Genomic DNA, 112,176 nt, shown 5'->3' on the forward strand with positions numbered 1-112,176 from the left:
GCTGGAGAAGGAGCCGAGCCGGAGGAGTCCGCCCTCCAGGGTGCGCAGCGCCTCCAGTTCGGCCCGGGCCGCGACCAGCCGGTCCCGTACCGCCTCGGCGTGCGGCAGCAGCACCCGGCCCGCCTCGGTCAGCCGCACCCCGCGCGGCAGCCGCTCGAACAGCGCCGCGCCCGTCTCGTCCTCCAGGGACTGGACCTGGCGGGAGACCGCGGACTGGGTGTAGCCGAGGACGCGGGCGGCGGCGGTGAAGGAACCCTCGCGGGCGACGGCGAGAAAGACCTCGTACAGGACATGACCGTTCACATGCTCATTCTGCATGGAGCCCATGCGAGACATTCGCTTGTCGCATATCTGCGGCCCCCCCTAGCGTCGAACGCATGGACACCACGCACCAGAAGATCGCCTTCCTCGGCCTCGGATCCATGGGCCTGCCGATGGCCCGCCGCCTCCTCGACGCCGGACACCCTCTGACCGTCTGGAACCGCACGGCCGCCAAGGCCGACGCCCTCGTCGCCGACGGGGCCGTCCGCGCCGCGAGCCCCGCCGAGGCTGTCCGTGACGCCGATGTCGTCCTCACGATGCTCGCCGACCCGGCCGCCGCGCTCGCCGTCGCCGACGAGCTGATCCCGGCGCTGCGCCCCGGCACCCACTGGATCGACACGTCGACCGTCGGCCCGGACACCGTCCGCGCGCTGACCGCCCGGCTCCCCGAGGGGGTCACCCTGATCGACGCGCCCGTCATGGGCAGCGTGGACCGGGCGGCCGCCGGGGAGCTGATCATCCTCGCGGGAGGTGACACCGCACCTGTCGCCGGCGTCCTCGACCTGCTCGGCGAGACCACGCCGTGCGGCGGCCCCGGCACTGGCGCCGCCCTCAAGCTGGTCCTCATCAACGCCGTGATCGGCGGAGTCGCCCTCGTCGGCGAGGCCCTCGCCCTCGCCGGCTCCCTCGGTCTGCCCCGGGAACTCGCGCTGCGCACCCTCGCCGCGGGCCCGTTGGCCGGCGCCGTCGGCCGCGCCACCGCCACGGGCGTGCACTTCCCGGTCGCGCTCGCCGCGAAGGACGTCGCCCTGGCGACGGCGGCGGCGAAGCTGCCGGTCCTGGAGGCCGTTCACGCGGCTCTGACGTCGGACCCGGCCCTGCGCGACCAGGACCTGGCGGCCGTAATCCGCTAGCGGGCGACCGGTGTTGGGCCTCTACACTCCGGTGCATGCGGGATCGCGCGGTCCCGCAAGGGTGCGGGGCCGTGGCAGAGCACGGTCGATTGCGGAGCCGGGTGGTGGAGGTCCTCACGCCCGGGGAGAGCGGCCGGTCGCCGGACCTGGCGGCCGAGTCTCGCGGGTTCAAATCCCGTCGGCCCCGCACCCGAACCCCCGCACCCGAACCTCCGCACCCGAACCTCCGCCTCAGGCCTGGGGGTCGTCCCCCCGCAGCAGCCGCAGGAAGTCCCGGAAAGCGGTCGGCATGTCCACCGCGGCCGGGTCGAGCAGCCACTGGTACTGGAGCCCGTCCACCACCGCCGTCAGGATCGGCGCCGCCTCCTCGGGGGTGAGCCCGCTCGGCAGCCGCTCGCCGAACTCCAGGCGCAGCACGTCCGCCATGCTCGCCCGCACCTGCCCGTACCGCTCGGTGAAGAACTCCCGCGCCGGATGCCCGTCCGTGACGCTCTCGCCGAGCAGCGCGGAGAAGGTCTGCACGATCCCCGGCCGCATCGCGTTGTACTCGACGAGCGACTCCATGAGGTCGAGCCGCCAGTTCTCGCGGTCCCGGCCGCCGCTCGTGTCCCAGCGGTCGCGCTCCTCCAGGACCGCGATGAGCAGCGCCTCCTTCGTCGGGAAGTAGTGGAGCAGCCCCTGCTGGGTCAGCCCGACGCGTTCGGCGACGGAGCCGAGGGTGGCGCCCCGGTAGCCGCGCTCGGCGATCACTTCGAGGGCGGCGCGCAGGATCTCCGCGCGCCGCTCCTCGCTCCTGGCCCGCACCATCGCCTCGGCCCCTCTCCTGACGTCTTCCCGAGACCGTACCGCCTCGCCTAAAATAACGGAATGGTAACGTCACCTACCGATCTACAGGTAAGTGGGTGCACGATGGGGCCATCGGGGTACGTCAACGAGGAGGTACGGCCATGGCGCAGACGACCACGGGCACCAGCGCGGAGACCACCAGGGAGGCGGCCGTCGAAGCGGCGCTCGCCAAGCTCGACCTGGACACCAAGGCCCGGCTGCTCGCCGGCCAGGACATGTGGTCCCTGCCCGCGCTGCCGGAGATCGGGCTGAGCTCCCTGGTCATGTCCGACGGCCCCATCGGCGTCCGCGGCGTCCGCTGGACCGCCGACGACCCGTCCGTCGCCCTGCCGTCCCCGACCGCGCTCGCCGCCGCCTGGGACCCCGCGCTCGCCCGCCGCGCCGGCCGCCTCCTCGCACAGGAGGCCCGCCGCAAGGGCGTCCACGTCCTCCTCGCGCCCACCGTCAACCTGCACCGCACGCCGCTCGGCGGCCGCCACTTCGAGGCGTACAGCGAGGACCCGTACCTTACCGGCGAGATCGGCACCGGCTACGTCCAGGGCGTCCAGGACGGCGGCGTCGGCACCACGGTCAAGCACTTCGTCGGCAACGACGCCGAGACCGACCGCTTCACCGTCGACAACAAGATCGCCGCCCGCCCCCTCCGCGAGGTCTACCTCGCCCCCTTCGAGGCCATCGTCAAGAACGCCCACCCCTGGGGCATCATGACCGCCTACAACCAGGTCAACGGCGTGACGATGACCGAACACCGCTACCTCGTCAACGAGGTCCTGCGCGGCGAGTGGGGCTTCGACGGCTACAACGTCTCCGACTGGATGGCCGCCCGCTCCACCACCGGCGACATCGAGGGCGGCCTCGACGTCGCCATGCCCGGCCCCGTCACCGTCTACGGCGAGGCCCTCGCCGCCGCCGTCCGCGCCGGCGAGGTCGAGGAGTCCACCGTCGACGCGGCCGTACGCAACGTCCTGCGGCTCGCCGCCCGCGTCGGCGCCCTCGAAGGCGCCCCCGCGGCCGTCACCGAGCACCCGGCCGCCATCGACGGCGACGCCCTCGCCCGCGAGATCGCCCGCCGCGGCTTCGTCCTCGTCCGCAACGAGAACGACGCCCTGCCCCTCAGGAGCGGCGCCGTCGCTCTCTCCGGCGCCGCCGCCCGCGACGCCCGCGTCCTCGGCGGCGGCTCCGCCCAGGTCTTCCCCGAGCACATCGTCTCCCCGCTCGCCGGCCTCACCGCCGCCCTGCCCGACGGCGCGCTCACCTTCACCATCGGCGCCGACCCCAGCGACGAACTCGCCCCCGCCGATCAGGGCTTCACCCTCCGCGCGCGCTGCCGTGACTCCGAGGGCCGGGTCCTCGGCGAGGGCTCCCTGCCCAACGGCCAGGTCCAGTGGATCGGCGACGACCTGCCCGCCGGTGTCACCCACGAGGAGCTCGCCTCCATCGAGGTCCTCGGCACCTTCACCCCGCGCGAGTCCGGTGAGCACGCCTTCGGCACCCGCGGCCTCGGCGCCTTCACCCTCGCGGTCGGCGGCGTCACCGTCTTCGACGGCGTCCAGGTGATGGGCCCCGAGAGCGACCCCTTCGAGGCCTTCTTCGGCTCCCCGGTCGAGCGCGCCAAGGTCGCCCTCACCGCGGGCGAGACCGTCGAGGTCTCCCTGCGTCACACCCTGAGCAAGGAGTTCGCGGCCCCGCTGTCGGCCGTCATGTTCTCCTTCGTCCACCTCGGTCCGCGCCGTGACCCCGACGAACTGATCACCGAAGCCGTCGAGGCCGCCCGCGCCGCCGACACCGCCGTCGTGGTCGTCGCCACCACCGAGCGCGTCGAGTCCGAGGGCTTCGACCGCAAGGACCTCGCCCTCCCCGGCCGCCAGGACGACCTCGTACGGGCCGTCGCCGCCGCCAACCCGAACACCGTCGTCGTCGTCAACGCCGGCTCCCCGGTCGAGATGCCGTGGCGCGAGGACGTGGCCGCGATCCTGCTCAGCTGGTTCCCCGGCCAGGAGGGCGGCGACGCCCTCGCCGACGTCCTCACCGGCGCCGAGGAGCCCGGCGGCCGCCTCCCCACCACCTGGCCCGCCGCCCTCGCCGACGTCCCCGTCACCGAGGTCACGCCCACCGAGGGCGTACTCGACTACACCGAGGGCGTCTTCATCGGCTACCGCGCCTGGGACAAGTCCGGCGCCGTCCCCGCGTACGCCTTCGGCCACGGCCTCGGCTACACCACCTGGTCGTACGACTCCCTGACCGCCGCCCCCGAGACGGTCACCGTCCGGCTCACCAACACCGGCGACCGCACCGGCCGCGAGGTCGTCCAGATCTACCTGGCGCCCGCCGCCACTGTGCCGATGGGCGCGCAGAGCGCGACCCACGACCGTCCGGTGCGCTGGCTGGCCGCCTTCGCGAGCGTCGAGGCCGCACCCGGCGAGACCGTCGAGACCGAGATCGCGCTGCCCCGCCGCGCCTTCGAGATCTGGGACGAGGAGAAGAACGACTGGGCGTTCGTCCCCGGCATGTACGAGGTCGTGGCCGCGCACTCCCTCACGGACGCGCGCCTGACCGCCACCCTGGAGATCTGACCGCGCGATCCCCACGACCGGGCCCCGGGACGGAACCTGACAACCGTCCCGGGGCCCCTCACTCCTTCGTGATCCGCCGGTACGCGAGCTCCGCGAGCCGCGCCTGGCCGTCCCTGCTCGGATGGAACCAGTCCCACGGGCTCAACTGCCCACCGCCGAAACGGAAACCGAAGACCGCCCCGCCGTCGTACCGGCAGCGCTCGTCCTCGGCGCAGACCTCCTCCAGGACCCTGTTGTACGCCACCACCCGCTCCCGCACCGCCGTCCGCCGCCGCTCCGCCGCCGGACCCAGGTCCTCCGCGTCGGCCAGCATCGAGCCGCAGATCCCCAGCTTCCACACCTTCAGACCCGCCGGGCTCAGCCGCCCCGTCGACCACAGGTGCTTCAGGTCCGGCACGCTCGACACGTACACCTGCGCCTTCGGCGCGCCCGCCCGCAGCCGGGCGAGCGCCGTCTCGAAGGAGAAGCGGAAGTCGGCCACCGGGGTCATGAGTTCCGGCGTGGGCCGGCAGGCGTCGTTGGCGCCCATCATCACCGTCACGAGCTCCGGACTCTCGGCCGCCGCCCCCGCCATCTGCTCCGGCAGCTCCGCCATCCGCGCACCCGTCCGCGCCAGGTTCCAGCTGCGGGCGGCCACCTTCTCCGGCCCGAGCAGCCGCAGCGCCAGGCTGTTGACGGCCCTGTCCGTCCCGGTCGCCCAGGACACCTCGGGGCAGTCGGCGAGGACCGCGCAGGCGTCGAAGGCGCGGGTGACGGAATCGCCGACGGCGGCGACGGAGCCGGGGGAGACGTCCCAGAGGGACGTCGGACTCGGCGTGGGCTTCGGAGTGGTCCGGGCCGGAACCGGAGCCGCCGCGTCAGGTCCCCCGGCCGTACAGCCGAAGAGCACCCCCGCGCACAACAGCGCCGCCGTGGCACGGAAAGTGACACGGCGTGCGGTACGGAATGTGCGTCGACCGCGCATCCTCGGCCCCTCCTTCGGCGTCCTGCCGGGTGAAAGGTTCGTGTCCACCGGCTCCCGGACCGACCGTACGTCACACCGATGACGGTGCGGCACGGTAGCTTTTCCCCCGTCGAACCAGAGGCGCCTTCGCCGACGGGCTCCGGTAAATTACCTCACGTCACATGCTGTCCCCTTTTTGAGGGTTTGCGACGTTTTACTCCCGGATGCTGTTAACTGAGGCCGCTGGGAAGGCGAACCTCGTCCCACACTGGAGGTCCCGGTGACGACACGTGGAGTCCTGTACGTACACTCCGCACCGCGCGCGCTGTGCCCGCACGTCGAATGGGCGGTCGCGGGTGTCCTCGGTGGGCGGGTCCAGCTCGACTGGATCCGCCAGCCGGCGTCCCCCGGCACCTGGAGAGCCGAGTTCTCCTGGAAGGGGCAGACCGGCACCGCCTCCAGACTCGCCTCCGCGCTGCGCGGCTGGCAGATGCTCCGCTTCGAGGTGACCGCGGAACCCTGCCCCACCGCCGAGGGCGAGCGCTACAGCGCCACCCCCGACCTGGGGATCTTCCACGCCGTCACCGGCATGCACGGGGACATTTTGATCCCCGAGGACCGGCTGCGGGCCGCCCTGGCGCGCTCCCTCCAGGGCGAGACGAAGCTGGAGGCCGAGGTCGCCAAACTCCTCGGCAAGCCCTGGGACGACGAACTGGAACCCTTCCGGTACGCGGGCGAGGGCGCCCCGGTCCGCTGGCTTCACCAAGTCGTCTGATGGGCTTCACCGGCGCGTTGTAGATTCCGCCCGGGCGTGCAGGGGGCACGCCGGGCGGGAGAGAAGTGACACCTGAACACAGAGGGCCGACCACGGCCGTCGCCACGCTGTCGGGGGCCGCGTTCGGCGCGGCGGCGGTGCTCCTCGGGGCGGGCGTCGTCGCCGCCGACTGGCCGACGGGCTGGGCGGCGGTGGTGTGCGCGCTGGTTCTCACCGCCGTGGGGGTGACCGTCCGCGCGGCGGGAAGCCGTACGGAGCCGGCGGCCGCGAGCTCGGGTACGCCAGGCGCCGAGCCGGAGGACGCGGTACCGGGTGACGGCCCGAGCCTCGACAAGACCACCACGACCGCGCCGGTCGCCGCCTCCCGGGGCCGGTCCTCTCTCGTGGCAGCCGCCGTCGTCTGGGCCCTCGCCGTCCTCGCCGGCGGCATCTGGGCGGCCACGTCCGGGGGCGACGAGGGTGGCGAAGAGGCGTCGAAGGGCGGAGCGCCCGCGGTCTCGACCTCGGTCGCGCCGTCGACCTCCGCCTCGACCTCTGCCTCGACGTCCACCTCGGATTCGGCCCTCGACCGGACACCGGCCGTCGCCTGGACGGTCCCCGCCACCGGCCCGCGGGGCGACACGGGAATCGGCTTCTGGGGCCTCGGCTCCACCGTCGCCCAGGGGCGGGTCGACGGACTCTTCGCGTACGACGGTGCCCACGGCACCGTCAGATGGAGCGTGCCCGCACCCACCCGCGAGGCCCTGTGCGCGATGAGTCCGGACATCGGAGAGGGCGTCGGGCTCGTCGCGCACGGCCGGCACGAGAAGCCCTGCTCGACCCTGCTCGCGGTCCGCACCTCCGACGGCAAGGTCATGTGGCAGCGGAAGCTCGGCGGAAAGGGCCTCGTCAAGGACGCGCTCGCCGTCGGCGGCACCACCGCCGTCACCGCCGAGGACGGAGCCGTACGGGCCCGCTCCGCCGAGTCCGGCGAGCAGCGCTGGCAGCGGGCGCACCCCAGGGGGTGCAAGGCCCTGGCGCTCGATGCCGACGCCACCCGCACCCTCCTCGTCGAGCAGTGCGGCAAGGGCGCGCGGCTCCTCGCCCTGGACACCCGTACCGGCGCCCAGCGGTGGAGCCGGGACCTGCCCGTCGAGTCGGCGGCCACCGCGGCGGTCGTCTCCGTCTCCCCGGTGGTCGTCGCGGTCGACGAGGCGGACGCCCGCGGCACCCAGGCCTTCCTGGGCTTCGACGACAAGGGAGTCCCGACCGTGACGGTGCCGCTCAGCGGGCCCGAGGGCATCCTGTCCGCCCCCGGGGACGTGGGCGACGGCCGCACCGTCCGGCCTGTCGTACGCGACGGCCTCCTCGTCACCTTCGCCGAGAGCGCCGCGACGACGCCGAACCGGCTCGTCGCGTACGCCCTGAAGGACGGCCGGCCGGCGTGGGTGCACAAGGACGACGGCCAGTTGATGGCCTTCGCCGCCGCGCCCGGCGGCCGCGTCGCCTACCTGGACTACAGCTCGAAGGTCACCGTCCTCGACGGCACCACGGGCACGGTCCACATGGTCCTGGAGCCCGACCCGGCCGGGCGGGCGGACATCTCCATCGAGCCGGAGCTCGTCGCCGTCCCCGGCGGCCACGTCGTCCTCAACCAGATCCTGGTCGCGGGCGAACCGGCTGCGCTCGCCCTGCGCTGACCCGGACCACGACGAAGGCCCGCCCCCGGTGCCGGGGGCGGGCCTTCGTCGTCAGGCGTGGATCAGGCGTGACGTCAGATCGTGCGGAACGCCAGGACCACGTTGTGGCCGCCGAAGCCGAAGCTGTTGTTGATCGCGGCGATCGTGCCCTGGGGGAGCTCGCGGGGCTCGCCGCGGACGATGTCCGCGTCGACCTCGGGGTCCAGGTCGTCGAGGTTGATCGTCGGCGGGGCCAGGCGGTTGTGGAGCGCCAGGACCGTCGCGACGGTCTCGATGCCGCCCGCGCCGCCCAGGAGGTGACCGGTCATCGACTTGGTCGCGGAGATCGCGACGTGGTCGAGGTCGTCGCCCAGGACCTTCCGCAGCGCCTTGATCTCGGCGACGTCACCCTGCGGCGTCGACGTGGCGTGCGCGTTGAGGTGGACGACCTCGGACGGCTTGAGGTCCGTCGAGTCGAGCAGGTTCTGCATCGCGGCGGCGATGCCCCGGCCGGTCGGCTCGGGCTGCGCGATGTGGTGGCTGTCGGCCGACAGGCCCTGGCCGAGGACCTCGCAGTAGATGCGCGCGCCGCGCGCCTTCGCGTGCTCCTCGGACTCCAGGATCACGACGCCCGCGCCCTCGCCGAGGACGAAGCCGTCCCGGCCGGTGTCGTACGGACGCGAGGCCTTCGTCGGCTCGTCGTTGCTCTTGGACATCGCCATCATGTTGGCGAAGGCGGCGATCGGCAGCGGGTGGATCGCGGCCTCGGTACCGCCGGCCACGACCACGTCGGCCCGGCCGGTACGGATCATCTCGACGGCGTAGCCGATCGCCTCGGCACCCGACGCGCACGCGGAGACCGGGGTGTGGACGCCCGCCCGGGCGTTCACCTCCAGACCCACGTTGGCGGAGGGGCTGTTCGGCATGAGCATGGGCACGGTGTGCGGGGAGACGCGGCGAACGCCCTTCTCCTTCAGCACGTCGTACTGGTCGAGCAGCGTGGTGACACCGCCGATGCCGGAGGCGATGACGGAACCGAGCCGCTCGGGCGCGATCTTGTCGTCCTCGCCGGCGGGGGCGGTGTAGCCCGCGTCGGCCCAGGCCTCGCGGGCCGCGATCAGCGCGAACTGCGCCGAGCGGTCCAGCTTGCGGGCGAGCGGGCGGGGCAGGACGTCGCCGGGGTCGACGGCGGCGGTCGCGGCGATCTGGACGGGCAGCTCCGCGAAGCGCTCGCCCTCCAGGGGCCTGACGCCGGAGCGCCCCGCGAGAAGACCTTCCCAGGTCGACGCGGAGTCGCCACCCAGCGGTGTGGTTGCGCCGATACCGGTAACGACCACGGTGCGATTGGTCGAGCTCACAGGAATTCGTTCTCCATGTGTGTGATGGTCGGAATACGGCGCCACCGCCGGGTGGCGGACCGAGTCAGCAGGGGCTGATTCAGACCTTCGAGATGCCGCCGGTCTGGTTCTTCAGGATGTAGTCGGCAGCGTCGCCGACCGTCTTGAGGTTCTTGACGTCCTCGTCCGGGATCTTGACCTCGAAGCGCTCTTCGGCGGCGACGACGACCTCGACCATGGACAGGGAGTCGACGTCCAGGTCGTCGGTGAAGGACTTGTCCAGCTGGACGTCCTCGGTCGGGATGCCGGCGATCTCGTTGACGATCTCGGCGAGACCCTCGACGACCTGCTCCTGGGTGAAGGCCATGGTGGCGCTCCTTCTGTGATTGCTTCGGTAAAAGGGCTTCCGGAAGGATCCGGGTGCCTAGGGGAGGGTAACGACCGTCGCGGCGTAGACGAGACCCGCCCCGAAGCCGATGACGAGCGCGGTGTCGCCGCTCTTCGCCTTCCCGGTCGCCAGGAGCCGCTCCATCGCGAGCGGGATCGAGGCGGCCGAGGTGTTGCCGGTGGTCTCCACGTCACGGGCGACCGTGACGTGCTCCGGCAGCTTCAGAGTCTTCACCATCGAGTCGATGATCCGCATGTTCGCCTGGTGCGGGATGAAGACGTCCAGGTCGTCCGCCGTGATGCCGGCGGCGTCCAGTGCCTGCTGGGCGACCTTCGCCATCTCGAAGACGGCCCAGCGGAAGACCGCCTGGCCCTCCTGCGTGATGGCGGGGAACTTGATCTCGCCGGCCTCGTTGAGGGGCAGCTTCGAGACGTCGCCGACGTGGAACTCGTTCCACGGCACGGTCTGCTTGATCGTCTCGGACTTGTCGCCCTCGGAGCCCCAGACGGTCGGGCCGATGTGCGGCTCGTCCGAGGGGCCGACGATCACGGCACCGGCGCCGTCGCCGAACAGGAAGGCCGTCGCGCGGTCCTCCAGATCCGTCAGGTCGCTGAGCCGCTCGACGCCGATGACGAGGACGTACTCCGCGGAACCCTCGACGATCATGCCCTTGGCGAGCGTCAGGCCGTAGCCGAAGCCCGCGCAGCCGGCGGAGATGTCGAACGCGGCCGGCTTGCCGGCGCCGATCTTGTCGGCGATCTCGGTGGCGACGGCCGGGGTCTGCTTGAAGTGCGAGACCGTGGAGACGATCACGGCGCCGATCTGCTCGGGGGTGATCCCGGCGTCGGCGATGGCCTTGCCGGAGGCCTCCACCGACATGGCGGCGACGGTCTCCTCGGGCGAGGCCCAGTGGCGGGTGGCGATACCGGAGCGCGAGCGGATCCACTCGTCGGACGAGTCGATCGTCTCGAGGATCACCTCGTTCGGCACGACCCGGGTCGGGCGGTAGCCGCCGACACCCAGGATCCGCGCGTACGGGGCGCCCTTGCTGGGCTTGATCTTCGACATGCTTCTCGACACTCCTTCTCAGACGGCCGCGTGCTGGGCGATGAGCGTACGGGCCGCGTCGAGGTCGTCGGGGGTCTTGAGGGCGACCGTGGCCACGCCCGGCAGGGCGCGCTTGGCGATGCCGGTGAGGGTGCCGCCGGGGCACACCTCGATCAGGGCGGTCGCGCCGAGCTCCTGGAAGGTCTCCATGCACAGGTCCCAGCGGACCGGGTTCGCGACCTGGCCGACCAGGCGCGCGAGGACCTCGGCGCCGGTGGCGACGGTCCGCCCGTCCTTGTTGGAGACGTACGTCACGGCCGGGTCCGCCGGGGACAGCTCGGCGGCCGCCTCCTCCAGCTTCGCCACCGCGGGCGCCATGTGGTGTGTGTGGAACGCGCCGGCGACCTTGAGCGCCACGACCCGGCGCACGCCCTCCGGCTTGTCCGCGTCCAGGGCGGCCAGCTGCTCCAGCGTGCCGGCGGCCACGATCTGGCCCGCGCCGTTCACGTTGGCCGCGGTCAGACCGAGCTTCTCCAGGTGCGGGACGGTCACCTCGGGGTCGCCGCCGAGCAGCGCCGACATACCGGTCGCGGTGACCGCGGCGGCCTCGGCCATCGCGAGACCACGGGTGCGTACGAGACGCAGCACGGCGGTGTCGTCGAGGACGCCCGCGAACGCGGCGGCGGTGAACTCGCCGACGCTGTGACCGGCGACGGCGCCGGGCGCTACGTCACCGAGGGCCGCGGCCGAGAGCAGGCCGGCGGCGACGAGCAGCGGCTGCGCCACGGCGGTGTCACGGATCTCGTCCGCGTCGGCCTTCGTGCCGTAGTGGACGAGGTCGAGCCCGATGGCCTCGGACCACGCCGCGATGCGGTCGGAGGCACCGGGGAGTTCGAGCCAGGGAGTCAGGAAGCCGGGCGTCTGAGCGCCTTGGCCGGGAGCGACGAGTACGAGCACCCTCACACTCTCTCTTGCGGACGGCTCCCGGCGCCCGTGAGGACAAGGACGAAGAACCGTCGGGGGAATTGTTGGTCTTCGACAAAAGTCTAGGACTGGGTATCCCCGTCGGCCAAGCGCCCCAGAATGAGTGCGATCCGCAGCGTGAACGCCGAGCGGACATCAGAGGGTGACCAGCCGGTGACGTCGGTCACACGTCGAAGCCGGTAGCGCACGGTGTTGGGGTGCACGAACAACATCCGCGCCGCGCCTTCGAGGCTGCTCGCCTGCTCCAGGTAGACGCTCAGCGTCTCCAGGAGCGCCGAGCCCGCCTCCTCCAGCGGTCTGTAGATCTCCTCCACCAGCTGGTCGCGGGCCGAAGGGTCGGAGGCGATGGCGCGCTCCGGGAGGAGATCGTCCGCCAGGACCGGCCGGGGCGCGTCCTGCCAGGCGGTGCAGGCCTTGAGACCGGCCGCCGCGGCCTGCGCGGAGCGGGTCGCCGCCAGCAGGTCGGGGACGACGGGACCGGCCACGACCGGCCCCTGCGCGTACGGGCCGATCAGCGACTTCGCCACGGCGAGCGGATTGTCGTTGCCGCCGGCGATGACGACGAGCCGGTCGCCGAGGACACCGGTGAGGACCTGGAGCTTGGCGTGCCGGGCGGCCCGCCGGATCGCCTCCACGGTCAGCTCGCTGTCCCCGTCGGGGGCGGTGCCGAGGATCACGCAGACATGGTCCGGCGAGTTCCAGCCGAGGGCGGCGGCCCGGGAGACGGCACCCTCGTCGGCCTCGCCGGAGAGCACCGCGTTCACCACGAGCGACTCCAGGCGCGCGTCCCACGCGCCCCGGGCCTCGGCGGCCTGCGCGTACACCTGGGCGGTGGCGAAGGCGATCTCCCGGGCGTAGACGAGCAGCGCCTCGCGGAGCACGGACTCGTCGCCGGGGGCGGCGACCTCCTCGATCGCCGACTCCATGACCTCGATCGTGGTGCGGACCATCTCCACGGTCTGGCGCAGGGTGATGGCCCGGGTCAGCTCGCGGGGCGCCGTACCGAAGACGTCCGTCGAGATCGCCTGCGGCGTCTCGGGGTGCCGGAACCACTCGGTGAACGCGGCGATACCGGCCTGGGCGACCAGACCGATCCACGAACGGTTCTCCGGCGGCATCGCCCGGTACCACGGCAGCGTCTCGTCCATGCGGGCGATGGCGCCGGCGGCGAGCCTCCCGGAGGACTGTTCGAGGCGCTTCAGGGTCGCGGCGTGCGGATGAGCGGCGTTCGTGGGTTCTGGCACGGGGACAAGACTGCCTTATCAGGGCGCCGACATGCGGGGGCGGGGCGGATTCGTCCCCCGGCCCGGCCGCCGGGACACCCCCGGGGCCGCACTACCGTGAGTCCCGTGACACGCATCCAGCGGGCAGACGAGCGGTACCCCGGGGGCGACCCGGCGGCGGGGATCGAGACCCGGCACGCCCTCTCCTTCGGGCCGCACTACGACCCCGACAACCTCCGCTTCGGCGCGCTCCTCGCCTGCAACGAGGAGCGGCTCGCGCCCGGCGCGGGCTTCGACGAGCATCCGCACAGCCACACCGAGATCGTCACCTGGGTCGTCGAGGGCGAGCTCACCCACCACGACACGGCCGGTCACACCACGGTCGTCCGCCCCGGCGACCTCCAGCGGCTCGGCTCCGCCGGGGGCGTCCGGCACGTCGAGCGCAACGACGCCGACGTCCCCCTCGTCTTCGTCCAGATGTGGTTCGCGCCGCTGGTGCCGGGCGGGGAGCCCACGTACGAGGTGGTGCGCGCGCTCGACGGGGCGTACGACCTGCCGGGGGCGGACGCGCGGCTGCACGTCCTGCGTACGGCGGCGGGCGAGCACACCGCCGTACCGGCCGCCGACTTCGCGTACGTCCATGTCGTACGCGGCACGGTCCGGCTCGACGGCGACGGCGTCGAGCTCGGCCCCGGCGACGCCGCCCGCATCACCGGTGGCGAAGCGCACACCCTCGTCGCGACGACCGATGCGGAGGCCCTGATCTGGGAGATGCGGGACTGGCGCAAGGCCCTGGGCTGACCCTTCAGGCGAGCGCGCTCTTCGCCTTCCACTGCGCCCAGCTCAGGTTCCACGCCCCGTAGCCGTTGCCCTCCGCGACCGTGCCCTTCGTGTCGCGGCCGGTGATCTCGAAGGGGTCGCCGACGTTCACCTGGGCGTAGAACGACGCGGCGTTCCCGTCGCTCATGCCGATGCAGCCGGAACTCTTGTTGGCCTTGCCGAAGTACGCCGCGTTCCACGGGGCCGCGTGCGCGTACATGCCCGACCAGGTCAGCCGCATCGAGTGGTCGACCATCTTGTCGTAGGCGTCGCCGAGGCCCACCGTCTCCGAGTTCATGTTGATGGTCCCCTCCTTCGCCATCAGGACGGCCGTGCCCCGCCAGGACCGCTTGTCGCCGCCCGGGGTGCCGCCGGAGACCGGGATCGTGCGCACCGCGCGCCCGTCCCGCTCCAGGGTCAGCTTCTGCCGGTCCAGGTCGACCTTGACGACCTGCGCGGCGCCGACGGTGAAGCCGGTCTTGTAGTCCCGTACGAACCAGCCGCCGCCCGAGTCGGTGCCGTCGAGGTCCGCTTCCAGGGTGACCTTCGTGCCCGGCTTCCAGTACTCCCGGGGCCGCCAGTCCGCCCTGTCACGGCCCGAGTAGTCCTTCACCCAGCCCCAGGAGCCCTCGGTGGCGTTCGACGTGGTGACCTTCAGCTGCCGCTCCACGTCCGCCTTCCGCGTCACCGGCAGGTCGAAGACGATCGACAGGGGATGCCCGACGCCCACCGTCGTGTTCTTGCCGGGCGCCAGGGTCAGCTTGTTGACCTCCTTCGGCTCCGGCGTCGCGAAGGAGGACCGGGTGGTGGCCTCCTTGCCGTCGGCGGTAAGGGACGTCACCTCCACCGTGTACGAGGTGCCCGGCACCGCCTTGCGGTCCGACGTCCAGCTCGTCCCGCCCGCCCCCGTACGCCCTGTGAGGACCCCGCCCTCCGCGTCGGCGACCTTCACCGTCGCGAGCGTGCCGCCCGAGGCGGTCACCGAGACCGGCCGGCCGGCCGCCGGATCCACGACCGTCACCTTCGCCGGGGACGCCGCCGATGCCGGGGCCCCCGTCTTCGACGGGCCGGGGCCGCTCGCCGCCTGGGCGGAGCAGGCGGTGAGCGAGACGCCCAGCGCCACGGCCGCGAGCACGGAACGGGACGGGCGGGACGGGCGGGACGGGCGAGGCGGCGAGGTGCGCATCGGCGAGGACGTGCGTATCGGCAGCACGGAAGACCTCCGCGTGAGGGAAGAAGGTGGGATGTTCCGGACTGTAGGCCGCCCGGCCGTCCCGCGGGCCGCCGGAGGCCCGTATGACAAGGCCTGCGGCGGAACGGTCACCGTCCGGTCACAATGACCGTGCGCTTCCGTCGAATTCGGCTGTGAGCCTGCTGTGCGCCCCACCACCGAGGGGCGGAACCAGGAGGCTCCCGTTGTGTCAGCGCTGCTCGTGACGGCCGCACCCACCGACCGCCGCGCCCCCGCGGGCCCGGTCAGGCTCGGCCCAGTGACCCCCGAGACGTACCGCGCGTTCCTCGCCTCCCGCGCCACCGGCGCGGACGGACCCAGCTTCCTCCAACTCCCCTCCTGGGCCCAGGTGAAGGACGGATGGGGCCACCAACTCGTCGGCTGGGGACCGGAGTCCGGCGAGCTCACCGGCGTCGCCCTCGTCCTGCTCCGCCAGTTCCCCGGCACCCGCAAGTACTTCGCCTACCTCCCCGAGGGGCCCGTCGCCGACTGGTCCGACCCCGACATGGACGGCTGGCTCGCCCCGCTCCTCGCGCACCTCCGCTCCTCCGGCGTCTTCGCCGTCCGCATGGGCCCCGGGCCCGCCTACCGCCGCTGGAGCGCCGCCACCGCCAAGGCCGCCACCGGCCCCGGCCGCCGCCTCGCCGACGTCCTCGCCGACGAGGTCGACCCGCTCGGCACCGTCGTCGCCGAACGCCTCCGCGCCCGCGGCTGGCGCAAGTGCGGCGGCGACTCCGAGAACGGCGCCGACGCCCAGCCCCGGCACGTCTTCCAGGTCCCGCTCGCCGGCCGCTCCACCGACGACCTCTGGTCGGGCCTCAACCAGGAATGGCGGCGCAACGTCCGCAAGGCCGGCAAGTCCGGCGTGGAGATCACCATCGGCTCCGCCGCCGACCTGCCCGAGTTCTACCGGCTGCTCCGCATCACCGAGGAGCGCGACGGCTTCCGGCTCGGCCGCTCCCTCGCCTACTACGAGCGCCAGTACGCCGTCCTCAACGCCGAACAGCCCGGCCGCATGCGGCTCTACCTCGCCCGCCACGAGGGCGAGATACTCGCGGCCCACACCATGCTCACCGTCGGCGCCCGCGTCTGGTACCAGACCGGCGCCTCCGCCGACCACCGCCGCGAGGTCCGCCCCTCCAACGCCCTCCAGTGGCGCATGATGCTCGACGCCCACGCCCTCGGCGCCGCCGTCTACGATCTTCGCGGGGTACCCTCCACCCTCGATCCGGGCGACCGCGCCCACGGGCTCCTGCGCTGGAAGCTCGGCACGGGCGGACAGGTCGTCGAAACGCTGGGGGAGTGGGAGATTCCGATGCACGGCACGACCAACCAGGCGCTGTTCCGCGCCTTCCAGGCATATCTGGCCCGCCGGTGACGAGCCCCGCCGCCACGCTCACCGCAGAGCGCCCGAAGACGAAGGCCCCCTCCACGCTCCGCAGCGGCGCGCTCATGGCGGCCGGCTCGCTCGTCTCCCGCGTCACCGGCTTCGTCCGGGCCTCCTTCGTCGCCGCCGCGCTCGGCGCGGGCTTCGTCGCCGACGGCTACGCGATGGGCAACTCCCTCCCCACCATCGTCTACATGCTGCTCCTCGGCGGCGCCCTCAACGCCGTCTTCGTCCCCGAACTGGTCAAGGCCGCAAAGGAGCACGAGGACGGCGGAGTCGCCTACACCGACCGGCTCCTGACCCTCTGCGCGCTCGCCCTCACCGTCCTCACGGCGGCCGCCGTGTTCGCGGCGCCGCTGATCGTCGACCTGTACACCGACTACACCGGTGCGCAGCGGGAGATGACGGTCGCCTTCGCCCAGGCCTGCCTCCCGCAGATCCTCTTCCTCGGCCTCTTCACCCTCCTCGGTCAGGTCCTCAACGCCCGCGGCCGGTTCGGCGCCATGATGTGGACCCCGGTCCTCAACAACGTGGTCCTCGTCGCCGTCTTCGGCCTCTTCCTCGTCGTCAGCGACGGCGGGGAGCTCACCTCCGGCGAGACCGCCCTCCTCGGCTGGGGCACCACCGCCGGCATCGCCGTCCAGGCCCTCGCCCTCGTGCCCTCGCTGCGCGCCGCCGGCTTCCGCTGGCGCCCCCGCCTCGACTTCCGCGGCAGCGGCCTCGCCGCGCCGCTGCGCGCCGCCGGCTGGCTCGTGCTGCTGGTCCTCACCAACCAGGGCGCGTACTGGGTGACCACCTGGGTCGCCACCTCCGCCGGGTCCGACACCTCGGGCGGCGGCGGCCTCGCCGCGTACAACAACGCCTATCTGCTCTGGACCGTCCCGCACGGCATCATCACCGTCTCCCTCGTCACCGCGCTGCTGCCCCGGATGAGCGGCGCCGCCGCCGACGGCGACCTCGCGGGCGTCCGCCGGGACATCGCGTACGCGCAGCGGACCAGCGCGGCGGCGGTCGTCCCGGCGGCCTGCGCGCTCCTCGCCCTCGCCGTCCCGCTGATGACCGTGGTCTTCCGGTACGGGGCGACCGACGGCGACGACATCCGCGCGATGTCCTGGATCCTGATGGCCTTCGCGCCCGGCCTCGTCGCCCTCTCCGGCCAGTACGTGTGCACCCGCGCCTTCTACGCCCTGCGCGACACCCGGACGCCGTTCCTCCTCAATCTGGTGATCGCCGGCCTCAACGCCGGGCTCTCCCTCGCCGCGTACCACTACCTCCCGACGCACTGGGCCGTCGTGGGCATCGCCGCGGGCTACTCGCTCGCCCTGTGGGCCGGCTGGGCCCTCACCGCGTACGTCCTCGGGCGCCGGCTGCGGGGCACCGTGGGCCAGGCAGCCCCCGGGGAGAGCGGCGGCGCGGGCTCCGCGCTCGCGCGGCTCCTCGTCGCCGCCGTGCCCGCCGCCGGATACGGCCTGTTCGTCGCCGATCTGACCGGCCTGACCGGCTTGACCGGCGCGGCCGGTGCCGTCGTCGCGGGGCTCGCGGGCGGCCTCGCCGTCCTCACCGTCTTCGCCCTGCTCGCCCGCCCCCTCCGCCTCGTCGAGGTGCAGGCCCTCCTCACGACCGGCACCACCCGCGTCCGCGCCCTCGCGCGCAGGGCCGCCTGACCTCACCGCCCCCTCCCACGGGAGGGCCCGAACGATCCTGGGATACTCCACAGATGCCCCGCGTGCTCCTCATAGAAGACGACCCCTCCGTCCGCGAGGGCGTCGAGCTCGGGCTGCGCCGCCGCGGGCACGAGGTGCGGACCGCGGCCACCGGGGAGGCGGGGCTCGCCGCCCTCGGGGAGTTCCGGCCGGACCTGCTCCTCCTCGACCTGATGCTCCCCGGCATGAACGGCGTCCAGGTCTGCCACCGGGTCCGGGAGAGCAGCCAGCTGCCGATCATCATGCTCACCGCCCGCGGCGACGACTTCGACGTCGTCATCGGCCTGGAGGCCGGCGCCGACGACTACATCGTCAAGCCCGCCCGTACCGAGGTCATCGAGGCGCGGATACGGGCCGTGCTGCGGCGGATCGAGGAGCCCGGCGCGGGCCGCCCGGGTGTCGAGTTCCACGGGCAGCTCGCCGTCGACCGGGCCGGGCTCACCGTCGCCAAGGCGGGGGAGCGGCTCGCCCTCGCCCCCTCCGAGCTGAAGCTGCTGCTCCACCTCACGGCCGCCCCCGAGCAGGTCTTCAGCCGGCAGCAGCTCCTCGAACACGTCTGGGAGCACAGCTACCACGGCGACGCCCGCCTGGTGGACGCCTGCGTCCGGCGCCTGCGCAACAAGATCGAGGACACCCCGGGCGAACCCCGCTACATCCAGACCCTGCGCGGCTTCGGCTACCGCTTCGGGCCCCTGTGAAGACGCGCCCGAAGTCCCGTGTGAAGTCCCGTGCGGAGACCCCTGTTGCAGGCCCGGAGCAAGAGGCGGCCCGGCACCGGCCGGCCGCCGGCCCCGGACCGGAACCCGAGCCGGCCCCCCGCCGCCGACGGCGGGCCCGCGGCCCCCGCCCGCGCCCCTTCGGCCTGCGCACCCGGCTCGTCCTCGCGTTCCTGCTCGTCGCCGCCGTCGGCTGCGGCACCACCGCCGCCCTCACCTACCGGGCCGCCCGCAACGCCATCCTGGAACAGACCCAGAACACCGCCGTCTCCGCCTTCCGCGAGCAGGTCGAGGCACTCAACATCACGCTGCCCCTCGAAGGCGAGACCCTGCGGTCTCACGCCCTCCAGATCGCCGGCCAGGGCAAGCCCCGCCCCTGGCGCGTCTACGCCGAGTACGGCACCCTCCGCATCTCCTCCACCGACCGCCCCACCTCCTCCGTCATCACCCCCGAGCTGCGGGCGCGCGCCAAGGCGTCCGAAGCCGCCCCGCACGGCACCTTCCAGCGCGTCGTCAAGAACGGCACCCCGTACCTGACCATGGCCGTCCCGGCCGCCTTCTACGCCTTCACGGCCGAGGACACACCTCAGCCCACCGGCCTCGTCTACTACGCCGTCCTGGAACTCGACGAGGAGGAGGCCAACGTCGAGGCCATGGTCAGCGCCGCCCGCGACGGCGCTCTGCCCGCCCTCGCCATCGCCCTGATCCCCGCGCTCATCGCGTCGCGCGGCGTCCTCCGCCCCGTACGGGAGCTGCGGATCGCCGCCCACAACATGGGACGCGGCCGGCTCGACACCCGGATCCACGCCAAGGGCAGCGACGAACTCTCCGACCTCGCCCGCACGTTCAACGAATCCGCCGCCGAGCTCGAACGCTCCGTCGCCGAACTCCGCAGCGCCGAGGCCCGCGCCCGCCGCTTCGCCTCCGACGTCTCGCACGAACTGCGCACCCCTCTCGCCGGCATGCTCGCCGTCACCGAGGTCCTCGACGAGGACGCCGACGCCGGGACGCTCGACAGCGACACCGCCCGCGCCGTCCGGCTGGTCAGCGCCGAGACCGGCCGCCTCGCCGTCCTCGTGGAGGACCTGATGGAGATCTCCCGCTTCGACGCGCGCGCCGCCGAACTCCACACGGACGAGGTCGACGCCGCCGACTGCGTCCGCAAGACGCTCCAGAACCGGCACTGGACCGACCCCGCGTCCGTCGTCCCGCACCTCGCCCCCGGCATCAGGGCCCGCCTCGACCCGCGCCGCTTCGACGTCGTCGTCGCCAACCTCGTCGGCAACGCCCTGAGGCACGGCGCGGCGCCGGTGACCGTCCGGGTGTACGAGGAGGGGGACCACTTCGTGACGGAGGTCGCCGACCGGGGTCCCGGCATCCACCCGGACGTCCTGCCGCACGTCTTCGACCGCTTCTACAAGGCGGACCAGGCCCGGACGCGCTCGGCGGGCAGCGGGCTCGGCCTCGCGATCACCCTGGAGAACGTACACCTGCACGGAGGCACCGTGGAGGCCGCCAACCATCCCGACGGCGGCGCCGTCTTCACCGTGCGGATGCCACTGTGACCCGCCGGACGGCCACTGTGACCCGCCGCAGGACGGCCGCCGTGACCCGCCGCCGGGCAGCGGCCGCCGCGGCCCTCGCCGGGCTCCTGTCGCTGACCGCGTGCGGCATCCAGGGGACCGACGTCGTCGAGGCGGGCGGGGCCGCGACCGTCCTGGTCGCGCCGAACCCCGAGTCCCGGATGGTGCTGTACTTCGTCGGCCCGGACGGGCGTTCCATGCCGGTGGCCCGTGACGTCGGGTTCGGGGGCCCGGAGACCACGTTCGCGGCCGACCACCCGGGAGACGGCCGGGTCCCCTACGAAGGGTTCGGACCCGGCTACGAAGTCGACAGGGCCGACCTGAGCGGGGCGGGCGTCGCCGGCGACAAGGTGCTCGCAGCGCTGCTCGCCGGACCGAACCCGGCCGAGGCCGCCGCGGGCCTGACCACCGCCCTGCCGCACGGCGCCGGCGTGCCGCACGTCCAGGTGGAGAAGTCCGGCGGCACGCTGGGCCGCCGACTGCTGCGCCTGCGGGCCCCGTTCAAGGTCACCGACCTGCCGGCGACGGCCGTCCGCCAGCTGGTGTGCACCGCCGCGTACGCGGAGGACCGGGTCGGCCTGGCGGAGGTGGCCGTCACCGGCCCCGACGGCGCCCTGCCCCCGACCACCTGCGGCGACACCCTCTAAAGGGTCTTGCCGGTCAGAAAGCGCGCAGGTCCGCGAGAACCGCGTCCGTGAACGGCGGCCAGGCCTCGACCGCCCACGCTCCGAACGGCCGGTCCGTGAGGGCCACGCACGCGGCCCGCGCATCCGGGTCGACCCACAGGAAGGTCCCCGACTGCCCGAAGTGCCCGAAGGTGCGCGGCGAGGACGTGGCGCCCGTCCAGTGCGGAGACTTGCCGTCGCGGATCTCGAAACCGAGCCCCCAGTCGTTCGGCCGCTGGTGCCCGTAACCGGGCAGGATGCCGGTCAGACCGGGGTACGTGACGGTCATCGCGTCGAGGACGGTCCGGGCGTCGAGCAGCCGCGGCGCCTGCACCTCGGCGGCGAACCGGACGAGGTCGTCGACGGTCGACACGCCGTCCTTGGCGGGCGAGCCCTCCAGGGTCGTCGAGGCCATGCCGAGGGGCTCCAGGACCGCCTGGTGCAGATACTCGGCGAACGGGATGTCGGTCGCCTTGGCGACGTGGTCGCCGAGCGCCTCGAAACCGGTGTTGGAGTAGATCCGCCGGGTGCCGGGCGCCGCCATGACCCGGTTCTCGTCGAAGGCGAGCCCCGACGTGTGGGCGAGCAGATGGCGGACGGTCGCGCCCTCGGGCCCGGCCGGCTCGTCGAGGTCGATCGCCCCCTCCTCGTACGCGACGAGGACGGCGTACGCCGCGAGCGGCTTCGTGACCGAGGCGAGCGGGAAGCGCCGCCCGGTGGGGCCGTGCGACCCGGCCAGGGTGCCGTCCGCCCGGACGACGGCGGCGGCCGCGGTGGGGACGGGCCAGTTCTCGATCGACGCCAGGCTCGGCACGCTGCTGCTCTGCATGGGCCGAGCCTACTTGCTTCGAGTGCACTCCAACGTTTTAGCGTGGGGTCATGAGCGTGATCGCGAGCACGAGCGGAACCCGCCCGCACTACACCATCAGTGAGGTCGCGGCTCTGACCGGCCTCTCGGCGCACACCCTGCGCTGGTACGAGCGGATCGGCCTGATGCCGCACGTCGACCGCTCGCACACCGGGCAGCGCCGCTTCAGCGAGCGCGACCTCGGCTGGCTGGGCTTCGTCGGCAAGCTGCGGCTGACCGGCATGCCGGTCGCCGACATGGTCCGGTACGCCGAACTCGTCCGCGAGGGCGATCACACCAGGGACGAACGGCGCGAGCTCCTGGAGACCACCCGGCGGGACGTCCTCAGTCGGATCACCGAGCTCCAGGACACGCTCGCCGTGCTCGACATCAAGATCAGCCATTACGGGACCGTCTGCGGAGGTACACCCACATGACCAGGATCGACACCGTACGGCTCGGCGGCCGGGCCGTCGACGGCCACGGCCCGGAGGTCGGCGTCCAGGGCTTCGGCGCCATGGGCATCAGCGAGTTCTACGGCGACACCGACGAGGCCGCCGCCCGCGACACCCTCGACGCGGCCCTGGAGGCAGGCGTCACCCTGATCGACACGGCCGACATCTACGGCAGCGGCGCCAACGAGGAGTTCCTCGCGCCGTTCCTCGCCGCCCACCGCGACGAGGTCACCCTCGCCACCAAGTTCGCCATCGAGCGGCGCGCCGACGACCCGTCGTACCGCGCCGTCCGCAACGACCCGGCGTACATCAAGCGGGCCGCGGAGGACAGCCTGCGCCGCCTCGGCGTCGAGACGATCGACCTCTACTACATGCACCGCCGCGACCCGGAGATCCCGTTCGCCGAGTCCGTCGGCGCGATGGCCGAGCTGGTCCAGGAGGGCAAGGTCCGCTTCCTGGGGCTGAGCGAGGTGACCGGGCCCGAGCTGCGCGAGGCCCACGCGGTGCACCCGATCGCCGCCCTCCAGTCGGAGTGGTCGCTCTTCTCCCGGGACGTGGAGCGCAGCGCCGTCGGCGCCGCCGCCGAGCTCGGCGTGACGTTCGTGCCGTACTCGCCGCTCGGCCGTGGCTTTCTGACCGGGGCGTTCGCGGACGCCGGCAAGGAGCTGTCGGGCGGCGACTTCCGCAGGCACCAGCCGCGGTTCACCGGCGAGAACGCGGAGCGGAACGCCGCCCTGCTCGACCCGGTCAGGAAGATCGCCGCCGCGCACGGGGCCACTCCGGCGCAGATCGCCCTGGCCTGGGTGCAGCAGCGGTCCGCCGTGCACGGCCTGGCGGTCGTCCCGATCCCCGGCACCCGCAAGCGCTCCCGCCTGGAGGAGAACGCGGCCGCCACCCGGATCGTCCTCACCCCGGCCGAGCTGGCCGAACTGGAGCCGATCGCGGGCCTGGTGGCGGGCGACCGGTACCCCGACATGAGCCTCACGTCCCTGGCCCGCGAGGCCGAGGGTGAGTCCGGGACGCCGGCGCCGGGCGCTCCGTGACAGCTGTCCCGTAACGGGCGTGTGGAGTCGGCGACGTGCGAGCAGTCGCCGTCCCGTGCGTGACGTCATCGCGTACCACTGAGAGAGCAGAGCAGAGCATGCGCACGCCGAGGATGACAGCGGAGCAGGTCGAAGCCGCCCTGACCGAGGCGGGCTGGTCCCGCGGGCGCGACATCGGCGCGGAGCTGCCCGGGCTCCTGCGGGTCGTGACGGAACGCTTCGCCGACGAAGGCTGCCCCGTCGAGCCGTTCAGGGCGGCCGAGGACTTCGTGCGCGAGTTCGGCGGGCTGCGCCTGGTCGTTCCCGGGGACCCGCCGGACGCCATCGGCTTCACCCCGCACTGGATCTACGAGGAGAGCGGCGAGGACGTGGCCGAGCTTGCCGAGAACCTGGGCCGCGGACTGTTCCCGGTCGGATACGAGGAGTTCGACGGCGGGATGATCCTCATCGACGACACCGGGCGCTTCTTCCTCATGCACCACACCGGCCCCTATTTCCTGGGAACGACCACCCACGAGGCCGTCAGCTGCCTGCTCCGCGGCCCCCAGCAGGAAGCGGGGACGTACTTCGTCTGACGTGACCGACGTGACCCCGGGCATGAACCCCCTCACCCCAGCCCCAGGGCGAAGACCCCGAAGCCGGCCGCGAGGAGTCCCGCAAGCACGCGGCGGGCCGGCCCGGTCTTCGCCCACGGGGACTCGAAGCCCCGCGCGAACCGCCCGATCAGGACGAGCAGTCCGGCGAAGACCGGCATCCACGCCAGCCGGGCCAGGATCCAGCCGACCGAGTCCGGCGTGCCGACCAGGCCGGGGATCTCCCCGAGGTACGAGCCGGGGATCGCCGCCGCGAGCATCGCCGTCTGGTGCCAGCACAGGATCGTCATCGCGGACAGGTTGACCACCACGACCGGCGCCCACAGCGCGGGCCGCTCCAGGAGCCGGCCGAACCGGCCGCGGAGGAGGATCGCGGCGCCGCTCTGCGCGGCGGCGAGGGCGAGGACGAGCAGCGACGGCGGGTGCGAGTTGGTGCGGACCTCGCCGGGGACGCCGACCATGGACGCCGGGTAGCCGAAGGAGAGCAGGAGGGCGGCGAAGAGCGCGGCCCCGCCGACGAGCAGTCCCCAGGCGTGGCGCCGGGTGACCCGGCCCTCGCCCCACGAGACGCCGAGCTGATAGGCGAAGAGCCAGCCGGGCAGGATGTTCAGGAGGCTCAGCCAGGACGGCACGGCGTCGGCGTACGGCCCGTAGCGGAGGAAGTCGACGACGGCGACCGAGGCGAGCAGCGGCGCCGCCGCCCAGACGCCGAGGCGGCGGGCGACCCGGACGCAGTACGGGGTGAGCGCGGTGACCACGGTGTAGACACCGACGAACCAGAGCGGCTGGATGACGAGGGTGGACGCCGTCCGCAGGCTGTCGACGGGCACCCCGAGGCCGAAGTGGAGCACGGGGAGCAGCGCCGCCCACACGGCCGTGACGCCGAGCACGGGGCGGCCGAGCCGGGCGAGGCGCCCCTTGAGCCACTCGCCCGTGGAGCCCTTGCGGCGTCGGTAGGAGAGGACGGAGGCGTAGCCGCCGACGAGGAAGAAGATCCCCAGCATCTGGAGGACCCAGCTGACCGGGGCGAGCCCGGCGAAGGTGCCCAGCGGGCTCGCGTTGTGGATCGCGCCGTCGGAGGAGAGGGTGAAGCCGCCGAGCAGCCAGTGCCCGGTGGGTACGGCGAGCAGGGCGAGGGCGCGGAGCCCGTCGATCGCCCGGTCGCGGTGGGCGGGAGTCCCGGATTCGATCTTCCGGACCATCGTCGTCAGCGTGCTCATCGGACGTCTCCCTCGGCGATCGCGGCGAACGTGCGCAGGGAGCTGGTGCCGGCCGCGAAGTAGCCGCCGTGGCCGGTGGCGTCCTCGGCCGGGACCCGGCGGGCCCCGAAGGCCGGGTCGGTGGGGTCGGTGCCGTGCCCGAGCCCTGCGAGCTCGACGTTCGGGATCCGGTCGATCCAGTCGGTGGGATCCTTTGCCGCCCAGACGCGGGCGGAGGTGCCGAGGCCGGCGACGTTCTCCGCGCGCATCCCGGGCGAGCCGAAGACCACGAGGTCCTTCGCCTTGAGGTCGTGGGCGGCGAGGCCGCAGACGACGGAGCCGTAGCTGTGGCAGAACACGGACGGCTCGGCGGCCCCGGCGGGCCTGACGGCCGCGAGACCGTCCACGAAGCGGGTGAGGCGGTCCGCCCCGGCCTCGGCGAGCCGGCCGGTGGCCGCGTCCAGGCCGACGCCGACGGGCGTGGTGTACCCGGCCCAGGCGACGACCGCCGTCCGGCCGCCGGTCGCCCGGTGCAGGGCCCGCGCCATGTCCGCGAGCGGCGTGACGTGGCCGGTGTCGGTGTCGGAGCCGGGCACGATCACGGCGACCTGCTCGGCCCGCGCCAGGTCCCCGTACACGAGGGCGACCTGACCCCGGCCGCGCGGATCGTGGGCCAGGACCCGCGCTCCGGGGAACCGGCCGTGCGTGGCACGGTCGTTGGCCTCGTACCGCAGGGCCAGGGGTGCGCCGTCGAGGTTCCCGACGACCGTGGGATGCGTGCGGGCCAGTTCGCCCTGTCGTACGGGAGCGAGTCCCGCGAAGTACCGCGCGGTCTCGTCAGGGCTCATCCGCTCGGGGTCCGGCAGCCCCGCATCCCGCCACGCCCCCGTCCCGGCCGGGGCGCCGGTGACGGCCTCCTGGGCGTCCCCGGACGCCCAGCCGGCCGTCCCGGCGATCACGGTGGCCACGACGGCCACGGTGGTCAGGGTCCTCGCAAAGCGGCGCATGGGGTCGCCCTCCCTCTCCGGTTCTCGCTCTTTCGTCGGCGAGAGGAAGGTAGGAAGACGACGGGTGACGGCACGTCACACCGGGGAGCCAACCACCGGTTGATACCGGGGTAGGGGGTGGAGGAGCAGCCAACCCCCTGGCGGGGGTGGGGTTTTCCCCCGGTCCCGCGGGCGGGCTCAGGTCGTGCCGGGGGTCACCAGGCCCGACTCGTACGCGAAGACCACGGCCTGCGCGCGGTCGCGCAGGTCCAGCTTGGCGAGCACCCGCCCGATGTGGGTCTTCACCGTCTGCTCCGCGAGGACCAGGTGATCAGCGATCTCCTGGTTCGACAGTCCGCGGGCGATCAGCTCCAGGACCTCCGTCTCGCGCGGGGTGAGGCCGTTCAGGCGCAGCGCGGTGGTGTCCCGGCGCGGGGCGGGCCGGGAGGCGGCGAAGTCGGCGATGAGGCGGCGGGTCACGGACGGGGCGAGCAGCGCCTCGCCCGCCGCCACGATCCGTACCGCCGCGATGAGGTCGGCGGGCGGCGCGTCCTTCAGGAGGAAGCCCGACGCGCCCGCGCGCAGCGCCTCGTACACGTAGTCGTCCACGTCGAAGGTGGTCAGCATCAGCACCTTCGGCCGGTGTGTGACACCGGTCGGCGGGTGGAGGATCTCGCGGGCCGCCGCGAGCCCGTCCAGCTCCGGCATCCGTACGTCCATCAGTACGACGTCCGGATGCGTCGAACGGGCCACGTCCACGCCCTGCCGCCCGTCCGGTGCCTCGCCCACCACGTCGATGTCGGGCTGGGCGGCGAGCAGCGCGGCGAAACCGGCCCGCACCATGGCCTGGTCGTCGACGATGATCACGCGGATGGTCACTCGGGGTCCTTGGGGGTCGGGAGCGGGTCGAGGTCGGGGGCGGGGTCGGGTCGGGGTCGGGTCGGGGCGTCGGGGTCGTCGCCGGAGCCGGTCAGGAGCCGGTCAGGAGCCGGTCAGGGCGCCGGTCAGGGCGCCGGTTCCGGGGCCGGTTCGGGCGCCGGGTCCGCCGTCAGCGGGAGCCGTGCGGCCACCCGGAAGCCGCCGTCCGGCAGCGGCCCGGTGTCCAGCGAGCCGCCCGTCAACCGTACGCGCTCCCGCATCCCGACGAGGCCGTGCCCGGTGCCGGCCGCACCGCGCTCCACCCCGGAACCCGCCTCCGCGCCGGGCCCGTTGACGACGAGGACCGTCAGCCACCCGTCGTCCGAGGCGCGCACCGAGACCCGGGTCGCGGCGCCCGGCGCGTGCCGGACGACGTTGGCGAGGGCCTCCTGCACGATCCGGTACGCGGACAGGTCCACCGCCTGCGGTACGTCCCCGAGGCCGGCGGCGAGCGACAGCTCGGCCGGCACCCCGGCCCGTACCGTCGCCTCGACCAGCTGCTGGACCCGGTCGAGACCCGGCTGCGGGGCCCGCTCGCCCTCGCTGCCGTCGCTGCGCAGCACGGAGAGCAGCCGCCGCATCTCGGCCAGCGACTCGCGCGCGCTCGTCGCGATGGACGTGAACTCCTCCCGGGCCGCGTCCGGGAGGTCCGGGATGCGGTACGGGGCCGAGTCCGCCTGCACGGTGATCACGGACATGTGGTGGGCGACGACGTCGTGCAGCTCGCGCGCGATCCTCGCCCGCTCCTCCAGGAGCGTGCGGCGGGAACGCTCGGCCTCGTTGATGATCTCCTGCTCGACGAGCCGCCGCTGCGCGTCGCCCCGGGCGCGTATGGCCGAAGTGAGCAGCAGCAGCACGCCGCTCAGGACGAGCATCAGCGTGTGGACGCTGGTGTCCCCGTCGGGCCGGAAGGCCTCCAGGACGTACCCGGCGGCGCCGGTCGCCAGCCAGACGCCGAAGAGGGCCCGGCGCGACTCGCGCAGCCCGAGCGCGATCATCAGGGCGCAGTAGCCGATGACGACCGGCGGGGTCCAGGGCCACAGGTCGGCGTGGACGCCGTCCGAGTGGACGAGGGCGAGCGAGCCGAGGACGTCGGCGGTGAAGATCACCCACCAGGCCTGGAGGGGGCGGGAGACGGCGAGCAGCAGGGGCGCGGTCTGGGCGATGGCGATGGCCCCGGCCAGGGCGCCGTTGATGCCGTAGTCGTTGACGAGGACGGTGACCGTGGTCGGCAGCAGCGAGGAGACGAAGGCGAGGGCGACGACGTACGGCAGCAGCCGCACCCACCGCGAGGAGGCCTCGGAGAGCAGGGGCGCGCCGGGGGTGGTCGGGGTGGTGAGCGCGGCCCCGAGGCCCTGGAACAACTCGCGTGACCGTGCGCTGAACCGGCGGAGGCGGCTGGGGCCGCGGAGGGGCGGCTCGTGCCGCTGTTCGGTAGCCATGACCCGCCCAGGGTAGGCAGCGGGTGGGGCGCCCGGCGTCATACCGGGGAGGGGGCCGCGACCCGATACCGGGGTATGACACCGGGGTATGACACGGGGTATGACCCCGCCGGGTGGGTGGCTCAGAGCTCCGCGAGGAGCTCCGCCTTCTTCGCCGAGAACTCCTCGTCCGTCACGAGCCCCGCCCGGTGCAGATCGCCCAGGTGCCGGATCCTGTCCGCGACCGCCCCGGGGTCGCGGCGCGCGGCGTCCGGAGCGCCGGCGGTGACGGCGGCGGGCACGCGGTCCTTGCCCCGGATCGCCGCGAGGACGGCCGCGGCGAAGGGGAGGGACTCGTGCACCGGCCCGTAGCCGAGACCGAAGACGACCGAGGCCGGGTCCCGGTCGGGCTGGGAGGGGCGGGGGCCGCCGTCCCGGGGGACCAGCCGCAGGTACCCGTCGAGGATCTCCGGCGAGCGCCACTCGACGCCGCTCAGCTCCCGTACCGAGAAGGTCTGGTCGCCGGCCTTCCACTTCTCCGAGGACGCGCCCGTCCAGGACCAGCGGAAAGCGACCTCCGACATTCCGTCGAAGCTCGCCCTCCCGTCGTACGTCTTGAAGGACAGCGGCCCCGCGGGCGCGGCCACCAGGAAGCCGTCGGCGGGCCACACGGCCGCGATGTCCTCGCCCCCCGCCGGGTCCGCCGGGTCGGCTGAGTCGGCCGGGTCCGCCAGGTCCGTCGCGTCCGCCGGGAGCAGCGCCCGCAGCTCGTCCCGGTAGTACTCGGCGAGCGTCTCCCGGTCAGCGGGCAGCACCAGACGGTACGGGTCGCAGGCCTCCTTGAGCTGTCCCGCGGCCGCCTCCATCAGCGGATCGGCGCCGGGCCTGGGCACGGCGTGCAGCACGACGGTGCCCCGCTTGCCGGGCGTGAGCGTCACGGACGCCAACGCCTCGTGCGGTACTCGTCGTTCGCGTAGCGCGCTGAAGAGCTTCGGCGTATTGCGGTTGCGGTTCCCCCGTTCGAAGCGGATGACGAGGGCATCGCTCTCGAACTCCCAGGTGGCATGAATTCCGGCCAGCACATCACCCATACGCCTCATCGTAAGCGGCGCGTGCCCGTGCGTCGCCCCTGTGAACGGTCCGGACATTCCGTGATCTACGCGCGTCAGGCCCCTTCCGCGCCGGATATTCCGTCGTGGCAAGCGCTGTCGGCACGTGCGCAGATCAGGTCCCGGTACGAACCGACGCCTATCGCGGCGAAGTTGCCGAGGCTCTCCGTCCCCGGCTCGAAATAGCCGCCATGGCCGACCGCGCCGTCCGCCGAGAGCAGCCGCGCGCCGAATTCCGGTTCCACCGGGTCCGCGCCGTGCCCGACCCCGCCCACCTCCATGTGCGGCACGTTCTCGATCCAGTCGTCCGCGTCCCGCATGGCCCACACCCGGGCCGGAGTGGCGAGGTCCGCCGCGCGCTCCACCCGCATGCCGGGGCTGCCGGCCACGGCGAGATCCGTCACCCGGGCGGGCAGCCGGGGCGCGGCGAGCCCGCAGAGGACGGAGCCGTAGCTGTGGCAGAAGAGCGCCACCCGGGCGGTCCCGGGCAGCGCCGAGGTCAGCTCCACGAGGCGTACGGCTCCGTTCGCGGCGAGCCGGCCGGTCATCGCGTCGACTCCGACGCCGGCGGGCGCGGTGTAGTCGGCCCAGGCGATGACGGCGACCCGCGCGCCGGGGGAGGCCCGCCGCTCGGCGGCGAACAGCGCCTCGGCCATGCCGGCGGGAGCCGCGTACCGGCCATGGGTCTTCTGGAAGGTGAGGAGGGTCGTGTCGACGCCGGGCACGATCACCGAGACCCGCCGGGCCCGCTCCAGGTCGCCGAGGACCTCGGCCGCGCGTCCCTTGCCCGTCGGGTCGAAGGCGAGGACCTGGCGGCCCGGCCGCAACAGGGAGGTGAAGCGGTCGGCCCGGCGCTGCGCTTCGTGCCGGCCGTCGGCGGACAGCCGGGAGTCGGCGAGCCTTCCCCGCTCGGTGGCGAGCGCCAGCGCGAGGGTGAGCCGGTTGGCGCGGTAGCGGAGCGCGACGGGGGCGCCGTTGAGGTTGCCGACGACGAGCGGGTGCCGCTCGGCGAGCCGGAGGCCGCCGGCCGGCCCGAGCCGGGCGAAGAACGCGGCGACCGTGCGGGCCGGGGTGGCGGCCGGGTCGGGCAGCGAGCGGTGGCCGACGCGGTCGCGCGCCCACGCGGCGAGCGCGGTCTCGCGGAGCGGTCCGGGCGCGTGCCGGTGCGTGATCGTGGTCCATCCGGTGGTCGCGAGCAGCACGAACACGACGGCGAGCGCGAGGAGCGTGCGCGTCACGGCGAGGGTGGGCGAGGCGTCGGCGGGGGTCACGGGCCGCCACCCTACGGGGGTCGGCGCGGGTGGCCCAAAGCCTTGCGCCGGGTACTTCGGAGCGGTACGGGACGCCTACGGGGCGTCGCCGGACGCCGGGGCCTGCGGGGCGCCGTCGCCGGCCGTTCCGCGCCGCCAGTGCGGGGCGAGCGCCGGGCCGAGGTGGTCGAGGTAACGCTCGGTGAGGGCGCGGATCGCCTCCAGGCTCTGGTCCGTGCCCCGGACCCACATCTGGCCGGTCACCCGCATGACCCCGCTGAACGCCGCCACCGCGATCCGGGGGCGCGGGTCCTCGTCCACGTCGAGACCCTCCCGCTCGGCGATGATCCGGGCGATCGTCTCCTCGGTCTCCGCCGAGCGGCGCAGGTGGACGGCGAGCAGCGCGGGCGTCGACTCGATCAGCTCGAAGGTCCGCAGGTACAGCTCGACGGGGACGACCTCGACGATCGCCTCGCCCGTGTGGTCCCAGGCGCTGAGGACGGCGTGCCGCAGCGCGTCGAAGGGACCCTCACCGGGCGGCCGCTGCTCGAGGGCGCTCACGAACAGCGCCTCCACCATGTGCTGGACGGCGAAGGCGACCTCCTCCTTGGAGGCGAAGTAGCGGAAGAAGGTCCGCTGGGAGACCTCGACGGCGTCGACGATCTCGTCGACGGTCGTCCGCTCGTACCCCTGGGTGGTGAAGAGCTCCAGGGCCACCCGGATCAGCGCGTCCCGCGTGCGCTGCTTCTTCCGCTCGCGGAGGCCGGGGGCGGGGACGGTCAACGAGGATCCTCTTTTCTGGCGTCGATTCGCTGGCGTCGATTCGCTGGTGTCGTCTCAGGCGTCGTCTCAGGCGTCGTCTCAGACGTCGCTTCAGGCGTCGTTTCAGGTGTTTCGTCCGAGTCAGGGTACCTGTGAGCTACGTGACAGTTACCGGCGTGTGAATCGCTTTGTCAATTGTCAGTCGCTGACATTAGCCTCGTTCGCATGACTAGTCAGACCACCGTGGAAAAGGCCCCGCAGGGTCAAGGGGGCGTCCGGGAACCCGTTCCGGGCCCGGCGAAGGGACTGCGCGGCCACCCTTGGCTGACCCTGTTCGGCGTCGCCGTGGGCGTGATGATGGTCGCGCTCGACGGCACGATCGTCGCCATCGCCAACCCCGCCATCCAGGCCGACCTCGGCGCCTCGCTGGACCAGCTCCAGTGGATCACCAACGGCTACCTGCTCGCGCTCGCCGTCGCCCTGATCACCGCCGGCAAGCTCGGTGACCGCTTCGGACACCGGCAGACCTTCCTCATCGGCATCGCGGGCTTCGCCCTCGCCTCCGGCGCGATCGGCCTCTCCGACTCGATCGGGGCCGTGATCACCTTCCGTGTCCTCCAGGGCGTCTTCGGCGCCCTCCTCATGCCGGCGGCGCTCGGCCTGCTGCGCGCCACCTTCCCCGCCGAGAAGCTGAACATGGCCATCGGTATCTGGGGCATGGTCATCGGCGCCTCGACGGCCGGCGGCCCGATCCTCGGCGGCTTCCTCGTCGAGCACGTCAGCTGGCAGTCCGTCTTCTTCATCAACGTGCCGGTGGGCGTGCTCGCGCTCGTGCTCGGCCTGGTGATCCTCAAGGACCACCGCGCCGAGAACGCGCCGCGCTCCTTCGACGTCCTCGGGATCCTGCTGCTCTCCGGCGCGATGGGCTCCCTGGTCTGGGGCCTCATCAACGCCGGTGCCAAGTGGGGCTGGGCGAGCGGCAACACCGTGGGCTGCCTGGCCGCCGCGGTCCTGCTCTTCGTCTTCTTCGCCTTCTGGCAGACGAAGGCCAAGGAGCCCCTCATCCCGCTGGCCATGTTCCGCTCCGTCCCGCTGACGGCCGGCGTGGTGCTGATGGTGCTGATGGCCTTCGCCTTCATGGGCGGCCTGTTCTTCGTGACGTTCTACCTCCAGGGCGTGAAGGGGCTCGGCCCGATCGACGCCGGACTGCGCCTGCTTCCGCTGACCGCGATGATGATCGTCTCCTCGCCGCTGGCGGGTGCCCTGATCACCAAGTTCGGCCCGCGGGTCCCGCTGGTCGGCGGCATGGTCTGCACGGCCGTCTCGATGTTCGGCATGATCACGCTCTCGGCCGGTACGAGCACGCTCGTGATGTCCCTCTGGTTCGCGCTGCTCGGCCTGGGCCTCGCCCCGGTCATGGTCGGCGCCACCGAGGTCATCGTCGGCAACGCCCCGCTGGAGCTCTCCGGTGTCGCCGGCGGTCTGCAGCAGGCCGCCATGCAGGTCGGCGGCGCGCTCGGTACGGCGGTGCTCGGCGCCGTCATGTCCTCCAAGGTCGCGGACTCCTTCGCGGGCAACTGGAAGGAGGCCGGCATCCCGGTCCCGGCCGATCCGAAGCTGGAGGAGGCCGCCGGGTTCGGCATGGCCCCGCCGGAGCTGGCCCAGGCGCCGGGGATGACCCCCGACCTCTTCGACAAGGTCGCCGGAGTCATCCACGACACCTTCCTGGAGGGCATGGGCCTGGCCTTCACCGTCGCCGGTGTCGTCGCGGTCGTCGCGGCCCTCGTCGCCATGCTCACCAAGCGCGGCGAGAACGCGGAGGCCGGCGGCATGGGCGGTCACATCTGACGTCCGCAGGGATTCCCGTAGCCGGGGTTTCCGAGTCGGGATTGCCGTAGTCAGGGATCCCGCAGTCAGGGTTCCCGTAGGGGGCCGTCACCCGTTCGCGTGAACGGGGGCGGCCCCTCTTCCGTCGGGGGGTGACCTCCGCCATGCTCGTGATTACAGAGAGTGACGAAACGGGGGGTCATCAGCATGTACTCGTATACGAAGACCGCGCTCGCCACGGCGGCCGCGGCCGTCCTGACCGCGCTTCTGACCGGGCTCCTGGTCGCCCCGGCCCCGGCGGCGGCCGCACCGTCCGGGACCGCCCTCGGGGCCTGCGGTCCCGGCCGGCTCTGCCTCTGGCCCAAGCCCGACTTCAAGGGCCGGGTCCAGAGCCACGAGCTGGCCACGACCGACATCGACAGCTGTGTCGCCCTGCCGCCCGGCACCTCGGCGCAGTCCCTCGCGAACCGCACGGGCCGGCCGGTCACCACGTACCAGTCGGCGGAGTGCGCGGAGGCGGGGGAGTTCGAGACCTACCCGGGGCGGGGGACCTGGGTGCCGCAGACGCCCTACGAGGTCAGAGCGTTCAAGCTCTGGGAGCGGTAGGAGCGGTAGGCCCGGCGGGAACCACGGGCTCGGCGGACACGGCGGGCTCGGAGGGCCCGGCGGGCGCGGGGACGCCCCGGGGGCCGTCCGACGGGGAGAGGCGCGCCACCTCCGCGCGCAGCTCCCGCACCTCCAGGGTCAGCGCCTCCAGCAGCTCGGTCTGCCGGCGCTCCACCGCGTCGTCCCGGTCGAAGCGGGCGATGAACCAGGCCGCGATGTTCGCGGTGACCACACCCAGCAGGGCGATGCCCGACAGCATCAGACCGACCGCGAGGACCCGGCCGAGACCTGTGGTCGGGGCGTGGTCGCCGTAGCCGACCGTCGTCATCGTGGTGAAGGACCACCAGACCGCGTCCCCGAGTGTCTTGATGTTGCCGTCCGGGGCGTCCCGCTCGACGTGCAGCACGGCCAGCGAGCCGAACATCATCAACCCGACGACCGCGCCCGCCACATAGGTGGTGAGCGTTATCTGCGGGGCCATCCGGGCCCGCCGGCCCACGAGGAGGAGCGTGGAGACGACGCGCAGCAGCCGCAGCGGCTGCACCATCGGCAACAGGACCGCGAGCAGATCCAGGGGGTGGGAACGCACGAAGGCCCAGCGGGCCGGGGCGAGAGCGAGCCGGACCAGATAGTCCAGCGCGAAGGCCGCCCACACCGCCCACTCGACATGGGTGCACAGCCGGTGCACCCAGGGGGCGGCATCGGGAGCCACGATCGGCACGGCGTAGGCGATGCCGAAGGCCACGGCCAGCACCAGCAGGGGTGTCTGGGTGCGCCTTTCCCAGCTCTTCCAGCGAACCTTCATGCGGGGCATCGTAGAGAACGCCGAAGGGCGGCGAGACCATCGGTCCCACCGCCCCTCACCAGGCGCTCCGTGCTAGGAGGCCCGTCCGGTCACGCGTCGCCGCCCGCGGCGCCCGGGTCGGCGGCCGCCACGTCGAGCAGCTGGTAGCGGTCCACGGCCTGCTTCAGGGCCGACCGGTCGATCTTGCCGTCGCGGGCGAGTTCGGTCAGCACCGAGAGCACGACCGACTGGGCGTCGATGTGGAAGTAGCGACGGGCCGCGCCCCGCGTGTCCGCGAAGCCGAAGCCGTCCGCGCCCAGCGAGGTGTACTGGCCCGGGACCCAGCGGGAGATCTGGTCCGGGACCGCGCGCATCCAGTCCGAGACCGCCACGAACGGGCCCTCCGCGCCCTGGAGCTTGCGCGTCACGTACGGGACGAGCTGCTCCTCGTCGGGGTGGAGCAGATTGTGCTCCTCGACGGCCACGGCCTCGCGGCGCAGCTCGGTCCAGGAGGTCGCGGACCAGACGTCGGCCCGCACGTTCCACTCCTCGGCGAGGATCCGCTGCGCCTCGATCGCCCATGGCACGGCGACACCGGAGGCCATGATCTGCGCCGGGATCAGACCGGCCTCGGCCGGCTTGAAGCGGTGGATACCGGCGAGGATGCCCTCGACGTCCACGTCCGCCGGCTCGGCCGGGTGCTGGATCGGCTCGTTGTAGACGGTCAGGTAGTAGAAGACGTCCTCGGCGGCCGGGCCGTACATCCGGCGCAGGCCGTCCTTGACGATGTGCGCGATCTCGAAACCGTAGGCCGGGTCGTAGGCGATGCAGGCCGGGTTGGTCGAGGCGAGCAGGTGCGAGTGGCCGTCCGCGTGCTGGAGGCCCTCGCCGGTCAGCGTCGTGCGGCCGGCGGTGGCGCCGAGCACGAAGCCGCGCGACAGCTGGTCCGCCATCTGCCAGAACTGGTCGCCGGTCCGCTGGAAACCGAACATCGAGTAGAAGACGTACACCGGGATCAGCGGTTCGCCGTGCGTGGCGTACGCCGAGCCCGCGGCGATCAGCGAGGCCGTGCAGCCGGCCTCGGAGATGCCGTCGTGCAGCATCTGACCGGTCGGCGACTCCTTGTAGGCGAGGAGGAGTTCGCGGTCCACCGCCTCGTACTGCTGGCCCAGCGGGTTGTAGATCTTGGCGCTCGGGAAGAAGGCGTCCATGCCGAAGGTGCGGTACTCGTCGGGGGCGATCAGCACGAAGCGCTTGCCGATCTCCTTGTCCCGCATGAGGTCCTTCAGGATGCGGACGAAGGCCATCGTCGTGGCGATCGACTGCTGCCCCGAGCCCTTCTTGGCCGCCGCGTAGGTCTTGTCGTCGGGGAGGACCAGCGGCTTCGCCCGCACGACACGGGTCGGCACGTACCCGCCCAGCGCGTTGCGCCGGTCGTGCATGTACTGGATCTCCTCGGAGTTCCGGCCCGGGTGGTAGTACGGCGGCAGGCCGTCCTCCAACTGCCGGTCCGTCACCGGGATGTGCAGCCGGTCGCGGAAGCGCTTGAGGTCGTCGACCGTCAGCTTCTTCATCTGGTGGGTCGCGTTGCGGCCCTCGAAGTTCGGGCCCAGCGTCCAGCCCTTGACGGTCTGGGCGAGGATCACGGTCGGCTGGCCCGCGTGCGCCTTCGCCGCCGCGTAGGCCGCGTAGATCTTCTTGTGGTCGTGGCCGCCGCGTCCCAGGTGCAGGACCTGCTTGTCCGACATGCCCTCGACCATCGCCCGCAGCCGGTGGTCGTCGCCGAAGAAGTGGTCACGGATGTAGGCGCCGGTCTCCGTCGCGTACGTCTGGAACTGGCCGTCCGGGGTGGTGTTGAACTTGTTGACCAGGATGCCGTCGCGGTCCTGCGCGAGCAGCGGGTCCCAGGAGCGGTCCCAGATCAGCTTGATGACGTTCCAGCCGTTGCCCCGGAAGATCGACTCCAGCTCCTGGATGATCTTGCCGTTGCCGCGCACCGGGCCGTCGAGCCGCTGGAGGTTGCAGTTGACGACGAAGGTCAGGTTGTCCAGGCCCTCGCGGGCGGCGATGGAGAGCTGGCCGACCGACTCGACCTCGTCCATCTCGCCGTCGCCGAGGAACGCCCAGACGTGCGACTTGGAGGTGTCGGCGATGCCGCGCGCCTCCATGTACCGGTTCATCCGGGCCTGGTAGATCGCGCCGAGCGGGCCGAGGCCCATCGACACCGTCGGGAACTCCCAGAAGTCCGGCATCAGCCGGGGGTGCGGGTACGACGAAAGGCCGTTCGGGAACCTCGACTTCTCCTGGCGGAAGCCGTCGAGCTGGGTGTCGTTCAGCCGGTCCAGGAGGTAGGCGCGGGCGTAGATGCCGGGGGAGGCGTGCCCCTGGAAGAAGATCTGGTCGCCGCCGTCGCCCTCGTCCTTGCCGCGGAAGAAGTGGTTGAAGCCGACGTCGTAGAGGGAGGCCGAGGAGGCGAACGTGGCGATGTGACCGCCGACGCCGATGCCCGGCCGCTGGGCGCGCGAGACCATCACGGCCGCGTTCCACCGCGTGGCGTTGAGGACCTTGCGCTCGATCTCCTCATTGCCGGGGAAGAACGGCTCGTCCTTGGTGGCGATGGTGTTGACGTAGTCCGTGCTGCGCATCTCGGGTACGGCCACGCGCCTCTCGCGCGCCCGCTCGATCAGCCGGAGCATGAGGTAGCGGGCCCGCTCCCGGCCCCGCTCGTCGACGGCAGCGTCGAGGGAGTCGAGCCATTCCTGGGTCTCTTCCGGGTCGAAATCCGGGACCTGGCTGGGAAGGCCGCCAATGATGATCGGGTTGCGATCGGATCCGGGAGCCACGCTCTTCCTTCGCTGTTCGGTGGTGCCCACGGGGCCACGGAGTGGTCGGGATGTCCATCGTGTACCCCGTCGACGCCAGACGTCACATTTACCGAGGGGTAACCCCTGTGAGGTGCCCAGCGGTGTCCGCGGTGTCCTCCACGTGTTCGGATGTGTTCAAATCGCAACCTTACGCTCAACTCGCGCATGCGTTTCGTCCGGGCGTTCGGCAGACTGAAACCTCAGAAGTCCGTAAACCGGGATGAATCATGTGGGACTGATCACGGAGGGCGGTCGGAGCATGCCGGAAGTTGGGGCGAGACGGCCCCAAACGTCACCGTTTCGGCGGTCTCCGGGGCCCAGTACTTGCGCGATGAGCCCCGGCACGTGTGGACTACGGCCAGCGCCGCGCGCATACGCGTGGCCCACAGCATTTTCCGAATGAGCAGGAGGCAAGCCGTGAGCGCGACCGCGGACCACGCGGAGGAGCGGACCAACCCGGCAGCGAGGCTGGGGTTCGAGCCTGGCCAGGTGGTCCAGGAGATCGGCTACGACGACGACGTCGACCAGGATCTCCGTGAAGGCATCGAGTCCATCATCGGCGCCGAGCTCGTGGACGAGGAGTACGACGACGTCGCCGACGCCGTCGTGATCTGGTTCCGCGACGAGGACGGCGATCTCACCGACGCACTGGTGGACGCCATCGGTCTTCTGGAGGACGGCGGCGTGATCTGGCTGCTGACGCCGAAGACCGGCCGTGACGGCTACATCGAGCCGAGCGATATCAACGATGCCGCGCAGACTGCTGGTCTCTCCCAGACCAAGAGCATCAGCGTCGCCAAGGACTGGGCGGGCGCCCGTCTGGTGGCCCCCAAGCGCTGATCACCATGTAGCGAGAAGCCCCCGCCGGTTCGCCGGCGGGGGCTTTCGCACACAGGCCGTAGGCTGGGCCTCACCGATTCGGCCCAAGATCTGGGCCGGGCTCCGGCGAAGGGATGCATGGGCGATGGCGATCGAGGTCGGCACCGAGGCCCCGGAATTCGAGCTGAAGGACAACCACGGACGCACCGTGCGGCTCTCGGAGTTCCGCGGCGAGAAGACTGTGGTGCTGTTCTTCTACCCCTTCGCCTTCACCGGCGTCTGCACCGGCGAGCTGCGCGAGCTGCGGGACAACCTCCCGACGTTCGTCAACGACGACACCCAGCTCCTCGCCGTCTCCAACGACTCGATGCACACCCTGCGCGTCTTCGCCGACCAGGAGGACCTGGACTTCCCGCTGCTCTCCGATTTCTGGAAGCACGGCGAGGCCTCCCGGGCCTACGGCGTCTTCGACGAGGAGAAGGGCTGCGCGGTGCGCGGCACCTTCATCATCGACAAGGCGGGCGTCGTTCGCTGGACCGTCGTGAACGCCCTTCCGGACGCCCGCGACCTCGGCGAGTACGTCAAGGCGCTCGACGCCATCTGACCCGGCCCCGGCCGACACCTCGGATTCACCGGGCGAATCGACTGTTTCGACCGGGAACCCGTCACTAGGATCCACTCGTTGATCCGATGCCAACGCACGACTGGGGCGCTGCCCCTGAAAACGTATGGAGGGACTCGTGGGAGTCAGCCTCAGCAAGGGCGGCAACGTCTCGCTGACCAAGGAGGCCCCTGGCCTCACCGCCGTGACCGTCGGTCTGGGCTGGGACGTCCGGACCACCACCGGTACGGACTTCGACCTCGACGCCAGCGCCATCCTGGTGAGCGAAGAGGGCAAGGTCCGCAACGACCAGGACTTCGTCTTCTTCAACAACCTCAAGAGCGCCGACGGCTCGGTCGAGCACACCGGTGACAACCTCACCGGCGAGGGCGAGGGCGACGACGAGCAGGTCAAGGTCAGCCTGGCGACCGTGCCGGCCGACGTGACCAAGATCGTCTTCCCGGTCTCGATCTACGACGCCGAGAACCGCCAGCAGTCCTTCGGCCAGGTGCGCAACGCGTTCATCCGCGTCGTGAACCAGGCCGGCGGCGCCGAGATCGCCCGCTACGACCTCTCCGAGGACGCCTCGACCGAGACCGCCATGGTCTTCGGCGAGCTGTACCGCCACGGCGCGGAGTGGAAGTTCCGCGCCGTCGGTCAGGGGTATGCCTCGGGTCTGCGCGGTATCGCGGCGGACTTCGGCGTCAACGTCTGAGCCGAACCGTTCCAACCGTCCGGCGCCGCACCTTCCGTGCGGCGCCGGACGTGCCTCATCACCACCGGGGAGGAATCACAACCATGGGTGTCACACTCGCCAAGGGGGGCAACGTCTCCCTCACCAAGGCCGCTCCCAACCTCACCAAGGTCCTCGTCGGGCTCGGCTGGGACGCGCGTTCCACCACCGGAGCCCCCTTCGATCTCGACGCCAGCGCCCTGCTGTGCCAGGCCGGCCGCGTGCTGGGGGACGAGTACTTCGTCTTCTACAACCAGCTCCGCAGCCCCGAAGGCTCCGTCGAACACACCGGCGACAACCTCACGGGCGAGGGTGACGGGGACGACGAGTCCCTCATCGTGGACCTCACCCAGGTCCCCACCCACTGCGACAAGATCGTCTTCCCGGTCTCGATCCATGACGCCGACAACCGCGGGCAGAGCTTCGGTCAGGTCGGCAACGCCTTCATCCGCGTCGTGAACCAGCTCGACGGTCAGGAACTCGCCCGCTACGACCTCTCCGAGGACGCGTCGAGCGAGACCGCGATGATCTTCGGCGAGCTGTACCGCTACAACGGCGAATGGAAGTTCAGAGCGGTCGGTCAGGGGTACGCGTCCGGGCTCCGGGGCATCGCTCTAGACTTCGGGGTCAACGTTTCGTAAAGCCATGTAATTTCACGATGGGGTAGACAGTGGTTCTGAAAACCTTCGGCTGGTCGTTCGCGATCACTGCGCTCGGTCTGGTCGCAGCGGTGCTCTACGGGGGGTGGGAGGCATTCGGGATCGTCGCGATCCTCTGCGTCCTGGAGATCTCGCTGTCCTTCGACAACGCGGTGGTCAACGCCGGAATCCTGAAGAAGATGAATGCCTTCTGGCAGAAGATCTTCCTCACCATCGGTGTGCTCATCGCCGTGTTCGGCATGCGACTGGTCTTCCCCGTCGTGATCGTCGCGATCAGCGCCAAGATCGGCCCCATCGAGGCCGTCGATCTCGCTCTCAACGACGCCGAGCGCTACGAGCAGCTCGTGACCGACGCGCACCCGTCGATCGCGGCCTTCGGCGGCATGTTCCTGCTGATGATCTTCCTCGACTTCATCTTCGAGGACCGTGACATCAAGTGGCTCGGCTGGCTGGAGCGCCCGCTGGCCAAGCTCGGCAAGATCGACATGCTGTCGGTCTGCATCGCCCTCATCGTCCTGGCGATCAGCGCCATGACCTTCGCGACCCAGGCCCACCAGCACGGCGGTACGCACATCGACGCGGCGTCGACCGTCCTGCTCTCGGGCGTCTTCGGTCTCATCACGTACCTCGTCGTCGGCGGTCTCTCCAGCTACTTCGAGAACAAGCTGGAGGAGGAAGAGGAGCGCGAGCACGAGGCCGAGGAAGAGGCCAAGCGCAGCGGCAAGAAGGTCTCCGCGGTCCAGCTGGCCGGCAAGGCCGCCTTCTTCATGTTCCTCTACCTGGAGGTCCTCGACGCCTCCTTCTCGTTCGACGGTGTCATCGGCGCCTTCGCCATCACCAACGACATCGTCCTGATGGCGCTCGGCCTCGGCGTCGGTGCCATGTACGTCCGTTCGCTGACGGTCTACCTGGTCCGTCAGGGCACCCTCGACGACTACGTCTACCTGGAGCACGGCGCCCACTACGCGATCGGCGCCCTGGCCGCGATCCTCATGGTCTCCATCCGCTACGAGATCCCCGAGATCGTCACCGGCGGCATCGGTGTCGCCCTCATCGCCTGGTCCTTCTGGTCCTCCGTCCGGCGCAACAAGGCCCTCGCGGCGGCCGAGGGCGGCTCGGGCGGCGCGGGCGACAAGACAGAGGTCTCCTCCGGGGTGTGACACCCCCGGTAACGAGGAACGCTTCACTGCGGGGCGGTCGGTGCACCCGGCCGCCCCGCAGGCATGTGCGCGGTGACGAGTGTGCGATCAGTGGGGGGTGGGGGCGTCATGGCCTTCTGGGGCAACCTGTTTCCGGGGCGAGCGGCGCAGTTCGACATGGGCGGCGCCGCGTCGAACACGATCGATCTGACGAAGAGGCGCCCGTCGGTCTCGCTGACCAAGCAGGGCGCGGCGACCGGCAACCTCCGGGTCAACCTCTCCTGGCGGATGCGGACCTCCGACCTCGAAGGGCGCTCGCGCCAGAGCGGGCGGCTGCTCCGCAACCCCTCCCAGTTCTTCAAGCCCGAGGTCGTCCAGGCGCACACCCAGGGCATGGTCAACGTCGACCTGGACCTGGGCTGCCTCTACGAGCTCACCGACGGCAGCAAGGGCGTGGTGCAGCCGCTCGGCGGCTTCTTCGGCGACCTGAACGGCGCCCCGTACGTGAAGCTCAGCGGCGACGACCGCTTCGGCGGCTCCTCCGGGGAGACGATCTTCGTCAATCTGGACCAGCGGGACGAGATCAAGCGCCTGCTGTTCTTCGTGTACATCTACGACCAGACGCCGGCCTTCGACCGTACGCACGCCAAGATCACGCTCTATCCGAGCAACGGCCCACGGATCGAGATCGACCTCGACGAGCGCGCCCCGCAGGCCCGCTCCTGCGCGGTCTTCTCCGTGGACAACGTCAAGGGCGACCTGACGGTCCGCCGCGAGGTGCGGTTCGTGTACGGCTTCCAGGCCGAGCTGGACCGGCTGTACGGCTGGGGACTCCAGTGGGGGCGCGGCTACAAGACCAAGGCGTGACCGGTGCTCCCCACGGTCCTGGGGATCCCCGGGGCCTCAGGAATCCCCCGGGTCTCACGACCTGACGAACTGGGGGCCCATGGGCGGCATCCGGAACTCCGGAGCCGCGTGCGGGTCCGGCCGGTGGACGGGCTGCGGGTAGCCGTAGGCGGGAGCCGGGGGCTGGGCTGGGGCGTTCACCGGCTGCTGGGGGTACCCGTAGGCGGGCGCCCGGTCCGGCACGGGCGGCGCCGTCGGCTGCGGCGGTACGGGGGCGTGGATCACGGTCGCGTCGAGATCAGGGGCCCCGGCGACGGGGAACACGGGGGCCGGGGCGCCGGTGGTGCCCTCCTGGGCCTCGGGGAGGTCCTGGACGCCCTGAGCGGCTTCCTGAGCGGCTTCCTGGGCCGCCTCCTGCGCGTCCTCGTCGACCGAGATGCCGAAGTCCGTGGCGAGACCGACGAGGCCCGTCGGATAGCCCTGCCCCACCGCGCGGAACTTCCAGCCGTCCCCGCGCCGGTACAGCTCGCCGCAGATGACCGCCGTCTCCTCGCCGGTCTCCGCCGTCACGTCGAACAGCGCCAGCGGCTCGCGGTCCGGTCCTGCCGTCGCGTCGTACAGCAGGATCCGCAGGTCGGAGACGGACCGGAAGGTGCCGCCGTCGGAGGAGGCCGCGACGACCACCCGGTCGACCGAGGCCGCCAGGCCGGTCAGATCGGCCTCCACGGTGTCCGTAAGCCCCTGGGCCACCCGCTTCTTCGGCAGCCGCCGCACGCACCCCGAGGGGTGGCGCGGCTGGTTGTAGAACACGAAGTCCTCGTCGGACCGCACGCGCCCGTCGGCGCCCAGGAGCAGGGCCGAGGCATCCACGTCGGGGACCCCGGGGCCCGGGGTCCAGCAGAGCACGGCCCGTACGGCCGCGGTGTCGAGAGGGACGTTGGAGCCCTTCAGCATCGCGTGCGTCATGACCGCAATCCTGCCCTCCCGCCCGACCCGCGGACAACGCGGGGGCACCACCGATACCGGGACGGTATGACGGATGCTGACGAGTTACCTGAATTTCATGCACGAAGGGAACTACGGACACCCGCACCTACGTACTATTACCGGCCACATGTCGTCAGGGCCCAGAGAGGCAGACGGGGGACTTACATGCGTCATTTCGGGCACATCCCGTCCGCAACGCGGACCGGGTTGTTCCACAGCGAGCCGGCCGCGTTCACGGCCGACTCGCCCGCGCGCACGCTCGCCGTGGCCCTCGGTGCCACGCTCTACAGCCCGGCCACCCGGCCGCGGCTGGCCGACGACATCCGCAAACAGGCGGCGCGCGGAGTGGTCTCCATGGTGCTCTGCCTGGAGGACTCCATCAGCGACGCCGACGTCGCGGAGGGCGAGAGCAACCTCGTCCGGCAGTTCGCCGACCTCGCCGCCGGGTCCGTGACGGACGCCGACACCGCCACGGACGTACCCCTGCTCTTCATCCGGGTCCGCGATCCGCGCCAGATCACCGACCTCGTCGCCCGGCTCGGCGAAACGGTCCGGCTGCTGTCCGGATTCGTACTGCCCAAGTTCACCGAGACCCGCGGCCACGCCTTCCTCGAAGCGCTCACCCAGGCCGAGCGGACGAGCGGCAGGCGCCTCTTCGCCATGCCCGTCCTGGAGTCCCCCGAGCTCCTCCACCTGGAGACCCGGGCCGAGACCCTCGCCGGCATCGCCTCGATCACCGACAAGTACCGCGACCGCGTCCTCGCCCTGCGCCTCGGCGTCACCGACTTCTGCTCGGCCTACGGACTGCGCCGCTCGCCCGACATGACCGCCTACGACGTCAAGATCGTCGCCAACGTCATCGCCGACGTCGTCAACGTCCTCGGCCGCTCCGACGGCACCGGCTTCACCGTCACCGGACCCGTCTGGGAGTACTTCCGGCCCGGCGAGCGCATGTTCAAGCCGCAGCTGCGCCGCAGCCCCTTCCTGGAGGGCCGGGCCGAGGACCTGCGCACCGCCCTCATCGAGCACGACCTCGACGGACTGCTGCGCGAGATCGAGCTCGACCGCGCGAACGGCCTGCTCGGCAAGACCTGCATCCACCCCACCCATGTGGTGCCGGTGCACGCCCTCTCCGTGGTCAGCCACGAGGAGTGGAGCGACGCCCAGGACATCCTCCGGCCCGAACAGGGCGGCGGCGGGGTGCTGCGCTCCGCGTATACGAACAAGATGAACGAAGTGAAGCCGCATCGCGCGTGGGCCGAACGCATCCTCCTGCGCGCCGAGGTCTTCGGCGTCGCGAAGGAAGACGTCGGCTTCGTGGATCTGCTCACCGCCGGACTTGCCGGCTGACGAAAGGACGTCGACGACGTGGTGTGGACCGGAACGTGGGTCGCGGAGCGACTGGGCGTCGAACTGATCGGCGGCGAGGAGCTACCGGCCCTGTTGGGCCTCGCACTGCGTCGTAACCCCAAGCGGGCGCACCTGCTCGTCTCCAGCGTGCTCGGCAAGCACGTGCCGCAGCGGCCCTCCGTCGTGTACGGCTCCGGCCTCGGCCTCGGCGTACGCGTCCGCGAGCTCCTCGGCGACGAGGAGGCGGCGCGCTCGGTCGTCCTCGGCTACGCGGAGACCGCCACCGCCCTGGGCCACGCCGTCGCCGACGGCCTCGGCCTCGCCCCGTACCTCCACTCCACCCGGCGGCCGGTGGCCGGGGTCGCGCCCGCGGGCGGCTTCGAGGAGTCCCACTCGCACGCGACCTCGCACCTCCTGCTGCCCGAGGACCCCAAGCTCCTCGCCGCCGGCGGGCCGCTGGTCCTCGTCGACGACGAGTTCTCCACCGGCAACACCGTCCTCAACACGATCCGGGACCTGCACGCCCGCTACCCGCGCGAGCGGTACGTCGTCGTGGCCCTCGTCGACATGCGCTCCAGCGCCGACCTCGGCCGCCTGGACGCCTTCGCGGAGGAGATTGGCGCCCGTGTCGACCTGATCGCCGCGGCCGCCGGGACCGTACGCCTCCCCGAGGGGGTCCTGGAGAAGGGCCGGGCCCTGGTGGCGGAGCACGAGTCCGTGCACGCGGCGCCGGAGTCCGGGCACGCGGCGCCGGAGTCCGCGCACGTCCTCCCGGCGGCGGCCGTCGACGGGACGACGCCCGACCCCGTACGGGTGACACTCGCCTGGCCCAAGGGACTGCCCGACGGTGGGCGCCACGGATTCACGCCCGAGCAGCGCGACCGCCTGGAAGAGGCCCTGCCCGGCCTGGCCGCCTGCCTCGGGCAGGCCCTGGAGACACGGGAAGCGCCCGCCGCCGGGACGGACACCGTCACCGACACGGTCACCCGCGTCCTCGTACTCGGCTTCGAGGAGCTGATGTACGCGCCGCTGCGCCTCGCCGGCGCCCTGGAGGACGCCGGGCACGACGTCCGCTACTCCACCACCACCCGCTCACCGGTCCTCGCGGTCGACGACCCCGGCTACGCGATACGCACCCGGCTCGTCTTCCCGGCCCACGACGACCCGGCCGACGGCCCCGGCGAGCGCTACGCCTACAACGTGGCGGGCGCGGGCTTCGACGCCGTCGTCCTCGTCGTCGACTCCGCCGCCGACACCCCGGAGCTGCACGCCCCGGACGGCCTGCTCGCCCAGCTCGCCGCACACGTCCCGCACGTCGTGCTCGCGGTCGTCCCGTCGTACACGCCCACGGTCTCCGAAGCTCCCGAAAGGAGCTCCATGCTGCCCGAGCCCCTCCGCGGCCCCGCCTTCTCCTCGTACGCGCCCGAGGAGGTCGGCTGGCTGCTCCAGGACCTCTCGGGCGTCGAGCTGGAGGCGCCCACCGAGGAACGCGAGGAAGCCATCCAGAGCGGCGGCGCGCACTACGCCGAATCGCTCCCCGTCGAATACCAGCCCAGCGCCCGCTACCAGGACCTGTTCCACTCCGCCCTGGAGGGTTCCGCCGCCCGAATAGCCCGCGCGGTCGGCACCGTCACCGAGACCGTCCTCGCCGAGCGCCCCGGCCGCACCCCCGTGCTCGTCTCGCTCGCGCGGGCCGGCACCCCGGTCGGCGTCCTCATGCGCCGCTGGGCGCAGGCCCGCCACGGCCTCGACCTCCCGCACTACGCCGTCTCCATCGTGCGCGGCCGCGGCATCGACGCCAACGCGCTGCGCTGGCTCGCCGCCCACCACGACCCCGCCGACGTCGTGTTCGTCGACGGCTGGACCGGCAAGGGCGCCATCACCCGCGAACTCGCCGAGGCGGTCAAGGAGTTCGAGGCGAGCGCGGACGGCGTCCCGGGCTTCGACCCGGAGATCGCGGTGCTCGCCGATCCCGGTTCCTGCGTCCGCACGTACGGCACCCGCGAGGACTTCCTCATCCCCTCCGCCTGCCTCAACTCCACGGTCTCCGGCCTGATATCCCGCACCGTGCTCCGCTCCGACCTCGTCGGCCCGAACGACTTCCACGGCGCCAAGTTCTACCGCGAACTGGCCGGTGCCGACGTCTCCGGCACCTTCCTCGACGCCGTCGCCGCCCGCTTCGACGAGGTCGCCGAGACCGTCGACGTGGACGTCAAGGAACTCCTCGCGGCCGACCGCACCCCCACGTGGGAGGGCTGGGCCGCCGTCGAGCGGATCAGCGAGGAGTACGGCATCCACGACGTCAACCTGGTCAAGCCCGGCGTCGGCGAGACCACCCGCGTCCTGCTGCGCCGCGTCCCCTGGAAGATCCTCGCCAAGCGGGGCGCCGGCGAGGACCTGGCACACGTCCGGCTGCTCGCCGAGCAGCGCGGTGTGCCGGTCGAGGAGGTCGACGAACTCCCGTACACCTGCGTGGGTCTGATCCACCCTCAGTACACGAGAGGCGCGACGGGCGCGGACGGCAAGGCGGTGGTGTCCCAGTGAGCACGCCACTGAACTCGACGCCACTGAACTCGACTCCGCCGAACCCGACTCCGCCGAACTCGACTCCGAGCACGACGCTGGTCGCGAGCGACCTCGACCGCACCCTCATCTACTCGAGCGCGGCCCTCGCCCTCGGCATGCCCGACGCCCAGGCGCCCCGGCTGCTCTGCGTCGAGGTCCACGAGTCGAAGCCGCTCTCCTATATGACGGAGGACGCGGCGGACCTCCTCACGCGGCTGACCGACGAGACCGTCTTCGTCCCGACCACGACCCGGACGCGCAAGCAGTACCAGCGCATCCAACTCCCGGGAGCCACACCGAAGTACGCGATCTGCGCGAACGGCGGGCACATCCTCGTCGACGGCGTCACCGACCGCGACTGGCACGCTACGGTCGTGAACCGGCTGGCCGAGGAGTGCGCGCCGCTCTCCGAGATCCGCGCCTACCTCACCGCCACCACGGACCTGTCGTGGGTCCGCAAGCACCGGGTGGCCGAGGACCTCTTCGCCTACCTCGTCGTCGAGCGCGAGCGGCTCCCCGAGGAGTGGCTGGGACGCTTCGGCGCGTGGGCGGGGGAGCGCGGCTGGACCGTCTCGCTCCAGGGCCGCAAGGTGTACGCGGTGCCGAAGCCGCTCACCAAGAGCGCGGCCGTCCGCGAGGTCGCCCGCCGCATCGGCGCCACGCTCACCCTGGCGGCGGGGGACTCGCTCCTCGACGCCGACCTGCTGATGGCCGCGGACCGGGCATGGCGCCCCGGCCACGGCGAACTCGCCGAGAGCGAGTGGACCGCCCCCCACCTCGACGTCCTCGCGGAACGCGGGGTCGCGGCGGGGGAGGAGATCCTGCGCCGCTTCCGCGCGGCGGCGGCCGCCTAGCCGCAGCAGCCCCCACCGCAACAGCCACCGCCACCGCCGCCGCCCGCGCCCTGCGTGGGGGCGGCGGTGGCGGTGCTGCTGCCGCCGACGGCCACGGCCGAGAGCAGCTTTACGGTGTCGTCGTGCCCGGCGGGGCAGGCGGCGGGGGCGGAGGACTCGGCCATGGGACGGCTGAGCTCGAAGGTGTCGCCGCAGGTGCGGCAGCGGAATTCGTAACGAGGCATGGGGACAGGCTAGCGGCGCCCGGGCGAGGAGGGCAGTGCCCGAAAGCCCCGCGGGCTCGGCGACCGAGACCGCGCGGGAGGCTCAATGGCCGGCGGCGGCGCCCCGGTCCTCTCGGATCTGCTCGACGACGCGGGCGGCGTCGGCGCGGACGGCTTCCAGCTCGGTCAGGAAGTGCCAGTAGTCCGGGTGCCGGCCCTCCAGCGTGCCGACGGCCCGGTCGAGCCGAGCGACGGCCTGGTCGAGGGGGCGGGCGTGGCGCGGGTCGGGGGTGTTGCGCCCGGCCATCGCCAGCCGCTGGGCGTCCCGTACCGCGAACCGGGCGCGGTCGGTCTCCGCCTTCGGGTCCTTCGCGACGGCGTCCAGGCGGTGCAGCCGCTCCCGGGCCGCCGACACGGCCTCGTCGGTCGAGTCGAGGAGCGCGCGGACGGTGGAGAGCAGGGAGGTCGCGTCGGGCCAGCGCTGCTCCGTGCGGGCCTTCGAGGCCTCGGCGAGCCGCTCCTCGGCCTGCCGGAGCGTCTCGGCGGCCTGCTCGGGCACGTGCTGGAGGTCCTGCCAGCAGGCGGCGGAGAACCGCCGCCGCAGCTCCGAGAGGATCGGCTCGACGCCTTCGGTACGGGTGGTCAGCGCTTCGGTACGGGTACGGAGGGAGACGAGCCGCCGGTCGATCTCGGCGGCGCGCTGCGGCAGCCGCTCGGCCTCGGCGCGTACGGCCTCGGCGTCCCGCAGGACGCGGTCGGCGCGCTGAAGGGTCTCGGCGACGCCGTGGCGTCCGGCGCCTTCGTTGAGCCGGGTCAGTTCGGGCCCGAGCTGGGCGAGCCGCAGGGCGAGGTCGTCGGCGCGCAGGCCCCCGTCCCGTACGGCGTCGAGTGCGCCGCTCGCGCCGCGCAGCGCCTGACGGGCCCGCTCGACGGCCGGGGCGAGCCGGGCGAGCTGGGTCTCGGCGCGGTCGAGGAGCGGCGTGAGGCCCTGCTCGAAGCGATCGAGCTCACCCTTCACCCGGTCCAGCTCGTCCTTGGCGGCGCTCAGTTCGGCGCGGGCGCGCCCGGCGGTGGCGGCGTCGAGCTCGTCACGGTCGAGGTCATGGGCGTCGACGGCGCTGATGTAGAGGTGGCTGACCTCGTCGATCCGGCGCCCGAGCGCCTCGAACCCCTCGACGGCGCGGCGCGCCTCGGACGAGCTGTCGGCAGCGGTGATCGTCTCGATGGAGATCCGCAACCCGCGCTGGGCGGTGTCGAGCTCGTAGAAGGCGGCCGCGGCGGCGTCCTTGGCGGCCTGGGCCTCGGCCCGCTGTCCCTCACCGCGCCCGCCGAACCAGCGACGCGTACCGCCCCCGGCGAAGGCCTGCGGCAGCAGCGCCCCGACCAGCAGCGGCAGCGCGAGGGCCAGCCGGAAGGTGGCCGGAATCCTGGGCGTCGCACTGCCCCCAGGGGGCGTCCTGCCGTCGCTCGCCGCCACGTACCTCTCCCCGTGCTGTGTCCGCCGTCTCCGGTCCGGTTCATTCTCCCACCCGGTAAGGACGAACACACGGGCCGGTCAGTTCGCCGTTCGCACGACGATGTCACCGTTGTCGCTACGGACGCTCACGGAGTGCTCGCTTCCGTCGCGGCGGGGCACGTCGACGCGGACGTCGCCGTTGTCGCTGGCCGCGGTGGCGGCGTACTCGGCGGTGGGCAGCGTGACGTCGACGTCGCCGTTGTCCGAGACGACGTCGACCTGGCGGGGTACGGCTCCGAGGGCGACCCGCACGTCGCCGTTGTCGGACCGGACGCGCACCGTGGGCGACCTGGTGCCGCCCTCGACCGTCAGGTCGCCGTTCTCACTGCCGAGATCGAGCGCCTCGCTGCTCCCGGCGACCCGTACGTCGCCGTTGTCGGACCGCACCTTCAGCGGCGTGGCGAACCCCTCCGCCGTGATGTCCCCGTTCTCGTTCTCGACGGTGACGGCGACGTCGCGCGGCACCTTGACGCGGTGCACGGCGGGGCAGCTGGAGGCGATGCCGTCGCATTCCACCCGCAGCGTGAGCCGCCCGCCTTCCAGCTTCCAGCTCGCGTCGGGCCCCGACCCCATGAACACCCACCCGTCGACCTGCCGCTCGACGAGGACGTCGTCGACGTCGGCGGGCGTGACGACGAGCTCGGAGTTGTCGGAGTCGACGACGAGCGCGCCCCCGTCGAACGCGAACGTCTTCTTCTCGACCGGCGCCTCACCGGCATCGGCCGTCCCACAGGCACTGAGCGCGAACAGAGCGACGAGGACCCCGCCGGCGGCGAGGAACGGGTGGCGTGTGGTCATGGCGATGTCGATCCCCCAGTAGAAAACGTCGGTACGTCGACGGTACGAGCCAGCCACCCCCCGTCACGATCCGGCAACCCACCGTCCGAAGGGTGGGGCTACCCCCCCCCGCCCACCGACAACGGATTCGGCCCCGCCCCGTCGGCCATGTAGGCTGTTGCCTCCTCCACGGGTGCGTAGCTCAGGGGTAGAGCGCTGCTCTTACAAAGCAGATGTCGGCGGTTCGAAACCGTCCGCGCCCACCAGCCCAAAGGCCCCTCGTCAATCATGACGGGGGGCCTTTGACATCTACATCTGACATCAACAGGGACGGTCGATCACGACCGCGGACGCCTCCTGAGCAGCCGGTCCATGTGGCTGACGGCCTCGCGTTGCGTGTCCTGGACGACGTGGGCGTAGACGTTCATCGTGACAGCGATCTGGCTGTGTCCGAGGATCTCCATCACGACGCGGGGAGCGACGCCAGCGGCGGTGAGGAGCGTCGCCGTCCCGTGGCGGGCATCGTGCAGGCGGATGACGCGAAGGCCGGCGTTCTTCGCGACGCGGGTGAACGAGCGGTAGAGGTTGCGCGGCTCGATCGGCTTGCCGGTGCGGGTGGTGAAGACGTAGCCGGTCTCCTCCCACTTCTCCCCGGCGAGCTCGCGGGCAGCGGCCTGCTTGAGACGCTGCCATCGCAGGGGAGCGACGCAGATCCCGGGCAGGAGAAGTGTCTGCTTGCGGCGCCGCCCCTTGGGGTCGTCCTCGTACACCTCTCCGCCGACCCGCTGGCGTTGCGTCCGTACGCGGATCTCACGCTTGTCGAGGTCGACGTTCTCCCAACGAAGACCGACGATCTCACCGCGACGGAAGCCGAGCGCGATGGCGAGCACGAACGCGGCGTACAGCGGGTCCTTCCGGGCAGCGGTGAGGAAGTCGAGCGTCTCGTCCAGCGACCAGGGGTCCAGGTCTCGATCCGCCACTGTCGGCGGCTCGACGAGCGTGGCGACGTTCCGTGTAACGAGCTCCTCGCGGCAGGCCGCGGTGAGAGCCGTCCGCAGGACGCGATGCGACTCCTTCGCCGTGGCGGCGCTGGTCTTGTTCTCCAACGCGACGACGAACTTCCGTACGTCGGCGACGCTGAGGGACTCCAGCCGCTTGGAGCCGATCATCGGGACGAGGTAGAGCCGGACGTGCACCTCGTACTTGGCGGCCGTGGTCCGCTTGCGACGGGGCTTGACGATGTTGTCGAGCCAGTACGGCAGCCACTCGGCCAGCTTCATGGACCGGGTGGGGACCGGGATGCCGTTGTCGACCTTGTCCAGCAGTGCGCGGCGCTTGGCGTCGCAGTCGGCCCAGGTCTTGCCGTACACGTACTTGCGGGCGCGGGTGCCGTCCGGCTGGAGGACGTAGACGGCGGCCTGGTAGCGGCCGTCCTGGCGCTTGGTGATGGTGCCGGAGCCGTTGGGGTTGCGCTTGCGCGGGGTGGCCATCAGGCTGCCTCCTCGATCTCGTGATTGATGAAGTCCCGTACCGAATCGGCGGGGACGCGCCGCGCCCGCCCGATGGTGATGGAGGTCAGGCGGCGCGAGCGGATGAGGTCGTAGACCGTGGAGCGTCCGAGCTTGAGGAGCGCCATGACCTGGGGCACGGTCAGTAGTTCGGCGGGGGCAGTAGCGGTGGTCATGCTGGGGCTCCTTCCAGGGCCAGTTGGTCGCGCAGGGCCTCGCGGGCGGTCTCGCGGTTGAGCTGGATGTCCCGGGCGATGGACGCGGCCAGGGCGGCCTCACCGGGTGAGTGGCCCTGGCCGGCGTACTGCCAGGAGGTGAGGACGAGGACGGTGTCCGGCTCGACGTCGGCCAGGCCACGGGCGGTGCGTTCCTGGGCGGCGCGGTAGTCGGCGCGGGTCTGGCGCAGTTCGCCGAGGGTGGTGGAGTACTGGCGGGACTTGGTGGAGAAGTGGCCGCGGAAGCCGAGCATGTGAGCCCAGGCGAGGAGCCGGCGGTCTGGGTAGAGCGGGTCGAGGTCGAAGCAGGCTTCGACGAGGCGGCGGGTGTGGTCGGGGACGCCGAGGAGGAGCAGGGCTTCGCGGTTACCGACACGGCGGTCGAGGCTGCCGGTGGTCTCGGCGGCTTTGGTGGCGTACTTGGCGATGTAGGAGGCGACGGCCTGTTCGGTGATGTCGGAGCCGTCCCCGAAGGCTTTGACGGGCCGGATGTCGAGCTGGGTGCCCCAGCGGAGGCGGTGTGAGGGCTGATTGCCGACGGCGGGGACGGTGATCGTCGTGTACGCGTGGGCGGCGGCGGTGTGGATGGCTTGGGTGAGGAGCTCGGTGGTGGCCCAGGACGGGGGCGGGGTGTCCGGTCCGTCGGGTCCGTCGAGCCGGACCACGGCGTGGAAGTGGACGGCGCCCCGCTTCTGGAACTCGGCCACCTTCCCGTACGAGAGCCGGAGGACGTCTTTCAGCGCTCGCTGGGACAGTCCCGCGGAGGCGGCGAGCTCTCGGCGGAGGCGGGTCGTGAACCGCTGCCAGAGCTGTCCGGCGTGGTTGTTGAAGAGGACGGCGCCTTCGTAGTCGTACGACGCAGGGTCGAGGGGATTCCCCAACTCGGCTGCGTCCTCGGCGTGCCAGGTGCCGCAGCGGCAGGGGCGCGTATCGGGACGGTTGTGGACTGGTCCGAACGACGGGGCGGTGAGGGTGAGGAAGACACGGGGGTGGTCGCGGACGGCGGTGGGGATATCGCGGCCGTCGTCCCCGGCAAGGCCTGCGCGGATGAGGTGGTAGGTGTCGCCGGCGTAGGTCCAGGCGCAGGAGGGGCAGCGGGAGGCACGGCGGTTGCCGCAGGCGATGCGGAGGCGCCCGTCCGGCTCGGTGTCGGTGGAGTAGCGGTGGAGGGTCTCGCCGGTGGCCTTGTCCTGGGAGAGGGTCCACCCAGTGAGGTGGATGGGGCTGGAGCAGCCGCCGGTGCGGTGGATCTGCTCCTTCCAGCGGTCGTACCCGGGGGACGCGGCCACCCGGAGCATGTCGCTCAGGGTGGCCGAGTCCAACCCCATGAGGGGCGGGGTCTCGATCACGCGGCCACCGCCGGGGAGGCCGGGCGGAGGGTGAAGTGGGCGTCGTGGTGGTCGGCCATGATGGGCGGGCGCCTTCCGGTTCTCTGGACTGGGTAGGGGCGGGGCTCCCGGGCGGCGGAGACTTGGCGGTTGAGCCGCCCGGGAGCCCGACTAGCGGTGATTGCGCGGGCTGTTGAGGAGCGAGCGCATGACGACGGCGCAGACGGCGACTGAGGCGGCGCTGATGGCGACGGCGAGGAGCATCGAGACGAGGACCGTGCCGACGATGAGGACGAGTCCGGCGCCGCCGGCGACGACCGTGACGAGGCCGGTCGGGGTGAGGCGGACGGCCGGGACCTGAACCCGCGGCGAGGCCGGGGCAGGGGTGTGGTCGTGGTGGCAGGTGGCCGGCTCGATGTCGGTCGTCGTGGCGGCGGTCGGCTGGCTGAGTGGGGTGACGATGCCGGTCGGGAGCGGGTTGACCGGGATGCGCGGTCGGAACATGGCGGGTCTCCCTACTTGGTGATCGGGTCGATGAGCGGCGCAAGGACGCTGTCGGCGAGGAGGTAGCCGCCGAGGAGGATCACGACGACGAGCCACCAGGGCGGCCGGATGAGCTTGATGCCGAGGGCGCCCACGACGACCAGGGCGAGCCAGAGCGGAACGTCCACGAGCGGTATCCGTTCAGTTGGCGATGCGGCAGCGGTGGGTGCGGGCGGCGAGCTGGGCGGCGGACGAACTGGAGTAGTCGGAGGACCAGCCGCAGCGGTCGGAGGTGCAGACGGCGGCGTACTTGGTGTGACCGTGCCGGTCGCGGTGGGTGCCGATCTGCACGGGGCCGATCCGCATCACGGAGTGGAAGTGATCGCGAGGGGCCATCGCTCAGATCTCCTTCGAGAAGTCGTCGGCGTGCTCGCGGAGCCACTGGCGGATCTCGGCCGACTCGAACTCGTCGGCGGCGATGATCACCGGTTCGGCGATGGCCATGGCGTCCACCAGGCGGTTGCTCCGGGTCAGTTCGGCGGCGAGCTCCAAGGCGTGCCGGGTCGAGTCGCGCATGAATGGATCTCCCTCTCAGGCGAGTTGGGCGGAGATGGCGTCGGCCATCTGAGGCGGGACGCCGAGGCGAGTACGCAGGGTGTCGGCGTCGATCGGGTAGCCGGTGCGGGCGCGGTGATCGTCAGCGACCTTCTGGGCGTGAGCGACCAGAGCTGGAGGGACAGCGACGGCAGTGGGTGTGGGCTCCGGCTCCGGATCGACGGCTGGTAGCGCTGACGGCGATGCGGGACCGGCATCCGGTTCGTACGAGTCGCTTCGCTCGATGACCGTGTCGACGGCTGCGGATTCCGCGGGATGAGCCGGCGGCGCGGGCACGGCTGGCGTGTGGACGAGGAGGGTGCCGCCGAGGAAGGCGAGCGCGGGCCATCCGGCAACGAGGATGCGCAGCCAGTCGGGCACGTCGGTGAGGTCGAGGAGGCCAGCGGTGGCGACGTTCGCGCCGAGCGACGCGACCAGGGCGACGGTGAACCAGGTCCACGCCGAGCGGGCGGAGTCCCCAGCGGCCCGGAGGCTCCGGAGGCGGCGCCAGGCGGCGACGAGCAGGAGGTCGACGGAGACGGGGTAGGCCCACGCTTTCCATCCGGTCTGGCCAGCCGCTTCGGCGAGGTCGTGAAGGTGGGCGAACGACAGGGCACCGGCGATCACGGCCTGTACGAGAACGGCGTCGGGTCGCAGTGTCGAGCGCATCGCGGGGGCCTCCTTCCGGTTTTGGGCATGGGAGGGGTAGGGACAGGGCGTGAGGCGGTCACGCCGACCGTGGAGCGGGGGTGTCAGGCGATCGCAGGAGCCGCGGCGGCGGAAGGCTCCGAAGCCTTGGCCAGGGGAGGCAGGACGGGCCGGAAGGCGTCCAGTGCGGAGATCTCCGGAGTGCGGTGGGCGTGGCCGTTGCAGGCGTTCACGGCCCGTCGCAGGGTGAGGTGCGGGGTGCGGATGCGAACCCAGCCGCCGGAGGCGTCGCCGACAACGGCGGTACCAGGCCGGTCGGTGGGGATCTGGACAATGGCCAGCACGGCGTCCGGGGCGATGTCGCCGAAGGCCATGTTGGCGCTGGTCTCGTCGTTGACGCGGTGGGCGGTACGGCCGGTGAGCTGGGCACGGAGCATGGTGATGCCCTTGCCGAGTTCGGAGCCGAAGCGCTGCCCGCAGATCTCCAGGTAGATGCCGGCTGCACGCCCAAGCTGGGAGAGACGGACCAAGGAGGTAATGATCCGATCCCGGCGCTTCTCCTCGTCCTTCGTGGCGAACAGGGCGAGTTCGGCGACCTCGTCGACCATCAGGACGATCGGGGTCGGGCGCAGGTGATCGGGCAGGTCCCAGATGTCTGCGGTGATCTCCGCATCAGGGAGATCCGCACTCAGCCGCTGTTCGCGCCGGATGAGCTGATAGACGTCTTCCATGTGCCCGACGAGCGCGTCGAGGAGGTCGGCCGCGGTGTCGGGGTTGTCGGCGAGGGCGGTGAACCGACGGGCAAGCGGCGCGAGTTCGACACCTTGCTTGCAGTCAATCCCGACCAGGGCGACGTCGAGCGCGGCGAGAGCGGCGACAAGGTTGCGCTGATAAACGGACTTGCCGGACTGAGTGGCACCGACGTTCAGCGCGTGCGGGATCTGCCGGTAGTCGCGGTAGTAGACCTCTCCGTCCTCTCTCATGGCGACCGGAACCCGCATCACCCCACCACCCGGCAGGGCGGGCATCTGGACCCGCTTGAGGACGTCGTAACCGGTCATCCGCAGCTCGACAACACCGGATCGAATCTCCCGGGCGGTGACGTTCCGCATGACGAACGAGTGCCGCAACCGGTCTGACGCGGCGGAGAAGTCGAACGCGTCCTGACCAGGCCGGAGCTTCACCCGCAGTACCAGCCCCGTCCGGGTGGGCCGCAGTCGCAGGATCCGAGGTGCCCGAGCCTCTGGGACGGGCCGGCCGGCCATCCGGGCCAGTGCGAGGCGCCAGCGAGGGGGCGGGACGGTCAGCCCGCACGCGTCCATCACGGAGGAGTACCGGCCGAGGACCCGCACGAGCGCGAAGAGGATGCCGAAGGTCATCCAGTACCAGGCCGGACGCTGCCACCGCAGCAGCAGCGCGACGGAGGCGACCAGAGCGAGGGCGACCGATAACCCGGTCATGATCAGGCAGCCTTCGCGGCGGCGAGGGAGGTGACGGCGACGGCGCGGAAGCTGATGCCGTGGCGCTTCTGGCCGTTGAACTCGTTCTCCCACGGCCGGGCGACGACTCCGGTCAGGGCGACCGGGGTACCCATCGTCAGCTCGCCGGAGACCCCGGTCGAGGGCACGACCAGGTTCAGGATCTCGGCGCTGCCGTCCATGACGAACATGACGTCAACGGTCATCAGCGTCGCGCCGGTCTCGCGGTCGGTGGCGACCTCGCCGGTCTGCCGGTTCGCGATCTTCGGGGCCGGGGGCTGGGCCACCATCACCATCGCAGTGGACGTGTCGACGGGGATCTGACGCACAGTGGATCACTCCTCTATAGATGATGAACTCCGTCACTCATGTATAGGAGTGACATGAAGAAGAGTGCCCGACTCCTGTACATGAGTCAACCCGCTGCGAAGAAGAAACCGCAGCGGGCTGTGGGGAGTTGAGCGAGCGTCAGTCGGTGGCAGGGATCCGATACTGGAAGACGAACTGGTCAGCGGCCATGAGGGTGTCGCAGACCTCGACGACGCGCCCCTTCTTGGTCACCGCGTCCCGCAGCAGGTGAACCACAGGAGCTCCGGGGCTCAGAGCCAGCTCCGAAGCCTCTGCCTTCGCGGCCGGCCGCGCCTGGAGCGTCTCGACGAACTCGACGAAGGTGTGCCCGTGGTCTTCGAGCCGGGCGTAGATGCCGCCAGGCCCAGGGTTCTCGGCGAACAACTCAGGGATGTCCTTGACGACATCCCACGGCAGGTACGACGAGGCTGTCTCAACAGGGGTCCCGTTCCGGAAGTACAGACGCCGCCGCGCGAGCACCTGCGTACCCACGTCGACGCCGAGCCGCTCGGCGATGTCCGCCGGCGCTTCCATAGGCCCGATGTAGAGGACGCTGACCTTCGCGGTGGCGCCGGACTGCGCGGACTCAGCGAGGTACGCGGCTTTGCCGCCCCGCCGGTGCGAGGCACGGAACCGATCCGAGGAGCGGAGCCGTACAGGAGGCCGATCCTTAACGATCGAACCCTTCCCGTGCCGAGTGTCCACGAGACCACTAGCCCGCACCTCGACCATGGCCTTACGAATGGTCCCCCCGGCGACCCCATAGCGCTCCACGAGCTCCGACTCACTGGGCACCATGTCGCCGGGCTTGAGGACGCCGGCCCGGATCTGCTGAACGATCTCGTTGGCGATCTGCACGTACCGCGGTACGGCCCGATCACCTCCCACTGAAGTTCCCACGGTCCTACTCACTCTCCTATGCTCCTGTACATGAGTAACAGCGCCCGCGAAGCCCAGTCAACGCCACTGCACTCCGTGTCTGTGGCGGGAGCAGTGGTCCGCGACGACGGGCGCCTCCTCGCGATCCGCCGAGCGGACAACGGAACGTGGGAACTCCCGGGCGGAGTCCTCGAACTCACCGAGGCCCCCGAGGCCGGCGTCGCCCGCGAGGTCCTGGAGGAGACGGGCATCCACGTAGAGGTGGACGAGCTGACAGGCGTCTACAAGAACACGACGCGAGGCATCGTCGCCCTGGTCTTCCGCTGCAAGCCGTCAGGCGGCACCGAGCGAACGTCGGACGAGTCGACCGCGGTCGACTGGCTAACACCGGCAGAGATCGAGGACCGAATGTCCGAGGTCTACGCGATCCGCCTCCTGGACGCAGTCGACGGAAACGGCCCTCACGTCCGCAGCCACGACGGACGCCACCTGATCAGCCAGCAGTGAGCCCGAATCCCGGATCAAGGATGAGCCGCGAAGAAGCGATCCCCCTCGTCCAACGCCTGATGAGCCCGGAGACGCCCGACGAGGAGTCCTCGGAGATCCTGGCAGTACTGCAACGAGGCTTGGCGTGCCCGCACATCGGTGACTACATCTACTGGAACCCCGATCCGGAGCCGACGGCGGAGAAGATCGTCGACAGGGCCATGGCCTACGAGCCGATCGCCCTCTAAGGCCCCAGACGCCACAGCGCGATAAGACTTTCTCTACTTCATCAAGGCACCCGCCGCGCACGGCGCGGCGCGCGCGGCCCGTCACCCGGGCCTGCGCTCCTGTCTACGCCCCGCTCCAGCCCGGCCGCCGTCCGCACGCCTGACAGCTTGGGTTGATGGGCAGCCAAGCAGGCCTCCAAGCACGGCAACCGTCACATGGCACGCGTAGCCACGAGCGCCGCCGACTGCGGCCAAGACGGGCGACCAAAAGACGGCTAGCAGCGAGGGAGGGGTGGCCTCTTGCGCATGGCCGGCCGACTGCCGGGCCTGAGGAGGGCCAGGCGCCGTACCCCTGCCGTCACGGATGACGGGAGCGTGAGGCGACCGCACCACCGGGAAGGGGCGGGCGGGGAGCAGCTGCTGCCGCGATGTGGCGGGGGCCGGTGTGGTCGCTCCGCGTCGGTACCGGTTTCACCGTGGCTGAAGAGCGCGTCGTCTCGACATCAGGATCTGTGATTGACGGCAGACGGGTAAGAGTTAGGGGTAAGTGGCGGCGACAGCAAGTCGGCCATATTCTCCCCGTTTGGCGTATCGTCCTTATCCGACATCGGAAGGAACGACTGATGGCAGGGCGTAAGAGAGATCCGGGAGCGGAAGTACGTGATGAGCGCACCACCGTGCGATGGACGAAGAGTGAGTTAGAAAGGCTAGAGAGAGCCCGCGAAGCGCTAGGAATCGAGTACACAACAGATTTCGTGAGGGTCTTGGCGCTCCGACAGCTAGACCTGCTGGAGTCCGCAAGCGCGCAACTCCTCACAGATTGAGTCGCACTGTAGCTCGTTGTATGTTCCTGTACAGCGAATGAGGGTCAGAAGCTGTTGCGCCACTTTCCTGCCAGAAACAGCGGGGAAGCACGGGGACTCGGGAGCAACGACAGTTTATCTCCCGGGCGGTGCTCAGTTTAGAAACTTGCAGGTCACGCAAACGATCGGCCTCCCGCTCTCCTGCAGCGGTCATTGCTCGACCCACCGCTGCAGGCTGGCGCAGGCTCCCGTGCACTGCCATCTTCGGTGAAGTGCCCCCAGGAAACCATTTCTGGCCGGCGGGACAGATCAGCCCCGACACATTGGCAGGTGGTGCTCTGGCGGACGGCGGCTAGAGCAGCCGCGAACGCCTCGTCGTCCCAAGACAATAGATTCCAGCACAGGTCGTTCCGTGGGTAGAGCGACTCTTAACGATGCCGAGTCACTACTCCAGGAAACGCAAAGAGTTCATGATCAGGTAAGCCTCCCCGTCTACATACTCAGGATCCATGTCATATTCTTCTTCGAATTCTTCGGAATCGTCTGCATCCTCCGGCATCCAATCTTCCAGCAAGACCGTAATGCCCGGCCATTTATCCTCCCAAGAGCCACCATATCGCATGACGTACTGAGCCCCGTGGCTGATTAGATCCTCGTCTACGCCGTCGGGGTCATCGAAGTACCTGACCAGGAGCTCTTCAAGCATCTGATCAGCTTGCAAGCAGAGATCCACCCGAATTTCTTCATCAACGAAATCGGCAAGATCCATCGCATGGCTAGCCGCTACAAAGATGCCGTAGTCGCCGCGATCCCTATTAAACAAGGAAGTTAGACCCTCCAGTCTAACTGAGTGATGGAGGGCCGCAATTCTCCGATTCGCAGACCTACTGGTGAGCCGAATCAGGGAAATCACATCTGCGGTCGCAGCCCTGTAGACGAAACCGGACCGGCTCAGACTCCGGACTACCACACCTTCAAGTTCAGGAACATGCATCTCGCTGGCGATCGCCAAGCAGACCGCGACCCTCCCAGCCTTAGTGGAGGCTGTCGCTCCGTCGCTTTCCAGTGTCGCTAGTGCGGCATTTTCAATCTCAGCTTGGAATCGGGCAAGGTTCAAGCGTGCAGGCAATTCCGAATCTTCCGGCGCATCGTGATACGACCACAGAAGTTCTACTTGACGAAATGAATAGGGCTCGTCAAGCACTTTTTTGACCAGGTCATACTCTTCGCAGAATTTCATCAGGATAAAGTCATTGATGGATGGGTTCTCGAATTCAATGCGCTCATTGCCTTGATCACCAATCAGACGAATAAGCGTGCCATCGAGGACCCGCAAACTTGCCTTGAATTGCAGCAAGCTACGACTTGAGAATTCTAGATAGGCCTCCCCCAAGGTCGATAGCGATACCTTTCCGCCCAAAGAGAAGAGAAGGTAGAGGACTTCACGATCGCTCTCCTTTAGCTGGTGGTCGAAAACGTGACGCCACAGCCCCATCGGATTGTTCAAGGCCGCTATAACTTGATGCCCTGGTTCACCTAGATCGGGCTCGAAGGGCAGAGATAGAAGGTTGGATATGGCTCTGGGATTGAAGCTTTTATGTCTAATGATTGGGCGATACGCATCTGGCCACGCGAAATCGCTCTTAGCCGAAACTGGCCACTCCGACCAGTAGACATGGTTGTAGAGTATTTGAGCCTTCTCCTCTCGACCCAAATAATCTAGGCTGACGGTAAATTTGAGTCGGTCGAGATCCCCTCGATCCATGCGCTCATACTTTTGCCTAGCTTGTTGAAGGATGTACTCGCGAGTCGTACACACCAACCTTTTGGTGGGATCCTTTCGAATCCTATGGATCAACGAAAGAAGTCGACTGTCTTCATTCTTCTGCAGCTTGTCATCCAGTGAGGTCTGACCGAGGAAGTCGTCGTAGACGAATACCTGAGGCTCTTTATCCCGCCACATGCGGTAAATATCTTCTACATTTTCAGATACCTCGACGAGCTCGAACCCGCGATCTGCGTAACGCGCACAAATGACCTGAGCCAATGTTGTCTTACCCACTCCGGGAGGGCCTGAAATCAATACCACGTGGTTCACCTCTGCAAGGTCCAACGCCTTTCGCATATCAGGACTGGGTACATATGTGCGCAGAGTTTCCTTAATTTCATCGGCGAAGTGGAGTGATCGAGTGATCACATTCTTTGAGAGCATGGCTTCAAGGATCGTCGCATCATTAAGCCACAACCTCATATGTTTGCGGATTATCTCGGGATTGCTTTGCAGGAATGCTGTAATCTCAGATATTCCGAAGATATCGCCTGTTTCGAGAATGTAGGGTCGGAATCCATCTAGGATCTTCTCCTTCGCGGATGGAGTCATCTCGACAGAGGTGGCCAAGATGTAACGCATAGGCGTTGGCTTAATTCGATCCAATTTGGCCAGCTCACTGTCCAGCAGGTGCCTAATCAGCTTAGGGCGCCCGCTTTTCATCCAATGCTTGCACTGGATGACGATGTTCTGGTTCGGCCCGAGATATCGAAGATCAATCCCGCCATCAGGACCGCTGGCGAATATTTCGAGCCTGACGCCGAGAATGTGCTCAAACATATCTTTACAAAGGCTCTCGAAGTCCAGGTCTGACAGTTTTTGCAGATCGAGCAAGTCCATGGTCTCCGGCCCCCAAGGCATCTCACGCTGTGCAGAAAGATCGTAGTCCTCGGACATCGTTCTGAGAGGGAAGATTCGGCAGGCTTGAGCGAGCGCCACCGCCCTGCGACGCGGATGGAGTTGCCGAGCCCTCAGGCCCAAGGGCTCCTAGTCCGTGGCCGATTCGTGGACGAGTCCTCAGCAACTAGCCACTCACAGAACGCCGACCAGGCCGTACTCGTTGAGCGCAAGCCCTCTCCGGAGCCGCTTGCGGTCGGCGTCATCATGGTCGGCATGAATCCTGAATTCGGCAGTGCCCCGATCGAGAGCACCCAGGTCACGGCCGTGGGCGACGGTGCCGGGCTAGTTTTCACGTGGGATGCGGACGCGCGGATCGAGGTGCGAGGCCTCGGGGGTGAGGTCGTCATCGAGGCGAACGCTGCGGGCCTCCGGACGCTGGCCGGGCACCTGCTGGTGCTGGCCGGTGATGGCGTCCCCGATGGGGCTCACCTCCACCTCGAAGACAGCAACGGGCTGGAGGACGGGTCCGTCGGCTTGGTGCTGGAGCGCAGCGACGAGGAGTAGTACCGCCGGCGCGCGGCTCGCGGACGGCGCTGGTCGGGCCGTCTGTGGGCCGTGCGAGGGGGCTCACGGGTGACCGAGGGCGACCAACAGTGACAGGTCGGCCACGAGGGTGACCCGGGAACGCGCAGGTCAGCGGGCCCTCCACCTACTGGTTCGCCCCCGGGGGTGGCGGTCAGGCAAGATGGGGTGTTTCTTGCTTCGCGGGCAGGTCGAGTTGCTTGTGGTGGTGCCAGATGAGGTAGCGATCCTCTCTGCGCAGTTCTGCAGAGCCTCACCCGATGCGCATGCCCCCTTTACGTCATAGGGCAGGCGACGAGGGCAGTTTCACGTCCTCCGACAGCCAGGCGCGGTCGGGATGGGGTTCTGGCTCGTCGAGGCCCAGATCGAAGGTTTGCTTGCATGGGCTCGGGTCCATGCCGGCGTATCAAGTCGGCGTGGAAGCCGTGGCGCGTCGCAGTCGTGAGGCCGTGAGAGGGACGTCCTTCTTCGCGGGAATGGAGCGGGTAACAAGCCATCTGCTCCACCTGCCATTGAATGACCCACCGGAAGGCCCCTGGCCCACGGAGCTGCGAGCCTCCATCGAGCAGCAGCGAGGAGTGCGAGGACAGCACTGCACGACGGGCGACCGGGCGGTGAGAGCCTGATTTGGCCGGCGTGCTTACATCCCCATCTCCGGAGCGACCTCCTGAGAAGGCGTCGCAATTACGGATCCCGTCAGCACCAGCCACTATACGCGGACCGATCAAGGTCCGGACGTAGTCCGGACCTGATCACGCAATACCCCTCTTGCGCCCAACTTCTACCGAATTCCTCCCTGAAGAGGGTCGGAGCACGCGCAGTGTCCTTAGATTGCTATCTCGAGCGACCAGATGCGCCTTCTCGTTAAGTGCGTCTCGCAGATAGTCGATTGCTTCACGAGTTACCTCGTAGCCCTCAAGGATGATTGGGACACCGGGTGGATAGAGCTCTACGGATTCGGCGGCGATAGATCCAACCGCTTCAGACAGTAGAACCTCCTGGCTTAGGTAATTCGCATAGCGGACGACTTCATAGGGCCTCATCTTCTGCCAGTTCCCTGCAGCACTAAACGGGTTATCGAGGAGCTTCTTCTCTCCCTTTAGTTCTTCTCCTCGTAGTACATTCGTGATGGCCGTCACCGCACGATCGACAGCTCCCTCATGCAGTTGGAAGGTTGTCACAAGGACTACGCTATTAGGGCCGGCGCGCTCAACAATGACTCCCTTTTTAGCAAGTGTCTTTGCAAGCGTGAATCCTGATATGCCGTATCCAGATAGTCCGAGCGTCGTCTTTGTGGGGTCTATGCCTGTGCACGAGTACTTGAAAAGAGAATCATCATCGGTCAAGCCCAAGATCTCGAGATGCGGAAGATTCCTCGCTAGCCCCGCCCTCAGGGACTCACTGCGTTCAATGCTGACTTCAAGGTACCTCGAGCCACGTTCGTCAAGTAGGCGCAGGGCGGCATCAATGGAACCCAGGAGATGATAACTAGGGCTCGTTGTGACGTACTCGCGGTACGCCTCTTCCATCATTACTTCTTGAACGCGACCATTATGCCAGTGAAGGAGCGCACCTTGCTGTAGCGAGCCGGCCATCTTGTGGGTGGACTGAACAGCTATATCTGCGCCCTCCGTCATGGCCGCCTTTGGTAGGTGTGCGTAGGAGGGGAAGAAGGGGAGGTGGCCACCCCAGGCTTCGTCGACCACGACAATAACGTCGCGAAAGCTTTCGCGGATGTCGTGAATGATACCCACCGTGTCCGCACCTAGACCTTCATAGGTTGGCGAAGTGTATATCACGGCGAGAGTCTCAGGGTAACGACTTAGGCCGTTTCTAACGTCCTTCATCTTAGGCGGCAAAATGGCGTCGAAGTGAGGATCGTATTGCGGATCAGGCAAGAAGCGAAAATCGATGGAAAACATCTTCAAAGCATTTATTACCGAATGGTGAACGTTTCGTGCCACGAGTACGAGCGCATCGCGTCTTTCCAATGCCAGCATGCGAAGTACGACTGCGTTGGCGCCAGTAGACCCATGCGGCGACAGAAACGTACGATCAGCACCATAGATCTTCGCGGCGAATTCTTCGGCCGCTCGGAAGTGACCACTGTGTTGGAGTAGATTACCGAGAGATTCCGCCGAGACTGATACGTCGTCGTATTCATCTACTACCTTATGCTGATTAGGCAGGATAGACGGCGTGCACCAGCGGTCTTGCGTGCTCACCAGGTTGTTAAGTGCATTCACCAGAGGTGACTCCGGAGGGGGCGGCGATTCATCTGCGGAGTAACTCATCGAGTACCTACCGGGCCGGCTTGCGATTCGAGCGCCAAGATTGTCCGAGCACGCCTCATCAGCGTTGCGGCCTATGTGATGGGATGGGCATACGGTGAACTTCGAAGGGCATCGGGCGTGATCGTGGGCCCTTGTCTCCGCTCTTCTCCTTCATGGTAGGTGTCTGTTCTCCGCGCCGCATCGCGCGATCTGTTCTGCCAGCGGCTCCATCGAGGTGACGTTGTTAACCGCCCGCCGGTGGCCGCGGACAAGCCCCTGACGCCGGCGGCTGGGCCCGGCCATGTTCTGAACCGCAACAGCATCCTGCTCCAAGGCCGCGTTACGAGCTCAAGTTCAGTAGCGCGGAAGTCGTACAGCGTTGACCGACAGAGACGCCAACACACTGTGATCAGCCGTCTCGCATGCAGCCCGGCCCATCCTCGGTCTGCGGACTAATCGTGGACCGACGACGGGTGCCAAGTCATCCTCGTCACCCTGACCTGGCGAAATGTGTGAGACGCACGGGGCCTCCGGAGCCGTGCCCAGAGAAGCCCCGGACTGAGTCCGGGGCTTCTCGTCGTTGCTGGGGGTCCGTGGCTCGCTAGCCGAAGGCCGCCGCCGGCAGTGTGGGGCCGTCGGTGTCGTCGACGGGCTCGCCCGGGCCTGGAGCCAGCAAGCGGTGACCGCGGCTCTCCGCTACTCGCAGCGTCTCCCGCAAGACTCCCGTGAGGTCCGTCGCCAGGGCTCGTACCTCTTCCAGCTCCGCCTTTCCGTCGCCGAGTACCGCGGACGCGTGGTCCAAGAGTTCGGCCGCGAAGCCGAGCTGAGTCGCTTCGGTGTTGTCGGCCAGGCGCGACAGGCGGCTGTTGTTGTCGGCGGTGCTCAGGAAGCACGGCTTGCCGTCAGGGCCCGACCAAGGGAGGAGCCGCAGTTCGTTGTGAGGCGTCATCCTTCCGTCTGCCTTTCTTCGGTTGTGGGGTGGGTGGTGAAGACTGCGTCTGCGCGGTCGCCGGGGAGGACCAGGAGCGTGGCCTCTACTACGCGGTCGGTGGCGTCGGTTGCCACGCTGGTGATCGCGAGGACAGCCAGGGCGGAGCTGATCCGGAGGGTGGTCGCTTCTTCCGGGGTGGGGAGGCGGGCGGTGACCGTCTCTCGGATCCTGGTTGGTGTCGCCTCCGTTCCCTGGGGCCCGCCCGACAAGCCGAGTTGGACAGCCGACGCCAGGTCGCGGGGGACGTAGATGCGGGCCAGGCTGTGGGGTGACTTTCCCTCGTGGGTGATGCAGAGGAACTCGGTCAAAGGGCTGTTGGACGAGACCCTCAGTAGGGCTCTGAGGTGCCCCCGCGCGCGGAGGTTGGTCGTGCGGACGCTGACCTGGAGCGTGGGGTCGAAGGGCGTGCGGCCACCGCCGGTGTACATCATGCGGCGGAGTGGGGAACGGATGAAGTTCCCTTTTCCGTGGACTTTTTCGATGAGGCCCTCGGCCTGGAGGAGCGCGAGAGCGTTTCGCAGTGTCGGCGTGCTGACCTTGTAGTGGGCGGCGAGCTGGGTTTCCGACGGGAGGCGTCCGCCGGCTTTCAGGCGGCCCGTCGAGATTTGGGTTCGGAGGTCATCGGCGATGGTGTGGCGGCGGGAAGGCACGGAACGAGTCACCGCCTCTCATCATCCGCAGGGCGATGAGCCGGGTCCGGGAGTGCATCGTCAGCAGCTCGCCCGATTCGAAGAGGAGGCGTTTGGCGCCGCCGGGGAGTTGGAAGAGGTCGGCCACGCGGCACGGCTTGCCGCCGATCTGGATGACGTCTCCCCGTTGCACGTTGGTCGACGTGATCTCGACGTTGGAGGCCAGTGCGCCGCTGGGCGCCCATCCCCTCACTGGGGTGCCTCCGTCGGGGTGTGCCGGGTGCTCGCCGAGTGGCAGGGGCAGTCGCATGCCTCGTAGATCACGGGGATGCCGACCGGCGCCGCGGCGGGGGAGGAGTGGGCGCACTTGTGGTGTGTGCCGATCCGACATGCGCTCGATCGGTAGGGGGCGGCGGGGTGTGTCACGCGTGGCAAGTGACGGCGAGGCATCAGAGGGCCTCCGTCGGAGCCAACCAGGTGTGTGTGAGGAGGTCGTGAGGCGAAGTGGCCGAGTGCCGCCGCGCTCGCTTCTCGCTGGCTAGTACGTACGGGCGGACGAGCGCGGTGTCCTCGCCCGGGAGGACTCCCGTGCGGTCTCTGCGCTGACCAGTGGGCAGTGTCGGTCGGGCGGAGCGTCCGAGGTGGATGACCGTCGGGTGTACGGGCGTTAAGGCGCGGCGGTGCCGGCCCTTCGGGAGGTACCGCTCTCTGGTGCGCGTGATGGTGCGGCGGATACGGTTGAGCACGCTGATCAGCTCCTATCGCTGACGGCCAGGTCCCCGGACGTCGCCTGTCGCGGGGACCGCTTTTTGTACGGCGGCCCATAAGGTGCGGCCGTTCAGGCTGGTGGCGACGAGCCCGAATCGATCGGCCTCCGCTACCACCTCCAGGGCCTCCCGCCATGACTTGGCCGGGAGGTATTCCGGTACCTCCGCTTCGATCGACGTGTGTGCGGCGTGTTCCTCCATGCGCGTGGTGAGTCCGATGGCGGACAACCGGGCAGCGATGTCCTCCGCGGTTACGTCCGAAGCAGGCACAGGGAAGCCTCCGTCACCGGTGATCACGTTGCGTGAAGCTAGTTAACTAGATTAGAGCTAGTGGACTAGATTTTCCATATGCCTGAGCAGCCGCCTTATCTCCGCATCGCTGACGTACTCCGGCAGAAGGTCGCGGAGCAGGAGTGGACACCGGGGGATCGGCTTCCCTCGCGTGCCCAGATCGCCGAGGAGTGCGGCGTCGGGGAGAACGTCGTGCGCAGGGCTCAGGAGCTACTGATCTCCCAAGGGGTCCTCGAAGGCCGGGCGGGCTCCGGTACGTACGTGGCCGAACCCCGTCAGCGTGTGCGCGTGGTCCGGTCGTCGGCGCGCGAACAGCGTGGAGGTTCTCCGTTCCGCGCCGACATGAATGCCGTGGGGAAGCTGGGGGACTGGGAGAGCCGGACCGAGGCCAAGGTTCCTGCGCCGGCGGAGATTGCGGCGCGTCTCGGTATCGCCGAAGGGGACCTGTGCGTCCGCACCGTGTACGAGTTCCTTGCCGACGGGCGGCCCGTACAGCTGTCTACGAGCTGGGAGCCGTACGACCTCACCGCCGGCACCGTCGTCGTCCTTCCCGAGGGCGGGCCGCACGCCGGGGCGGGCGTTGCGAATCGCATGGCCGAGATCGGCATCACGGTCAGCCATGCAGTGGAGCAGCCGGAGCCGCGGCAGGCCACTGCCGAGGAGGCGTCGCTGCTGGGGATTCAGAAGGCCTCTCTTGTGACGCACATCCGGCGGACGTACTACAGCGAGCAGGGGCGGCCCGTGGAGACGGCTGACATCGTCGTGCCTGCCGCTTTGTGCGAGATCGTCTATGAGGTACCGGTCAGTCGTTGACAGGCAGCGCCAGTCGACGTGGGAGGGGTGGGCGTGACGGGTAATCTCCAGTTCAGCTGGGAACTGGGCGGATCTGGATGGGCCGCGTGTCGAATCGCCGACACTGCTGCGGAGCGGAAGTACATCGTCAGCTACTGCACGGACGCTTTGGCCGACTTGCTGTTCGGGGTGACGGGTCTGTACGGGACTTCGTCCGTGCAGCGGGTTTCCTTCGACCTCGAACCGGCCGAGGTGAGGTGGCGGCTCCAGCGCCGCGGGGCAGACGTGTACATCGCCATCTACAAATTCCCTGACGTGAGTACGAGCTGGGACGCACCCGACGGGGAGGGCACCCTGTCCTGGAGCTCCACACAACCCCGCCGTGTGTTCAGCCACGCAGTCATGGAAGCCGCCCAGGCTGTACTCAGCCTCCATGGCGAGGCCGGCTACCTAGCGAAATGGCATCGGTACCCGTTCCCTGTCGCTGCGCTGCAAGACCTACGGCGACTTCACCAGCGAGACGACGAGTGCGAGCAGTGCCGGAGCAGTCTCGATTTCTGACATCACCAGCTGACATCAACGGGCCCGGACGTGGGCGGTGTCAGGCGGTCGCCGACGGTGTGGTGACATGCGGTCGAGGGCTCTGTGTGGCGGGCCCAAGCGAGCTTACAAAGCAGATGTCGGCGGTTCGAAACCGTCCGCGCCCACCAGTGCAAAGGCCCCTCGCCGATCATGGCGAGGGGCTTTGGCGTGTTTGGGGTCAGGCCTTGATTACTTCGACCTTCTTGTCGCCTGCGGAGGCCTCTACCTTGACCGTTCCCGTCTCGCGGTTGCTGGCCGTCGTGTCGGTGGTGGGGGTGTGGAGCAGCAGGGCGGTCGTCGCGGCTGCGAGGAGGGCCAGGGCGAGCGTGGTCTTCGTCGTGTGGATGGCTTGGGGGTGTGCCACGGGGGCCTCCTTGAGGTGTCCGGTCGACGGAGGGCGAAAGTACCTCCGGGGTGGGGTGTGGGGGAAGGTGGAAAGTTGACGTGGGCCTGACCGGGCGGGTGTACTCCGGGCATGGCTGAGGTGGGGGACGCGCCCGAATCCGGGGTGCAGAGCGGTGAGATGACGTCGCAGCGGTACATCGAGACCCGGCTCGCGCAGTACCAGGAGTGGTACGACGTGAAGGCGACCCGGATGAAGGCGATGCATCTGCGGATGCGGACCGTGTCCGTCGTCGGTGGGGCGCTCGTGCCGGTGTTCGTGAACGTGGACCTTGCGTTCGCGCGGGTCACCGCCACGGTGCTGAGCGTCGTGGTCGTCGCCGCCGTGTCGCTGGAGAGCGTGTACCGGTACCGGGAGCAGTGGAAGAACTACCGGTCGACCGAGCAGCTGCTCGGGCACGAGCGGGTCTACTTCGAGACCAAGGTGGGGCCCTACCACGGTCTTTCGAAGCGGGAGGCGTTCTCCGCGCTCGTCGCCCGGGTCGAGCGGGCCATCGCCGGCGAGAACTCGGCGACGTTGAATGTGATGACCCTTGGTGGGCAAGTGAATGCCGATGTCGCGCAGCATGGGGTGCCCGCCGCTCGGCAGGAGTCCGAGACTTCCTGAGGCGGCCGCGGGGCCCGGGGTCGCCGGGCCCCGCGGTTCGTCAGGTGCGGTGCGGGGTCAGCACCACTTGTAGTCGACCCGCGTCGAGTTGTACGAGCAGGTGTCGACGCGCGTGCCGTTGCTCTTGCGCAGCGTCGCCGTGTCCTTGTCGTTGTTCCAGACGTACGCGCCGCGGTTCTGGTAGACGTTCGCCGACGAGTTCGTCCCGCGGCCCGTGCGGACCGTCACGATCTTGCCCTTGCCGAGGGTGTAGGAGCCGAAGGTGTACTTGTGGTTGGCGGCGTCCGTGACCGTCCAGCCCCGCAGGTTCACCGCGGCGCCCGTCGTGTTGCGTATCTGCACGTACTCGCCGTTGAGGCTCGTGTTGGAGCGCAGGTCCGAACCGGGGCTGTCGTAGTAGATCTTGTACAGGTGGACCGAGCCGGCGGCCTGGGCCGGCGAAGGCAGCAGCAGAACGCCGGAGGCGGCGGCCGCGGTCACGGCCGCGAGCGTGCGTACACGAAGCATGAATGTCCCTCAGTTCCTGCCGGGCACCCGCCGATGGGGCCCGGCGAGCACACAGGATACGCACGCCCTTCACCTCTTCCGCACATTTTCGGTCGGGGTGGACAAGGCACCCCTAGGGTGGGGGCATGGAGCCTGATCTGTTGCGGGTCACCGTCCTCGGGTCCGCCACCCCCTTCCCCCGGCCGGACAACCCCTGCTCCGGCCTTCTCGTCGAGGGCGGCGGCGTCCGCGTGTGGGTGGACGCCGGGACCGGCACCCTCGCGGAGCTCCAGCGGTACGTCACGCTCGGCGACGTCGACGCCGTCTGGATCTCGCATCTTCATGCCGATCACAGTGCCGATCTGCTGACTGCCTCTTACGGGTTGTTGTACGCGGGGCTTGACGTTTCCGTGCCGGTGGCTCTCTTCGGGCCCGCCGGGATCGCCGACCGGCTCGCCGGGTTCCTGACGAACGGGCCCGAACGCAGCCCCGTCGAGAAGGCCTTCGCCGTCCAGGAGTTGTACGACGGGCATGTCGCCCGCCTCGGTGGGCTGACGTTGCGGTCGCGGGGCGTCGACCACGCCGGGCCCGACGCCTTCGCCCTGCGTGTGGAGGATGAGGACGGGCGTTCTGTTGTCTACTCCGGTGATTGCCGGCCGTGCTCCTCTCTCGTCGAACTCGCCCGGGACTGCGATCTGTTCGTCTGCGAGGCCGATGGGGAAGGGCCCGGGCACCACTCCGCGGCACAGGCCGGGCGCAGCGCCGCCGCGGCCCGTGCCGGGCGGCTCGTCGTGACCCATGTGGGGTCCGGCGTCGAGCCCGCCGAGGCCGTCGCGCTCGCCGCCGCCGAGTTCCCCGGCGACGTCGCCCACGCCGACCCCGGCGCACGGTTCGAGGTCACGCGTCGAAGTCGTACTCCAGGACGTACGACGACGAGTCGAGCGTCATCTCGTTGAGCTCCACCGCGACCCCCGGCCCCGTGAACGCCGTGCGCCCGATCAGGACCACCGGAGTGCCGAACTCCAGGGCCAGCAGGTCCGACTCTTCCGCCGTCGGCATCCGGCAGCGGATCTCCTCGCGGAAGCGCACCGGCCGGTGCCCCAGCTCGGTCAGCCGGGCGTAGGTGCCGCCCGGACCCGTGTCCGGCTCCGTGATCGCCGTCCCGCGCACCAGCTCCGCGGAGAGGTACGAGACCGAGAGCAGGACCGGTTTGGCGTCCAGGACGAAGCGGCGGCTGCGGACGCAGACCGGCGCGCCCGGCGCGAGGTTCAGCGCCTCGGCGACTCTGGCTCCGGCCGCCGTCTCCGCCACCTCGATCCGGTCGACCACCAGGGTCCGGTCCTCCACGTCCGCCGACCAGACCGAGCGGCCGCTGCCCCAGTGGTCCCCGGCGAGGCGCGGGATGCCCCGGCGGCGCAGCGGGCGGAAGACCCGGACGAAGACCCCGGCGCCCTTGCGGGCCTCGGCCAGTCCTTCGTTGCGCAGGACGGAAAGGGCCTGGCGCGCCGTCATCCGGGCCACTTCGTAGGTCGACATCAGGTCGTTCTCACCGGGGAGGCGGTCGCCCGGCGCGAAGGCGCCCGACTGGATCGCCGTTCTCAACTCGTCGGCGATGCGCTGGTACTTGGGCCGACGAGCGCTGTCCTGGTCAGTCACGGGTGGACCACTCCCTTCATCTGCGGGACACCCTAGGCGCACCCCCGGGCCAGGGTGCACACGTGTGCGCCGTCCCGCCGGGTCGATCCATCCATCGGGGGACATCTCTAGAGATACGTTGACAGGGCGGGGCGTCCCCGCTTCTCTGGTGGTCCCCAGGAATCAGGATTCGGTACGGACGGGACGGAGGGGACGCGTGCAGCCACTGCCCGAGGTCGGTGACCTCGTCCGCGACACCGCCACCGGGCGGGTCGGTTTCTATGTGGAGAGCGTCTCCGGGCGCTTCCTGATCCGGCCTGTCCACGGTGGCGCAGAGTGGGAGGCCGAGCCCGCCGACGTACAGCTCGCCACCCCCCTGCGCGAGCTGCGCGCCCGCGCCGCCGAGATCAACGCGCGCAGCCGGCGCGGCCTGGCCTGAGCGGGGTGCGGTGACCCTCCGTGGCCGTGGTTCTCGGTCGCTCGGCGGCGTCGGCGGCGGTTGTCAGTGGGGCGCGCCACACTGGAGGCATGTGCCGCAGCATCAAGACGCTCCGACCGCCCGTGCTGCCCGAGGAGGCGACCGAGGAGGACTTCCACGCCGCCGCCTTGCAGTACGTCCGCAAGGTCTCCGGCTTCCGCGCTCCCGCCGCCCACAACCGCGAGGTCTTCGACCGCGCCGTGGACGAGATCACGGAGGCGACCGCGAGACTCCTCGCCGGCCTGGAGGTGCGCGGGGCGCACCCCGCCGTCACGAGACCGGCGCGGGAGCCGCAGCCGGACGCTGTATGAGGTACGCGGCGAGGCCGCCCGCCAGGAAGAGCGCGAGGGTCGACACCCCCGCGCTGAACCAGGTCGCGCCCAGCCACTGCCCGCCCAGCCAGCCGAGCCCCACGCTGTAGGAGGCCCAGGTCACGCCCGCGAGGGCCGACCACGGCAGGAAGTCCTTGATCCTCCGCTTGGCCGCGCCCGCGCCCAGGGAGACCACGGAGCGGCCCGCCGGGGCGAAGCGCGCGAGCACCACGAGCAGCCCGCCGCCCCGGGCCAGCGCGGTGCCGAGACGTTCCTGCGCCAGGGAGAGGCGCCGCGAGCGGGCGATCGCCCTGTCCAGCCTGGCGCCGCCCCGCCGGGCCAGGCGGTACGCCAGGAAGTCGCCGAGTACGGACGCGGTGGCCGCGCAGAGGAGCAGCGGGAGGAGCGACGGCACGTCGGGGGAGGCCGCGGTGGCCGTCGCCGCGGCCGTGGCGGCGGTGATCACCAGGAAGCCGCTCGGCAGCACGGGCAGGAAGACGTCGAGCAGGATCGACGCCGCCACCACCGGGTAGATCCACGGGCCGGCGGTCAACGACCGCAGCGAGCCGAGGCTGTCGAGCAGATTCACAGGGCCAGAGCCTACGCGGGGGTGGGGGAGCCCCTGCCGGGCGGGTGGGGGGACCCCCTGCCGGGCGGGGGCCGGGCTTTCCGCCGGGGGCGGGGTGGGGCGTGTGCGGGGCCGTGCGGCGTGCGTGTGCGGGGCGGTGGCAGGGGTCGTGGCGGGGTGCGGGCCCGGGATGGGTTACGGGGCGGTGCGGCCGGGTCGGGTCGGCGTGGGGTGCGGGCTTGGGTGGGCCGGGCCGGGGGGCGTCGCGGGGTGGGCGCGGGCCTTGCTTGGTGTGCGGGCCGCGGGTGTCCGCGTACGAGAAAGGCCGGAAACCGTCCTGCGGTTTCCGGCTCCTTCCGTCTGCGGGGGGCTCAGGCCGCGATCGGCGCGCCCTGCTTCTCGTTCTCCTGGCCCGTCTTCGCGCCCGCGCCGGTCCGGGCGCCGAAGAGCCCGTCGAGGGCGAGTGCGCCCGGGCCCGTGAAGACGAGCAGGGCGAAGGCCCAGCAGAACAGGGCCGCGGTCTCGCCGCTGTTCTGGAGCGGGAACAGGGCTTCCGGCTGGTGGACCTTGAAGTACGCGTACGCCATCGAGCCCGAGGCGAGGAACGCGGCGCTCCGGGTGCCGACGCCGGCCAGCACCAGCACGCCGCAGACGAGCTGGATGACGGCCGCGTACCAGCCCGGCCAGGTTCCGGCCGGGACGGTGCCGCCGCCCATCGCGCCGCCGAGGACGCCGAAGAGCGAGGCGGCGCCGTGGCAGGCGAAGAGCAGGCCGACGACGATCCGGAAGAGGCCGAGCGCGTAGGGCTGGGCCTGGTTCAGGCGGCTTATGAGGCTGTTCGGGGCGGTGTTCATGGGGGAACTCCTTCGGCCTGACCCCGTCCGTGGGGAGGACGGGGTGTGGGGGACGGAAACCGACGAGGCCGCAAGGTTAGGCACCCCTCACCAGTACTTGCAAGTTCAACATTCGGCCACCGGGGAGTGTGTGGCGCGGCTCACTCCCCGGGGCCGCTGTGGTGACGGTGGTTCAGTGGGCCGGTGGTCAGCAGCCGTTGAGGACGGACTGCAGGGCGCTCTTCTCGGCGGAGTCGATGCTGAGGTTCCAGTGGTACTTCACGTGCACCCACGCCCGGGCGTACGTGCAGCGGTAGGACGTGCGCGAGGGCAGCCACTCCGCCGGGTCCAGGTCGCCCTTGGACTGGTTGACGTTGTCGGTGACGGCTATGAGCTGGGGCCGGGTCAGGTCGTTCGCGAAGGCCTGGCGCTGCGAGGTCGTCCACGCGTTCGCGCCCGAGCGCCAGGCCTCGGACAGGGCGACGACGTGGTCGATGTCGAGGTCGGAGGCGGCGGTCCAGGTGGCGCCGTCGTACTCGGAGTACCAGCTGCCGCTGACCGAGGCGCAGCTGGAGTCGGTGACGACGTTCACGCCGTCGCGCTTGAGGACGGTCTCTCGGGTGTTGCACGCCCCGGACTGGGTGATCCAGTGCGGGAAGAGATCCCGGCTGTAGCCGGAGGAGGAACCTTCCGCCTTGACCGTGAGGGCGGCCAGGTGCGTGCGGGCGGTGGACGCGCTGACGGGGGTCGGCATGGCGGCCTGGGCGGCCGGTGCCGTGGCGAGGAGGCCGGTGACGGTGAGGGCGGCGGAGGTGGCGAGTACCGCGAGTCGACGCGCGTAGATCATGCCGACGGGCATGTGAACTCCCTTGAAGTGGGGGGACCTTGGCTGGGTGCCGTCCCCGCGGGGGTGCCGGGCGCTGGCCCGGTCATCGTGGCGGCGCCAGGTTTCCTTGGGGGGTGCGCCAGGTAACAGGGTGGCGACATGGGCACGTCACATCAAGGGGTGTGACGTGGCTGATGGAGTGCCAGGTTCCGCCCGGTGACCCTCCGTTGCGCGAGAGCTCTACTGTGGCCGTGTGCTTCTGGACGTGAACGTCACCTTTGGGGCGGTACTCGCCGTCCTGCTCGCCCTCGCCGCCGGCGTCGTCGCCCTCGCGCACCTCGGCCGGGCCCGCGACGCCCTGTTCGCCGGCGCGCGCGCCGCCGTCCAGCTGATCGCCGTCTCGCTCGTCATCGGCTGGGTGGTCCGCTCCGTACCGCTGCTGCTCTGCTTCCTGCTCCTCATGTACGCGGTGGCGGTGCGGACGGCGGGGCGGCGGGTCGTTCCCGCGCCGGGGCGCGGCTGGCGGTGGGCGGGCGTGCCGATCGCCGCCGCCGTGGCGCCGGTGGTCCTCGCGCTCGTCGTCACCGGACTCGTACCGGTGAAGGGGATCACGCTCGTACCCGTGACCGGCATCCTCGTCGGCGGCGCGCTCACGGCCACCGTCCTCGCGGGGCGGCGCGCGCTCGACGAGCTGGAGACGCGGCGGGGCGAGGTGGAGGCGGGCCTGGCCATCGGGCTCGTCGCGCGCGAGGCGCGGCTCGAAGTGGCACGGAAGGCGGCGGCGGACGCCCTGCTCCCCGGCATGGACCAGACGCGCACGGTGGGTCTCGTCACGCTGCCGGGGGCCTTCGTGGGCATGCTGCTCGGCGGCGCGTCGCCGCTGCACGCGGGCGCCGTCCAGCTCTTCGTGCTCATCGCGCTGCTCGCGGTGCAGGCGGTGGCCGCCGCGACCACCTTGGAGCTGGTCGCGCGCGGCCGGATCGCCCGGCCTCGGGAGGCGGGCGCGGAGGGGAGTCCTGAGCCTGGGCGGTGAGGGCGCCCCTTCCCCTACGCCAGGGCCGTGAGGGTGATCGTGCCGTCCGCCGCGGCCTCGACCCGCAGGCGGGTGAGGTCGTCGACGTGGATGTCGGGCGCGAAGGCCGCCGCGCGCGGGCCCACGCCCACGATCCGCATGCCGGCCGCGCGGCCGGCCTGGATCCCGGCTTCGGAGTCCTCGAAGACGACACAGTCCGCCGGGGCGAAGCCCAGCTCCGCCGCACCCTTGAGGAAGCCCTCGGGGTCCGGCTTGCTCGCGCCGACGCACTCGGCGGTGACCCGGGTCTCCGGTATCGCCAGGCCGGCCGCGCCCATCCGCGCCTGGGCGAGGGCCTCGTCGGCCGAGGTCACCAGGGCGTACGGCAGCGCGGCGATCGCGGCCATGAAGGCGGGGGCGCCGGGGACGGGCACGACACCGTCGAGGTCGGCGGTCTCCTCGGCGAGCATCAGCCGGTTGTCGGCGTAGTTCTCCTCCATCGGGCGCTCCGGGAGGAGGACGGCCATCGTCGCGTACCCCTGGCGGCCGTGGACCACCTTGAGGACGGCGTCCGCGTCGAGAGCCTGCCGCTCGGCCCAGCGGCGCCAGCAGCGCTCGACGACGGCGTCCGAGTTGACGAGGGTGCCGTCCATGTCGAGGAGGAGGGCGCGGGCGGTGAGCTGTGCCGGGGTGGTGGCAGCCATCGGGTCTCCAGAGAAGGGTGCGGAGAACGAAGCGGTCCCGCCCGCCGGTCAGGGAATACGGGCGGGGCCACTTTGTTTTTCCACGATACAAAACCGGGGGGCGTCTTGGCCAACCCGTTCGTGTTCCGGCCCGGAGATCCGGGCTCAGAAGTCGGGAGTGGCCTGCTCCAGGTGGCTGCGGGTGGAGGGGCCGTACACGCCCTCCGGGTCCTCCCGGGGGTAGAGCCACTGCTGGTAGACGGCCACTGCCTCCTGCACCTCCTCGTCGTACCGGCCGTGGAAGTTGCCGTCGTAGATCCACAGGGCGGCCAGCCGCCGCTGGAGCTCGCGCACCTCGGGCCCCGTCGAGCCGAGGCTCAGCGTGACCGCCGCCTCTTCGGTCTCCGGATCCTGCGAGGACGGGGTCGCCGTCGGCGCCGACGGCGTCGGGTCGGGCGGCGATGCCGATGCCGAGGTGGCCGTCGGGGCCGCCGTGGCGGTGGCGGCCGGAGGGGCGGCCGAGCCGGTCGTCGACGCGCTGGGACTCGCGGTGGTACGGCTCGCGGAGGGGGTGGGCGTGGCGGACGGGGAGGCGGAGGCGCTGGTCGGGCGCGCCGACGGGGGCGACGAGCTCGGCTTCGGCGTCTCGGAGGAGGCGGAGGGGGACGGGGCCTCCGAGACGGCGACGTTCAGGGACGCGCTGGTGGTGATCTCGAGGCCGCCCGCCCGGTCGTCGGTCTCGTCCCCGCCGCCGAGGACGGCCGCCGCGAGGGCGGCGGTGCCGGCCACGGCGACGGCGGCCACCGCGGCGACGATCATGCCGCGCCGGCGCCCGCGTCCCGGCTCGCGGTCGTCCGCAGGGTCAGGGTCGGTGATGCGGCCTATGCCGTGCAGCAGCAGGGGCATCGTCTCGGAGGGGTCGCCTCGGAGGTCCGGGTCGAGGTGCGCGCCGGAGTGGGTGCCGGAGTACGCGCCCGAGGGTGTGCCGGAGTACGCGTCGGAGTGGGTGCCGGAGTACGCGCCCGAAGGTGTGCCGGAGTACGCACCCGAGTATGTGTCGGAGTACGTGCCGGGGTGCGCGGGCGTGGGGTCATCCGGGCGGATCGCCGCCAGCCGGGCCGTCGGCGGGTCCTCCGCCGCGTAGCTCCCGCCCGGCCCCCCAGGCCCCGCGGATCCCCCATGCCCGCCATGCCCCTCAGCCCCCACCGGTTCCGACGGGTCCGTCGCGTCCAGCGTCACGTACGGCCTGATCCGCAGCGGATCGAAGTCCTCGGCTGCCGCCAGCTCCGCCTGGGCGCAGGTGCAGCCAGGTCTTTGTCCACCGCATTCAGGACAGACATGTCCGGTCATGATGGGTCCCCTCCCCGAGACAACTGCGAGCGATTATGCAGCCCGCCCCTGTCCGGCGGAGGGGCGGCGGTCTGGCGGCGGTGCCCTCCAGCAGGCCATATCGGGACATTCGGATCAGGATGGAGGAATTGTCCGAGGAGAGGCCCGAGGAGACCCGCCCATGGCCCAGGAAACGAGCCCGTCCCAGCTCGGCGGCGATCCCGTGCCGGGGGAGGGGCAAAGCCACCGCACGGTCCTCGTCGCGATCGGCGCACTGCTGCTCGGCATGCTGCTCGCCGCCCTCGACCAGACCATCGTCTCCACCGCCCTGCCGACCATCGTCAGCGAGCTCGGCGGCATGGAGCACCTCTCCTGGGTGGTCACGGCCTACATGCTGGCGTCCACGGCGGCCACCCCGCTCTGGGGCAAGCTCGGCGACCAGTACGGCCGCAAGAAGCTCTTCCAGGCCGCCATCGTCCTCTTCCTCATCGGCTCCGCCCTCTGCGGCATCGCCCAGAACATGCCGCAGCTCATCGCCTTCCGCGCCGTCCAGGGCGTCGGCGGCGGTGGCCTCATGGTCCTGTCGATGGCGATCGTCGGCGACCTCGTGTCCCCGCGCGAGCGCGGCAAGTACCAGGGCCTCTTCGGCGCCGTCTTCGGCGCCACCAGCGTCCTCGGCCCGCTGCTCGGCGGCCTCTTCACCGAGCACCTCTCCTGGCGCTGGGTCTTCTACATCAATCTGCCGATCGGCATCGTCGCCCTCTTCGTCATCGCCGCCGTGCTCCACATCCCGGTGCGCTCCACCCCGCACGCCATCGACTACCTCGGCACCTTCCTCATCGCCTCGGTCGCCACCTGCCTCGTCCTGGTGGCGTCTCTCGGCGGTACGACCTGGGCCTGGGGATCGGCGCAGATCATCGGCCTCGCCGTCCTCGGAGCCGTACTCCTCGTCTGGTTCGTGTACGTCGAGCAGCGCGCCGCCGAACCCGTCCTGCCCCTGAAGCTGTTCCGGATCCGGACCTTCACCTTGGTCTCGGTCATCAGCTTCGTCGTCGGCTTCGCGATGTTCGGCGCGATGACCTACCTCCCCACCTTCCTCCAGGTCGTGCAGGGCGTCACCCCGACCATGTCGGGCGTCCACATGCTGCCCATGGTCCTCGGCATGCTGATCACCTCGACCGCCTCCGGCCAGATCGTCTCCCGCACCGGCCGCTGGAAGGTCTTCCCCGTGGCCGGCACCGCGCTCACGGCGCTCGGGCTGCTCCTCCTCAACGAACTGACGGAGACCACCTCCACCTGGGAGATGAGCGTCTACTTCTTCGTCTTCGGCGCCGGGCTCGGCCTCGTCATGCAGGTCCTCGTCCTGGTCGTCCAGAACGCCGTCTCCTACCAGGACCTCGGCGTCGCCACCTCCGGCGCCACCTTCTTCCGTTCCATCGGCGCCTCGTTCGGCGTCGCCGTCTTCGGCACCCTCTTCACCAACCGGCTCACCCGCAAACTCGACGACGTCTTCGCGAGCGCGGCGAGCGCCGGAGAGGACCTCCCGCCCGGCATCGGCCCCGACCAGGTCGCCGCCGACCCGCGCGCCATCGCCGAACTCCCGCCCGAGCTCCGCCCCTCCGTCCTCCACGCGTACGCCACGTCCATCACCGACGTCTTCCTGTACGCGGCGCCGGTCGTCCTCGTCGCCTTCGTCGTCGCCTGGTTCCTCAAGGAGGACAAACTGCGCGTCTCGGTCACGGCGCCCGACACGAGCCAGACCCTCGCCTCGAACCCCGTCGAGCGTTCCTCGTACGACGAGTGCGCCCGCGCGCTCTCCGTCCTCGGCTCCCGGGAGGGCCGCAAGGCGATCTACGAGAAGATCACCGCCCGCGCCGGGCTCGACCTGCTGCCCGCCGCGAGCTGGCTGCTGCTGCGGATCCGCCGCCACGGCACCGTCGAACCCGCCCGGCTCGCCGAGACCACCCCCGTACCGCTGCGGGCGATCACGGAGGCGTCCCGGCAGGTGGAGGAGCGGCGGCTCGCCACGCGGGAGGGCGTCCAGCTGTTCCTCACCGAGGAGGGCGTCCAGGCGGCGGTGAAGCTCGACAAGGCGCGGGAGGAGTCGCTCGCCGAACTCCTCGGCGACTGGTGGGGGCCGGACCGGCCCACCGACCTCGTGAAGCTGGTGGAGGAGCTGACGGCCGAGCTGAACGGCTCGGACGGGGAGCAGCCGCGCTCGCCCGAACCGCCCCGCGACCACCACGCGTAGGCATGAACGCGGGCACAGCGCGCCCTGTATGACGACTGCTCAGGGCCCGTCAGTAGGCTGTCCCCTCCAAGATCGCGTCACAGGGGGATGGGCAGGATGAACAGCGAAGAGCCACGTCAGCCGTACGGAGAGAACGGCGCGTACGGCGGAAACGGCACGTACGGCGGAGACAGCGGTTACGGCGGAAACGGCGGAAACGGCGGTTACGTGGCGAACGGCGCGTACGGCACCCAGATGCCGGTCGCGCCGGCGCGCGCCACCTCGTACCGAGGGGCCTGGATCGGCGCGGGAGCCACCCTCGTGGCGGCGGTCATCGGCGTCGTCGGTGCGTACCTGGTGAGCAGCAACAACAGCAAAGCGAACCCCACACCGCCCGCGGCGCAGGGCCCGGCGACCTCGGCCACCACGCCCGGCGCGGAGAACCAGGGCGGCGACGACGCCCCCTCGGACGCGTCGCAGAGCCCGGAGTCCACGGAGTCGGCGGGGTCCACAGGGTCCGCGGAGTCCACGGATTCGTCGGCTCCGACGACCGCCCCGGCCACCACCCCGCCCACGACCCCGCCCGGGAAGCCGGCCGGCACCGTCGCATGGCAGGGCGCTCTGGCGATCGCGTACACGGACGACAAGGATCTGGACTCCGCACCCCCCGTCGAGTCCGAGATCAACCAGGAGAACGACTTCTCTCTCTATCCGTTCGGCACCAGCTACATGCTCCAGCCCGAGAACAGGGTCAAGACCCTGGTGTGGAAGGACACGGCGAAGACGCCCACGTACGAGGACTGCGCCGGTGTCGTCGACACCCTGGGAACCTCGGCGGAGGTGCAGTTGAAGACGGGCCTGGTCGTCTGCGCGAGCACGAACGACGGGCGGCTCGCCCGGCTGACCGTCAAGGAACTGACCGGGCAGGCCTCCGACATGACCGGCGTCTTCGACGTCGTCGTCTGGACCCGCTGACCGTCCGTCCCGGCCCCGGGACGGACGGTCGTGGCGGTCAGAGCTCCTTGCCGTACCAGACGTCCATGTACGGGCCCGTGCAGTACGCGGGGATCTCGCCGTACCCGTGCCGTGTGTACAGGGCGCGTGCCTCGACCAGGTCCAGGCGGGTGTTGAGGACCATCCGGCGGGCGCCGAGGCCGCGCGCCGCGTCCTCCAGCTCGCCGAGCAGGCCCCCGGCCCCGCCCAGGCCGCGGAAGGCGTGGCGCAGGAAGACCCGGGTCAGCTCCGCGCGCTCGGCGTCGAGCATCAGGACCCCGCCGCAGCCGGCCGCCTTGCCCTCGTACCGCGCGACGAGGAACTGCCCGGTCGGCGGGGTCAGCAGCTCGACACCGTCGTTCGTGAGCCCCTCGTCGATCTCCGCGGTGGTCGCGGGCCGCTTCCAGTACCGGCTGGCGACATCGTCGTAGTAGTCGCGGCGCAGGGCGGTGGCGTCCGGGGTGTCGACGCGCTCGGGGGAGAAGTTCCAGGTCATGCGCGCCATTGTGCGGCGCGCACGACCCGGGACGCAGCTCAGTTCTTCGGGGACGCCTGCTGCACGACCTCGAACGACCAGAGAGTGGAACCGGAAGCCGCCGGCTTCGGCCGCTCGCCCCCCTCGCCGGCACCGGCACCGGCACCGCCGTGCGCGGCCTTCATGGAGCCGTTCATCCAGTTCTGGAAGTCCTCCTCGCTGCGCCAGCGGGTGTAGACGAGGTACTGGTCGGTGCCCTCCAGCGGGCGCAGCAGCTCGAACCACTCGAAGCCGTCGGACCCCTCCACGGCCCCGGCGCGGGAGGCGAAGCGCTGCTCCAGGACCTCACGCTGCTCGGCCGGAACGGTCAGGACGTTGATCTTCACCACACTGGGCACACGACACCTCTCAGTTCAGTACGTGCCTGCAGTCTCCTACACGGACCCGTCGGGACGGCGTGAGGACCGGCCGGGAAGCCGTCATGATGCTGGTGAGAGAGATGCGGGACGGGCGAACAGGGGGCGGGCATGGTCGGGTTCGAGTCGACGGACGGCGGGGCGGACGGTGGGGCGGACAGCGGGGTGATCGGCGAGGCGGACGGCGCGGGGGCGGTACGGGCACTCGCGGCGCGCTGGCTGCCCCGGCTCGGAGACGGGGACTTCGTCGTGTCGCCGGTCGGGTTGTGGCTCGCCCTCGGGGCCGTCGCCTCCGGGGCGCGGGGGCGGACCGGGGAGGAGCTGGCGGAGCTTCTCGGGGTGGAGGGGGAGGCCGCGGCCCAAGCCGTGACCGAGGCCGGGCGGTGGCTCGGCGGGACGGACGGGGTCGCGGTGGCGACCGGGGTGTGGAGCACGATGCCGGTGCTCGACGGCTTCCGGCGGCGGCTGCCCGGGGTCGGGTTCGGCGTGCTGCCCGGAGCGGCCCACTTCGCCCTGCCCGACGCGGCCTTCGGCGCGACGGACGACATGGCGTGGGGGGAGGTCCCCGATGCCCAGGAGGAGCTCGACGCGTGGGTGCGGGCCGCCACCGGCGGTCGGATTCCGGGGCTGCCGCTCGATCTCGACGGGTCCGAGGACCTCGTCCTGCTCAACGCCCTGGCCCTGAAGGCCTCCTGGCTGACCGCCTTCCCCGCGCACCTCACCCGCGACGAGCCGTTCACCGACGGGAACGGCGACACCAGGCCCGTACCGACCATGCGGCAGCGGATTCCCGCCGGGTGGGTCTGGTACGTGGGCGGGGTCACCGTCGTCGAGCTGCCGTGCGAAGAGGGAGCGGCAGGGGCGGGGGCCGGGGGCATCCGGGTGCGGTTCGTGCTGGGGCGGGAAGGGGCCGGGCCCGGTGACGTGCTGCCCGCCGCCTGGGCCGGAGTCGCCGAGCGGACACGGCTCGCGGCCGACTCGGTCGATCTCGCCCTGCCGCGCTTCACGCTCCGCGCGAAGACCGACGTCCGTCCGCATCTCGACGCCCTCGGTGTCCGTCTCGCCCTGCGGCCCGAGGCCGACTTCTCCGGGATCTCCGCTGCCGACCTGTACATCGACAAGGTCCTCCAGACGGCGCTGGTCGAGGTCGCCGAGGAGGGGGTCGAGGCGGCGGCCGTCACCCAGGTGACCATGACCCGGAGCGCGGCCGCGCCCCGCCCCACCGTGGTGGAGCGGATCGCCTTCGACCGGCCCTTCGGGGTCGTCGTCCTCGACGCGACGGGGCAGGTGCCGCTGTTCGTGGGCTGGCGGCGCAGCGCGCCAGGGGTCTAACCCACCACGCGGGCAAGGAGCAGGCCGTCGTGGCCCTTCGTGCCGACCGTCTGGAACGCGGTCGCGTCCAGCCGGGGTTCGCGCGCCACCAGCTCGAACATCTCGCGGGTGCCGGTGACCGCCGGGTCGTCCGGGTTCGCGGTGGCGACCTTCCCGCCGCGCACCACGTTGTCGACGATGATCACCGTGCCCGGGCGGGACAGCTTCAGCGCCCACTCCACGTACCGCGGGTTGTTGACCTTGTCCGCGTCGATGAAGACGAGGTCGAAGGGGCCCGCGCCCTCCTCCTCGAGCTGCGGCAGGCTGTCCAGGGCCGCGCCCGTCCGGACCTCGACGAGCTTGTCGAGGCCGGCGCGGGCGATGTTGGCGCGGGCGACGTCCGCGTGGGCGGGGTCGTACTCCAGGGTGACCAGCCGGCCGTCGGCGGGCAGGGCGCGCGCCAGCCAGATCGTGCTGTAGCCGCCGAGGGTGCCGATCTCCAGGATGTTCCGGGCGCCCTGCATCGCGGCGAGCAGGTGCAGCAGCTTGCCCTGGTTCGGGGCGACCGCGATCTCGGGCAGGCCGGCCGCCGTGGACGCGGCGAGCGCGCCGGTCAGCGCCTCGTCCGCGGGGGCGAGCAGCTCGGTGACGTAACGGTCGACGTCGTTCCACTGAGAGTTCGTCATGCGGTCGAACGTACACCTGGGGTGGGGTGGCGCCGGGTCGGGCGCGGCCGGTGGAAGCCCGGCTCCCGCGCCGCTCCGGCGCCCCCGGACAGCGGGGCCGCCCCGACTCCCACCCCGTCACACCGACGTGCGGACCCTGAGTTCCTTCACCCCGTTCAGCCAGGCCGCCCGCAGCCGGCGGGGTTCGCCCACGAGCGTGAGGTCGGGCAGGACGTCCGCGATCGCGTTGAAGATCAGCTCGATCTCCTTGATGGCGAGGGACTTGCCGAGGCAGAAGTGCGGTCCGCCGCCGCCGAAGCCGAGGTGCGGGTTCGGGTCGCGGGTGATGTCGAAGCGCTCGGGGTCGGTGAAGACCTCGGGGTCGTTGTTGGCGGAGGAGTAGAAGAGGCCGACGCGGTCGCCCGCGCTGATCTTCTGCCCGCCGATCTCGGTGTCCTGGGTCGCGGTCCGCTGGAAGGAGACCACCGGGGTCCCCCAGCGCACGATCTCCTCGGCGGCGGTCGCCGGCCGTTCCCGCTTGAAGAGCTCCCACTGGTCGGGGTGGGTGAGGAAGGCGTGCATGCCGTGGCTGATGGCGTTGCGCGTGGTCTCGTTGCCGGCGACGGCGAGGAGGAGGACGAAGAGGCCGAACTCGTCGGAGGACAGGTTGCCCTGGCCCTCGGCGGCCACAAGCTGGCTGACGATGTCGGCGGCCGGGCACTCCTTGCGGGCGGCGGCCATGGTCATCGCGTAGCCGATGAGTTCCATGGCGGCCTCGGCGCCGACCTCTTCGGTGATGGCGTACTCGGGATCGTCGTACGCGATCATCTTGTTCGACCAGTCGAAGATCCGGGAGCGGTCCTCCTGGGGGACGCCGATGAGCTCGGCGATCGCCTGGAGGGGCAGTTCGACGGCGATCTGGGTGACGAAGTCGAAGCTGCCGTCGGGTCCGGCGCCCTGCCGGGCCTCCTCGGCGATGGCGCGGGCACGGTCGCGCAGGACCGTCTCCAGGTTCCGGATCGCCCGGGGGGTGAAGCCGCGCTGGACGATCTGGCGGACCCGGGTGTGCTCGGGCGGGTCCATGTTGAGCATGATCAGCTTCTGGACGTCGATCTGCTCCTGGGCGATGCTCTCGTTGAAGCGGATCACGGCGGTGTTGAGGTTCGAGGAGAACAACTCCGGGTGCGTGGAGACGTACTTGACGTCCGCGTGACGCGTGACGGCCCAGTACCCCTCGTCCCTGAAGCCCGTGATGCCGGCCGGCTGCGGGCACCACCACACGGGGGCGGTCTTCCGCAGTTCGGCGAACTCCGGGAAGGGTATGCGCGTACGGAGGAGGTCGGGGTCGGTGGCGTCGAACCCTTCGGGGAGATGAGGGCAGGGCATCGGCAACACGCTCCATTATCCGATGATTATCTGATGACCCATCAGAAACTGCCGGGAAAGTTAGTAACGAGTTCGCCAAGTAGCAAGAGGCGGAGCGAGAACTGTTGCGTCCCGGACCCTTGCGTACCCGAGGTAGCAGTCATAAGACTTGCACTCAGAACTAGAACGCGTACTAGTTCCCCAGGGACGCCGACCGGACGAGGTGCCGGGACACCTCGACCGGTCGAGGAGAGGACGAGCTCATGGCCGCGGAACCCGTCATCGTCGAAGCCGTACGCACCCCCATCGGCAAGCGCGGAGGCGCGCTCGCCAACCTCCATCCCGCCTACCTCCTGGGCGAGACCTACCGTGAACTCCTCGGCCGCACCGGCATCCACGCCGACTGCGTCGAACAGATCGTCGGCGGTACGGTCACCCACGCCGGCGAGCAGTCCATGAACCCGGCGCGCACCGCCTGGCTCGCCATGGGCCTGCCGTACGAGACGGCCGCCACCACCGTCGACTGTCAGTGCGGCTCCTCGCAGCAGGCCAGCCACATGGTCGCCAACATGGTCGCGGCCGGCGTCATCGACATCGGGATCAGCTGCGGCGTCGAGGCCATGTCCCGCGTCCCGCTCGGTTCCGGTTCCAAGCACGGCCCCGGCAAGCCGTTCCCCGACGAGTGGAACGTCGACCTGCCCAACCAGTTCGAGGCCGCCGAGCGCATCGCGCGCCGCCGCGGCCTCACCCGCGAGCGCGTCGACTCCCTCGGCCTCCTCTCCCAGGAACGGGCCGCGACCGCCTGGGCCGAGGAGCGGTACAAGCGCGAGACCTTCGCCGTCCAGGTCCCCACCACCGAGGCCGAGCAGGCCGCGGGGCAGGGCATGTGGCGGCTCGTCGACCGGGACGAGGGCCTGCGCGACACCACCATGGAAGGCCTGGCCCGGCTCAAGCCCGTCATGCCGACCGCCGTCCACACCGCGGGGAACTCCTCCCAGATCTCCGACGGCGCCTCCGCGATCATGTGGGCCTCCAAGCGCATGGCCCGCGCCCTCAAACTCCGCCCGCGCGCCCGGATCGTCGCCCAGGCCCTCGTCGGCGCCGACCCGCACTACCACCTCGACGGACCGGTCGACGCGACCCGCGCCGTCCTCGGCAAGGCCGGCATGTCGCTCAAGGACATCGACCTCGTCGAGATCAACGAGGCCTTCGCCTCGGTGGTGCTGAGCTGGGCGCAGGTCTTCGACCAGGACCTGGAGAAGGTCAACGTCAACGGCGGCGCCATCGCCCTCGGTCACCCGGTGGGAGCGACGGGCGCGCGGCTGATCACCACCGCCCTGCACGAGCTGGAGCGCACCGACAAGGAGTTCGCGCTCATCACCATGTGCGCGGGCGGCGCGCTGGCGACCGGGACGATCATCCAGCGGCTGTAGTTGTCGGAAACGCCGCAGGCCCCGCCCCTCCGAAGGGAGGGCGGGGCCTTGCGGGTGCGCTGTGCGGCGGCGGGACTCTTAGTACCAGCCGTTGGCCTGCCAGAACGCCCAGGCGGCGTTCGGGGAGCCGTAGCGCTCGTTCATGTAGTTCAGGCCCCACTTGATCTGCGTGGCCGGGTTGGTCTTCCAGTCGGAACCGGCCGAGGACATCTTCGAGGCCGGCAGGGCCTGGACCAGGCCGTAGGCGCCGCTGGACGAGTTCGTGGCGCTGGGGTTCCAGCCGGACTCGTGGGTGACGATCTTGCTGAAGGACGCGTACTGCGAGGCGGGGACGATGTCACGAGCGAGCTCCTGCGGGCTGGCGGCGGAAGCCGAGCCCGTCGTACCGAGCACCGCGCCCGACGCGCCCAGCAGCACGGCTGCGGTGGCGGCGAAGGTCTTCTTGCGGGCGGCGATGCGGGTGGTGAGCGAGCTGATCAACGTTTCTACCTAACGTCGGGAACAAGGGCCGCGCCGGGCGATTTCGGCAAGCCGGAACCAGAGCCCGGGAGACCCGGGAACTGGGGGGAACCGGCCGTCCGAGGCGCTGTGGTGAGCACCGGCTGCCTGGCGACGAGCTCTACGAAACCAGGGCCTGAGCGCCGACGCAACGACCCCCTGTACGAGGAAGGGTCGGACCCGGGCGGAAGGTCCCGGGGGTGGGCTTGCGGGATTTCCGCAGGTCATGCCCGGGTGTGGGGTGATTTGGACCGGTGTGTACGGCTACTACTACGGCTCGTACGTGACGTAGGTCCTGTGGGGCGGCTCACCCGGAGAGGCCTTTTCCGGGCCTTCGAATGTGACCTGGGCCTCGAAGTTCGCCCGTCGAGTCGCACGGCGGAGGGCCTTCAGAAGCGTGGATCCGATGGTGAGGGTGAGGACGACGGTGAGGACGGCGCGGCCAAGGTCCCAGCCGAGGGAGGTGGCGACGACAAAGGCGAGGAAGCGGACCAGGTTCTCGTGGAGCGGGGCGCCCGGCACGAAGGAGACCCCGCTGCCCAGGCCCTGGAGCAGGACCCAGCCCTGGAGGTTCATGACCGTTCCGTACGCGAACGCCGCCACGAAGCCGTACACGGAGAGCATCAGCAGCTCACCCCGGCCCCGGAGCCGCTGCGGGGCAGGGAGCAGCCCGGCGCCCATCGTGAACCAGCCCATCGAGAGCATCTGGAACGGCATCCAGGGGCCCACCCCGCCCGTGAGCAGGGCCGACGCGAACAGCGTCACCGCGCCGAGGACGAAGCCGAAGCCCGGGCCGAGGACCCGGCCGCTCAGCACCATCAGGAAGAACATCGGCTCAAGGCCCACCGTCCCCGCCCCGAGCGGGCGGAGCGCGGCCCCCACGGCGGCGAGCACCCCCAGCATCGCGACGGCCTTCGCGTCCATCCCGCAGTCCGCGATCGTCGCGATCACGACCGCGACGAGCAGGGGCAGGAGGGCGGCGAAGAGCCAGGGCGCGTCCCCGGCGTGCGAGGTGACGGCCGACCCGGCGTCCGCGAAGAGCGGCCAGGTGAAGGCGGCGACCCCGATGAGGGAGACCAGGACCAGCGCGGCGACCGAGCGCGGGCCGAGGCGGACGGGGCGACCGCTCGTCGCTTGCCTCACAGCGCGGCCTCCACCTGTTCGACCGTGAGCCAGTGCTGCGGGGCGAGGATCTTGGCGACCTGCGGGGAGAAGGCGGGGGAGGAGACGACGACCTCGGCGGTCGGGCCGTCCGCGACCACCTCGCCGTCCGCGATGATCACCACCCGGTGCGCCAGCTCCGCCGCCAGCTCCACGTCGTGCGTGGCCAGGATGATCGCGTGACCGTCCGCCGCGAGGGCGCGCAGGTGCGCGACCAGCCGGGCCTTCGCCGCGTAGTCCAGACCGCGCGTCGGCTCGTCGAGGAGGAGGAGCGGCGGGCGGCCGGTCAGCACCACGGCCAGCGCGAGCGCGAGCCGCTGCCCCTCGGACAGGTCCCGGGGGTGCGTGTCGTCCGCGACCCCCGGCAGCAGCTCGGACACCAGGGCCCGGCAGGTCCCGGGCGCCGCGCCCGCGTCGGCGTCCGCCGCCGCGCACTCGGCGGCGACGGTGTCCGCGTACAGCAGGTCCCTCGGCTCCTGCGGGACGAGGCCGACCTGGCGGATCAGGTCGCGGGGGTCGGTGGTGTGGGGGGTGCGGCCGGCGACGCGGACCGTGCCGGAGGTCGGCGGGATCATGCCGACGAGGGCGGAGAGGAAGGTGGACTTGCCCGCGCCGTTGCGCCCCATGAGCGCGACGGTCTCGCCGGGCTTGACCTGGAGGTCGATGCGGCGGAGGGCTTCGACCCGGCCGCGTCGGACGCCGAGCGCTTCCGCGAGGACGAGGGGGGAGGTGGGAGTGGGGTCGGTCGGGTGGGTACGGCGCCGTCGGAAGAGGGAGATTCCCCCACTCCGCCCCTTCCCGAAACCGGGGGTGCTGCCCCCGGACCCCCGCGCCTCAAACGCCGGCGGGGCTGACATGGCTCCCTGGGCGAAGGAGTCCCCCCGCGGCGGGGCCGCGCTCCCGCCGGGCAGGGCTTCGCCCGCCGTGGAGCGGGGTGAATCCAGCCTGTCCGGCGTTTGAGGACCGGGGTCCGGGGCGGAGCCCCGGTTTCGGGAAGGGGCGGGGTGGGGGAGAAGCCCCGCAGGGTCCCCGCCCTCCAGCCGCTCCTCCGCCTGTCCGGCCAGCCGCTCCTTCAGCTCGCCCGCCCGCCGCCGCGCGTCCCGCACCGTCAGTGGCAGGGGGGTCCAGCCGGCAAGCCGGCCCAGGGCCACCACCGGCGGGTGGACCGGCGAGACCGCCATGATCTCGGCCGGCGGGCCCATGACGCCGTCCGGCAGGAGGATGACCTGGTCCGCGTACTGGACGACCCGCTCCAGGCGGTGCTCGGCCAGGAGGACCGTCGTGCCCAGGTCGTGGACCAGGCGCTGGAGCACCGCCAGGACGTCCTCCGCCGCCGACGGGTCCAGCGCGGACGTCGGCTCGTCGAGGACGAGGACCTTGGGGTGCGGGGTCAGGACCGAGCCGATCGCGACGCGCTGCCGCTGGCCGCCGGAGAGCGTGGCGATCGGGCGGTCGCGGAGTTCCGCCAGGCCCAGCAGGTCGAGGGTCTCCTCGACCCGGCGCCGCATGACGGCCGGCGCCAGACCCAGGGACTCCATCCCGTACGCGAGCTCGTCCTCGACCGTGTCCGTCACGAAGTGCGCCGACGGGTCCTGCCCGACCGTGCCCACCACGTCCGCCAGCTCGCGCGGCGGATGCGTACGGGTGTCCCGGCCGTCGACCGTCACCCGGCCGGTCAGGGTGCCGCCCGTGAAGTGCGGGACGAGGCCGGAGACCGCCCCGAGCAGGGTCGACTTGCCGACGCCGGACGGGCCGACGAGCAGGACGAGCTCGCCCTCGGGGACGGTGAGGTTCACGTCCCGCAGGGTGGGCTCGGCACCCTCCTCGTACCTGACCGAGACGTTCTCGAAGCGGATCACGTGCTCTCCTTGGCGACGGTGTCCCGGCGGGGCACGGACTCCTGCGGTACGGGGGCCACGAACGCCGGGACCAGGCCCACCAGGATCGAGAGGGCCGGCAGGAGCGGCAGCTCCGGCGCCTCCAGGGGGACGACCCCCGGGTGCAGCGCCTCCGGTGCGTACGCGTTCGCCCAGATCATCAGCACCGCGACCGCCACTCCCGAGCCGGCGACCAGCCAGGCCCGCACGCCCCAGCGGTCGGGCCGGTACCGGGTCCGTACGGCCCGCAGCCCGCCGAGCCGGAGCCCCGCCATCGCCGCGAGGAGCCCGGCGGCAAGCAGCGGCAGCCCGTACCCCGCGCCCTCCGCCGCGAGCAGCCCGTACGAACCGGCGCAGACGCCGAGCAGCCCGCCCAGGGTCAGCGCGTTCGTCGTACGGCGTACGGACGCGGGGACCTGGGCCGTCCGGCCGTAACCCCGCGCGTCCATCGAGGCCGCCACCGCGATCGACCGCTCAAGCGCTCCTTCGAGCACCGGCAGACCGATCTGGAGCACCGCCCTGACCCCGCCGGTGGGGCGGCCCCGGAGGCGGCGGGCGGTGCGCAGCCGGACCACGTCGGCGACCATGTTCGGCGCGAAGGTCATCGCCACGACGACGGCGACCCCGGCCTCGTACAGGGCCCCCGGCAGGGACTTGAGGAGTCGCGCCGGGTTGGCCAGCGCGTTCGCCGCGCCCACGCAGATCAGCAGGGTCGCCAGTTTCGCGCCGTCGTAGAGGGCGAAGACCAGCTGCTCGGCGGTGACCCGGCCCCCGATCCGTACCCCTTGCGCCCAGTCGGGCAGCGGCACCTCGGGCAGCGTGAACAGGACATGCGTCCCCGGGATCGGGGAGCCGAGCAGCAGGGAGAAGACGACCCGCAGGACGACGACGAACAGGCCGAGCTTCACGAACGCCCCGTACGAACGCGCCCAGGGCGCGTCCGTACGCCGGGCCGCCACGACATAGCCGGCGACCCCGACGACCAGACCGAGCAGCAGCGGGTTGGTGGTGCGCGAGGCGGCGACGGCCAGGCCGAGCGCCCACACCCACCAGGCACCGGCGTGGAGGGCGTTCGACCGGTTCGCCACGGGGGCCGCGAACGGCCGTCGGCTACGGGCGGGGCTCATCCGCGACGGCGGGCCTTCCAGATCGCTGCGCCGCCGAGCGCGAGCACGGCCGCCCCGCCGGCGAGCACGCCGAAGGACGGGCCGTCCCCGCTCCCCGAGCCGGAGGCCGCGGTGGTGGGGGCGGGGGAAGCGGACGACGGGGCCGGCTGCTCCTCGCCCTCCGCGACCTGCTCGCCACAGCCCCGCGCCGGATACCCGGCGATCCCGCACAGCATCGCCGCGCCGTCGTACCGCAGCGGCTTCGCCACCTCGGCCAGGGCCTCCGCGCCCGTCGCGTCCTCACGGACCTGCACGCAGCCGGTCGTGACCGGCTTCTGCGGCGGCTTCTCGCCGGGCGGGGCGTCCTGCGGACCGCCGAAGTCGACGACGACCGCGATCCGCTTGCTGCCGTCCTTCTTCTCCACGCCCGCGCAGATCCCCGGGAAGTCGGGGGCGGCGGAGGGCTTGGAGGTGTCGCTCGTGCCCTTGCTGAGCGCGAAGCGGAAGCCGATCGCGTCGCCGTCGGCGGGGCGGGCGGTCGCCGGTCCCTGCGTGGCGTACGTCCAGGACGTCCCGCCGTCGCTCTCCCAGAACGACCAGTAGCGGTACCCGGCGGCCTGCGCGGGGGCCGCGGCGACGGCGGTGAGCGTGAGGAGTGCGCCGGCCGCGGCGGCGACGGTCCGGGCGACGCCCCTTCGGACGGTCGTCACTTCTCGCGTCACTTCTTGCGGCCGCTCACGAGGAAGCCGATGCCGACGCCGACGACCATGCCGATGCCGATGATCCACCAGATGTCGAACCCGGACTCCTCGTCGTCGCTCGTGGCAGCGGCGGACGTGTCCGGGCTCTTGGGCGCCGGGCCGAGGGCGTTGAGCTGCTCGACCAGGTCGGCCGTGCCGAACTCGCGCGGGTCGTTCTCCGTCGCGCGGGCGGCCAGGATCAGCTGCGCGTAGGCGGCGGGGCCGCTCTCCTTCGCCCAGGCGGCGGAGTTCTTCTCCAGCCACTCGATCGCGGGCTGGGCCTCCTTGGTGGCACCGGCCGCGGCGAGCGCCACGACCGCGTCGGCGGTGTTGCCGATGTCCGGCTTCTCCGTCGTGTCGGTGGCGCCGGGCATCGGCGGGGCGGTGAGGTGGCCGGTCTTCGCGAGGGTCTTCGCCAGGTAGGAGGCGCCGTTGAGGGCGGCCCGCTCGACGGTCGGCTTCGCCAGGTCCTGGCAGGCCGGGGCCTGCTCGGGGGAGGCCTTGGTGGAGACGACGCTCTTGCCGAGCCCGGCGAGGGTGGCCGCGGCGGTGGCGTCCGCGTTGGCGAGCAGCTTGCCGGTCTTGTCGGGCTGGTACGCGAAGGCCCCGGCGCCGTCCTTGTCGGAGCAGGGCACCGCGAAGGTGAGGAGCGCGTCGTAGGGGGTGCGGCCCTCGGCGGAGGTGAAGGAGCCGGGCCTCACGCCGGTCGCGGCGAGGGCGCCGGCGATGACCGAGGTGGAGTTGGCGTCGCTGGGGCCGCCGCCGGGGGTGTAGCCCCAGCCGCCGTCCTTGTTCTGCACGGACCGCAGCCAGGCGTGCCCGGCCTTGACGGCCTTGTCGACCTTCTCCGGGTCGGCGGCCTGGCGGCGGACGGCGCCGAGCGCCTGGACGGCGAGGGCGGTGGCGTTGGTGTCCCGCAGGGTCTTCGCGTCGCAGGGCTTCGTCGCGTCCGCGCGGTAGGAGCTGAAGGAGCCGTCGGCGCACTGCTGGCCGAGGAGCCAGTCCACGGCCTGGTCGGCGGGCTGGAAGCCGGTGCCGCGCTGGGCGAGGAAGGCGAGCGACTGACGCCACACACCGTCGTACGTCGGGTCCTTCGTGCCGTAGAGACCGGGCGCCGGGGCGCCGGTCGAGGGGGTCGGGGAGGGCGCGGCGGCGGCCGGAAGGGCCGCTCCGGTGCCGAGTACGACTGCGGCGGCGGCGAGCGCGGCGGCGCCGCGGCGGACGGTGTTCATGGGGCCCTCTCCTGCGGCCGGGCACCGGCACGCCTCAGGGGCACCAGGCTCCGGCTCCGTATTCCTCGACGGTGCCGGCGGTCACGTCCCGGACGGGGCATTCCGACTCGCCGCCCTGGGTTCGGGGCGGCTTACGGTTGCGGGTCAGTGCCGGATTCGCACCGGCTTCCCCCCGTACGGGCATGATGACGACCTGCTCACTCTACCGGCCCGTACGGGCGCGGCCTCGGGGGTGCGAGGTGCCTCACACCCGCCGGGTCCGGCACGGCCGGGGAGGCTCACACGGCGACGTACGTCACCGGGTCCGTGCCGGTCACGGCCTCCGCGCGGCCCAGCTTCACCAGCCGGCGGACGTGGGCCTCGGCCTCGCTGACGGCGATGTTCCGGGAGCCGTGGGGGATCTCGTCCCAGGGCCGGTTCCACTCCATCCGCTCGGCGAGCTGCCAGGGGGTGAGCGGGGTGGCGAGCAAGGCGAGGAGCCCGGTGAGCCGTTCCTCGTGGTGGGCGATGAGCTCGTCGACCCGGCCGGCGGCGTCGGCGAACGCGTACTGGTGGGCGGGGAGGACCTCGGCGACGCCGAGGCGGCCGATGCGTTCGAGCGAATCGAGGTAGTCGCCGAGGGGGTCGGTCTCGTGGAGGTCGCCCGGGTGCTCGTACAGCCCGATGTGCGGGGAGATCCCGGGCAGCAGGTGGTCGCCGGAGAACAGCCGGCCGTGGCCCGGCAGCCCGGCGGGGTGCTCCTCCTCCAGATGGAGGCAGACGTGGCCGGGGGTGTGGCCGGGGGTCCAGATCGCGCGCAGCCGCCGGCCGGCCAGGTCGAGGAGCTCGCCGGGGACGATCTCCCGGTCGGGGACGGCGGAGCGCAGCCCCGGCAGGGTCAGCATCCGGCCGGAGGCACGGGCGGCCCGCAGCGGGGCGACGTGCTCCTCGGGGGCGCCGACGGCGGTCAGCTTCTGCGTCATGTAGTCGAGCCAGGTGCCGGGCTCGGCCTCGCGGGTGCGGCGGACGACGGCCGTGTCGGCGGCGTGCATGGCGATCCAGGCCCCGGACTCCTCGCGGACCCGGCCGGAGAGTCCGTGGTGGTCGGGGTGGTGGTGGGTGATGACGACCCCGTGGATCTCCTGGACGGACAACCCCAACGCGGCGAGTCCGCCGGTGAGTTCATGCCAGGAGGCGGGGTCGTCCCAGCCGGTGTCGACGAGGACCGGGCCGCGGTCGGTGTCGAGGACGTGGACCAGGGTGTGGCCGAGCGGATTGTCCGGAATGGGCACCCGCAGCGACCAGACGCCTCCGCCGTGCTCGGTCACCTGGGTCATGTGCCCTCATCTCTCAAGGCCGTGCGGAGCCTGCTCGACCGTGCCCGTTCCATTGCCCACTATAACTAGAACTGGTATCAGTTCTGAGGCATCGTCAGAATACTCGTCCCCCCGGGAGGCTGCGGTCATGAGCGAGCTTGTGGAGCACGGAAAGCTGTTCATCGGCGGGGAGTTGACCGATCCGCTGGGCGATGCGGTCATCGAGGTGATCTCGCCGCACACCGAAGAGGTCATCGGTCGGGTCCCGCACGCCTCCGCCGCCGATGTCGACCGGGCCGTCGCCGCCGCCCGGCGGGCGTTCGACGAGGGGCCCTGGCCGCGGATGTCGGTCGAGGAGCGGATCGCGGTCGTCACCCGGATCAAGGACGCCATCGCCGTCCGGTACGAGGAGATCGCCCGCTCCATCAGCTCGCAGAACGGCTCCCCGTACTCCTGGTCCGTCCTCGCCCAGGCGCTCGGCGCGATGATGGTCTGGGACGCGGCGATCACGGTCGCCCGGGACTTCGCCTTCGAGGAGCGGCGCGGCGGCGTCCTCGGTCCGCTGCTCGTCCGGCGCGAGCCGGTGGGCGTGGTCGCGGCCGTCATCCCGTGGAACGTGCCGCAGTTCACCGCCGCCGCCAAGCTGGGGCCCGCGCTGCTCGCCGGTTGCACGGTGGTCCTCAAGCCCTCGCCGGAGTCGCCCCTCGACTCGTACATCCTCGCCGAGATCGCCACCGAGGCCGGGCTGCCCGAGGGCGTGCTCAGCATCCTGCCCGCCGACCGCGAGGTCAGCGAGTACCTCGTCGGCCACCCCGGCGTCGACAAGGTGTCCTTCACCGGCTCCGTCGCGGCCGGCAAGCGGGTCATGGAGGTCGCCTCCCGCAACCTCAGCCGCGTCACCCTCGAACTCGGCGGCAAGTCGGCCGCCGTGATCCTGCCCGACGCGGACCTGGACACCGCCGTCGCCGGGATCGTCCCCGCCGCCTGGATGAACAACGGCCAGGCGTGCGTGGCCCAGACCCGTATCCTCGCCCCGCGCTCCCGCTACGAGGAGATCGCCGAGGCCTTCGCGGCGGCGGCCGGAGCGCTCGTCGTCGGCGACCCGCTCGACCCCGCCACCCAGGTCGGCCCGCTCGTCGCCCGGCGTCAGCAACAGCGCTCCCTCGACTACATCGGCATCGGCCAGGCGGAGGGCGCCAAGGTCCTCGCGGGCGGCGGGCGTCCGGCCTCCCTCGACCGCGGCTGGTACGTCGAGCCCACGCTCTTCGGCGGCGTCGACAACTCCATGCGGATCGCCCGCGAGGAGATCTTCGGCCCGGTCATCTGCCTCCTGCCGTACGGGGACGAGGCCGAGGCCCTCCGGATCGCCAACGACTCCGACTTCGGGCTCAGCGGCAGCGTCTGGACCGGCGACGTGGAGCACGGCATCGGCTTCGCCCGGTCCGTGCGCACCGGCACGTTCAACGTCAACACCTTCAGCCTCGACATGCTCGGCCCCTTCGGCGGCTACAAGAACTCCGGCCTGGGACGGGAGTTCGGCCCCGAGGGCTTCGGCGAGTACCTGGAGCACAAGATGATCCACCTGCCCGGCGGGTACGAGTCCCCGGCGGGGGAGTGATGGGGGACCGCTGGCACGTCGAGGTCGACCGGAGCGTCTGCATCGGCTCCGGCATGTGCGTCAACCACGCCCCGACCGCCTTCCGTCTCGACACGGCCCGCCAGTCCCATCCGGTGGAACCGGAGGTGGACGCGGGGGAGACGCTGCTCGCGGCGGCCGAGGGCTGCCCGGTGGAGGCCATCCTGATCGCCCTCGCGGACGGAGGGGAACCGGTGTTCCCACCGGAGGAGTAGCGGCCGAGCGGGGCGCGGAGCACGGCGCGTTGTCGTTCCCTTGTGCAAAACTGGGCCCTTGGTCACGGGGGCAAGGGGCCTTCGTGCGCACGTATTTCGGGAGTGTTGTGCGCAACGTGAAGTGGGTGGCCGCGGCCGCCGGTGTGGTGCTGCTGGTCGCTGGTTGCGGTAGCGAGGGCGGTTCCGACAAGGGCGGTTCGGCGTCCGTCACGGGCGGTACGGGCGCGAGTGGTTCGGGCGGCGGGAAGTTGGACGCCGCCGCGGTCACCAAGGAGATCGAGGCGGCGGCGACCGGGGCCGGCTTCGCGCAGGACTCCTCGGGCGATGACATCGCGCCGGAGCTCAAGGACTGCATGATCACCTGGACGGCCGACGCCGAGAAGGCCGCGGACCCGGTGAAGTCCTACGGGGGCACGATCACGGCCCTGACCGGCGGTGGCTGGAAGGAGTTGCGGAGCAACGAGATGAACGGCTCGGTGATCAAGTCCCTGGAGAAGAGCGGCTGGACGCTCCAGGCCAGCAACCACGCCCAGGGCCCGCTGAAGATGGTGATGTTCGTCGCCGCCGACAGCGGTCCGGAGTGCGCGGCGAAGATCGCGGCCGACAACGAGAAGGCCCGTCAGTCCTCCTGACATCCGGCCGTCCGTCCGTTCCCCCGACCCGTCCTTTGCCCCGACGGGTCGGGGGAACGGACAGGTGCCGTCCTCGGTTCGGTGGAGCCTCTGCCCGCGTCCGGGCCCGTCACCGCTCCGGCGCGCCCGGCGCCGTCAGGTCGATCAGCCGGCAGACCGTCTCGATGTCGATCTTCACCTGCGCGATCGAGGCACGCCCGGACAGCCACGTGATCAGTGCCGAGTGCCAGGTGTGCTCGATCACGCGCACCGCCGACAGCTGCTGCGGGCTCGGGTGCTCCGCCCCCATCGCGTCCAGGATGATCGCGGTCGTCAGCCGCGAGACCGTGTCCACCTCGGGGCTCACCCCGCGGTCCGCGAAGGTCAGCGCCCGCACCATCGCGTCGGCGAGCTGAGGCTCCCGCTGGAGCGCCCGGAAGGCCCGCATCAGGGTCTCCGCGACCCGCTCCGCCGGGTCGGCGCCCGCGGGCGGCCGCTTCCGCAGCGTGGTGTGCATGTGCTGGAGCTGGTCCTGCATCGTCGCGACCAGCAGGTGGATCTTGGACGGGAAGTAGCGGTACAGCGTGCCGAGGGCCACCCCGGCCGCCTCGGCGACCTCCCGCATCTGTACGGCGTCGAAGCCGCCCCGCGCCGCGAGCTGCGCGCTGGCGTCCAGGATGCGGCGCCGCCGCGCCTCCTGGCGCTCCGTGAGGGCCGGCGCCGAAGGGCCGAGGTCCGCCCTGTTGTCTGCGGTCATGGGTTCCCGTTCCGTGCGGTGGGAGCGGAGGTGGGGAGCGACAGTATCGCGGTCCGGCCGTCGTGGCGCGAATCACCTGTTCCGGCTCTCACCAGGGAGCTACCTGCCGGTAGATTCTGTCCTCCTTGAGCGATCAGGAAGATCATGCAAGAAGATCGAGAACGATCAAGTCTGTAACTTGTTCTAGATTAGCGCGAGCGGTTACGCTCCGGCGAAACACGCTCGAAGGGGGTCGCGCATGACCGCGGAAGCCATAGAGGCAAGCCCGGCAAGCCCCCGGCAGGGCGCCACCGCGGACGGTGACGGTCCGTTGCGGATCGCTCTCCTCACGTACAAGGGGAACCCGTTCTGCGGCGGCCAGGGCGTCTACGTCCGCCACCTCTCCCGTGAGCTCGCCCGCCTCGGCCACCACGTCGAGGTCGTCGGCTCCCAGCCGTACCCCACGCTGGACGACGGCGTGCCGCTCACCGAGATCGCCAGCCTCGACCTCTACCGCTCGCCGGACCCCTTCCGTACGCCGAAGCGCGACGAGTACCGCGACTGGATCGACGGCCTCGAAGTCGCCACCATGTGGACCGGCGGATTCCCCGAGCCCCTCACCTTCTCCCTGCGGGCCCGGCGCATGCTCGCCGCCCGCCGCGGCGACTTCGACGTCGTCCACGACAACCAGACCCTCGGCTACGGCCTCCTCGGCGGCCCCCGGGCCCTCGGCGCGCCGCTCGTCACCACGATCCACCACCCCATCACCGTCGACCGGCAGCTCGAACTCGACGCCGCCGCCGACTGGAAGCGCCGCGCCTCCGTCCGCCGCTGGTACGCCTTCACCCGCATGCAGAAGCGGGTCGCCCGCCGGATGCCGTCCGTCCTCACCGTCTCCGGCACCTCCCGCGACGAGATCGTCGAGCACCTCGGCGTACGCGAGGACCGCATCCGGGTCGTCCACATCGGCGCCGACACCACGCTCTGGTCCCCGGATCAGGCCGTCGCCGAGGTCCCCGGCCGGATCGTCACCACCTCCAGCGCCGACGTCCCCCTGAAGGGCCTCGTCCACCTCATCGAGGCGCTCGCCAAGCTCCGCACCGAGAACCCCGACGCCCACCTCGTCGTCGTCGGCAAGCGCGCCGAGGACGGGCCGGTCGCCGCCGCGATCGAGCGGTACGGGCTCGGGGGCGCCGTCGAGTTCGTCAAGGGCATCAGCGACGCCGAGCTCGTCGACCTCGTGCGCTCCGCCCAGGTCTCCTGCGTGCCCTCGCTGTACGAGGGCTTCTCGCTGCCCGCCGCCGAGGCCATGGCCACCGGGACGGCGCTCGTCGCCACCACCGGCGGCGCGATTCCCGAGGTCGCCGGAGCCGACGGCGAGACCTGCCTCGCGGTGCCGCCGGGCGACGCGGGGGCGCTGGCCGCGGCGCTCGGGCGCGTGCTGGGCGACCCGGAGCTGCGGGCCCGCCTCGGTGCCGCGGGCCGGGTCCGGGTCCTGGAGCGCTTCACCTGGGCGCGCGCGGCGCAGGGGACGGCCGAGCTGTACCGCGAGGCCGTCGCCCGCCAGGGAGCCCGCCAAGGCGTCCGCAGGTGACCGTCCCGCTTCCGTACCGCAGTCTCCAGCCGTACTCGCACCACCCCCGTCCCGACCACGAAGGCAGGCCCTCGTGCTGACCGTCGACTTCACCCGCTTCCCGCTCGCCCCCGGCGACCGCGTGCTCGATCTGGGCTGCGGTGCGGGCCGGCACGCCTTCGAGTGCTACCGGCGCGGCGCCCAGGTCGTGGCCCTCGACCAGAACGGCGAGGAGATCCGCGAGGTCGCCAAGTGGTTCGCGGCGATGAAGGAGGCCGGGGAGGCCCCCGCCGGGGCGACCGCCACCGCGATGGAGGGCGACGCCCTCAACCTGCCCTTCCCCGACGAGTCCTTCGACGTCGTGATCATCTCCGAGGTCATGGAGCACATCCCGGACGACAAGGGCGTGCTCGCCGAGATGGTCCGCGTCCTCAAGCCGGGCGGCCGGATCGCGATCACGGTGCCCCGCTACGGCCCCGAGAAGATCTGCTGGGCGCTCTCCGACGCGTACCACGAGGTCGAGGGCGGCCACATCCGCATCTACAAGGCCGACGAGCTCCTCGACCGGATCCGGCAGGCCGGCCTCAAGCCGTACGGCACCCACCACGCGCACGCCCTGCACGCGCCGTACTGGTGGCTGAAGTGCGCCTTCGGCGTCGACAACGACAAGGCCCTGCCGGTCCGCGCGTACCACAAGCTCCTGGTCTGGGACATCATGAAGAAGCCCGCCCTGACCCGGGTCACCGAGCAGCTGCTCAACCCGGTCGTCGGCAAGAGCTTCGTGGCGTACGCGACCAAGCCGCATCTCCCGAAGGCCGACACCAAGTGACCTCTCCCGAGCGGATCGCCGAGCACCTCGTCCTGCCCGGGGTGCTCACGGCCGAGCAGGCGGCCGAGACCGTCACCGGGATACTCGCCGTGCAGCGCGAGGACGGGGCCATACCGTGGTTCCGGGGCCACCACCTCGACCCGTGGGACCACACCGAGGCGGCCATGGCCCTCGACGCGGCCGGCGAGCACGCCGCCGCGGCCCGCGCCTACGAGTGGCTCGCCCGCCACCAGAACGCGGACGGCTCCTGGTACGCGGCCTACCACGACGGTGACCCGGACGACGTCACCGACCGGAGCCGGGAGTCCAACTTCGTCGCGTACATCGCCGTCGGCGTCTGGCACCACTACCTGTCCACCGGCGACGACGCCTTCCTCGACCGGATGTGGCCCGTCGTCTACGCGGCCGTCGAGTTCGTCCTCGGGCTCCAGCAGTCCGGCGGGCAGATCGGCTGGAAGCGCGAGCCCTCCGGCGAGCCCGTGAACGACGCGCTCCTCACCGGCTCGTCCTCCATCCACCAGGCGCTGCGCTGTGCCCTCGCCATCGCCGAGGTCCGCGAAGAGCCGCAGCCGGACTGGGAGTTGGCGACGGGCGCGCTCGGCCACGCGATCCGCCGGCACCCCGAGCGCTTCCTCGACAAGTCCCGCTACTCGATGGACTGGTACTACCCGGTCCTCGGCGGCGCGATCACCGGACCGGAGGCACTGGCCCGGATCGACGCCGACTGGGACGCGTTCGTCGTGCCCGGCCTCGGCGTCCGCTGCGTGATCCCGAACCCGTGGGTCACGGGCGGCGAGTCCTGCGAACTCGCCCTCACCCTCTGGGCGATGGGCGAATCCGACCGGGCCCTGACGATCCTCCAGGACATCCGGCACCTGCGCGCGGGGAACGGCATGTACTGGACGGGGTACGTCTTCGAGGGTGACACGGAAAGCGACAAGGCCATGTGGCCGGAGGAGCAGACGGCCTGGACCGCCGGCTCCCTGCTGCTCGCGGTGGCTGCCCTCGGCGGCGAGGAGGCCACGGTCGCCGTCTTCGGCGGCGAGCGCCTCCCGGCCGGCCTCGAACCGGACTGCTGCGCGTCGGTCTGACCGGGGCCGGGGATCCCGTCCGCGGGAACCCGTACGGAGTCGCCCGGGTGGCGGGCGTGGGGGGCCGGGGTGAGGCTGGCGCCATCAGCCCCAGGGAGGTCCCGTCGTGCCCAGAAGTCCTTCGCGCGGTGTCGTCGCGCTGCTGCTGTCCTGCGTCCTGCTGCTGACCACCGCGGCCTGCGACGGCGACGACACGCAGAGCGCGAGCAGCGCGGCGACGCCGACGAGTACGAGCACCTTCGAGCAGCAGAAGCTGGCGAAGACCCGGTTCGTGGCCAACGCGGGCCTCGCCGCCGGTGCCACGTACCAGTGGATCGTGAAGCCGTACCGCGCGGGCAAGTTCGCGAAGGGCGCGGACGGGCGGACCTTCGCCCTCGTGAAGGCGGGTCTCGCGGGCGCGTTCACGTACAACCGGCTCAAGGCGGCGGTGAACAACGCCAAGGGCGACCCGCTGCTCTCGAAGGCGGTCGCGCCGCTCACGGCCGGGATCGAGTCGCTCAAGGAGCTCGGGACGAAACTCCGCAAGGGCGAGGTCGGCGATGCGGACGTCGGCGCCTTCGAGTCCGTCATCAACAGCGTCAAGGACGCGGGCAAGAGCGCCGGCGCGGTGGTGGTCGAGAAGGTGCCGAGCGCGTCGCAACTAGGCGGTTGACGCTATGAGTTGAGCTCCGCGAGTACGCGGAGCGTGGCGGGGTCCGGTGAGGTGACCAGCAGGTCCGTCACCGGGCCCCGCCGCCATGCGTCGAGACGCTCGGCGATCCGCTCCCGGGGGCCGACGAGCGAGATCTCGTCGGCGAAGGCGTCCGGCACGGCGAGCACCGCCTCCTCGCGCCGTCCCGCCGCGAACAGCTCCTGGATGCGGCCGGCCTCCTTCGCGTACCCCATCCGCCCCATGAGATCGGCGTGGAAGTTGCGGGCGGCGTGCCCCATGCCGCCGATGTAGAAGCCGAGCATCGCCTTGACGGGCAGCAGCCCGGCCGCCACGTCCTCGCAGACCTGCGCGCGGACCATCGGGGCGACGAGGAAGTTACTTTGGTTCGTACCCTCACGGGCTTCGGGGAGCCGGTCCGGGAGCGCGTAGACGTCGGCCCAGCGCTCGGGGGACCAGTACAGGGGCAGCCAGCCGTCCGCGATGGTGAGGGTCTGCGCGATGTTCCTGGGGCCCTCGGCGCCCAGGAGGATCGGCAGGTCCGGCCGGAGCGGGTGGGTGATCGGCTTGAGGGCCTTGCCGAGGCCGGTGCCGTCCTCGCCGGTGTACGGGTGGGAGTGGTGCCGTCCGTCGAGCCGGACGGGGGCCTCGCGGCGCAGGACCTGCCGGATCACGTCCACGTACTCGCGGGTGGCGGTCAGCGGGGAGCGGGGGAAGGGGCGGCCGTACCAGCCCTCGACGACCTGCGGCCCGGACAGGCCGAGCCCGAGCATCATGCGCCCGCCGGACAGGTGGTCGAGCGTCAGTGCGTGCATCGCCGTCGCCGTCGGAGTGCGGGCGGCCATCTGTGCGACGGCGGTCCCGAGTTTGATGCGCGAGGTGTGCGCGGCGATCCAGGTCAGCGCGGTGAACGCGTCGGAGCCCCAGGCCTCCGCCGTCCACACTGAGTCGTACCCGAGCCGCTCGGCCTCACGGGCGAGCTCCAGATGGGCGGGGGAGGGGCCGCGGCCCCAGTAGCCGAGGGCGAGTCCGAGGCGCATGCCGTACAACCTTTCTGACGGTCCGTCAGATCGTTTTCCGGGGACTGTACGCCTACGGCCACCGACAGGGAAGGCGGCAGGGACGGTCACCCTGAGACGGCGGGCCCGGCGGGGTGCTCGTCGGCCCCTTCCCGTCGGAGGCCCTCGGCTACGTACCGGACGCCGTGGGCAACCAGTCCATGTCGGGAGTGCCGGCCAGCAGCGGGGCGCCCTCGCACGAGAGGAACGTGGCGAGGTGCCGGGCGGCCTCCGCGGTGAGCTCGGTGAGGCGCGCCGCGTCCTCGTCCCGCTGGACCAGCGGGACGCGCTCCTCGCGGGGCACGTTCCGGTCGTCCCAGCGCATGAGCTCCACCTCGAGCCAGCCCCGACCCTCCGGCGCCTCGCTACGGCAGGGGAGGAACAGCCTCGCCTGCACTGTCGTGGCCAGGCCCTTGGCCGGCCCGAGCCGGATCTGCCCGTCGGGGTTCTTCTCCATCACGCGGTCCACAGCGCCGACGCGGTGCCAGTTGTAACTGGCGAGGATGGACTCGCCCCCGCCCGCGACCCGGCACCAGATGTCGAACCCCTCCTTGCTGTCGTCAGCCGTGTCGGCGTCCAGGCTCTCCTCGAACGGCTTGCCCCGCTTGGGCAGTACATCCGCCACCGTCCGCCCTGACAGTGCGCCACCGCACACCCGGTCCGGTACGTCCACGGCAGCCGGCCCGCGCGCCGCCTGCCACCAGAACGCGCCGGCGGTTGCGGCCAGCGTGAGCCCCAGAGCGGCGAGAAGCCGACTGCGACCGATGCTCGCCCCGGCGCGGGTCACCCGAAGGTCGCAGGTTCGGTGGGGAGCTCGTCGGCACCTTTGCACGTGAGGCCCTTGGCGACGTATCGGGCGCCGTCGGCCACCAGTTGGCCGAGGAGCGCGCGCTGGTTCTCGACGGGATGCCCGTACGGCTTGCTGTAGCCGACCTGGATGTGAACCTGCTGTATGAGGCCCAGCTCTTCGTTGGGGCAGTCGACGTAGAGGTGAGCGCTCGTGTCGTTGCCCCAGCCCTTGACCTTGCCCCAGCCGAGCGGTGCGTTCTCCTTCCGCTTGGGGTACTTGGCCAACTGCTCCTTGAATCCTTCAGGGGTCTCGCGCACGTAGAAGAACTGGACCGTCGCGCCCCCGCCGCGAACCCTGCACCAAGTCGACACGTGTGTCTGGGCGGGTCCGGGGCCCAGATACTCCTGATACGGGTCGCCGTGTTCCGGGAGCAGCCGCACCAGAGGCGCTCTCGAAACCGATCCGCCGCAGACGCGCTCCGGCACGGCGACCGGCGCGGCCGTCGGCTTGGCCGCAGCCCGCCACCAGATCACGCCGACGGCTACGGCCAGTACGAGCCCCAGCGCGGCGAACGCGAGTCCGCGACGAGAAGGGCGGGTGATACTGCCGCCCGCTCGCGTCCCGGGCATTCAGCTGCCCCCGGACTGCGCGGGGAGCGGCTCGTATCCGCGTTGTGCGTTCACGCCGTTCTGGAAGCCCGTCTGTGTCTCCTCGAAGGCGCCATGGCGCCGTCCTTCCCTCAGTGCACACCGCCGACCGCGACCGGTACTCGCCCCGGCGCGGGTCACCCGAAGGTCGCAGGCCCGGTGGGGAGCTCTTCGGCACCTTTGCACGTGAGGCCCTTGGCGACGTATCGGGCGCCGTCGGCCACCAGTTGGCCGAGGAGCGCGCGCTGGTTCTCGACGGGATGCCCGTACGGCTTGCTGTAACTGACCCTCACGTGCACCTGCTTCACGAGGCCCCGTTCCGCGTCGGGGCAGTCGACGTAGAGGTTGGCGACCGTGTCGTTTCCCCATCCCTTGACCTGGCCCCAACGGAGGGGGGCGTTTCCCTTCCGTTGGGGGTACGTCGCGAGCTGCTCCTTGAACCCGTCGGGGATCTCCCGCACGTAGAAGAACCTGACCGTCGCGCCTCCGCCGTGTGCGGTACACCAGGTGGAGACGTGCGTTCGGCCGGGCCCCGGCTCCAGGCGTTCTCTGTAGGGATCTCCTTGCTCCGGCAGCAGTTTGACGAGGGGGCCCCTCGAAACGGACCCGTCGCAGACCCGATCCGGCACCGTGACCGGTGTCGACCGTGGTTGCGCCGCTGCCCGCCACCAGATCACACCCACGGCCACGGCCAGAGCGAGCACCAGTGCGACGAGAAGGCGTCCGCGACGCGAGAGGTGGGTGACGGTCCGCCATGTTCGGCTGCCGGACATTCAGTTGCCTCCGGGCTTCGACGGGGGCGCAGTGTACCCACGCCCATTGTCCACGCCGCCGTTGAAGCCCGTCTCCGCCGCGGAATAGGCACTGTCACCTAGCATCTGCTGCAACTCCCAGGACAGGCCGGCACGCTGAGCGCCGATTACGGCGGCCTGCCGGGCAGCCGCCCGGCTGTCAATGGACTGATCTCCGATCACCTTGTCCGCCGCGTCCTTACCCTCGCCCGTCGTGTCGCGTTCGTACTTCTCCAGGACGCCGTCCTTGACGTCCTCGATCATCCATGCGGCCGGGGCGCCCACTATGGATGCCTCAAGCGGCTTGATGGCCAGGCCGAACCCGCGCTCCACCCATGTGCCGCCCTCCTGCAGGCCCTTGTTGAAGTCCTCGTCCCCGGCGGTCTTGTCGATGTAGACGGCATCGGCACGTGCCTCCGATGCGATACCCGCGATCACGGCGCCTGGTTTGGTGAACGTGGCGACCTCTTCGCGCAGGTCGGCCACACCCCCCTGCGACTCGCCCTTCGCGTAATGCGCCGACAGGCCGGACAGGGCGTCGGACGTCGTCGCCTGCTGGGCGTTGATGATCGCTCCGTATGCGTCAGGGTCCCGTGCGACAACGCTGACGAAGTTCCGCGCCGCACCGTCGTCGAGGCCCGCGTCCACCCCGAACGTCTCCAGCCGTGACGCCCCCATCACCTTCTGGAAGTCCCGCATGTACTCCGCCGTCATGTTCCCGAGGCTGTCCCGCAGGGGAGTCAAGGCGCCCGTCTTCTTCTCGTCGCCCTCGCCCGTGACGGAGATCAGCGCGTTCCCTGGCTCCGTGCCGAACTTCTCCACCACCCGGTGCATCAGCTCCGCCTGCTCCTCCGAGTGTTTCACCGGCTTCGCGTTCTCGTCGTCGTACGCCCTGCCCGTCACCGCCGACTCCAGTGCGTGGCCCAGTGCGTCCGGACCCGAGTCCTTCGCCTTCTGGGCGGCCTCGTCCCAGGCCTTCTGGCCGTCGCCGTCGCCGATGGCGGGGCCACCCTCCGAGCGGTCGTCGGGCCAGGGGTGGTCCTTGTCGGTGAACATGTCGAAGTAGTCGGTGTACGTCTTGCCGCCCTCGCCGTACGGGGAGGGCTTGAGGTCCTTCAGGTACAGGTTCCCGTCGCCGTCCTGCCGCACGTTGTACTGATCGAGGACGCTGAACCCCGAGCCGCCGTGGACCCGTTCGAAGTAGGCGGCGTCCATCTTCCGGCCGTCGTCCGAGTAAGGGATCATCTTGCCGTCGAAGAAGTCCTTCGACGCCTCCGGGCTGTGGCCGAGCGCCTCCAGGATGCCGGTCATGGGGTTGTAGCCGTAACTGCCGTCCGTGCCTGCCGGGTTGAGGTTGATCCCGATGTACGGCTCGTTTGCGGGCTTGTGCAGCCCGTGGCCCAGTCGCAGTTGTGACGCGTGCTCGGCGATCGGGGTGAGGAAGCGCTTGTCGTACTCGCCGTAGCGCAGGATGTTGGAGAGGACCTGGTAGCCGGACGGGTTGAAGCTTCCCCGTCGCTCCGGGTGTACGTCGATCGTGCCCGATCCGGCCCGGCGCAGTTCCGTCTGCCACTGCTCCGAGAGATGGGGCTTGTTGTCAGGGTCGGTCGCCGTGGCCAGGGAGTAACCGAGATCCTGCTGGAGCGCCTTGAGGGAGTCGGACCGTTCCTTGCTGTCCCCGTCGGTCTTCATCGTCAGATCCGCGAAGAACTCGAGGCTTCGTTCCGGGCCGAGCCGGTCGTAGAACGCCGTCGTGAACTCCGGCGATTCGCGGTGCTCGTGGAGGAGCGTCCGGAGTTCCTTCAGTTCCGCGTCCGTCATCCTGTCGCCCTTGCGGGCGAGTTCCTCGGCGCGTGACGCGTACATCTCCCCGGGGTTGGCGAACTTCGGCCCGCTGAAGTCGTGCGGGTCGCTGCCCATGTTGGCCTTCAGCGTCCTCGCGAAGGAGCTGTCGGCCTCGTCGGCCTCGTCCAGGACCGCGCGGATCCGGCGCTCGATGTGGGCGAGATCGGCCTGTTCCTTGCGTACCAGCCCGTCGTAATCCGGGTCGTGTTTGCCCGCGGTGCCGACGTTGTCGGCGACGGGCTTGAGCGCGTGGACCTTTCCGTCCGGCTCCACACCGACACCGAGCTTGGGGGCCTCTTCCCCGACGATCTTCCGCAGGTCGTTTCTCGCCTTCTCGAAAGCCGCGTAGGCCTGGTCGAGGACGGCCTGCACGCCCTTGGCGGACCGGGCGGCGTCGTCGAACTCCTTGGCCGTCTTGGCGATGAAGGGCCGCGTGACGGATGCGTTCACCCCCTCCCACCGCGCCTTGTCGGACTTGGCCTTCATGCCGTCGCGCGCGTCCCTGGCGAGCGTCTCCAGCTTGGCCGCCATCTGCGTCCAGTCGGTCACCGCCTCCTTCAGTTTCCCGAGAGGAGCGTGCAGTACGTCGTCGAATCCCAGTGTCACGGTGCCGTCCCCGCCCTACGTGAAGTGGCCGTCGATCTGCGACGCGCGCAGGGAGACGACGATGTCGTCCTCTTCCTTCTGGTGGGCGGCCGCGCTGTGGTCCAGATGGTTGGAGATGTTCGCGCAGGCGTCCGCGAGCGTCCTGAGCTGCCGGGACCAGATGTCGTTGACGCCCAACAGGGCGGTGCCCAGGGCGTAGTTGTCGTTGATGAGGGCGATGGAGGCGTCGTGCGTGCTCTGCCGTGCGTGGTCGCCGTCGCCGGAGAGCCGGCTGTAGAGCGTGTACGCCTCGCTGCCGACCGCCCCCAGGTCGTCCTGATTGACCGTCAGGTCGGTCCCGCCGCCGCCCCCGCCCCCACTCGCGGCGGCCTGGTTCAGCCGCATCTGAACGTTCGCATGTGCACTGGCGCGGGCCGCGCCCCACTCCCCGTCGAACGACACTGTCGCCCATCCTCCCCGTGATCTCCGGCGTACGATCCTGTCAGATCGCCGTCGGACGGGAGAGGGGGAACGCGTTGCTATCGGAATCTTGACGGGATCCGTACGCGCTGCGGCGGGAAACAGGACCGCCGAAAACGGGGCCGCCGGAAACGGTGCCGCCGGAAACGGGACCGCCCGCCCCGCGAAGATCACGGGGCGGGCGGTGGGTGTGTCAGGTGCGGCACATGGGCCGTTGGAGCAGGGGCTCAGCCGCGCTGGATGCCCGTGGTGTCCTGGAGGACACCGCGGCGGCCGTCCTGCGTCTGGGCCACCAGGGCCGGACCGCGCTGCTCGACCGCCAGGTACCAGGTACCGGGGGCCAGTTCGGCGATCGGCGCCTGCGAGCCGTCCTCCGCGTACAGCGGGCGGGCGACCGGGACGGCGAACCAGAACGGCGCGAAGTCCGCGCCAGGCTGCGCCGCGGCCTGCGGCTGCGGGGCCGGCGCCGGGGCGGCCTGCGGCTCCGGCTGCTGCGGGGCGTGCGGCTGGGGAGCGTGCGGCTGCGGGGCGCCCTGCGCGCCGAACGGCTGGCCCGCACCCTGCGACGGGTCCTGCGGCGTGCCGAACTGCTGCTGCGCACCCGGGTAGCCGTAGCCACCGGGGACGCCCTGCTGACCCGGCTGGCCGGGCTGCATGCCGTACGGCTGCGGGGTCTGCGGACGCGGCGCGCCCACGAGCGGGGCCTTGAGGGCCGGCACCAGCGGACCGGCGACGGCGGCACCGGCCAGGACCAGGGCGGCGATCAGGCCGAGGATCAGGCCGGCGCCGGCGTTGCTCGACTCGAAGATCCACATGAGCAGCGTCCAGGCGGACGCGATGGTGAAGGCGGCGCCGACCTGGCCCAGCTCCAGACCGGCCACCTTGCGCTGCTGCGGCAGGGCGCGGGAGACGACGATCAGCGCGGCGCCCGCGATGCCGAGGAAGTAGGTGCCCCAGCCGAGGTAGGAGGCCTCCCACGAGTTCGGGGTCTCGTACTGTGCGCAGAACTGGTCGGGGCCGTCGCAGCCGGCGACGCCCAGGAACGAGGCGATGAACAGCACCACCGCTGCACCGATCAGCACGCCATCGCCTCGGGTGAGGGAGCGGATATTCACGTAAGAGTCCTTCGTCGGGTCGTCGTCGCGTTGTCGTCGCGTCGGAGTGGCGCTCAAGGTCGTGGCACGGGGGGTGGCCCCATATTACGGAGCGAATCTATCGCTCGCCGGTTCTACCCGTTGAGGTAGGTGGCGATGCCGTCCGCGATGCCCTGGGCCGCCTTCTGACGCCATGCCGCGGACGTCAGCAGCTCGGCATCCTTCGGATCACGCATATTGCCGCATTCGACGAAGACCTTGGGGACGGTTGAGAGATTCAGCCCGCCGAGATCCTTCCGGACGTCCAACCCCGTGCCCGAGCCCAGGTAGTTGGCGGGGGCGGTGCCCGTCGCGCGCGCGAACCGGTCCGCGATGTTCTCGCCGAGTTCACGGGAAGGCCCGACGATCGGGGCCGTGTCCGCCGCGCCGGAGCTCACCCGGGCCGGGAGGATCACATGGAAGCCGCGGTTGCCGACGGCCGAGCCGTCCGCGTGGACGGAGACGACGGCGTCGGCGGCGGCCTCGTTGCCGATCTCGGCCCGCTCGTCGATGCAGGGGCCCCAGGGACGGTCCGCGTCGTGAGTGAAGACCACCTTCGCGCCGCGCGCGGTGAGGAGGTCCCGCAGCCGGTGGGAGACGTCCAGGGTGAAGGCGGCCTCCGTGTAGGCGGCCTCAGAGGCGGTGCCGTTCGTGGAGGTGCCGGTGGTGTCGCACTCCTTGCGGCCCGTGCCGATGTCCACCTTCGTGTTGATCTCCCGGGAGTGCCGGAAGTTCCCGGGGTTGTGACCGGGGTCGACGACGACGGTCCGGCCGGCGAGGGAGCGGGCGCTCTGCGGTGCGGAGGAGGCCGGGGGCGGGGTTCTGCTCGGCTGTCCGTCCGCGGGCGCGGAGGAGGAGGCGTCGGGCGTCGCGGTGACGGCGGGCGGCGGGGCCTGCGTCCCGCCCTTCCCGGCCGCCGGCGAGGCCTCGGATGCCTGGGAGGCTCCGCAGCCGGCGAGTGCGGCGCAGCAGCCCGTGAGGGCCAGCGCGAGGGCGAGGGTACGGGGGGCGGTCTTCCGGTGGTCGTACGGCACCCCGCGACTTTAGGCCCTGCGCGGGGCGAATCACGGTAGTGGGTAGGTCGCAGCTTGGTCACCGGCTTCGCGGAACCGTGGACGCGTGTGCCGGGACAGTGAAGGGTAGGTGTCCAGAGGCGACGGTGGGGTGTCACCGCGCATGGACCCACGAGGGGGAACCGTGGTGGGGGAACCGAACGACGCACGTCCCGAGCCGTCCGACCGCATTCCGGGAGACGGATCGTTAAACAGACCGCCGCAGGGCCAGGGCACACCTGACGCCCAGAGCGGTGGCGGTAGTGGCGGTACGAGTGGGGGCTTCGGGGCTCCCGCGCCCTGGGAGGCCCCGGCGCCCGGCGGTCCGGCTCCGGGCGCTCCGGGCGCTTCGAGCGCCTCCGCCCCGGGAGCCCCGGCCCCCGGATTCGGCCCGCCGCCGGGTGCCGGTGCCGGTGCCGGGCAGGGATACGGACCCGTGCCAGGGACCGGTCCCGCGACCGCGCCCGGCTGGGCCGGCGCGGGGACGCTGCCGCCGCCGCCCGCCGCACCGCCCGGGTACGGCCCGCCCGCCGGCTCCGGCGGCCCCGGGCCGCGCGGCGAGGCGAACCCGGCGCAGGCCGCCATGATCGGCCTGCTCAACCTCTCCTGCCTGGGCCTCGGCTACGTCTTCCTGCGCAACTGGATCGGTGCCGCGCTCTGCTGGGCCGCCACCGCGGCCCTGCTCGTGATGGCGCTCCCCGCCGACGTCGACGGCGTGCCCCCGGGCCTCCTCATCGGCTACGGCGTCTTCCTGCTCGCCGTCGCCGCCGACGGGGCCCGGCGCGGACTGCGCGCGACCCTCCGCCTCGGCGCCGCCTTCCGGCGCCTGGCGCTCCCGCTCGCCGTCGTGCTGCTCGCCGTCCCCGCGGGCGGTTCGCTCGCCTACGGGGCGGCCCGTGACGAGGCGAAGCAGCAGGCGCTGCTCGACCGGCTCTCCGCGGCGGACGCCCAGGTGAAGTCGGCCGACGGCCTGGCCTTCGACAAGGCCCAGCCGATCCTCGCCAAGGCGCTCGACGAGTACGAGGACCTCGGCACGAAGCACACGGGCTCGCGGGCCGGGAAGCTCGTCCCCGAGCGCCTCGACGCGTACTACGAGACGGTCTCCTCCCCGTACGAGAACAAGACGTACTGCGAGGCGATCGCCCCGCTC

Annotated in this window: 113 protein-coding genes, 1 tRNA gene and 1 riboswitch (2 of these 115 cut by a window edge); of the genes, 46 read left to right on the forward strand and 68 right to left on the reverse strand. The window is 71.0% G+C overall.

Translation table 11 applies throughout. The annotated features are described in order from the left end of the window. Nucleotides 1-318, reverse strand: partial view of a LysR family transcriptional regulator gene (locus tag OG357_RS27315; protein ID WP_329623668.1) — the beginning only. It extends 624 nt beyond the left edge of the window; 318 of the gene's 942 nt are visible here — the first part of the coding sequence; it begins with the start codon at nt 316-318; the stop codon falls past the left edge of the window. 59 nt (nt 319-377) lie between these two features. Between OG357_RS27315 and OG357_RS27320 the strand changes: the two genes are divergently transcribed. Next, nucleotides 378-1,175 carry an NAD(P)-dependent oxidoreductase gene (locus tag OG357_RS27320; RefSeq protein WP_329623669.1) on the forward strand — a complete coding sequence of 266 codons (798 nt, stop codon included), beginning with the start codon at nt 378-380 and terminating at the stop codon, nt 1,173-1,175. A gap of 231 nt (nt 1,176-1,406) precedes the next feature. Here the strand turns inward: OG357_RS27320 and OG357_RS27325 are convergent, their stop codons facing one another. Further along, entirely contained in the window at nt 1,407-1,982 is a 576-nt protein-coding gene (locus tag OG357_RS27325; protein WP_329623670.1) for a TetR/AcrR family transcriptional regulator, read from the reverse strand. 140 nt (nt 1,983-2,122) lie between these two features. On the opposite strand from OG357_RS27325, the gene OG357_RS27330 reads away from it, so the two are divergent. Further along, entirely contained in the window at nt 2,123-4,594 is a 2,472-nt protein-coding gene (locus OG357_RS27330; protein ID WP_329623671.1) for a glycoside hydrolase family 3 protein, read from the forward strand. A gap of 58 nt (nt 4,595-4,652) precedes the next feature. On the opposite strand, the gene OG357_RS27335 is transcribed toward OG357_RS27330, so the two are convergent. Next, a complete protein-coding gene (locus OG357_RS27335) occupies nt 4,653-5,558 on the reverse strand; it encodes an SGNH/GDSL hydrolase family protein (protein WP_329623672.1) in 906 nt (301 codons plus the stop codon). A gap of 259 nt (nt 5,559-5,817) precedes the next feature. Between OG357_RS27335 and OG357_RS27340 the strand changes: the two genes are divergently transcribed. Both OG357_RS27340 and OG357_RS27345 read left to right on the forward strand, forming a co-directional pair. Further along, nucleotides 5,818-6,312: a DUF3145 domain-containing protein gene (locus OG357_RS27340; protein ID WP_329623673.1), complete on the forward strand. Its 495-nt coding sequence runs from the start codon at nt 5,818-5,820 to the stop codon at nt 6,310-6,312. Nucleotides 6,313-6,377: 65 nt separating this feature from the next. Next, nucleotides 6,378-7,991 carry an outer membrane protein assembly factor BamB family protein gene (locus tag OG357_RS27345; RefSeq protein ID WP_329623674.1) on the forward strand — a complete coding sequence of 538 codons (1,614 nt, stop codon included), beginning with the start codon at nt 6,378-6,380 and terminating at the stop codon, nt 7,989-7,991. 74 nt (nt 7,992-8,065) lie between these two features. Here OG357_RS27345 and fabF read toward each other — a convergent pair whose 3' ends face one another. The 5 genes from fabF to fasR form a co-directional block, all read right to left on the reverse strand. Next, nucleotides 8,066-9,328 carry a beta-ketoacyl-ACP synthase II gene (gene fabF, locus OG357_RS27350; protein WP_329623675.1) on the reverse strand — a complete coding sequence of 421 codons (1,263 nt, stop codon included), beginning with the start codon at nt 9,326-9,328 and terminating at the stop codon, nt 8,066-8,068. Nucleotides 9,329-9,407: 79 nt separating this feature from the next. Next, nucleotides 9,408-9,674 carry an acyl carrier protein gene (locus tag OG357_RS27355; RefSeq protein WP_329623676.1) on the reverse strand — a complete coding sequence of 89 codons (267 nt, stop codon included), beginning with the start codon at nt 9,672-9,674 and terminating at the stop codon, nt 9,408-9,410. A gap of 57 nt (nt 9,675-9,731) precedes the next feature. Next, entirely contained in the window at nt 9,732-10,763 is a 1,032-nt protein-coding gene (locus OG357_RS27360; RefSeq protein WP_329623677.1) for a ketoacyl-ACP synthase III, read from the reverse strand. A gap of 18 nt (nt 10,764-10,781) precedes the next feature. After that, entirely contained in the window at nt 10,782-11,699 is a 918-nt protein-coding gene (locus tag OG357_RS27365; RefSeq protein WP_329623678.1) for an ACP S-malonyltransferase, read from the reverse strand. A gap of 89 nt (nt 11,700-11,788) precedes the next feature. After that, nucleotides 11,789-12,970 (reverse strand): fatty acid biosynthesis transcriptional regulator FasR, encoded by a 1,182-nt coding sequence (gene fasR, locus OG357_RS27370; protein ID WP_329623679.1) that lies wholly within the window; start codon nt 12,968-12,970, stop codon nt 11,789-11,791. A gap of 105 nt (nt 12,971-13,075) precedes the next feature. Here fasR and OG357_RS27375 point away from each other — a divergent pair, with 105 nt between their 5' ends. Continuing rightward, complete coding sequence (locus tag OG357_RS27375) at nt 13,076-13,750, forward strand: pirin family protein (protein ID WP_329623680.1); 675 nt, start codon at nt 13,076-13,078, stop codon at nt 13,748-13,750. A gap of 4 nt (nt 13,751-13,754) precedes the next feature. Here OG357_RS27375 and OG357_RS27380 read toward each other — a convergent pair whose 3' ends face one another. After that, nucleotides 13,755-14,954, reverse strand: a complete 1,200-nt coding sequence (locus OG357_RS27380; protein ID WP_329625709.1) for a L,D-transpeptidase — start codon at nt 14,952-14,954, stop codon at nt 13,755-13,757. Between the two features lie 232 nt (nt 14,955-15,186). Here OG357_RS27380 and OG357_RS27385 point away from each other — a divergent pair, with 232 nt between their 5' ends. Genes OG357_RS27385 through OG357_RS27405 form a run of 5 tightly spaced genes read left to right on the forward strand, consistent with a single transcriptional unit; the run spans nt 15,187 to nt 21,035 of the window. After that, nucleotides 15,187-16,377, forward strand: a complete 1,191-nt coding sequence (locus OG357_RS27385) for a lipid II:glycine glycyltransferase FemX (RefSeq protein ID WP_329623681.1) — start codon at nt 15,187-15,189, stop codon at nt 16,375-16,377. After that, the gene (gene murJ / locus OG357_RS27390) at nt 16,374-18,050 is read left to right on the forward strand and encodes a murein biosynthesis integral membrane protein MurJ (RefSeq protein ID WP_329623682.1); all 1,677 of its coding nucleotides are present in this window, start codon (nt 16,374-16,376) and stop codon (nt 18,048-18,050) included. Before OG357_RS27385 ends, murJ begins: the two co-directional genes overlap by 4 nt. 53 nt (nt 18,051-18,103) lie before the next feature. After that, a complete protein-coding gene (locus OG357_RS27395; RefSeq protein WP_055643751.1) occupies nt 18,104-18,787 on the forward strand; it encodes a response regulator transcription factor in 684 nt (227 codons plus the stop codon). Nucleotides 18,788-18,807: 20 nt separating this feature from the next. Then, on the forward strand, nt 18,808-20,370 hold the full coding sequence (locus OG357_RS27400; protein ID WP_443066740.1) for an ATP-binding protein: 1,563 nt from the start codon (nt 18,808-18,810) through the stop codon (nt 20,368-20,370). Beyond that, on the forward strand, nt 20,367-21,035 hold the full coding sequence (locus OG357_RS27405; RefSeq protein WP_329623683.1) for a hypothetical protein: 669 nt from the start codon (nt 20,367-20,369) through the stop codon (nt 21,033-21,035). Before OG357_RS27400 ends, OG357_RS27405 begins: the two co-directional genes overlap by 4 nt. 13 nt (nt 21,036-21,048) lie before the next feature. Here OG357_RS27405 and OG357_RS27410 read toward each other — a convergent pair whose 3' ends face one another. Further along, a complete protein-coding gene (locus tag OG357_RS27410) occupies nt 21,049-21,867 on the reverse strand; it encodes a serine hydrolase domain-containing protein (protein ID WP_329625711.1) in 819 nt (272 codons plus the stop codon). 65 nt (nt 21,868-21,932) lie between these two features. On the opposite strand from OG357_RS27410, the gene OG357_RS27415 reads away from it, so the two are divergent. The 3 genes from OG357_RS27415 to OG357_RS27425 all read left to right on the forward strand — a co-directional run bounded on the left by OG357_RS27415 (nt 21,933) and on the right by OG357_RS27425 (nt 23,973). Next, the gene (locus OG357_RS27415) at nt 21,933-22,337 is read left to right on the forward strand and encodes a MerR family transcriptional regulator (RefSeq protein WP_329623684.1); all 405 of its coding nucleotides are present in this window, start codon (nt 21,933-21,935) and stop codon (nt 22,335-22,337) included. Then, nucleotides 22,334-23,398, forward strand: coding sequence for an aldo/keto reductase (locus OG357_RS27420; RefSeq protein ID WP_329623685.1), 1,065 nt, complete (start codon nt 22,334-22,336; stop codon nt 23,396-23,398). The genes OG357_RS27415 and OG357_RS27420 overlap by 4 nt, the downstream gene beginning before the upstream one ends. Before the next feature lie 98 nt (nt 23,399-23,496). Next, nucleotides 23,497-23,973: an SUKH-3 domain-containing protein gene (locus OG357_RS27425; RefSeq protein WP_329623686.1), complete on the forward strand. Its 477-nt coding sequence runs from the start codon at nt 23,497-23,499 to the stop codon at nt 23,971-23,973. A 32-nt stretch (nt 23,974-24,005) separates the two neighbouring features. On the opposite strand, the gene OG357_RS27430 is transcribed toward OG357_RS27425, so the two are convergent. The 7 genes from OG357_RS27430 to OG357_RS27460 form a co-directional block, all read right to left on the reverse strand. Then, on the reverse strand, nt 24,006-25,211 hold the full coding sequence (locus OG357_RS27430; RefSeq protein ID WP_329623687.1) for an acyltransferase family protein: 1,206 nt from the start codon (nt 25,209-25,211) through the stop codon (nt 24,006-24,008). Further along, nucleotides 25,208-26,197: an alpha/beta hydrolase gene (locus OG357_RS27435; RefSeq protein WP_329623688.1), complete on the reverse strand. Its 990-nt coding sequence runs from the start codon at nt 26,195-26,197 to the stop codon at nt 25,208-25,210. Before OG357_RS27435 ends, OG357_RS27430 begins: the two co-directional genes overlap by 4 nt. A gap of 177 nt (nt 26,198-26,374) precedes the next feature. Then, nucleotides 26,375-27,055, reverse strand: a complete 681-nt coding sequence (locus OG357_RS27440; protein ID WP_317594663.1) for a response regulator transcription factor — start codon at nt 27,053-27,055, stop codon at nt 26,375-26,377. A 125-nt stretch (nt 27,056-27,180) separates the two neighbouring features. Further along, complete coding sequence (locus OG357_RS27445; protein WP_329623689.1) at nt 27,181-28,536, reverse strand: sensor histidine kinase; 1,356 nt, start codon at nt 28,534-28,536, stop codon at nt 27,181-27,183. Between the two features lie 122 nt (nt 28,537-28,658). Continuing rightward, the gene (locus OG357_RS27450) at nt 28,659-29,606 is read right to left on the reverse strand and encodes a DUF4429 domain-containing protein (protein WP_329623690.1); all 948 of its coding nucleotides are present in this window, start codon (nt 29,604-29,606) and stop codon (nt 28,659-28,661) included. Between the two features lie 74 nt (nt 29,607-29,680). Next, the gene (locus OG357_RS27455; protein WP_329623691.1) at nt 29,681-30,895 is read right to left on the reverse strand and encodes an alpha/beta hydrolase; all 1,215 of its coding nucleotides are present in this window, start codon (nt 30,893-30,895) and stop codon (nt 29,681-29,683) included. Nucleotides 30,896-30,970: 75 nt separating this feature from the next. Next, entirely contained in the window at nt 30,971-31,657 is a 687-nt protein-coding gene (locus OG357_RS27460; protein ID WP_329623692.1) for a TetR family transcriptional regulator, read from the reverse strand. Nucleotides 31,658-31,990: 333 nt separating this feature from the next. Here OG357_RS27460 and OG357_RS27465 point away from each other — a divergent pair, with 333 nt between their 5' ends. After that, nucleotides 31,991-33,484: an MFS transporter gene (locus tag OG357_RS27465; protein WP_443066824.1), complete on the forward strand. Its 1,494-nt coding sequence runs from the start codon at nt 31,991-31,993 to the stop codon at nt 33,482-33,484. 186 nt (nt 33,485-33,670) lie between these two features. Next, complete coding sequence (locus tag OG357_RS27470; RefSeq protein ID WP_329623694.1) at nt 33,671-34,069, forward strand: peptidase inhibitor family I36 protein; 399 nt, start codon at nt 33,671-33,673, stop codon at nt 34,067-34,069. Here OG357_RS27470 and OG357_RS27475 read toward each other — a convergent pair. Further along, entirely contained in the window at nt 34,050-34,874 is an 825-nt protein-coding gene (locus tag OG357_RS27475) for a potassium channel family protein (RefSeq protein WP_329623695.1), read from the reverse strand. The genes OG357_RS27470 and OG357_RS27475 overlap by 20 nt on opposite strands. 89 nt (nt 34,875-34,963) lie before the next feature. Next, nucleotides 34,964-37,696, reverse strand: coding sequence for a pyruvate dehydrogenase (acetyl-transferring), homodimeric type (gene aceE / locus OG357_RS27480; RefSeq protein ID WP_329623696.1), 2,733 nt, complete (start codon nt 37,694-37,696; stop codon nt 34,964-34,966). Nucleotides 37,697-38,134: 438 nt separating this feature from the next. Between aceE and OG357_RS27485 the strand changes: the two genes are divergently transcribed. The 6 genes from OG357_RS27485 (at nt 38,135) to OG357_RS27510 (ending at nt 42,535) form a co-directional block, all read left to right on the forward strand. Then, nucleotides 38,135-38,557 (forward strand): DUF3052 domain-containing protein, encoded by a 423-nt coding sequence (locus tag OG357_RS27485; protein ID WP_329623697.1) that lies wholly within the window; start codon nt 38,135-38,137, stop codon nt 38,555-38,557. 124 nt (nt 38,558-38,681) lie between these two features. Then, nucleotides 38,682-39,140 (forward strand): peroxiredoxin, encoded by a 459-nt coding sequence (locus tag OG357_RS27490; protein ID WP_329623698.1) that lies wholly within the window; start codon nt 38,682-38,684, stop codon nt 39,138-39,140. A 136-nt stretch (nt 39,141-39,276) separates the two neighbouring features. Then, entirely contained in the window at nt 39,277-39,852 is a 576-nt protein-coding gene (locus OG357_RS27495) for a TerD family protein (protein ID WP_317594642.1), read from the forward strand. Nucleotides 39,853-39,935: 83 nt separating this feature from the next. Beyond that, nucleotides 39,936-40,511 (forward strand): TerD family protein, encoded by a 576-nt coding sequence (locus OG357_RS27500; protein ID WP_329623699.1) that lies wholly within the window; start codon nt 39,936-39,938, stop codon nt 40,509-40,511. 29 nt (nt 40,512-40,540) lie between these two features. Further along, nucleotides 40,541-41,689 (forward strand): DUF475 domain-containing protein, encoded by a 1,149-nt coding sequence (locus tag OG357_RS27505; protein ID WP_329623700.1) that lies wholly within the window; start codon nt 40,541-40,543, stop codon nt 41,687-41,689. 108 nt (nt 41,690-41,797) lie between these two features. Further along, nucleotides 41,798-42,535, forward strand: a complete 738-nt coding sequence (locus tag OG357_RS27510; RefSeq protein WP_329623701.1) for a TerD family protein — start codon at nt 41,798-41,800, stop codon at nt 42,533-42,535. A 54-nt stretch (nt 42,536-42,589) separates the two neighbouring features. On the opposite strand, the gene OG357_RS27515 is transcribed toward OG357_RS27510, so the two are convergent. After that, nucleotides 42,590-43,480 carry a TerD family protein gene (locus OG357_RS27515; RefSeq protein WP_443066741.1) on the reverse strand — a complete coding sequence of 297 codons (891 nt, stop codon included), beginning with the start codon at nt 43,478-43,480 and terminating at the stop codon, nt 42,590-42,592. Nucleotides 43,481-43,666: 186 nt separating this feature from the next. Between OG357_RS27515 and OG357_RS27520 the strand changes: the two genes are divergently transcribed. From OG357_RS27520 to OG357_RS27530, 3 genes are read left to right on the forward strand one after another with little or no spacing between them, the layout of a single operon-like run. Continuing rightward, nucleotides 43,667-44,851, forward strand: coding sequence for an HpcH/HpaI aldolase/citrate lyase family protein (locus tag OG357_RS27520; RefSeq protein ID WP_329623702.1), 1,185 nt, complete (start codon nt 43,667-43,669; stop codon nt 44,849-44,851). Between the two features lie 18 nt (nt 44,852-44,869). Continuing rightward, nucleotides 44,870-47,395, forward strand: coding sequence for a phosphoribosyltransferase (locus OG357_RS27525; protein ID WP_329623703.1), 2,526 nt, complete (start codon nt 44,870-44,872; stop codon nt 47,393-47,395). 23 nt (nt 47,396-47,418) lie between these two features. Further along, nucleotides 47,419-48,270 carry an HAD family hydrolase gene (locus OG357_RS27530; RefSeq protein WP_329625713.1) on the forward strand — a complete coding sequence of 284 codons (852 nt, stop codon included), beginning with the start codon at nt 47,419-47,421 and terminating at the stop codon, nt 48,268-48,270. Here the strand turns inward: OG357_RS27530 and OG357_RS27535 are convergent. From OG357_RS27535 to OG357_RS27545, 3 genes are all read right to left on the reverse strand, one after another. Then, a complete protein-coding gene (locus OG357_RS27535; RefSeq protein WP_329623704.1) occupies nt 48,267-48,494 on the reverse strand; it encodes an FmdB family zinc ribbon protein in 228 nt (75 codons plus the stop codon). The genes OG357_RS27530 and OG357_RS27535 overlap by 4 nt on opposite strands. 82 nt (nt 48,495-48,576) lie before the next feature. Next, nucleotides 48,577-49,899 (reverse strand): hypothetical protein, encoded by a 1,323-nt coding sequence (locus tag OG357_RS27540; protein WP_329625714.1) that lies wholly within the window; start codon nt 49,897-49,899, stop codon nt 48,577-48,579. A gap of 129 nt (nt 49,900-50,028) precedes the next feature. Continuing rightward, on the reverse strand, nt 50,029-50,787 hold the full coding sequence (locus tag OG357_RS27545; protein ID WP_329623705.1) for a DUF4097 family beta strand repeat-containing protein: 759 nt from the start codon (nt 50,785-50,787) through the stop codon (nt 50,029-50,031). 170 nt (nt 50,788-50,957) lie between these two features. On the opposite strand from OG357_RS27545, the gene OG357_RS27550 reads away from it, so the two are divergent. Next, nucleotides 50,958-51,032 (forward strand) — tRNA-Val (locus OG357_RS27550). Between the two features lie 72 nt (nt 51,033-51,104). On the opposite strand, the gene OG357_RS27555 is transcribed toward OG357_RS27550, so the two are convergent. The 11 genes from OG357_RS27555 to OG357_RS27605 all read right to left on the reverse strand — a co-directional run bounded on the left by OG357_RS27555 (nt 51,105) and on the right by OG357_RS27605 (nt 58,268). Further along, the gene (locus tag OG357_RS27555; RefSeq protein ID WP_329623706.1) at nt 51,105-52,256 is read right to left on the reverse strand and encodes a tyrosine-type recombinase/integrase; all 1,152 of its coding nucleotides are present in this window, start codon (nt 52,254-52,256) and stop codon (nt 51,105-51,107) included. After that, on the reverse strand, nt 52,256-52,450 hold the full coding sequence (locus OG357_RS27560) for a helix-turn-helix domain-containing protein (RefSeq protein ID WP_024761271.1): 195 nt from the start codon (nt 52,448-52,450) through the stop codon (nt 52,256-52,258). Before OG357_RS27560 ends, OG357_RS27555 begins: the two co-directional genes overlap by 1 nt. After that, nucleotides 52,447-53,817, reverse strand: coding sequence for a replication initiator protein RepSA (repSA, locus tag OG357_RS27565; protein ID WP_329625715.1), 1,371 nt, complete (start codon nt 53,815-53,817; stop codon nt 52,447-52,449). The genes OG357_RS27560 and repSA overlap by 4 nt, the downstream gene beginning before the upstream one ends. A gap of 171 nt (nt 53,818-53,988) precedes the next feature. Beyond that, nucleotides 53,989-54,321: a SpdD-like protein gene (locus OG357_RS27570; RefSeq protein ID WP_329623707.1), complete on the reverse strand. Its 333-nt coding sequence runs from the start codon at nt 54,319-54,321 to the stop codon at nt 53,989-53,991. An 11-nt stretch (nt 54,322-54,332) separates the two neighbouring features. After that, nucleotides 54,333-54,488, reverse strand: coding sequence for a hypothetical protein (locus OG357_RS27575; RefSeq protein WP_198540530.1), 156 nt, complete (start codon nt 54,486-54,488; stop codon nt 54,333-54,335). Between the two features lie 13 nt (nt 54,489-54,501). Next, nucleotides 54,502-54,696 carry a mobile element transfer protein gene (locus OG357_RS27580; RefSeq protein ID WP_329623708.1) on the reverse strand — a complete coding sequence of 65 codons (195 nt, stop codon included), beginning with the start codon at nt 54,694-54,696 and terminating at the stop codon, nt 54,502-54,504. 3 nt (nt 54,697-54,699) lie between these two features. After that, nucleotides 54,700-54,876, reverse strand: a complete 177-nt coding sequence (locus OG357_RS27585; protein ID WP_329623709.1) for a hypothetical protein — start codon at nt 54,874-54,876, stop codon at nt 54,700-54,702. A gap of 15 nt (nt 54,877-54,891) precedes the next feature. Next, complete coding sequence (locus OG357_RS27590; protein ID WP_329623710.1) at nt 54,892-55,563, reverse strand: DUF2637 domain-containing protein; 672 nt, start codon at nt 55,561-55,563, stop codon at nt 54,892-54,894. An 83-nt stretch (nt 55,564-55,646) separates the two neighbouring features. After that, nucleotides 55,647-57,002 (reverse strand): FtsK/SpoIIIE domain-containing protein, encoded by a 1,356-nt coding sequence (locus OG357_RS27595; RefSeq protein WP_329623711.1) that lies wholly within the window; start codon nt 57,000-57,002, stop codon nt 55,647-55,649. Between the two features lie 2 nt (nt 57,003-57,004). Beyond that, nucleotides 57,005-57,349, reverse strand: a complete 345-nt coding sequence (locus OG357_RS27600; protein WP_024761265.1) for an SCO3933 family regulatory protein — start codon at nt 57,347-57,349, stop codon at nt 57,005-57,007. A gap of 139 nt (nt 57,350-57,488) precedes the next feature. After that, nucleotides 57,489-58,268: a GntR family transcriptional regulator gene (locus OG357_RS27605; protein ID WP_107105804.1), complete on the reverse strand. Its 780-nt coding sequence runs from the start codon at nt 58,266-58,268 to the stop codon at nt 57,489-57,491. Nucleotides 58,269-58,286: 18 nt separating this feature from the next. On the opposite strand from OG357_RS27605, the gene OG357_RS27610 reads away from it, so the two are divergent. Next, a complete protein-coding gene (locus tag OG357_RS27610) occupies nt 58,287-58,754 on the forward strand; it encodes an NUDIX hydrolase (protein ID WP_329623712.1) in 468 nt (155 codons plus the stop codon). A 20-nt stretch (nt 58,755-58,774) separates the two neighbouring features. Next, a complete protein-coding gene (locus tag OG357_RS27615; protein ID WP_329623713.1) occupies nt 58,775-58,981 on the forward strand; it encodes an e9imm peptide in 207 nt (68 codons plus the stop codon). A gap of 1,227 nt (nt 58,982-60,208) precedes the next feature. Here the strand turns inward: OG357_RS27615 and OG357_RS27620 are convergent. Continuing rightward, nucleotides 60,209-62,488 carry an ATP-binding protein gene (locus OG357_RS27620; RefSeq protein WP_329623714.1) on the reverse strand — a complete coding sequence of 760 codons (2,280 nt, stop codon included), beginning with the start codon at nt 62,486-62,488 and terminating at the stop codon, nt 60,209-60,211. A 108-nt stretch (nt 62,489-62,596) separates the two neighbouring features. On the opposite strand from OG357_RS27620, the gene OG357_RS27625 reads away from it, so the two are divergent. After that, nucleotides 62,597-62,995 (forward strand): Imm32 family immunity protein, encoded by a 399-nt coding sequence (locus OG357_RS27625; protein WP_329623715.1) that lies wholly within the window; start codon nt 62,597-62,599, stop codon nt 62,993-62,995. A gap of 770 nt (nt 62,996-63,765) precedes the next feature. Here the strand turns inward: OG357_RS27625 and OG357_RS27630 are convergent. From OG357_RS27630 to OG357_RS27650, 5 genes are all read right to left on the reverse strand, one after another. Further along, nucleotides 63,766-65,307 (reverse strand): aminotransferase class I/II-fold pyridoxal phosphate-dependent enzyme, encoded by a 1,542-nt coding sequence (locus OG357_RS27630; RefSeq protein ID WP_329623716.1) that lies wholly within the window; start codon nt 65,305-65,307, stop codon nt 63,766-63,768. A 580-nt stretch (nt 65,308-65,887) separates the two neighbouring features. Next, nucleotides 65,888-66,235 (reverse strand): hypothetical protein, encoded by a 348-nt coding sequence (locus OG357_RS27635; protein ID WP_329623717.1) that lies wholly within the window; start codon nt 66,233-66,235, stop codon nt 65,888-65,890. Further along, complete coding sequence (locus OG357_RS27640) at nt 66,232-66,927, reverse strand: GntR family transcriptional regulator (RefSeq protein WP_329623718.1); 696 nt, start codon at nt 66,925-66,927, stop codon at nt 66,232-66,234. The genes OG357_RS27635 and OG357_RS27640 overlap by 4 nt, the downstream gene beginning before the upstream one ends. Beyond that, nucleotides 66,896-67,159: a hypothetical protein gene (locus tag OG357_RS27645; RefSeq protein WP_329625716.1), complete on the reverse strand. Its 264-nt coding sequence runs from the start codon at nt 67,157-67,159 to the stop codon at nt 66,896-66,898. Before OG357_RS27645 ends, OG357_RS27640 begins: the two co-directional genes overlap by 32 nt. 505 nt (nt 67,160-67,664) lie before the next feature. Beyond that, a complete protein-coding gene (locus OG357_RS27650; RefSeq protein WP_329625717.1) occupies nt 67,665-67,943 on the reverse strand; it encodes a hypothetical protein in 279 nt (92 codons plus the stop codon). A 78-nt stretch (nt 67,944-68,021) separates the two neighbouring features. Here OG357_RS27650 and OG357_RS27655 point away from each other — a divergent pair, with 78 nt between their 5' ends. Then, nucleotides 68,022-68,777, forward strand: coding sequence for a GntR family transcriptional regulator (locus OG357_RS27655; RefSeq protein ID WP_329623719.1), 756 nt, complete (start codon nt 68,022-68,024; stop codon nt 68,775-68,777). 739 nt (nt 68,778-69,516) lie between these two features. Here OG357_RS27655 and OG357_RS27660 read toward each other — a convergent pair. Beyond that, nucleotides 69,517-69,702 carry a hypothetical protein gene (locus tag OG357_RS27660; RefSeq protein ID WP_329623720.1) on the reverse strand — a complete coding sequence of 62 codons (186 nt, stop codon included), beginning with the start codon at nt 69,700-69,702 and terminating at the stop codon, nt 69,517-69,519. Nucleotides 69,703-69,813: 111 nt separating this feature from the next. Between OG357_RS27660 and OG357_RS27665 the strand changes: the two genes are divergently transcribed. Next, nucleotides 69,814-70,347, forward strand: a complete 534-nt coding sequence (locus OG357_RS27665; protein ID WP_329623721.1) for a DUF4231 domain-containing protein — start codon at nt 69,814-69,816, stop codon at nt 70,345-70,347. 57 nt (nt 70,348-70,404) lie between these two features. Here OG357_RS27665 and OG357_RS27670 read toward each other — a convergent pair whose 3' ends face one another. Next, complete coding sequence (locus tag OG357_RS27670; protein ID WP_329623722.1) at nt 70,405-70,854, reverse strand: lamin tail domain-containing protein; 450 nt, start codon at nt 70,852-70,854, stop codon at nt 70,405-70,407. Between the two features lie 125 nt (nt 70,855-70,979). Between OG357_RS27670 and OG357_RS27675 the strand changes: the two genes are divergently transcribed. Then, entirely contained in the window at nt 70,980-71,789 is an 810-nt protein-coding gene (locus OG357_RS27675; protein WP_329623723.1) for an MBL fold metallo-hydrolase, read from the forward strand. Here OG357_RS27675 and OG357_RS27680 read toward each other — a convergent pair. Beyond that, nucleotides 71,731-72,489, reverse strand: coding sequence for a GntR family transcriptional regulator (locus OG357_RS27680; RefSeq protein ID WP_329623724.1), 759 nt, complete (start codon nt 72,487-72,489; stop codon nt 71,731-71,733). The genes OG357_RS27675 and OG357_RS27680 overlap by 59 nt on opposite strands. A gap of 196 nt (nt 72,490-72,685) precedes the next feature. On the opposite strand from OG357_RS27680, the gene OG357_RS27685 reads away from it, so the two are divergent. Together OG357_RS27685 and OG357_RS27690 are read left to right on the forward strand one after the other, a co-directional pair. Next, on the forward strand, nt 72,686-72,907 hold the full coding sequence (locus OG357_RS27685; protein WP_317594620.1) for a hypothetical protein: 222 nt from the start codon (nt 72,686-72,688) through the stop codon (nt 72,905-72,907). Between the two features lie 89 nt (nt 72,908-72,996). Beyond that, complete coding sequence (locus tag OG357_RS27690; RefSeq protein WP_329623725.1) at nt 72,997-73,257, forward strand: DUF2277 domain-containing protein; 261 nt, start codon at nt 72,997-72,999, stop codon at nt 73,255-73,257. Here the strand turns inward: OG357_RS27690 and OG357_RS27695 are convergent. From OG357_RS27695 to OG357_RS27705, 3 genes are all read right to left on the reverse strand, one after another. Beyond that, nucleotides 73,217-73,840 (reverse strand): DedA family protein, encoded by a 624-nt coding sequence (locus tag OG357_RS27695; protein WP_329625718.1) that lies wholly within the window; start codon nt 73,838-73,840, stop codon nt 73,217-73,219. The two genes, OG357_RS27690 and OG357_RS27695, sit on opposite strands and share 41 nt — an antisense overlap. A gap of 356 nt (nt 73,841-74,196) precedes the next feature. Next, nucleotides 74,197-74,679, reverse strand: a complete 483-nt coding sequence (locus OG357_RS27700) for a DoxX family protein (RefSeq protein ID WP_329623726.1) — start codon at nt 74,677-74,679, stop codon at nt 74,197-74,199. Between the two features lie 187 nt (nt 74,680-74,866). Further along, nucleotides 74,867-75,517: an HNH endonuclease family protein gene (locus OG357_RS27705; protein WP_329623727.1), complete on the reverse strand. Its 651-nt coding sequence runs from the start codon at nt 75,515-75,517 to the stop codon at nt 74,867-74,869. Between the two features lie 220 nt (nt 75,518-75,737). On the opposite strand from OG357_RS27705, the gene OG357_RS27710 reads away from it, so the two are divergent. Then, the gene (locus OG357_RS27710; RefSeq protein ID WP_329623728.1) at nt 75,738-76,517 is read left to right on the forward strand and encodes an ABC transporter permease; all 780 of its coding nucleotides are present in this window, start codon (nt 75,738-75,740) and stop codon (nt 76,515-76,517) included. A gap of 14 nt (nt 76,518-76,531) precedes the next feature. Here OG357_RS27710 and OG357_RS27715 read toward each other — a convergent pair whose 3' ends face one another. Continuing rightward, nucleotides 76,532-77,200: an HAD-IA family hydrolase gene (locus OG357_RS27715; RefSeq protein ID WP_329623729.1), complete on the reverse strand. Its 669-nt coding sequence runs from the start codon at nt 77,198-77,200 to the stop codon at nt 76,532-76,534. A 144-nt stretch (nt 77,201-77,344) separates the two neighbouring features. Next, nucleotides 77,345-78,529 carry a peptidoglycan-binding domain-containing protein gene (locus OG357_RS27720; protein ID WP_329623730.1) on the reverse strand — a complete coding sequence of 395 codons (1,185 nt, stop codon included), beginning with the start codon at nt 78,527-78,529 and terminating at the stop codon, nt 77,345-77,347. Between the two features lie 160 nt (nt 78,530-78,689). Between OG357_RS27720 and OG357_RS27725 the strand changes: the two genes are divergently transcribed. After that, entirely contained in the window at nt 78,690-80,759 is a 2,070-nt protein-coding gene (locus OG357_RS27725) for an MDR family MFS transporter (protein WP_329623731.1), read from the forward strand. Between the two features lie 96 nt (nt 80,760-80,855). Continuing rightward, entirely contained in the window at nt 80,856-81,713 is an 858-nt protein-coding gene (locus OG357_RS27730; RefSeq protein WP_329623732.1) for a hypothetical protein, read from the forward strand. Between the two features lie 37 nt (nt 81,714-81,750). On the opposite strand, the gene OG357_RS27735 is transcribed toward OG357_RS27730, so the two are convergent. Both OG357_RS27735 and OG357_RS27740 read right to left on the reverse strand, forming a co-directional pair. Continuing rightward, a complete protein-coding gene (locus tag OG357_RS27735) occupies nt 81,751-82,236 on the reverse strand; it encodes a GNAT family N-acetyltransferase (protein WP_329623733.1) in 486 nt (161 codons plus the stop codon). A 29-nt stretch (nt 82,237-82,265) separates the two neighbouring features. Beyond that, nucleotides 82,266-82,604, reverse strand: a complete 339-nt coding sequence (locus tag OG357_RS27740; RefSeq protein WP_329623734.1) for an antibiotic biosynthesis monooxygenase family protein — start codon at nt 82,602-82,604, stop codon at nt 82,266-82,268. Nucleotides 82,605-82,733: 129 nt separating this feature from the next. On the opposite strand from OG357_RS27740, the gene OG357_RS27745 reads away from it, so the two are divergent. Next, nucleotides 82,734-83,954 carry a serpin family protein gene (locus tag OG357_RS27745; RefSeq protein WP_329623735.1) on the forward strand — a complete coding sequence of 407 codons (1,221 nt, stop codon included), beginning with the start codon at nt 82,734-82,736 and terminating at the stop codon, nt 83,952-83,954. Here the strand turns inward: OG357_RS27745 and OG357_RS27750 are convergent. Both OG357_RS27750 and OG357_RS27755 read right to left on the reverse strand, forming a co-directional pair. Further along, nucleotides 83,951-84,619, reverse strand: coding sequence for an O-methyltransferase (locus OG357_RS27750; protein WP_329623736.1), 669 nt, complete (start codon nt 84,617-84,619; stop codon nt 83,951-83,953). The two genes, OG357_RS27745 and OG357_RS27750, sit on opposite strands and share 4 nt — an antisense overlap. Before the next feature lie 117 nt (nt 84,620-84,736). Beyond that, the gene (locus OG357_RS27755) at nt 84,737-85,984 is read right to left on the reverse strand and encodes a cytochrome P450 (protein ID WP_329623737.1); all 1,248 of its coding nucleotides are present in this window, start codon (nt 85,982-85,984) and stop codon (nt 84,737-84,739) included. 242 nt (nt 85,985-86,226) lie between these two features. Between OG357_RS27755 and OG357_RS27760 the strand changes: the two genes are divergently transcribed. Continuing rightward, nucleotides 86,227-87,396, forward strand: a complete 1,170-nt coding sequence (locus OG357_RS27760) for a steroid 3-ketoacyl-CoA thiolase (RefSeq protein WP_317594604.1) — start codon at nt 86,227-86,229, stop codon at nt 87,394-87,396. A 78-nt stretch (nt 87,397-87,474) separates the two neighbouring features. On the opposite strand, the gene OG357_RS27765 is transcribed toward OG357_RS27760, so the two are convergent. From OG357_RS27765 to OG357_RS27795, 7 genes are all read right to left on the reverse strand, one after another. Then, complete coding sequence (locus tag OG357_RS27765) at nt 87,475-87,876, reverse strand: transglycosylase SLT domain-containing protein (RefSeq protein WP_329623738.1); 402 nt, start codon at nt 87,874-87,876, stop codon at nt 87,475-87,477. Nucleotides 87,877-88,164: 288 nt separating this feature from the next. After that, nucleotides 88,165-89,037 carry an ECF transporter S component gene (locus tag OG357_RS27770; protein ID WP_329623739.1) on the reverse strand — a complete coding sequence of 291 codons (873 nt, stop codon included), beginning with the start codon at nt 89,035-89,037 and terminating at the stop codon, nt 88,165-88,167. Beyond that, nucleotides 89,034-90,914: an ABC transporter ATP-binding protein gene (locus OG357_RS27775; RefSeq protein WP_329623740.1), complete on the reverse strand. Its 1,881-nt coding sequence runs from the start codon at nt 90,912-90,914 to the stop codon at nt 89,034-89,036. Before OG357_RS27775 ends, OG357_RS27770 begins: the two co-directional genes overlap by 4 nt. After that, complete coding sequence (locus tag OG357_RS27780; RefSeq protein ID WP_443066742.1) at nt 90,911-92,059, reverse strand: energy-coupling factor transporter transmembrane component T; 1,149 nt, start codon at nt 92,057-92,059, stop codon at nt 90,911-90,913. The genes OG357_RS27775 and OG357_RS27780 overlap by 4 nt, the downstream gene beginning before the upstream one ends. Beyond that, nucleotides 92,056-92,748, reverse strand: a complete 693-nt coding sequence (locus OG357_RS27785) for an SCO2322 family protein (protein WP_443066743.1) — start codon at nt 92,746-92,748, stop codon at nt 92,056-92,058. Before OG357_RS27785 ends, OG357_RS27780 begins: the two co-directional genes overlap by 4 nt. An 8-nt stretch (nt 92,749-92,756) precedes the next feature. Then, nucleotides 92,757-94,010, reverse strand: a complete 1,254-nt coding sequence (locus OG357_RS27790; protein ID WP_329623742.1) for a prenyltransferase/squalene oxidase repeat-containing protein — start codon at nt 94,008-94,010, stop codon at nt 92,757-92,759. 95 nt (nt 94,011-94,105) lie between these two features. Beyond that, nucleotides 94,106-94,182, reverse strand: a riboswitch (cobalamin riboswitch). A gap of 106 nt (nt 94,183-94,288) precedes the next feature. Next, nucleotides 94,289-95,326 (reverse strand): MBL fold metallo-hydrolase, encoded by a 1,038-nt coding sequence (locus OG357_RS27795; RefSeq protein ID WP_329623743.1) that lies wholly within the window; start codon nt 95,324-95,326, stop codon nt 94,289-94,291. Between the two features lie 127 nt (nt 95,327-95,453). On the opposite strand from OG357_RS27795, the gene OG357_RS27800 reads away from it, so the two are divergent. The 3 genes from OG357_RS27800 (at nt 95,454) to OG357_RS27810 (ending at nt 97,788) form a co-directional block, all read left to right on the forward strand. Next, nucleotides 95,454-96,923, forward strand: coding sequence for an aldehyde dehydrogenase (locus tag OG357_RS27800; RefSeq protein ID WP_329623744.1), 1,470 nt, complete (start codon nt 95,454-95,456; stop codon nt 96,921-96,923). Then, the gene (locus OG357_RS27805) at nt 96,923-97,156 is read left to right on the forward strand and encodes a ferredoxin (protein ID WP_329623745.1); all 234 of its coding nucleotides are present in this window, start codon (nt 96,923-96,925) and stop codon (nt 97,154-97,156) included. The genes OG357_RS27800 and OG357_RS27805 overlap by 1 nt, the downstream gene beginning before the upstream one ends. Before the next feature lie 107 nt (nt 97,157-97,263). Beyond that, a complete protein-coding gene (locus OG357_RS27810) occupies nt 97,264-97,788 on the forward strand; it encodes a hypothetical protein (RefSeq protein WP_329623746.1) in 525 nt (174 codons plus the stop codon). Nucleotides 97,789-97,897: 109 nt separating this feature from the next. Here OG357_RS27810 and OG357_RS27815 read toward each other — a convergent pair whose 3' ends face one another. Beyond that, nucleotides 97,898-98,524: a TetR family transcriptional regulator gene (locus tag OG357_RS27815; protein WP_329623747.1), complete on the reverse strand. Its 627-nt coding sequence runs from the start codon at nt 98,522-98,524 to the stop codon at nt 97,898-97,900. 238 nt (nt 98,525-98,762) lie between these two features. On the opposite strand from OG357_RS27815, the gene OG357_RS27820 reads away from it, so the two are divergent. The 4 genes from OG357_RS27820 to OG357_RS27835 all read left to right on the forward strand — a co-directional run bounded on the left by OG357_RS27820 (nt 98,763) and on the right by OG357_RS27835 (nt 102,648). After that, entirely contained in the window at nt 98,763-100,097 is a 1,335-nt protein-coding gene (locus OG357_RS27820; RefSeq protein ID WP_329623748.1) for a glycosyltransferase family 4 protein, read from the forward strand. A 73-nt stretch (nt 100,098-100,170) separates the two neighbouring features. Beyond that, nucleotides 100,171-100,905 (forward strand): class I SAM-dependent methyltransferase, encoded by a 735-nt coding sequence (locus tag OG357_RS27825; RefSeq protein WP_329623749.1) that lies wholly within the window; start codon nt 100,171-100,173, stop codon nt 100,903-100,905. Continuing rightward, nucleotides 100,902-101,996 (forward strand): prenyltransferase, encoded by a 1,095-nt coding sequence (locus OG357_RS27830; protein WP_329623750.1) that lies wholly within the window; start codon nt 100,902-100,904, stop codon nt 101,994-101,996. The genes OG357_RS27825 and OG357_RS27830 overlap by 4 nt, the downstream gene beginning before the upstream one ends. Nucleotides 101,997-102,102: 106 nt before the next feature. Then, nucleotides 102,103-102,648, forward strand: a complete 546-nt coding sequence (locus tag OG357_RS27835; RefSeq protein ID WP_329623751.1) for a hypothetical protein — start codon at nt 102,103-102,105, stop codon at nt 102,646-102,648. Nucleotides 102,649-102,650: 2 nt separating this feature from the next. Here OG357_RS27835 and OG357_RS27840 read toward each other — a convergent pair whose 3' ends face one another. The 8 genes from OG357_RS27840 to OG357_RS27875 form a co-directional block, all read right to left on the reverse strand. Beyond that, on the reverse strand, nt 102,651-103,685 hold the full coding sequence (locus OG357_RS27840) for an LLM class F420-dependent oxidoreductase (RefSeq protein ID WP_329623752.1): 1,035 nt from the start codon (nt 103,683-103,685) through the stop codon (nt 102,651-102,653). A gap of 148 nt (nt 103,686-103,833) precedes the next feature. Then, complete coding sequence (locus OG357_RS27845; protein WP_329623753.1) at nt 103,834-104,328, reverse strand: hypothetical protein; 495 nt, start codon at nt 104,326-104,328, stop codon at nt 103,834-103,836. A 158-nt stretch (nt 104,329-104,486) separates the two neighbouring features. After that, entirely contained in the window at nt 104,487-105,122 is a 636-nt protein-coding gene (locus OG357_RS27850; protein WP_329623754.1) for a hypothetical protein, read from the reverse strand. Between the two features lie 155 nt (nt 105,123-105,277). Further along, on the reverse strand, nt 105,278-105,601 hold the full coding sequence (locus OG357_RS27855) for a hypothetical protein (RefSeq protein WP_329623755.1): 324 nt from the start codon (nt 105,599-105,601) through the stop codon (nt 105,278-105,280). Between the two features lie 312 nt (nt 105,602-105,913). Beyond that, on the reverse strand, nt 105,914-108,382 hold the full coding sequence (locus tag OG357_RS27860; RefSeq protein WP_329623756.1) for a DUF6571 family protein: 2,469 nt from the start codon (nt 108,380-108,382) through the stop codon (nt 105,914-105,916). Nucleotides 108,383-108,397: 15 nt separating this feature from the next. After that, nucleotides 108,398-108,766: a hypothetical protein gene (locus tag OG357_RS27865; RefSeq protein ID WP_329623757.1), complete on the reverse strand. Its 369-nt coding sequence runs from the start codon at nt 108,764-108,766 to the stop codon at nt 108,398-108,400. 302 nt (nt 108,767-109,068) lie between these two features. Beyond that, the gene (locus OG357_RS27870) at nt 109,069-109,956 is read right to left on the reverse strand and encodes a DUF5336 domain-containing protein (protein ID WP_329623758.1); all 888 of its coding nucleotides are present in this window, start codon (nt 109,954-109,956) and stop codon (nt 109,069-109,071) included. 113 nt (nt 109,957-110,069) lie between these two features. After that, nucleotides 110,070-111,008 carry an N-acetylmuramoyl-L-alanine amidase gene (locus tag OG357_RS27875; protein ID WP_329623759.1) on the reverse strand — a complete coding sequence of 313 codons (939 nt, stop codon included), beginning with the start codon at nt 111,006-111,008 and terminating at the stop codon, nt 110,070-110,072. A gap of 454 nt (nt 111,009-111,462) precedes the next feature. On the opposite strand from OG357_RS27875, the gene OG357_RS27880 reads away from it, so the two are divergent. After that, on the forward strand, nt 111,463-112,176 hold the beginning of the coding sequence (locus OG357_RS27880) for a hypothetical protein (RefSeq protein ID WP_329623760.1). 900 nt of this gene lie beyond the right edge of the window; only the first 714 of its 1,614 coding nucleotides appear in the window; its start codon is at nt 111,463-111,465; the stop codon falls past the right edge of the window.

Source organism: Streptomyces sp. NBC_01255 (assembly GCF_036226445.1).
GTDB lineage: Bacteria > Actinomycetota > Actinomycetes > Streptomycetales > Streptomycetaceae > Streptomyces.

What these genes read in the sequence shown, in the direction of transcription:
- OG357_RS27635 (WP_329623717.1), bottom strand. Translation starts at nt 66,235, where the DNA reads ATGACGCCTCACAACGAACTGCGGCTCCTCCCTTGGTCGGGCCCTGAC.
- OG357_RS27580 (WP_329623708.1), bottom strand. Translation starts at nt 54,696, where the DNA reads ATGGCCCCTCGCGATCACTTCCACTCCGTGATGCGGATCGGCCCCGTG.
- OG357_RS27490 (WP_329623698.1), top strand. Translation starts at nt 38,682, where the DNA reads ATGGCGATCGAGGTCGGCACCGAGGCCCCGGAATTCGAGCTGAAGGAC.
- OG357_RS27415 (WP_329623684.1), top strand. Translation starts at nt 21,933, where the DNA reads ATGAGCGTGATCGCGAGCACGAGCGGAACCCGCCCGCACTACACCATC.
- OG357_RS27425 (WP_329623686.1), top strand. Translation starts at nt 23,497, where the DNA reads ATGCGCACGCCGAGGATGACAGCGGAGCAGGTCGAAGCCGCCCTGACC.
- OG357_RS27840 (WP_329623752.1), bottom strand. Translation starts at nt 103,685, where the DNA reads ATGCGCCTCGGACTCGCCCTCGGCTACTGGGGCCGCGGCCCCTCCCCC.
- OG357_RS27380 (WP_329625709.1), bottom strand. Translation starts at nt 14,954, where the DNA reads ATGCGCACCTCGCCGCCTCGCCCGTCCCGCCCGTCCCGCCCGTCCCGT.
- OG357_RS27555 (WP_329623706.1), bottom strand. Translation starts at nt 52,256, where the DNA reads ATGGCCACCCCGCGCAAGCGCAACCCCAACGGCTCCGGCACCATCACC.
- OG357_RS27615 (WP_329623713.1), top strand. Translation starts at nt 58,775, where the DNA reads ATGAGCCGCGAAGAAGCGATCCCCCTCGTCCAACGCCTGATGAGCCCG.
- OG357_RS27730 (WP_329623732.1), top strand. Translation starts at nt 80,856, where the DNA reads ATGAACAGCGAAGAGCCACGTCAGCCGTACGGAGAGAACGGCGCGTAC.
- OG357_RS27335 (WP_329623672.1), bottom strand. Translation starts at nt 5,558, where the DNA reads ATGCGCGGTCGACGCACATTCCGTACCGCACGCCGTGTCACTTTCCGT.
- OG357_RS27445 (WP_329623689.1), bottom strand. Translation starts at nt 28,536, where the DNA reads ATGGCTACCGAACAGCGGCACGAGCCGCCCCTCCGCGGCCCCAGCCGC.
- OG357_RS27715 (WP_329623729.1), bottom strand. Translation starts at nt 77,200, where the DNA reads ATGGCTGCCACCACCCCGGCACAGCTCACCGCCCGCGCCCTCCTCCTC.
- OG357_RS27675 (WP_329623723.1), top strand. Translation starts at nt 70,980, where the DNA reads ATGGAGCCTGATCTGTTGCGGGTCACCGTCCTCGGGTCCGCCACCCCC.
- OG357_RS27430 (WP_329623687.1), bottom strand. Translation starts at nt 25,211, where the DNA reads ATGAGCACGCTGACGACGATGGTCCGGAAGATCGAATCCGGGACTCCC.
- OG357_RS27850 (WP_329623754.1), bottom strand. Translation starts at nt 105,122, where the DNA reads ATGCCCGGGACGCGAGCGGGCGGCAGTATCACCCGCCCTTCTCGTCGC.
- OG357_RS27865 (WP_329623757.1), bottom strand. Translation starts at nt 108,766, where the DNA reads ATGCGGCTGAACCAGGCCGCCGCGAGTGGGGGCGGGGGCGGCGGCGGG.
- OG357_RS27545 (WP_329623705.1), bottom strand. Translation starts at nt 50,787, where the DNA reads ATGACCACACGCCACCCGTTCCTCGCCGCCGGCGGGGTCCTCGTCGCT.
- OG357_RS27395 (WP_055643751.1), top strand. Translation starts at nt 18,104, where the DNA reads ATGCCCCGCGTGCTCCTCATAGAAGACGACCCCTCCGTCCGCGAGGGC.
- OG357_RS27360 (WP_329623677.1), bottom strand. Translation starts at nt 10,763, where the DNA reads ATGTCGAAGATCAAGCCCAGCAAGGGCGCCCCGTACGCGCGGATCCTG.
- OG357_RS27520 (WP_329623702.1), top strand. Translation starts at nt 43,667, where the DNA reads ATGCGTCATTTCGGGCACATCCCGTCCGCAACGCGGACCGGGTTGTTC.
- OG357_RS27630 (WP_329623716.1), bottom strand. Translation starts at nt 65,307, where the DNA reads ATGAGTTACTCCGCAGATGAATCGCCGCCCCCTCCGGAGTCACCTCTG.
- OG357_RS27435 (WP_329623688.1), bottom strand. Translation starts at nt 26,197, where the DNA reads ATGCGCCGCTTTGCGAGGACCCTGACCACCGTGGCCGTCGTGGCCACC.
- OG357_RS27690 (WP_329623725.1), top strand. Translation starts at nt 72,997, where the DNA reads ATGTGCCGCAGCATCAAGACGCTCCGACCGCCCGTGCTGCCCGAGGAG.
- OG357_RS27325 (WP_329623670.1), bottom strand. Translation starts at nt 1,982, where the DNA reads ATGGTGCGGGCCAGGAGCGAGGAGCGGCGCGCGGAGATCCTGCGCGCC.
- OG357_RS27705 (WP_329623727.1), bottom strand. Translation starts at nt 75,517, where the DNA reads ATGCCCGTCGGCATGATCTACGCGCGTCGACTCGCGGTACTCGCCACC.
- OG357_RS27815 (WP_329623747.1), bottom strand. Translation starts at nt 98,524, where the DNA reads ATGACCGCAGACAACAGGGCGGACCTCGGCCCTTCGGCGCCGGCCCTC.
- OG357_RS27655 (WP_329623719.1), top strand. Translation starts at nt 68,022, where the DNA reads ATGCCTGAGCAGCCGCCTTATCTCCGCATCGCTGACGTACTCCGGCAG.
- OG357_RS27725 (WP_329623731.1), top strand. Translation starts at nt 78,690, where the DNA reads ATGGCCCAGGAAACGAGCCCGTCCCAGCTCGGCGGCGATCCCGTGCCG.
- OG357_RS27420 (WP_329623685.1), top strand. Translation starts at nt 22,334, where the DNA reads ATGACCAGGATCGACACCGTACGGCTCGGCGGCCGGGCCGTCGACGGC.
- OG357_RS27620 (WP_329623714.1), bottom strand. Translation starts at nt 62,488, where the DNA reads ATGTCCGAGGACTACGATCTTTCTGCACAGCGTGAGATGCCTTGGGGG.
- OG357_RS27790 (WP_329623742.1), bottom strand. Translation starts at nt 94,010, where the DNA reads ATGAACACCGTCCGCCGCGGCGCCGCCGCGCTCGCCGCCGCCGCAGTC.
- OG357_RS27570 (WP_329623707.1), bottom strand. Translation starts at nt 54,321, where the DNA reads ATGTTCCGACCGCGCATCCCGGTCAACCCGCTCCCGACCGGCATCGTC.
- OG357_RS27820 (WP_329623748.1), top strand. Translation starts at nt 98,763, where the DNA reads ATGACCGCGGAAGCCATAGAGGCAAGCCCGGCAAGCCCCCGGCAGGGC.
- OG357_RS27805 (WP_329623745.1), top strand. Translation starts at nt 96,923, where the DNA reads ATGGGGGACCGCTGGCACGTCGAGGTCGACCGGAGCGTCTGCATCGGC.
- OG357_RS27750 (WP_329623736.1), bottom strand. Translation starts at nt 84,619, where the DNA reads ATGACGAACTCTCAGTGGAACGACGTCGACCGTTACGTCACCGAGCTG.
- OG357_RS27780 (WP_443066742.1), bottom strand. Translation starts at nt 92,059, where the DNA reads ATGAGCCCCGCCCGTAGCCGACGGCCGTTCGCGGCCCCCGTGGCGAAC.
- OG357_RS27745 (WP_329623735.1), top strand. Translation starts at nt 82,734, where the DNA reads ATGGTCGGGTTCGAGTCGACGGACGGCGGGGCGGACGGTGGGGCGGAC.
- OG357_RS27475 (WP_329623695.1), bottom strand. Translation starts at nt 34,874, where the DNA reads ATGAAGGTTCGCTGGAAGAGCTGGGAAAGGCGCACCCAGACACCCCTG.
- OG357_RS27500 (WP_329623699.1), top strand. Translation starts at nt 39,936, where the DNA reads ATGGGTGTCACACTCGCCAAGGGGGGCAACGTCTCCCTCACCAAGGCC.
- OG357_RS27595 (WP_329623711.1), bottom strand. Translation starts at nt 57,002, where the DNA reads ATGACCGGGTTATCGGTCGCCCTCGCTCTGGTCGCCTCCGTCGCGCTG.
- OG357_RS27535 (WP_329623704.1), bottom strand. Translation starts at nt 48,494, where the DNA reads ATGCCTCGTTACGAATTCCGCTGCCGCACCTGCGGCGACACCTTCGAG.
- OG357_RS27670 (WP_329623722.1), bottom strand. Translation starts at nt 70,854, where the DNA reads ATGCTTCGTGTACGCACGCTCGCGGCCGTGACCGCGGCCGCCGCCTCC.
- OG357_RS27755 (WP_329623737.1), bottom strand. Translation starts at nt 85,984, where the DNA reads ATGCCCTGCCCTCATCTCCCCGAAGGGTTCGACGCCACCGACCCCGAC.
- repSA (WP_329625715.1), bottom strand. Translation starts at nt 53,817, where the DNA reads ATGGGGTTGGACTCGGCCACCCTGAGCGACATGCTCCGGGTGGCCGCG.
- OG357_RS27665 (WP_329623721.1), top strand. Translation starts at nt 69,814, where the DNA reads ATGGCTGAGGTGGGGGACGCGCCCGAATCCGGGGTGCAGAGCGGTGAG.
- OG357_RS27720 (WP_329623730.1), bottom strand. Translation starts at nt 78,529, where the DNA reads ATGACCGGACATGTCTGTCCTGAATGCGGTGGACAAAGACCTGGCTGC.
- OG357_RS27760 (WP_317594604.1), top strand. Translation starts at nt 86,227, where the DNA reads ATGGCCGCGGAACCCGTCATCGTCGAAGCCGTACGCACCCCCATCGGC.
- OG357_RS27515 (WP_443066741.1), bottom strand. Translation starts at nt 43,480, where the DNA reads ATGACGCACGCGATGCTGAAGGGCTCCAACGTCCCTCTCGACACCGCG.
- OG357_RS27735 (WP_329623733.1), bottom strand. Translation starts at nt 82,236, where the DNA reads ATGGCGCGCATGACCTGGAACTTCTCCCCCGAGCGCGTCGACACCCCG.
- OG357_RS27465 (WP_443066824.1), top strand. Translation starts at nt 31,991, where the DNA reads ATGATGGTCGCGCTCGACGGCACGATCGTCGCCATCGCCAACCCCGCC.
- OG357_RS27320 (WP_329623669.1), top strand. Translation starts at nt 378, where the DNA reads ATGGACACCACGCACCAGAAGATCGCCTTCCTCGGCCTCGGATCCATG.
- OG357_RS27330 (WP_329623671.1), top strand. Translation starts at nt 2,123, where the DNA reads ATGGCGCAGACGACCACGGGCACCAGCGCGGAGACCACCAGGGAGGCG.
- OG357_RS27510 (WP_329623701.1), top strand. Translation starts at nt 41,798, where the DNA reads ATGGCCTTCTGGGGCAACCTGTTTCCGGGGCGAGCGGCGCAGTTCGAC.
- OG357_RS27800 (WP_329623744.1), top strand. Translation starts at nt 95,454, where the DNA reads ATGAGCGAGCTTGTGGAGCACGGAAAGCTGTTCATCGGCGGGGAGTTG.
- OG357_RS27585 (WP_329623709.1), bottom strand. Translation starts at nt 54,876, where the DNA reads ATGCGCGACTCGACCCGGCACGCCTTGGAGCTCGCCGCCGAACTGACC.
- OG357_RS27795 (WP_329623743.1), bottom strand. Translation starts at nt 95,326, where the DNA reads ATGACCCAGGTGACCGAGCACGGCGGAGGCGTCTGGTCGCTGCGGGTG.
- OG357_RS27590 (WP_329623710.1), bottom strand. Translation starts at nt 55,563, where the DNA reads ATGCGCTCGACACTGCGACCCGACGCCGTTCTCGTACAGGCCGTGATC.
- OG357_RS27450 (WP_329623690.1), bottom strand. Translation starts at nt 29,606, where the DNA reads ATGGGTGATGTGCTGGCCGGAATTCATGCCACCTGGGAGTTCGAGAGC.
- OG357_RS27560 (WP_024761271.1), bottom strand. Translation starts at nt 52,450, where the DNA reads ATGACCACCGCTACTGCCCCCGCCGAACTACTGACCGTGCCCCAGGTC.
- OG357_RS27470 (WP_329623694.1), top strand. Translation starts at nt 33,671, where the DNA reads ATGTACTCGTATACGAAGACCGCGCTCGCCACGGCGGCCGCGGCCGTC.
- OG357_RS27610 (WP_329623712.1), top strand. Translation starts at nt 58,287, where the DNA reads ATGCTCCTGTACATGAGTAACAGCGCCCGCGAAGCCCAGTCAACGCCA.
- OG357_RS27355 (WP_329623676.1), bottom strand. Translation starts at nt 9,674, where the DNA reads ATGGCCTTCACCCAGGAGCAGGTCGTCGAGGGTCTCGCCGAGATCGTC.
- OG357_RS27700 (WP_329623726.1), bottom strand. Translation starts at nt 74,679, where the DNA reads ATGAACACCGCCCCGAACAGCCTCATAAGCCGCCTGAACCAGGCCCAG.